The sequence below is a fragment of the Janthinobacterium sp. Bl 1 genome (assembly GCF_058215535.1).
In genome coordinates, this window is the sequence record NZ_CM177086.1 from 4,897,595 (window position 1) to 5,012,937 (window position 115,343).

100 protein-coding genes and 1 tRNA gene (2 of these 101 running past the window's edge) are annotated in these 115,343 nt (G+C 62.9%); 33 read left to right on the plus strand and 68 right to left on the minus strand.

From position 1 onward, the window contains the following. The 3 genes in view from AC4BCN_RS22095 to AC4BCN_RS22105 are tightly spaced (each overlapping or abutting the next) and all read right to left on the minus strand, a layout consistent with a single transcriptional unit that may run on beyond the window. Positions 1-818: the 5' portion of an efflux transporter outer membrane subunit gene (locus tag AC4BCN_RS22095; RefSeq protein WP_338679380.1), read on the minus strand. 676 nt of this gene lie to the left of the window's left edge; the window shows 818 of its 1,494 coding nt (coding positions 1-818); the start codon lies at positions 816-818; the stop codon falls past the left edge of the window. Beyond that, positions 815-4,015: an efflux RND transporter permease subunit gene (locus AC4BCN_RS22100; protein WP_338679381.1), complete on the minus strand. Its 3,201-nt coding sequence runs from the start codon at positions 4,013-4,015 to the stop codon at positions 815-817. The genes AC4BCN_RS22095 and AC4BCN_RS22100 overlap by 4 nt, the downstream gene beginning before the upstream one ends. Then, the gene (locus AC4BCN_RS22105) at positions 4,015-5,181 is read right to left on the minus strand and encodes an efflux RND transporter periplasmic adaptor subunit (protein WP_338679382.1); all 1,167 of its coding nucleotides are present in this window, start codon (positions 5,179-5,181) and stop codon (positions 4,015-4,017) included. The genes AC4BCN_RS22100 and AC4BCN_RS22105 overlap by 1 nt, the downstream gene beginning before the upstream one ends. Positions 5,182-5,345: 164 nt before the next feature. On the opposite strand from AC4BCN_RS22105, the gene AC4BCN_RS22110 reads away from it, so the two are divergent. The 7 genes from AC4BCN_RS22110 to AC4BCN_RS22140 all read left to right on the plus strand — a co-directional run bounded on the left by AC4BCN_RS22110 (position 5,346) and on the right by AC4BCN_RS22140 (position 9,172). Further along, complete coding sequence (locus tag AC4BCN_RS22110) at positions 5,346-5,711, plus strand: phage tail protein (RefSeq protein ID WP_338682343.1); 366 nt, start codon at positions 5,346-5,348, stop codon at positions 5,709-5,711. After that, complete coding sequence (locus tag AC4BCN_RS22115; protein ID WP_425324006.1) at positions 5,708-6,118, plus strand: phage virion morphogenesis protein; 411 nt, start codon at positions 5,708-5,710, stop codon at positions 6,116-6,118. The genes AC4BCN_RS22110 and AC4BCN_RS22115 overlap by 4 nt, the downstream gene beginning before the upstream one ends. Before the next feature lie 174 nt (positions 6,119-6,292). Further along, the gene (locus AC4BCN_RS22120) at positions 6,293-6,706 is read left to right on the plus strand and encodes a hypothetical protein (protein ID WP_152546466.1); all 414 of its coding nucleotides are present in this window, start codon (positions 6,293-6,295) and stop codon (positions 6,704-6,706) included. Positions 6,707-6,889: 183 nt separating this feature from the next. After that, positions 6,890-7,156 (plus strand): phage virion morphogenesis protein, encoded by a 267-nt coding sequence (locus AC4BCN_RS22125; protein WP_331778085.1) that lies wholly within the window; start codon positions 6,890-6,892, stop codon positions 7,154-7,156. Continuing rightward, the gene (locus AC4BCN_RS22130) at positions 7,153-7,356 is read left to right on the plus strand and encodes a phage virion morphogenesis family protein (RefSeq protein ID WP_331778100.1); all 204 of its coding nucleotides are present in this window, start codon (positions 7,153-7,155) and stop codon (positions 7,354-7,356) included. The genes AC4BCN_RS22125 and AC4BCN_RS22130 overlap by 4 nt, the downstream gene beginning before the upstream one ends. A 213-nt stretch (positions 7,357-7,569) precedes the next feature. Beyond that, positions 7,570-8,484 carry a hypothetical protein gene (locus AC4BCN_RS22135; RefSeq protein WP_331778086.1) on the plus strand — a complete coding sequence of 305 codons (915 nt, stop codon included), beginning with the start codon at positions 7,570-7,572 and terminating at the stop codon, positions 8,482-8,484. Positions 8,485-8,665: 181 nt separating this feature from the next. Then, positions 8,666-9,172, plus strand: a complete 507-nt coding sequence (locus tag AC4BCN_RS22140) for a phage baseplate assembly protein V (protein ID WP_331778087.1) — start codon at positions 8,666-8,668, stop codon at positions 9,170-9,172. Between the two features lie 133 nt (positions 9,173-9,305). Here AC4BCN_RS22140 and AC4BCN_RS22145 read toward each other — a convergent pair whose 3' ends face one another. The 6 genes from AC4BCN_RS22145 to AC4BCN_RS22170 all read right to left on the minus strand — a co-directional run bounded on the left by AC4BCN_RS22145 (position 9,306) and on the right by AC4BCN_RS22170 (position 16,567). Beyond that, on the minus strand, positions 9,306-9,809 hold the full coding sequence (locus tag AC4BCN_RS22145; RefSeq protein WP_490491768.1) for a hypothetical protein: 504 nt from the start codon (positions 9,807-9,809) through the stop codon (positions 9,306-9,308). 51 nt (positions 9,810-9,860) lie between these two features. Beyond that, positions 9,861-9,937 (minus strand) — tRNA-Pro (locus AC4BCN_RS22150). Positions 9,938-10,039: 102 nt separating this feature from the next. After that, complete coding sequence (locus AC4BCN_RS22155; RefSeq protein ID WP_230517293.1) at positions 10,040-10,654, minus strand: TetR/AcrR family transcriptional regulator; 615 nt, start codon at positions 10,652-10,654, stop codon at positions 10,040-10,042. 68 nt (positions 10,655-10,722) lie between these two features. Further along, the gene (gene adeC / locus AC4BCN_RS22160) at positions 10,723-12,171 is read right to left on the minus strand and encodes an AdeC/AdeK/OprM family multidrug efflux complex outer membrane factor (protein ID WP_490491769.1); all 1,449 of its coding nucleotides are present in this window, start codon (positions 12,169-12,171) and stop codon (positions 10,723-10,725) included. A 1-nt stretch (position 12,172) separates the two neighbouring features. Beyond that, the gene (locus AC4BCN_RS22165) at positions 12,173-15,337 is read right to left on the minus strand and encodes an efflux RND transporter permease subunit (protein WP_490491770.1); all 3,165 of its coding nucleotides are present in this window, start codon (positions 15,335-15,337) and stop codon (positions 12,173-12,175) included. Positions 15,338-15,352: 15 nt separating this feature from the next. Then, positions 15,353-16,567 (minus strand): efflux RND transporter periplasmic adaptor subunit, encoded by a 1,215-nt coding sequence (locus tag AC4BCN_RS22170; RefSeq protein ID WP_051991274.1) that lies wholly within the window; start codon positions 16,565-16,567, stop codon positions 15,353-15,355. 422 nt (positions 16,568-16,989) lie between these two features. Between AC4BCN_RS22170 and AC4BCN_RS22175 the strand changes: the two genes are divergently transcribed. Further along, entirely contained in the window at positions 16,990-18,495 is a 1,506-nt protein-coding gene (locus tag AC4BCN_RS22175) for an ATPase domain-containing protein (RefSeq protein WP_490493625.1), read from the plus strand. A gap of 7 nt (positions 18,496-18,502) precedes the next feature. Then, positions 18,503-20,041, plus strand: a complete 1,539-nt coding sequence (locus tag AC4BCN_RS22180; RefSeq protein ID WP_490491771.1) for a hybrid sensor histidine kinase/response regulator — start codon at positions 18,503-18,505, stop codon at positions 20,039-20,041. A gap of 3 nt (positions 20,042-20,044) precedes the next feature. Here AC4BCN_RS22180 and AC4BCN_RS22185 read toward each other — a convergent pair whose 3' ends face one another. Then, positions 20,045-21,931, minus strand: coding sequence for an MFS transporter (locus AC4BCN_RS22185; RefSeq protein ID WP_490491772.1), 1,887 nt, complete (start codon positions 21,929-21,931; stop codon positions 20,045-20,047). Positions 21,932-22,162: 231 nt separating this feature from the next. On the opposite strand from AC4BCN_RS22185, the gene AC4BCN_RS22190 reads away from it, so the two are divergent. Together AC4BCN_RS22190 and AC4BCN_RS22195 are read left to right on the plus strand one after the other, a co-directional pair. Further along, on the plus strand, positions 22,163-25,363 hold the full coding sequence (locus AC4BCN_RS22190; RefSeq protein WP_490491773.1) for a DUF2339 domain-containing protein: 3,201 nt from the start codon (positions 22,163-22,165) through the stop codon (positions 25,361-25,363). Next, entirely contained in the window at positions 25,360-26,823 is a 1,464-nt protein-coding gene (locus tag AC4BCN_RS22195; protein WP_338679388.1) for a DUF3999 family protein, read from the plus strand. The genes AC4BCN_RS22190 and AC4BCN_RS22195 overlap by 4 nt, the downstream gene beginning before the upstream one ends. Before the next feature lie 37 nt (positions 26,824-26,860). Here the strand turns inward: AC4BCN_RS22195 and AC4BCN_RS22200 are convergent, their stop codons facing one another. Beyond that, the gene (locus tag AC4BCN_RS22200) at positions 26,861-27,604 is read right to left on the minus strand and encodes a helix-turn-helix domain-containing protein (RefSeq protein ID WP_034750344.1); all 744 of its coding nucleotides are present in this window, start codon (positions 27,602-27,604) and stop codon (positions 26,861-26,863) included. Between the two features lie 160 nt (positions 27,605-27,764). On the opposite strand from AC4BCN_RS22200, the gene AC4BCN_RS22205 reads away from it, so the two are divergent. From AC4BCN_RS22205 to AC4BCN_RS22215, 3 genes are read left to right on the plus strand one after another with little or no spacing between them, the layout of a single operon-like run. Further along, positions 27,765-28,187, plus strand: a complete 423-nt coding sequence (locus tag AC4BCN_RS22205; protein WP_128142355.1) for a hypothetical protein — start codon at positions 27,765-27,767, stop codon at positions 28,185-28,187. 24 nt (positions 28,188-28,211) lie between these two features. Continuing rightward, positions 28,212-28,628 carry a hypothetical protein gene (locus AC4BCN_RS22210; protein ID WP_034750348.1) on the plus strand — a complete coding sequence of 139 codons (417 nt, stop codon included), beginning with the start codon at positions 28,212-28,214 and terminating at the stop codon, positions 28,626-28,628. A 5-nt stretch (positions 28,629-28,633) separates the two neighbouring features. After that, entirely contained in the window at positions 28,634-29,419 is a 786-nt protein-coding gene (locus AC4BCN_RS22215) for a DUF2145 domain-containing protein (RefSeq protein WP_070305218.1), read from the plus strand. On the opposite strand, the gene AC4BCN_RS22220 is transcribed toward AC4BCN_RS22215, so the two are convergent. From AC4BCN_RS22220 to AC4BCN_RS22345, 26 genes are all read right to left on the minus strand, one after another. After that, positions 29,416-30,039 carry a 4'-phosphopantetheinyl transferase family protein gene (locus AC4BCN_RS22220; protein ID WP_338679389.1) on the minus strand — a complete coding sequence of 208 codons (624 nt, stop codon included), beginning with the start codon at positions 30,037-30,039 and terminating at the stop codon, positions 29,416-29,418. The two genes, AC4BCN_RS22215 and AC4BCN_RS22220, sit on opposite strands and share 4 nt — an antisense overlap. 132 nt (positions 30,040-30,171) lie before the next feature. Beyond that, entirely contained in the window at positions 30,172-30,768 is a 597-nt protein-coding gene (locus tag AC4BCN_RS22225; protein WP_034750355.1) for a hypothetical protein, read from the minus strand. Between the two features lie 106 nt (positions 30,769-30,874). Further along, positions 30,875-31,324 (minus strand): excinuclease ATPase subunit, encoded by a 450-nt coding sequence (locus AC4BCN_RS22230; RefSeq protein ID WP_034750358.1) that lies wholly within the window; start codon positions 31,322-31,324, stop codon positions 30,875-30,877. Between the two features lie 73 nt (positions 31,325-31,397). After that, entirely contained in the window at positions 31,398-32,630 is a 1,233-nt protein-coding gene (locus AC4BCN_RS22235) for a beta-ketoacyl-ACP synthase (RefSeq protein ID WP_139091603.1), read from the minus strand. Beyond that, complete coding sequence (fabG, locus tag AC4BCN_RS22240; RefSeq protein WP_374106824.1) at positions 32,627-33,352, minus strand: 3-oxoacyl-ACP reductase FabG; 726 nt, start codon at positions 33,350-33,352, stop codon at positions 32,627-32,629. The genes AC4BCN_RS22235 and fabG overlap by 4 nt, the downstream gene beginning before the upstream one ends. Further along, a complete protein-coding gene (locus AC4BCN_RS22245) occupies positions 33,345-33,818 on the minus strand; it encodes a hotdog family protein (RefSeq protein ID WP_139091602.1) in 474 nt (157 codons plus the stop codon). Before AC4BCN_RS22245 ends, fabG begins: the two co-directional genes overlap by 8 nt. After that, positions 33,815-35,005: a beta-ketoacyl-ACP synthase gene (locus tag AC4BCN_RS22250; protein WP_490491774.1), complete on the minus strand. Its 1,191-nt coding sequence runs from the start codon at positions 35,003-35,005 to the stop codon at positions 33,815-33,817. The genes AC4BCN_RS22245 and AC4BCN_RS22250 overlap by 4 nt, the downstream gene beginning before the upstream one ends. Further along, entirely contained in the window at positions 35,006-35,560 is a 555-nt protein-coding gene (locus tag AC4BCN_RS22255; RefSeq protein ID WP_490491775.1) for a DUF3261 domain-containing protein, read from the minus strand. It lies immediately after the preceding gene. Further along, the gene (locus AC4BCN_RS22260; RefSeq protein ID WP_490493626.1) at positions 35,560-37,944 is read right to left on the minus strand and encodes an MMPL family transporter; all 2,385 of its coding nucleotides are present in this window, start codon (positions 37,942-37,944) and stop codon (positions 35,560-35,562) included. The genes AC4BCN_RS22255 and AC4BCN_RS22260 overlap by 1 nt, the downstream gene beginning before the upstream one ends. A gap of 5 nt (positions 37,945-37,949) precedes the next feature. Continuing rightward, positions 37,950-38,561 carry a LolA family protein gene (locus AC4BCN_RS22265; protein WP_490491776.1) on the minus strand — a complete coding sequence of 204 codons (612 nt, stop codon included), beginning with the start codon at positions 38,559-38,561 and terminating at the stop codon, positions 37,950-37,952. Further along, positions 38,558-39,013: an acyl-CoA thioesterase gene (locus AC4BCN_RS22270; protein WP_230517310.1), complete on the minus strand. Its 456-nt coding sequence runs from the start codon at positions 39,011-39,013 to the stop codon at positions 38,558-38,560. Before AC4BCN_RS22270 ends, AC4BCN_RS22265 begins: the two co-directional genes overlap by 4 nt. Next, a complete protein-coding gene (locus AC4BCN_RS22275) occupies positions 39,006-40,574 on the minus strand; it encodes an HAL/PAL/TAL family ammonia-lyase (RefSeq protein WP_490491777.1) in 1,569 nt (522 codons plus the stop codon). The genes AC4BCN_RS22270 and AC4BCN_RS22275 overlap by 8 nt, the downstream gene beginning before the upstream one ends. Then, on the minus strand, positions 40,561-41,532 hold the full coding sequence (locus AC4BCN_RS22280) for a lysophospholipid acyltransferase family protein (protein ID WP_490491778.1): 972 nt from the start codon (positions 41,530-41,532) through the stop codon (positions 40,561-40,563). The genes AC4BCN_RS22275 and AC4BCN_RS22280 overlap by 14 nt, the downstream gene beginning before the upstream one ends. Continuing rightward, positions 41,529-42,284, minus strand: coding sequence for a glycosyltransferase family 2 protein (locus tag AC4BCN_RS22285; protein ID WP_490491779.1), 756 nt, complete (start codon positions 42,282-42,284; stop codon positions 41,529-41,531). Before AC4BCN_RS22285 ends, AC4BCN_RS22280 begins: the two co-directional genes overlap by 4 nt. Then, complete coding sequence (locus AC4BCN_RS22290) at positions 42,277-43,365, minus strand: class I SAM-dependent methyltransferase (protein ID WP_490491780.1); 1,089 nt, start codon at positions 43,363-43,365, stop codon at positions 42,277-42,279. The genes AC4BCN_RS22285 and AC4BCN_RS22290 overlap by 8 nt, the downstream gene beginning before the upstream one ends. Then, the gene (locus AC4BCN_RS22295) at positions 43,359-45,191 is read right to left on the minus strand and encodes an ApeI family dehydratase (protein WP_490491781.1); all 1,833 of its coding nucleotides are present in this window, start codon (positions 45,189-45,191) and stop codon (positions 43,359-43,361) included. Before AC4BCN_RS22295 ends, AC4BCN_RS22290 begins: the two co-directional genes overlap by 7 nt. Then, the gene (locus tag AC4BCN_RS22300; protein ID WP_490491782.1) at positions 45,184-45,729 is read right to left on the minus strand and encodes a COG4648 family protein; all 546 of its coding nucleotides are present in this window, start codon (positions 45,727-45,729) and stop codon (positions 45,184-45,186) included. Before AC4BCN_RS22300 ends, AC4BCN_RS22295 begins: the two co-directional genes overlap by 8 nt. Positions 45,730-45,732: 3 nt before the next feature. Next, entirely contained in the window at positions 45,733-45,999 is a 267-nt protein-coding gene (locus AC4BCN_RS22305; protein ID WP_374106831.1) for an acyl carrier protein, read from the minus strand. A 19-nt stretch (positions 46,000-46,018) separates the two neighbouring features. After that, positions 46,019-46,273: a phosphopantetheine-binding protein gene (locus AC4BCN_RS22310; RefSeq protein ID WP_034750401.1), complete on the minus strand. Its 255-nt coding sequence runs from the start codon at positions 46,271-46,273 to the stop codon at positions 46,019-46,021. Then, positions 46,266-47,057 carry a lysophospholipid acyltransferase family protein gene (locus AC4BCN_RS22315; RefSeq protein WP_485878505.1) on the minus strand — a complete coding sequence of 264 codons (792 nt, stop codon included), beginning with the start codon at positions 47,055-47,057 and terminating at the stop codon, positions 46,266-46,268. Before AC4BCN_RS22315 ends, AC4BCN_RS22310 begins: the two co-directional genes overlap by 8 nt. Next, positions 47,050-47,811 (minus strand): beta-ketoacyl synthase chain length factor, encoded by a 762-nt coding sequence (locus AC4BCN_RS22320; protein WP_485878506.1) that lies wholly within the window; start codon positions 47,809-47,811, stop codon positions 47,050-47,052. The genes AC4BCN_RS22315 and AC4BCN_RS22320 overlap by 8 nt, the downstream gene beginning before the upstream one ends. 685 nt (positions 47,812-48,496) lie before the next feature. Further along, the gene (locus tag AC4BCN_RS22325; RefSeq protein ID WP_128142353.1) at positions 48,497-49,570 is read right to left on the minus strand and encodes an ABC transporter ATP-binding protein; all 1,074 of its coding nucleotides are present in this window, start codon (positions 49,568-49,570) and stop codon (positions 48,497-48,499) included. Positions 49,571-49,603: 33 nt separating this feature from the next. After that, entirely contained in the window at positions 49,604-51,394 is a 1,791-nt protein-coding gene (locus AC4BCN_RS22330) for an ABC transporter permease (RefSeq protein ID WP_128142352.1), read from the minus strand. Positions 51,395-51,463: 69 nt separating this feature from the next. Then, positions 51,464-52,561: an ABC transporter substrate-binding protein gene (locus tag AC4BCN_RS22335; protein WP_485878508.1), complete on the minus strand. Its 1,098-nt coding sequence runs from the start codon at positions 52,559-52,561 to the stop codon at positions 51,464-51,466. Between the two features lie 43 nt (positions 52,562-52,604). Next, on the minus strand, positions 52,605-53,600 hold the full coding sequence (locus tag AC4BCN_RS22340) for a Bug family tripartite tricarboxylate transporter substrate binding protein (RefSeq protein WP_490491783.1): 996 nt from the start codon (positions 53,598-53,600) through the stop codon (positions 52,605-52,607). A gap of 3 nt (positions 53,601-53,603) precedes the next feature. Continuing rightward, positions 53,604-54,665: a porin gene (locus AC4BCN_RS22345; protein ID WP_128142349.1), complete on the minus strand. Its 1,062-nt coding sequence runs from the start codon at positions 54,663-54,665 to the stop codon at positions 53,604-53,606. A gap of 214 nt (positions 54,666-54,879) precedes the next feature. Between AC4BCN_RS22345 and AC4BCN_RS22350 the strand changes: the two genes are divergently transcribed. The 3 genes from AC4BCN_RS22350 to AC4BCN_RS22360 are packed head-to-tail and all read left to right on the plus strand — an operon-like array spanning position 54,880 to position 57,487. Further along, positions 54,880-55,602, plus strand: a complete 723-nt coding sequence (locus AC4BCN_RS22350; RefSeq protein ID WP_490491784.1) for a response regulator — start codon at positions 54,880-54,882, stop codon at positions 55,600-55,602. A 2-nt stretch (positions 55,603-55,604) separates the two neighbouring features. Then, on the plus strand, positions 55,605-57,113 hold the full coding sequence (locus tag AC4BCN_RS22355; protein ID WP_490491785.1) for a sensor histidine kinase N-terminal domain-containing protein: 1,509 nt from the start codon (positions 55,605-55,607) through the stop codon (positions 57,111-57,113). 23 nt (positions 57,114-57,136) lie between these two features. Continuing rightward, a complete protein-coding gene (locus AC4BCN_RS22360) occupies positions 57,137-57,487 on the plus strand; it encodes a ribonuclease E inhibitor RraB (protein WP_051991073.1) in 351 nt (116 codons plus the stop codon). Between the two features lie 108 nt (positions 57,488-57,595). On the opposite strand, the gene AC4BCN_RS22365 is transcribed toward AC4BCN_RS22360, so the two are convergent. Together AC4BCN_RS22365 and AC4BCN_RS22370 are read right to left on the minus strand one after the other, a co-directional pair. Next, complete coding sequence (locus AC4BCN_RS22365; RefSeq protein ID WP_034750424.1) at positions 57,596-58,918, minus strand: homoserine dehydrogenase; 1,323 nt, start codon at positions 58,916-58,918, stop codon at positions 57,596-57,598. An 86-nt stretch (positions 58,919-59,004) separates the two neighbouring features. Continuing rightward, positions 59,005-60,234, minus strand: a complete 1,230-nt coding sequence (locus AC4BCN_RS22370; protein ID WP_034750427.1) for a pyridoxal phosphate-dependent aminotransferase — start codon at positions 60,232-60,234, stop codon at positions 59,005-59,007. Positions 60,235-60,657: 423 nt separating this feature from the next. Between AC4BCN_RS22370 and AC4BCN_RS22375 the strand changes: the two genes are divergently transcribed. From AC4BCN_RS22375 to AC4BCN_RS22440, 14 genes are all read left to right on the plus strand, one after another. Further along, a complete protein-coding gene (locus AC4BCN_RS22375) occupies positions 60,658-61,050 on the plus strand; it encodes an Mth938-like domain-containing protein (protein WP_070311121.1) in 393 nt (130 codons plus the stop codon). Beyond that, the gene (locus tag AC4BCN_RS22380) at positions 61,047-62,720 is read left to right on the plus strand and encodes a glycosyltransferase family 39 protein (protein WP_485878519.1); all 1,674 of its coding nucleotides are present in this window, start codon (positions 61,047-61,049) and stop codon (positions 62,718-62,720) included. The genes AC4BCN_RS22375 and AC4BCN_RS22380 overlap by 4 nt, the downstream gene beginning before the upstream one ends. Before the next feature lie 206 nt (positions 62,721-62,926). Beyond that, the gene (locus tag AC4BCN_RS22385) at positions 62,927-64,063 is read left to right on the plus strand and encodes a DegT/DnrJ/EryC1/StrS family aminotransferase (RefSeq protein ID WP_485878521.1); all 1,137 of its coding nucleotides are present in this window, start codon (positions 62,927-62,929) and stop codon (positions 64,061-64,063) included. Between the two features lie 11 nt (positions 64,064-64,074). Further along, positions 64,075-65,070 carry a glycosyltransferase gene (locus tag AC4BCN_RS22390; RefSeq protein ID WP_128142342.1) on the plus strand — a complete coding sequence of 332 codons (996 nt, stop codon included), beginning with the start codon at positions 64,075-64,077 and terminating at the stop codon, positions 65,068-65,070. Further along, entirely contained in the window at positions 65,070-65,987 is a 918-nt protein-coding gene (locus tag AC4BCN_RS22395; RefSeq protein ID WP_490491786.1) for a formyltransferase, read from the plus strand. Before AC4BCN_RS22390 ends, AC4BCN_RS22395 begins: the two co-directional genes overlap by 1 nt. 21 nt (positions 65,988-66,008) lie before the next feature. Beyond that, entirely contained in the window at positions 66,009-67,061 is a 1,053-nt protein-coding gene (locus AC4BCN_RS22400; RefSeq protein ID WP_046685777.1) for a bifunctional UDP-4-keto-pentose/UDP-xylose synthase, read from the plus strand. Next, positions 67,061-68,020 carry a polysaccharide deacetylase family protein gene (locus tag AC4BCN_RS22405; RefSeq protein WP_490491787.1) on the plus strand — a complete coding sequence of 320 codons (960 nt, stop codon included), beginning with the start codon at positions 67,061-67,063 and terminating at the stop codon, positions 68,018-68,020. Before AC4BCN_RS22400 ends, AC4BCN_RS22405 begins: the two co-directional genes overlap by 1 nt. 75 nt (positions 68,021-68,095) lie before the next feature. Then, on the plus strand, positions 68,096-68,566 hold the full coding sequence (locus AC4BCN_RS22410; RefSeq protein WP_034750445.1) for a peroxiredoxin: 471 nt from the start codon (positions 68,096-68,098) through the stop codon (positions 68,564-68,566). Positions 68,567-68,855: 289 nt separating this feature from the next. Then, on the plus strand, positions 68,856-70,670 hold the full coding sequence (locus AC4BCN_RS22415) for a PhoH family protein (RefSeq protein ID WP_490491788.1): 1,815 nt from the start codon (positions 68,856-68,858) through the stop codon (positions 70,668-70,670). Positions 70,671-70,812: 142 nt separating this feature from the next. Beyond that, positions 70,813-71,487, plus strand: a complete 675-nt coding sequence (locus tag AC4BCN_RS22420) for a site-2 protease family protein (protein ID WP_490491789.1) — start codon at positions 70,813-70,815, stop codon at positions 71,485-71,487. Positions 71,488-71,598: 111 nt separating this feature from the next. Next, the gene (locus tag AC4BCN_RS22425; RefSeq protein WP_490491790.1) at positions 71,599-72,567 is read left to right on the plus strand and encodes an IS1595 family transposase; all 969 of its coding nucleotides are present in this window, start codon (positions 71,599-71,601) and stop codon (positions 72,565-72,567) included. Between the two features lies 1 nt (position 72,568). Continuing rightward, positions 72,569-73,018: a membrane protein insertion efficiency factor YidD gene (gene yidD, locus AC4BCN_RS22430; RefSeq protein WP_490491791.1), complete on the plus strand. Its 450-nt coding sequence runs from the start codon at positions 72,569-72,571 to the stop codon at positions 73,016-73,018. 265 nt (positions 73,019-73,283) lie between these two features. Then, positions 73,284-74,225, plus strand: coding sequence for a bestrophin family protein (locus AC4BCN_RS22435; protein ID WP_139091583.1), 942 nt, complete (start codon positions 73,284-73,286; stop codon positions 74,223-74,225). Between the two features lie 83 nt (positions 74,226-74,308). Further along, positions 74,309-74,509 (plus strand): heavy-metal-associated domain-containing protein, encoded by a 201-nt coding sequence (locus AC4BCN_RS22440; RefSeq protein ID WP_034750458.1) that lies wholly within the window; start codon positions 74,309-74,311, stop codon positions 74,507-74,509. Between the two features lie 47 nt (positions 74,510-74,556). On the opposite strand, the gene AC4BCN_RS22445 is transcribed toward AC4BCN_RS22440, so the two are convergent. The 8 genes from AC4BCN_RS22445 to AC4BCN_RS22480 form a co-directional block, all read right to left on the minus strand. Continuing rightward, positions 74,557-75,279: a glutathione S-transferase gene (locus AC4BCN_RS22445; RefSeq protein WP_490491792.1), complete on the minus strand. Its 723-nt coding sequence runs from the start codon at positions 75,277-75,279 to the stop codon at positions 74,557-74,559. Between the two features lie 21 nt (positions 75,280-75,300). Further along, complete coding sequence (gene cueR, locus AC4BCN_RS22450) at positions 75,301-75,720, minus strand: Cu(I)-responsive transcriptional regulator (RefSeq protein ID WP_485878538.1); 420 nt, start codon at positions 75,718-75,720, stop codon at positions 75,301-75,303. A gap of 1 nt (position 75,721) precedes the next feature. Next, complete coding sequence (locus tag AC4BCN_RS22455) at positions 75,722-78,145, minus strand: heavy metal translocating P-type ATPase (RefSeq protein WP_490491793.1); 2,424 nt, start codon at positions 78,143-78,145, stop codon at positions 75,722-75,724. A 105-nt stretch (positions 78,146-78,250) separates the two neighbouring features. Then, complete coding sequence (locus AC4BCN_RS22460; protein WP_490491794.1) at positions 78,251-78,958, minus strand: FecR family protein; 708 nt, start codon at positions 78,956-78,958, stop codon at positions 78,251-78,253. Between the two features lie 4 nt (positions 78,959-78,962). Beyond that, a complete protein-coding gene (locus AC4BCN_RS22465; protein WP_490491795.1) occupies positions 78,963-86,810 on the minus strand; it encodes a YDG domain-containing protein in 7,848 nt (2,615 codons plus the stop codon). Positions 86,811-86,826: 16 nt separating this feature from the next. Next, positions 86,827-88,437: a ShlB/FhaC/HecB family hemolysin secretion/activation protein gene (locus AC4BCN_RS22470; RefSeq protein ID WP_338679409.1), complete on the minus strand. Its 1,611-nt coding sequence runs from the start codon at positions 88,435-88,437 to the stop codon at positions 86,827-86,829. Between the two features lie 189 nt (positions 88,438-88,626). After that, complete coding sequence (locus AC4BCN_RS22475) at positions 88,627-90,828, minus strand: CHASE2 domain-containing protein (RefSeq protein ID WP_338679410.1); 2,202 nt, start codon at positions 90,826-90,828, stop codon at positions 88,627-88,629. A 50-nt stretch (positions 90,829-90,878) separates the two neighbouring features. Continuing rightward, positions 90,879-92,501: a GAF and HD-GYP domain-containing protein gene (locus AC4BCN_RS22480; RefSeq protein WP_338679411.1), complete on the minus strand. Its 1,623-nt coding sequence runs from the start codon at positions 92,499-92,501 to the stop codon at positions 90,879-90,881. 198 nt (positions 92,502-92,699) lie between these two features. Between AC4BCN_RS22480 and AC4BCN_RS22485 the strand changes: the two genes are divergently transcribed. Then, positions 92,700-93,596 carry an MBL fold metallo-hydrolase gene (locus AC4BCN_RS22485; RefSeq protein ID WP_338679412.1) on the plus strand — a complete coding sequence of 299 codons (897 nt, stop codon included), beginning with the start codon at positions 92,700-92,702 and terminating at the stop codon, positions 93,594-93,596. A gap of 171 nt (positions 93,597-93,767) precedes the next feature. Here AC4BCN_RS22485 and AC4BCN_RS22490 read toward each other — a convergent pair whose 3' ends face one another. The 7 genes from AC4BCN_RS22490 to rpsF all read right to left on the minus strand — a co-directional run bounded on the left by AC4BCN_RS22490 (position 93,768) and on the right by rpsF (position 98,571). Next, positions 93,768-94,781: an inorganic phosphate transporter gene (locus AC4BCN_RS22490; protein WP_034750483.1), complete on the minus strand. Its 1,014-nt coding sequence runs from the start codon at positions 94,779-94,781 to the stop codon at positions 93,768-93,770. A gap of 39 nt (positions 94,782-94,820) precedes the next feature. Beyond that, positions 94,821-95,447: a DUF47 domain-containing protein gene (locus AC4BCN_RS22495; protein WP_010400015.1), complete on the minus strand. Its 627-nt coding sequence runs from the start codon at positions 95,445-95,447 to the stop codon at positions 94,821-94,823. A 92-nt stretch (positions 95,448-95,539) separates the two neighbouring features. Then, positions 95,540-96,925, minus strand: coding sequence for a replicative DNA helicase (locus AC4BCN_RS22500; RefSeq protein WP_034750488.1), 1,386 nt, complete (start codon positions 96,923-96,925; stop codon positions 95,540-95,542). Between the two features lie 135 nt (positions 96,926-97,060). Then, positions 97,061-97,516, minus strand: a complete 456-nt coding sequence (gene rplI / locus AC4BCN_RS22505) for a 50S ribosomal protein L9 (RefSeq protein ID WP_034783456.1) — start codon at positions 97,514-97,516, stop codon at positions 97,061-97,063. A 27-nt stretch (positions 97,517-97,543) separates the two neighbouring features. Further along, the gene (gene rpsR / locus AC4BCN_RS22510; RefSeq protein ID WP_010400024.1) at positions 97,544-97,834 is read right to left on the minus strand and encodes a 30S ribosomal protein S18; all 291 of its coding nucleotides are present in this window, start codon (positions 97,832-97,834) and stop codon (positions 97,544-97,546) included. A gap of 15 nt (positions 97,835-97,849) precedes the next feature. Next, complete coding sequence (gene priB, locus AC4BCN_RS22515) at positions 97,850-98,158, minus strand: primosomal replication protein N (protein WP_071322552.1); 309 nt, start codon at positions 98,156-98,158, stop codon at positions 97,850-97,852. 20 nt (positions 98,159-98,178) lie between these two features. After that, positions 98,179-98,571, minus strand: a complete 393-nt coding sequence (rpsF, locus tag AC4BCN_RS22520) for a 30S ribosomal protein S6 (protein WP_058049076.1) — start codon at positions 98,569-98,571, stop codon at positions 98,179-98,181. Between the two features lie 275 nt (positions 98,572-98,846). On the opposite strand from rpsF, the gene lexA reads away from it, so the two are divergent. Next, complete coding sequence (lexA, locus tag AC4BCN_RS22525) at positions 98,847-99,482, plus strand: transcriptional repressor LexA (RefSeq protein ID WP_034750502.1); 636 nt, start codon at positions 98,847-98,849, stop codon at positions 99,480-99,482. Positions 99,483-99,571: 89 nt separating this feature from the next. On the opposite strand, the gene AC4BCN_RS22530 is transcribed toward lexA, so the two are convergent. The 14 genes from AC4BCN_RS22530 to leuD all read right to left on the minus strand — a co-directional run. After that, positions 99,572-100,813, minus strand: coding sequence for a cystathionine gamma-synthase family protein (locus AC4BCN_RS22530; protein ID WP_338679413.1), 1,242 nt, complete (start codon positions 100,811-100,813; stop codon positions 99,572-99,574). Positions 100,814-100,959: 146 nt separating this feature from the next. Next, entirely contained in the window at positions 100,960-102,483 is a 1,524-nt protein-coding gene (gene purF, locus AC4BCN_RS22535; protein WP_034750508.1) for an amidophosphoribosyltransferase, read from the minus strand. A gap of 38 nt (positions 102,484-102,521) precedes the next feature. Continuing rightward, positions 102,522-103,010 carry a CvpA family protein gene (locus AC4BCN_RS22540; protein ID WP_034750511.1) on the minus strand — a complete coding sequence of 163 codons (489 nt, stop codon included), beginning with the start codon at positions 103,008-103,010 and terminating at the stop codon, positions 102,522-102,524. Positions 103,011-103,030: 20 nt separating this feature from the next. Beyond that, positions 103,031-104,020 carry an SPOR domain-containing protein gene (locus AC4BCN_RS22545; protein WP_338679414.1) on the minus strand — a complete coding sequence of 330 codons (990 nt, stop codon included), beginning with the start codon at positions 104,018-104,020 and terminating at the stop codon, positions 103,031-103,033. A 24-nt stretch (positions 104,021-104,044) separates the two neighbouring features. Then, positions 104,045-105,343 (minus strand): bifunctional tetrahydrofolate synthase/dihydrofolate synthase, encoded by a 1,299-nt coding sequence (folC, locus tag AC4BCN_RS22550; RefSeq protein ID WP_034750518.1) that lies wholly within the window; start codon positions 105,341-105,343, stop codon positions 104,045-104,047. A 101-nt stretch (positions 105,344-105,444) separates the two neighbouring features. Further along, positions 105,445-106,317 carry an acetyl-CoA carboxylase, carboxyltransferase subunit beta gene (gene accD / locus AC4BCN_RS22555; protein ID WP_010400390.1) on the minus strand — a complete coding sequence of 291 codons (873 nt, stop codon included), beginning with the start codon at positions 106,315-106,317 and terminating at the stop codon, positions 105,445-105,447. A 198-nt stretch (positions 106,318-106,515) separates the two neighbouring features. Beyond that, on the minus strand, positions 106,516-107,313 hold the full coding sequence (gene trpA / locus AC4BCN_RS22560; protein ID WP_070303557.1) for a tryptophan synthase subunit alpha: 798 nt from the start codon (positions 107,311-107,313) through the stop codon (positions 106,516-106,518). Positions 107,314-107,398: 85 nt separating this feature from the next. Beyond that, positions 107,399-108,649: a tryptophan synthase subunit beta gene (gene trpB / locus AC4BCN_RS22565; protein ID WP_034750528.1), complete on the minus strand. Its 1,251-nt coding sequence runs from the start codon at positions 108,647-108,649 to the stop codon at positions 107,399-107,401. Continuing rightward, positions 108,642-109,325 carry a phosphoribosylanthranilate isomerase gene (locus AC4BCN_RS22570; protein ID WP_070303556.1) on the minus strand — a complete coding sequence of 228 codons (684 nt, stop codon included), beginning with the start codon at positions 109,323-109,325 and terminating at the stop codon, positions 108,642-108,644. The genes trpB and AC4BCN_RS22570 overlap by 8 nt, the downstream gene beginning before the upstream one ends. A gap of 35 nt (positions 109,326-109,360) precedes the next feature. Further along, positions 109,361-110,164, minus strand: coding sequence for a tRNA pseudouridine(38-40) synthase TruA (truA, locus tag AC4BCN_RS22575; RefSeq protein ID WP_034750899.1), 804 nt, complete (start codon positions 110,162-110,164; stop codon positions 109,361-109,363). A 73-nt stretch (positions 110,165-110,237) separates the two neighbouring features. Next, positions 110,238-112,697, minus strand: coding sequence for a motility hub landmark protein FimV (locus tag AC4BCN_RS22580; protein ID WP_338679415.1), 2,460 nt, complete (start codon positions 112,695-112,697; stop codon positions 110,238-110,240). Positions 112,698-112,941: 244 nt separating this feature from the next. Continuing rightward, on the minus strand, positions 112,942-114,069 hold the full coding sequence (gene asd / locus AC4BCN_RS22585; RefSeq protein WP_072452459.1) for an aspartate-semialdehyde dehydrogenase: 1,128 nt from the start codon (positions 114,067-114,069) through the stop codon (positions 112,942-112,944). Positions 114,070-114,114: 45 nt separating this feature from the next. Continuing rightward, positions 114,115-115,185: a 3-isopropylmalate dehydrogenase gene (leuB, locus tag AC4BCN_RS22590; RefSeq protein ID WP_034750539.1), complete on the minus strand. Its 1,071-nt coding sequence runs from the start codon at positions 115,183-115,185 to the stop codon at positions 114,115-114,117. 11 nt (positions 115,186-115,196) lie between these two features. Then, on the minus strand, positions 115,197-115,343 hold the end of the coding sequence (gene leuD / locus AC4BCN_RS22595) for a 3-isopropylmalate dehydratase small subunit (protein WP_058049067.1). It continues 501 nt past the right edge of the window; only the last 147 of its 648 coding nucleotides appear in the window; the start codon falls outside the window, past its right edge — the gene reads right to left on this strand; its stop codon occupies positions 115,197-115,199.

A 115,343-nucleotide genomic window follows, 5' to 3' on the forward strand; every position in this document is an offset into this window, starting at 1 on the left:
CTTGCCGGCGTGGCGGCGGGAAGGCTGAACGTCTGCGGCACTTCGCCAAGCAGGATGGCCAGCGCGTTGACGGAGGCCGCGCGGCGGCGCTCCAGTTCGGGCGCGGCCACCTCCACCGAGCGCAGCAAGGCCTCGGCGCGAAGGCGGTCGAGTTCGCTGGCAGAGCCTGCGCTCACCATGCGTTCGACCAGCGCCAGGCTGTCGCGCTGGCTTTGGGTGATGCTGGCAACGACAGCGAGTTCAGCTTCGATGCCGCCCAGTTCGAACCAGGTCGCCGCCACCGTGGCGGCAACACCCGCCTGCACGCCGCGCAGCAAGGCCTCGCGCGAGCCCGCCTGCGCCTGGCCCGCCTCCACGGACCGCCGCACGCGGCCGAACAGGTCGATCTCCCAGGACGCATCGACGGTGCCGCGATAGCTTTCGCTCCGGCGCGGCTGGCCGGGCAGCGTTTCGGCCTTGCTCAGGCGGCGCTTCTCATACCCGAGCGCGGCGCCACCTTGCGGCAGGAAGCCCTGCCGGTCTTCGCGCAGCAAGGCTTTTGCCTCCGCGAGCCGGGCGGCAGCGATGCCGACGTCGTGGTTGGCCGCCAGCGCCCGCTGGATCAGGGTGACCAGCGCCGGGTCGTCGAAGCTGCGCCACCACTCCACCTCGACCGCTCCCGGCGCGAGACCGGCGTAGGCCTGGCCTGCGCTGCCGGAAAACTGCGATGCGGACAGCGGCGGCGGCAAAGGCGTCGCATAATCGGGGCCGACCGCGCAGCCGGCCAGCAACGTGAGCCCATTCAATGAGACTAAAATTGTTTGATACGGGCGATTCATGTCGTGCTCCTGTCCATGCTTGTCTTGGTAATTGGCGTGTGGCGCTCGAAGCGGGCCGCCAGAGCGCGCATCACCACATAAAACACGGGCGTGAGGAACAGTCCGAACAGTGTCACGCCCAGCATGCCGGCGAACACCGCGATCCCCATGGCCTGGCGCATCTCGGAGCCGGCGCCACTGGCAAAAACCAGCGGCACGACGCCAGCGATGAAGGCAAGCGAGGTCATCAGGATGGGCCGTAGCCGCAACCGGCAAGCCTCGATGACGGCATCGAGCGCGCTCGCCCCTTCCATTTCCAGGCTACGTGCGAACTCGACAATGAGGATGGCGTTCTTGGCCGCCAGTCCGACGAGCACGATCAGTCCGATCTGCACAAAGATATTGTTGTCGCCACCCGCCAGCCACACGCCGATGATCGCGCTCAGCAAGCACATCGGTACGATCAGCAGGACGGCCAGCGGCAGCAGCCAGCTGTTGTACTGTGCGGCCAGGATCAGATAGGCGAGCAGCACACACAGCGGGAAGATGAACAGCGCCGAATCGCCGGCCAGCTTTTGCTGGTAGGTAAGGTCGGTCCATTCAAAGCTCATGCCTTCAGGCAGCACCTCCTTCGCCAGCCGTTCCATGACCGCCACGGCCTGCCCCGAACTGACGCCTGGCATCGCGCCGCCCGAGATGTCGGCCGAAGGATAGCCATTGTAGTGAACCACGCGGTCCGGACCGGAACTGGGCGTGACGGTGACAAACGACGACAAGGGCAGCATGTCGCCGGCCGCATTGCGTACCTGCAAGCGGCCGATGGCCTCGGCCTGCATGCGATGCTCGGCATCGGCCTGGGCCGTCACCTTGTAGGTCCGGCCGAAGCGGTTGAAGTCGTTGACGTAGAGGGAACCGAGGTAGATCTGCAACGATTCGAACACGTCGGCCAGGCGCACTCCCTGGCTCTTGACCTGGGTACGGTCGATGGCGACCTCGAGCTGCGGGGCATTGACGTCCAGGCTGGTCATGAGGCCGGCCACCTGTCCCGACTCGCTTGCCTTGGTCATCAGGATATGCGTCTGCCGCACCAGGGCATCGAGCCCGGCGCTGCCACGGTCCTCGACCAGCATCTTGAAACCACCGGTCGCGCCAAGGCCGGGCACTGGCGGCGGCGGGAACACGCCGAGGAAACCGTCGGGAATGCCAGCGAACTTCGCCTGCAGGCGCCCGGCAATCGCATTCGCCGTGAGGTCGGGCGTCGTGCGCGCCTTGAACGGGTCGAGCATGACGAACATGACGGCCGCGTTCGGCACGTTGACGAAGCCGTTGATCGACAAGCCGGGGAAGGCGACGACGCTTTCGACGCCAGGCTCGGCCAGCGCAATCTTCGACATCTGCTTGGCGACCGCGTCGGTACGGTCCAGCGATGACGAGTTGGGCAACTGCGCGATCGCCACCAGATAGTATTTGTCCTGCATCGGCACGAAGCCCGGCGGCACGGCCTTGAAGCCGAAGAAGGTCAGCGCAAGCAGGCCGCCGTACACGAGCAAGGCCATGCCGCTGACCCTGACGACTTTGCGCACCGTGTTGCCATACGCATCCGGCGCGCGCTGGAACGGCCGGCCCAGCATCTGCAACAGGCGCTCGGCGCGGCCACGCAGGCTGCGTGGATCATGCACGGCCTCGGCCTCGGCCCCGGCCCCGGCCTTGACCTTGCCTGGCTTGAGCAGGAGGCCGGCAAGCGCCGGGCTGAGCGTGAGCGAATTGACGGCCGACAGGATGGTCGAGATGGCGATCGTCAGCGCGAACTGGCGGTAGAACTCGCCCTGCAGGCCGCTCAGGAAGGCGGTCGGAATGAACACGGCGGCAAGCACCGAAGTGATCGCGATGATGGGGCCCGTGACCTCATCCATGGCGCGCCTTGCCGCTTGCCTGGGCTCCTCGCCATTTTCGATGTGGCGTTCGACGTTCTCGACCACCACGATGGCGTCATCGACGACGATGCCGATCGACAGCACCAGGCCGAACAGGGATAGCGTGTTGAGCGAAAAGCCCATCAGATGCATGACGGCGAAGGTGCCGATCAGCGACACCGGTACCGCCATGAGGGGGATCAGCGAGGCGCGCCAGTTGCGCAGGAACAGCACCACCACGATGACGACGAGAATGATCGCCTCCAGCAAGGTCGTTGCCACCGATTCCAGCGAGGCACGCACAAAGACCGTCGGGTCATAGGCGATGCGCGAGCTCAGTCCCGCCGGGAAATTTTCCTCCAGCCGCTGCATGGTATCGCGTACCGCCTGCGCAACGTCGAGCGCATTGGCGCCTGGGCTTTGAATGATTTGCAAGGCGACGGCCGGCTCGCCGTCCAGCAAGCTGCGCAGCGCATACGCGTCGGCGCCCATTTCGATGCGGGCCACGTCGCGCAAGCGCGTCACCTGGCCTTCGGCGCCCGTGCGGATGATGATGTCGCCGAACTGTTCCTCGTCGGTCAAGCGTCCGAGCGTGTTGACCGTCACCTGGAAGGCGGCGCTGGAATCGGGAGACTGGCCGACGGAACCGGCGGCCACCTGCACGTTCTGTTCGCGCACGGCGGCAATCACCTCGCCGGCCGTCAGGCCGCGTGCGGCGATCAGGTTCGGATCGAGCCACAGCCGCATGCTGTATTCGCCCGCGCCCCAGACGAGGACGTCGCTGATGCCGGGGATGCGGGACAGCTCGTCGCGCACCTGCAGGTAGGCGTAATTCGATATGTACAGGGGATCGTAGCGCTTGTCGGGCGACAGCAGGTGCACCACCATCAGGATGTCCGGCGAGGTTTTCTGCGTGACGACGCCCTGGCGCTGCACTTCTTCAGGCAAACGCGGCAGCGCGCGCGCGACCCGGTTCTGCACCTGGACCTGCGCCATGTCGGCATTCGTCCCCTGCGCGAAAGTGACGGTCAAGGTCATGCGGCCGTCGGTTGCCGATTGGGACGACATGTACTGCATGCCCTCGACCCCGGTGATGGCCTGCTCGAGCGGCGCCGCCACCGTTTCGGCGATCACCTTGGGATTGGCGCCAGGATAGGCGGCGCTCACCTGCACGGTCGGCGGCGTCACGGCAGGATACTCGCTGAGCGGCATCTGGAAGAAAGCAACGATGCCGGCGAGCACCATCAGGACCGAAAGGACGATGGCAAAGATCGGGCGGTCGATGAAGAAACGTGGGAAAGACATTACGCGGCTCCCGAGGTTTTCGGCACGGTGATGGGCGTGCCGTCAATGCCGGCCGGCTGCGGCGTCACCTGCATGCCAGGGCGCACGAGTCCCTTGACGACGATGCGCTCGCCGGGCTGCAGCCCCTGCTCGATCACGCGCAAACCGTCGACCATCGGGCCAAGCTCGACGGGACGGAACTCCGTCTTGTCGCCTTTGCCGACCACGAGCACATAGCGGCGCCCCTGGTCGGTGCCTATCGATTGATCGGAAACGAGCACCCTGGCTTGCTGCGCCCCCGTCTCCAGCCTGACCTTGGCAAACAGGCCGGGCGTCAGTTTGCCATCGGGGTTGTCGACCACGGCGCGGACACGCACCGTTCCCGTCCCGCGGTCAGCGGCGTTGGCCAGGAAATCGACACGGCCGGGACGTACATATGTCTTGTCCGTGGCCAGCGCCACCATGACCTTGGCCGCCTGCGTTCCACGCACAGCGGCGCTGGCCCGGCCGGCGGCGAGCGAGCGCAAATAGGTACGCTCATCGACATCGAAATAGACGTGCAGGGGATCGATGGAAACGATCGTCGTCAGGGGTGTCACGCCGCTGGCGACATAGTTGCCCTCGGTGACCAGGACTTGGCCGACTCGTCCGCTGATCGGCGCCGTGACGCGCGTGAAACCGAGCTCCAGTTGCGCGGCGTCGAGCGCGGCCTTGGCGGCGTCGACCTGTGCCTTGCCCGCATGCAGCGCCGCCGTCGCCACGTCGAGACGGTCGCGCGCGACGATCTTCGTGGCGAACATCTGTTCGGCCCGCTCATGCTCGGCCTGGGCCAGCATCGACGCCGCCTCAGCCTCGCGCAAGCGCGCTGTGGCGGCATGCACCGCAGCCTGGAACACGCGCGGATCGATCACAAAGAGCTTGCTGCCCTTCTCGACAAAGCGGCCTTCCGGCACGCTCACGTCCTGCAGGTAGCCGGCCACCTGCGGGCGCAACTCAACCCGCTTGACGGCGGTCAGCGAGCCGTTGAACTCGACGTAGGGTGTTGCCTGGCGAACGACCACTTCGGCAACGGGAACGCTGGGCGGCTTGGCCGCAGCGGCAGGCGATGCCGTCTGCTTGCATCCGCTGACGGCAAGCGCGGTGACCAGCACTGCGGGGATCAGAATTATTGGTGTGACTTTCATCATTGTGCCTTTCGCGACTGGAGTCGACATGGTTTTGTTGAGCTGAAACAACTCCCATCGCCTTTATCCGACCTGACACACTTGGAAGGTCAAGCTTTTTTATCGATGTGAGGACTGGGGCGGCTCGGCGCGGTGATGCGCACCGTGTCGAAACTTCCTTGGCGCGTATGGCCGCCGCCATCTCCGCCCTGCAGCGCAACCATGACCGCCTGCTGGTCTTCGCCGACGAGGGCAATGTGGTGGCCCTGATCGCCTGGCTGAAAGTCCACCAGCTCGACCTGATGGCCAACGAAGAAAGGCGCAAGCACGGCATCGCCTTCGAGGTCGATTTTAATAACCACGAAACGGTCGATATTTCCATCAAGCTGGACCTGACCGAACGCGTGGCCGTCAAGACCGGCGAGGTGGGCCGCCTCGACATCAAACACCTGGCCGAGATACAGCACATGCCGGCCTACGCGGACGAGTTCTGGAAACTGTATGACGGCGAGACACTTCTGCCCGAATGGCGCACGCCCGAGGCAACGCCATGAGCGGCAACCTGCACACTTTGGCAACCTTGGCCAGCGCCCTGCTGGCCAAGCTGCAACCGGCCCAGCGTCGCGCCATCAATCACAAGGTCGCCATCGACCTGCGCCGCAGCCAGACGCAGCGCATCAAGGCACAGCAGGGGCCTGATGGCGCCGCGTATCCGACACGCAAGCGGCGCAAGGAATTCAAGAGGAAGAATGGGCGGATCAAGCGGCAGAAAGCGGCCATGTTCGCCAAAATTCGCACAGCCAAATACCTGAAAGTGAAGGCGACAGGCGACCAGATCGACGTCGGCTTCTTTGGCTGGGTGGCGCGCGTGGCGCATGTGCATCAATTTGGCCAGCCCGACCGCGTTACCAAAAAAAGGGGCCCGTCTACAAGTACCCGGAGCGGCCGTTTCTGGGCTTGAGTGAACCGGATAGGACGTTGATACGCGAATCGCTGCTGCGTCACATGGAAAAAAACTAAGATGCTTCAATGCAAACTTCAACTGACATCAGTTATCAAATGAGTTAGAGTCGCGTGATATTGGCCGGTACCGGCCAAACGCAGCCACATTTACAGTTATCCTTAGTACCCAACTATGAAAAAAAATATCGTTATTTTACTCGCCACGTTGTGTTGCGGATGTGCGAGCAATAAGCCACCTATCAGCATGCATGCAACCACACCGCCAGGAACAGAAAAACTCTTGGCGAACGCCTACCGGTTAATTGATGCCTATCAGCAAGATGACGCCAAGACTTGGAACAACCTTGTTTGCATGGCGTTATCACACGAGAATGTGATTGGTCTGGCAGCAGTCAAATCTTGGGGGAAAATTCAATCCCCTCGCCTTGTGTCTGTTTCCGCCGTCTCCGATGCGGCAAACGCATTGCCCGGACATGAACGGCCGATGGTCGCTATTGAAGTCCAGGCAGAGAACTACCCTTCCAGAGAATATGAGATCAGGTTTTATGAAAGCAGTGACAGAGAATGTGTCCTTGTAACTTTTTAGATTTGGCACTTTAACTGCAACTACTCATCGGAAATTTCAACTGGCGAATGTTGCCCTAACCTTCCGACTGGACATCCAGCACCTGGCCGAGATACAGCACATGCCCGCCTATGCGGACGAGTTCTGGAAGCTGTATGACGGCGAGACCCTGCTGGCCGAATGGCGCACGCCCGAGGCGACAGCATGAGTGACGACCTGCATGCACTGGAAGCCTGGGCCGGCGCCTTGCTGGCCAAGCTGCAGCCAGCCCAGCGCCGCGCCATCAATCACAAGGTGGCCATCGACCTGCGCCGCAGCCAGGCGCAGCGCATCAAGGCGCAGCAGGCGCCGGACGGTACCGCCTACCCGGCACGCAAGCGGCGCAAGGAATTCAAGGGCAAGAATGGGCGGATCAAGCGGCAGAAGGCGGCGATGTTTGCCAAGATTCGTACCGCCAAGCACTTGAAATAAAGGCGACCAGCGACCAGATCGAAGTTGGTTTCTTTGGCTGGGTGGCGCGGGTGGCGCGCGTGCATCAGTTCGGCCAGCACGAGCGAGTAGACAAGAAGGAAGTCATCTACCAATACCCGAGGCGACCGCTACTAGGACTGAATATGTTGGAATGGAAGTTGGTACGCCATTCTTTGCTGCATCACCTGCAAAGTTCTTAGGGAAAATTGAAAATGGCAGATTTTCATCTACCTGATCAGATCATATACATAGCGAGCATCGCACTACCTGAACAACACACACACAATTTTATTAAGAAATTCACAATAAAACAACAGAAGGCGAGATGAAAAATAGTTATACGAACTATAAAATAATTGCCATAAAACAACCAAGTTGATACACTGAAATATCATCAACTCGGAATTTTCACTATGACTGCCAAAAAACACGCACAAATTAGCACTCCTCAAGATATTGAGGAAACTTCCTTACCAGAAGAATGTTTTGTAATTATGCCAATATCAGATCAATTGGGATATGATTCCGGACATTTCGCCAAAGTTTATGAAGATATTTTCAAACCAGCATGCCAAATCGCTGGTTATAAGGCAACTAGAGCTGACGATGTTAAAGAAAGCAATTTAATACATCTTGATATTTTGAAGAGGGTTGTTCACTCGCCTATGGCTATATGTGATCTTAGCAGTCGAAATCCGAACGTATTGTTTGAACTTGGTTTGCGCCAAGCATTTGATAAACCAACAATTCTGGTTAAAGATGCAGATACACAAGATATTTTCGACATCGCTCCGATTCGCTATACAACCTATCATAAGACACTACGATACAGAGAAGTTTTAGAAGATCAGAAATCGATCTCTGATGCCATACGCTCTACTCGAGATGCAGCCGGGAAACCGTACAATGTGAATTCCTTAATAAAATTACTTGAACTCTCAAGCCCAGCAAAAATAATAGAAAACGGCCAGCCCGATCCACAAGGGTATTTTCAAGTATTGATGGCAGAGATCACACAATTAAGACGTGATTTCAGAAGCGAAAAGTTAGAAACGGGAGAAATGAAAAATTCAACAATGAATTACAACGATGAAATTAGAGGAAAAGCAGAAATATTAAGAAAAAAAGTTCAAAGGATTCAAAACTCTATAGCAACAGGATCGAAAGTTGAAAGCCTAGAAGAAAATATTGTCGAATGCATAGAATTGGGAAAAGAAGCTATTATTTATTACAATAGTAATTCCAAATTCAGGGCGGGACCTCGCCAAAAATCAGTAGAAAACGATTTAATAATATTGGAAAACTTACACATTCAGTGCCTCTTATAAATTACACCAATAAAATCCGATTCATTCTGAAAAAATCCGAAGGACTATTACGTACCTTCATCGGCATTAACTCGCTTATCAACCCGCCCCCGTCGTGCATCCGCACGCGGACTTCGGCAACATGCACTGCATGAACGCCGACCTTTCCGACCTCACCCGGTCGCTGTAAAACTTGATCCGCTTGGGCACCATTGCCGAGGTCAAAGGGGTCAAGGCGCGCGTGCGGCTCGGGCCGACACTCACCACGGAATGGCTGAGATGGGCCACGGGCAGCACGCGCACTTGGTCGGCGCCCACCGTGGGCGAACAGGTCATCGTCTTTGCCACAGGCTGTGGCCTGTCGCGCGGCCTCATCTTGCCGGTGCTGTACTCGCAGGAATTTGACGTAGCCGAATCGAGCGACAGCATCCACACCACGCACTATCCTGACGGCGCCGTGGTGCAGTACGGCCATGCGGCACACGCGCTGACGGCCACGCTGCCAGGCAGCACCGCCACCAGCTTGGGCCTTGGTTCGATGTGGGAGCGCGCAAAGGAGTGCGTTGGTATGAAGGATGACGTGGTATTCCGTGATATCCGGGCCTTGGCGGCCAAGGATGCGGCACGGCACGGCGAGAACCGCAGCGACATTCAAAAGCGCCGGGTGCACACGTCAGGCAAGACCACGGAATCTACATCAAGGAAGTGATTGCGGATGTTTCCGAGATCCCGATAACATTACCCTGGCTTGAATAAAACCCGACCTTCGCAAGTAGTCGCGGCTGCTTCCGCTCCGCAGCAGACATAGTTCTGACGCATTCGGCATATGTCGCCGCTGCCGATCAAGCGTCGTGATAAACAACGCCGTATGTGTCGAACATCGCTCCAGCCAGCTCGATCATGCTGAGGCCGCTGCGCTCCCAAAACGTCAGAAAGTATGTCAACTTGTCGCAAGGAGCTTCAGCATCCATGCCATGCAGCGCACAAATCGTGGCTCTGATACGCAACACATCAGGGTCATCCGACATATCGCGCCCACGGATGGCCTCCCAAAGCATCGCCCGGGCAGCTAAGGCCTCGCTATCCGTTGCCGCGCCCTCAAAATATCGCTTAGCAACCAAAACAGAAGATTGCGCGATAAGGGGCAGACATTCGATCACACGCGCCAGGGCGCTGACCATAAAGCATTGAGCATCACCGTGCTCTGCCGAATCATCCAGATCAACGGTGGATGAAATAACATCAAAAGGATTACGGTGAGACATGCTGACTTTCCAAGCAAAGCTTGCTTGGTCATACGTCATGTAAACGGAAAAACCCGGCACCGATACCAGACCAATGTCCAATATACGATACCGGGTTTCTATACAGCTTGCGCCGTAAGTCCTTGAATCTAATGGTCGGGGCGAGAAGATTCGAACTTCCGACCCCATGCACCCCATGCATGTACGCTACCAGGCTGCGCTACGCCCCGACGAGGTGGGAATTATAGCAGACGCTTTTAGGTTTTTGCCATGCTTTGCGCATGATTCATATCGAACTGCGCAAACTTTTTTGCATGGCCCGGCCAGGCGCCCTATTCGCTCAGCAGCAGCGCCGTCAGGACGATGCGGAAACCGGCGATCAGCGGTTCGGCCTTGACGTCGGGATTGTGCACCAGGCGTACGGGCAAGCCCTGGTACATGGCGATCATGGCGTTCAGGCGCCCTTCCAGCATCTCCTCACCGGCGGGCAAGCCGCGCTTGATGCGCGCGTCGCGGATGATGGCGAGCAGCTGCTGGCGCGAACGCACGTCCGCGCAGCGCAGCATCTCGGCGATCACCGGATTGCGCGAGGCCTCGGCAAAAATCTCGAGCGGCATCACCCACGTTTTCGGGTCCAGGCTTTCCAGCACGTGCTCGCCCGCATTGTCGATCACGGACTGCAGCGGGTCTTCGCGCTGCGCCAGATCCTGCATCAGGTTCGACACCCGCTCGGTGTTCTTCATGACGAAGGCGGCGATGATCGCATCCTTGCTGTCAAAATAATTATAGATGTGGCCCGCGCTCATGCCGGCCGCTTTCGATATCTCGGCCATGCTGGCGCCGTGAAAGCCGCGGCGGCTGAAACAGCTTTCGGCCGCATCGAGCACCTGCTTGCGCCGCGTGTTGGCGCGCTCCGGGTCCGGATGCTTCTTTTCAACTTGGTTCATGATTTTCCAGTAGCGCGCCGGCCCTGCCCCTGCGGACAAGGGCAAGGCCGGCGTCGGCGTCCCCGTGGTTATTGGGCGCCGCCAGCCGCCGCGACGGCTGTCTGCTCAGGCTGCCAACCGCCGCCCAGTACCTTGTACAGGGTGACCAGGTTGGTCGATTTGGCCAGGCGCGCCGTGATCAGGCTTTGCTGCGCCGTGTACAGCGCGCGCTGGGCCACGAGGGCGTTCAGGTAGGACTCGGCGCCCTGCTTGTAACGCGCGTCGTGGATGGTGTAGCTCTTCGTCGACGCCTCGACCAGCGAGACCTGCGACTGCAGGCGCTCGTCGATGGTGCCGCGCTGGGCCAGCGCATCGGACACTTCACGGAAGGCGACCTGGATCGCCTTTTCGTATTGCGCCACGGAGATTTCACGCTGCACCTTGGCGATATCGAGGTTGGCGCGGTTCACGCCGCCATCGAAGATCGGCAAGCTGATCTGCGGCAGGAAACTCCACGTGCCGCTGCCGCCCTTGAACAGGCCGGACAGGTTGTCGCTGACCGAGCCCGCCGTCGCCGTCAGCGAAATGCGCGGGAAGAAAGCCGCGCGCGCCGCGCCGATGTTGGCGTTGGCAGCGCGCAAGGTGCGCTCGGCCGCCAGCACGTCGGGACGGCGTTGCAGCACGTCCGACGGCACGCCGGACGGAATGTCCGCCAGCGCCGTCACGGCGCCGAACTCGCCTTGCGGCAGCAGGTCGGCCGGCACAGGGCCGCCCACCAGCAGCACCAGCGCGTTCTGGTCGAGCGCTACCTGGCTCGTGTAGACGGCCACGTCGGACCGGGCCGATTCCACGCTGGTCTGGGCATCGTACTTGTCCAGGCCCGAGGTGGCGCCCGCACTGAAGCGGCGCACGGCCAGGTCATACGACGACTGCTGGCTCTTCAAGGTGTCTTGCGCCACACGCAGGCGCTGCTGGTCGGCCACCAGGTTCAGATAGGTGCTGGCCACTTCGGCCACCAGGCTGATCTGCTGCGCACGGCGTGCTTCTTCCGTGCCCAGATATTGCTCCAGCGCGCTGTCGGACAGGCTGCGCACGCGGCCGAAGAAGTCCAGCTCGTACGCCGACACGCCCAGGTTCGCCGTGTACTGGCGATTGATGGATGCTTCGCCCGTCGGGCTGGCGTTTTTCGAAATGCGCGTGGCCGATTGGCCGCCCGAGGCCGACAGGGTCGGGATCAGGGCGGCGCGTTCGATGCCGTAGGTGGCGCGCGCCTTCTCGATGTTCAGGATCGAGACGCGCAGGTCGCGGTTGTTGGCCAGCGCCAGTTCCAGTACCTGGCGCAAACGCGCATCGGCAAAGAACTCGCGCCAGGCGACGTCCGCCACCGGCTTGGCGTCGGCGGCGGACGTGTCGGCCTTGTAGGAAGGACCGGTCGGCCACGCCGTGGGCGCCGGCGCTGCCGGACGCTCGTACGTGGGAGCCAGGCTGCAACCGGCCAGCAAGGCCAGTGCCGCCATGGAGAGTAGCGTTTTTTTCATATTAATGCGCATCCTTAGAAAGCGTGACGGCTGGCGAGCCAGGCGTCGCCGGCGTGGTGGGCGCGTCCGACTTCGAGAAGAAGCCGCGCACCAGCACGAAGAACACCGGCACGAAGAAGATACCGAGGAACGTGGCCGTCAACATGCCGCCCAGCACGCCGATACCGATGGCGTTCTGGCTGCCGGAACCGGCGCCGCTGGAAATCGCCAGTGGCAGCACGCCCAGACCGAAAGCGATCGAGGTCATCAGAATCGGACGCAGACGCAGACGCACCGCATGCAAGGTCGCGTCCAGCAGCGACATGCCCGATTCCTGCATTTCCTTGGCGAATTCGACGATCAGAATCGCATTCTTCGCCGACAGGCCCACCACCGTGAGCAAGCCCACCTGGAAGTACACGTCATTCGACAGGCCGAAGAACCACGTACCCAGCACGGCGCCGATCACGCCCAGCGGTACCACCAGCAGCACCGAGAAAGGAATCGACCAGCTTTCATACAGCGCGGCCAGGCACAGGAACACGATCAGCAGCGACAGCGCGTACAGCTGCGGCGTCTGCGAACCGGATTCGCGCTCTTCCAGCGATACGCCGGTCCAGCTCATGCCGATGCCAGGCGGCAGCTTGGCCACCATTTCTTCCATCGCGTTCATGGCGGCGCCCGTGCTCTGGCCCGGCGCTGGGGTACCGAGGATTTCTACCGACGGCAAGCCGTTGTAGCGTTCCAGGCGTGGCGAAGCGTAGATCCACTTGCCCGTGGCGAAAGCCGAGAACGGCACCATCTGGCCAGCGCTATTGCGCACGAACCATTTGTTCAAGTCTTCCGGCAGCATGCGCGATTCGGCATTACCTTGCATGAACACTTTCTTCACGCGGCCGCGGTCGAGGAAGTCGTTCACATACGAACTACCCCAGCCCACGCTCAGCACGCGGTTGATTTCCGCGATCTGCAGGCCCAGCGCGGTAGCTTTCTGCTGGTCGATGTCGATCTTGTACTGCGGCGTATCTTCCTGGCCGTTCGGACGCACGCCGACCATGGCAGGATTTTGCGACGCCATGCCCAGCAACTGGTTACGCGCCGCCATCAGAGCATCATGGCCGACACCGCCGATATCCTGCAGCTGCATGTCGAAACCGGTGGCGTTACCCAGTTCCAGCACGGCAGGCGGAGCGAACGTGAACACCATCGCATCCTTGATCTGCAACAACTTGCCCATGGCGCGGCCGGCCACGGCCGGCGCTTTTTGCGCCACGTCCTTGCGCAGCGACCAGTCTTTCAGGCGCACGAAGGCGATACCCGTATTCTGGCCGTTACCGCCGAAGCTGAAACCTGCCACGGCAAACACGGAAGCGACGTTGTCTTTCTCGCTGTTCATGAAGTGGTCTTCGACCTGCTCGATCACTTTCAGGGTGCGCTCTTGCGTGGCGCCCGTCGGCAATTGAATCTGCGTAAACAGGATGCCCTGGTCTTCTTCCGGCAGGAAGGAGGTCGGCAGGCGCATGAAGACGAATACCAGGCCGGCCAGCAGGATGACGTACAACAGCATCGAGCGGGCGCGGTGGCGGATCATGCTGCCAACCCAGCCCTGGTATTTGTTGCTGCTGCTATCGAAGCTGCGGTTGAACCAGCCGAAGAAACCCTTGTTCGTTGCGTGATGGCCCTTTTCGACCGGTTTCAGCAACGTCGCGCACAAGGCTGGCGTAAACACCAGCGCGACGACGACGGACAGCACCATCGACGAGACGATCGTGATCGAGAACTGGCGGTAAATCACGCCCGTCGAACCGCCGAAGAAGGCCATGGGCACGAACACGGCCGACAGCACCATGGCGATACCGACCAGCGCGCCCGTGATCTGCGTCATGGACTTGCGCGTCGCTTCCAGCGGCGACAAGCCCTCTTCGCTCATCACGCGCTCGACGTTTTCCACCACCACGATCGCATCATCGACCAGCAGGCCGATGGCCAGCACCATGGCGAACATGGTCAAGGTATTGATCGAATAGCCGAACGCATTCAGGATGCCGAAGGTACCGAGCAGCACGACCGGCACGGCCATGGTCGGGATCAGGGTGGCGCGGAAGTTTTGCAGGAACAAGTACATCACCAGGAATACCAGAATGACGGCTTCGACCAGGGTTTTCACCACTTCTTCGATCGACAGTTTCACGAACGGGGTCGTGTCGAACGCCACCTGGTAGCTCATGCCTTCAGGGAATTGCTTGCTCAGGTTGCCCAGCATGGCTTTCGCCGCGTTGGCCGTATCGAGCGCGTTGGCACCCGTCGCCAGCTTGATCGCCACGCCGGTCGCCGCATGGCCGTTGTAGCGGGCCACGGTGTTGTAGTTCTCGCGGCCCAGTTCCATGCTGGCCACGTCCTTCAGGTGCACCATGGCGCCCTCGGTGGTGGTTTTCAGCAAGATGGCGCCGAACTGCTCCACCGTTTGCAAGCGGCTCTGCGCCGAGACGGTGGCGTTCAGCTGCTGGCCCTTGACGGACGGCGTGCCGCCCAGTTCACCGGCCGACACTTCCGCATTCTGCGCCTGCACGGCCGTGATCACGTCCGCCGGGGTCAGGTTGAAGCTTTGCAGCTTGGCCGGGTCGAGCCAGATACGCATGGCGTACTGCGAACCGAACAGGGTCACGTCGCCCACGCCGGCAACACGGCTGAGCGGATCGACGACGTTGGCGGCCACATAGTCGCTCAAGTCGGTCTGGTCCATCTTGCCGTTTTCGGAAATGAAGCCGAACACCATCAGGAAGTTCTTCGTGGCTTTCGACACGACAAGACCCTGTTGCGTGACAGCCGTCGGCAGCAGTGGCGTGGCCAGCTGCAGCTTGTTCTGTACCTGCACCTGGGCGATGTCGGGATTGGTGCCGCTGGTAAACGTCAGCGTGATGCTGATGCCGCCAGTCGCATCGCTCGACGAAGACATGTAGCGCAAGCCGTCGATACCCTTCATCTTTTGTTCGATGACCTGGGTGACCGCATCTTCCACGGTCTTGGCGGAGGCGCCAGGGTAGGAGCCGCTGATCGAAATCGACGGCGGAGCGATGCTCGGGTACTGCGCGATCGGCAGGCTGAGGATCGAAATCACGCCGGCAAGCATGATGACGATCGCGACCACCCAGGCAAAAATCGGGCGGTCAATGAAAAAACGGGCCATTAATATTCTCCTGAATTAGTGGGCGCTGGCAGCCGATGCTGCGGCAGAGGCGGCAGCGGCGGGCGCAGGAGCGGCTTCGGCCTTGGCTGGTACGGCAACGGCTGGGGCGCCTGGCTTGACTTTTTGCAAGCCTTCCACGATCACGCGGTCGCCTGCGGCCAGGCCGGACGTCACCAGCCAGTTGGTGCCGACGGTGCCGCTGGTGGTCAGCACGCGCTGCTCGACCTTGTTTTCCTTGTTCAGGATCATGGCCGTGGCCTGGCCCTTCTGGTTGCGCGTCACGCCCACTTGCGGCACGGTAATGGCTTTCTCATCGACGCCCGTTTCCAGCTGCGCACGCACGTACATACCTGGCAGCAATTCACCTTTCGGGTTCGGGAACAGCGCGCGCAGGATCACATTGCCCGTGGTCGGATCGACCGTCACGCCGGAAAACTGCAGCTTGCCCGATTCGCCGTACTTGCTGCCATCCGGCAAGATCAAATCAACCTTGGCCTGGCCTTCGCCCACTTTCTTCAGCGAGCCGTCGGCCATCTGGCGCTTCAGGCGCAGCAGGTCGGTGCTCGACTGGGTCACGTCGACATAGATCGGGTCGAGTTGCTGCACGGTGGTCAGCGCTTCGGCTTGGCCCGCCGTCACCAGCGCGCCGGCAGTCACGGTCGAGCGGCTGGTGCGGCCGCTGATCGGCGCCGTCACGGTGCTGTAGCGCAGGTTGATGTTGGCCGATTCCAGCGCAGCGGTGGCGGACTCGACGTCTGCCTTCGCTTGCTCGAACGCAGCGACGGCATCATCGTATTCCTGGCGGCTCACGCCTTCGATGGCGACCAGTTCCTTGTAGCGCGACGCTTTCGGACCGGCCGTCAGCAGATTGGCCTTGGCTTTCGACAACGCGGCCTTGGCCGAATTGGCGGCTGCCTGGTACGTGGCGGAATCGATCTGGTACAGGGCCGTGCCCGCTTTCACGTCGCTACCCTCGACGAACAGGCGCTTCTGGATCAAGCCGCCGACTTGCGGGCGCACATCGGCGACCTGGTAGGCATTGGTACGGCCGGGCAATTCGGCGCTCATCGGCAACGCGGCCGGATTAACAGTAAACACGACCACCTGTGGCGCTTGCTGCGCGTGAGGTGCTTCCTGTTTTTTACTGCAGCCGGCCATGATTACAGTGGCGCACAGAACGGCAATAGCGCCGCTCGTACGCGGCGACGTCAGGGAAAAGGTTGGTTGCATCTTGGACTTTCTGAAAAAGAAGCTGGCTAGTGTCGTTAGAAATGACTAAATTTATTAACGCAGATCAAAGAATGAACGATCATTCTAAAATCGTCAAGCATCGTTACAATTGAAACATAGCAACCATCAAGCGAATTAAATTATCAATGAAACAACAAAATGAGGACAACTACAGCGGCGGCACGCCAGCAAAACCGGCTACGAAGCTGACAGATGGTGGCAAAAATGGCAATGCGGAAAAGGTGGATTGAGTGAATACTGTAGCAGGGTCATGATTTCTTTGCTGAACTGGCCGACACGGACGCAACACCGCCCTTCCTGGCAAGCATGGCGAAATAATTATTTACCAATGGTATCGAAAAGACAATCCGCGGCAGACGCGCTACTATATTGTCCACGGCGTGGCGAAGCGGGGTGCGATGATGACGGCGCAAGCGCAAGGAACGGCCCAACACGATGGCGCGGGCGGCCTGGACGCACTGCTGTCGACGGGCGTGCCCGGCCTCGACGCCATACTCACGGGCGGCCTGCTGGCCGAGCGGCTGTACCTGGTCGAAGGCGTGCCCGGCACAGGCAAGACCACCTTGGCGCTGCAGTTTCTGGCCGAAGGGGCGCGCAGCGGCGTGCCCGTACTGTATATCGCCCTGGCCGAATCCGAGATCGAACTGCGCGCCGCCGCCCTGTCGCACGGCTGGGACCTGGCCGGCATCGCCATCGAAGAAGTGGCGCCCAGCGACGACATGCTCGACCCCGAGCGCCAGTACACCATCTTCCACCCGTCGGAAATCGAACTGGCCTCGACCAACCAGCGCATCCTGGCCGCCATCGAAAAGCATCGCCCGGCCCGCCTCGTGCTCGATTCGCTGTCCGAGTTGCAGCTGCTGGCGGAAAACCCCCTGCGCTACCGGCGCCAGGTGGTTGCGTTGAAACAATACCTGGCCAGCCGGCACTGCACCACGCTGCTGATCGATGATCGTTCCGCGATGGACGACGGCTTGCAAGTGCGTAGCGTGGCCCACTGCGTGATCTCGCTGGAGCTGCAAAACCAGGACTACGGCACAGACCGGCGCCGCGTGCGCGTGGTGAAATACCGGGGCGTGCCGTTTCGCAGCGGCACGCACGACTACAAGATCGCCCGGGGCGGCCTGGTCGTCTTTCCGCGACTGGTGGCGGCCGACACGCGCCGCGATAGCGGCCATCGGCGCCTGTCGAGCGGCGTACCCGAGCTCGACGCCATGATAGGCGGCGGCCTGGAAGAAGGTATGAGCACGCTCATTTCCGGCCCCGCCGGCAGCGGCAAGTCCACCCTGGCGGCGCAATTCGTGCACGCGGCCACGGAGCGCGGCGAACCGTGCGCCATGTTCCTGTTCGAGGAAGCGCGCAGCAAGCTCCTGATCCGGGCCGACAGCGTGGGCATGCGCCTGCAGGCGGCGCTCGATACGGGTTTGCTGAGCGCACAGCAGATCGATCCGGCCGAGCTGACACCGGGCGAATTCGCCCAGGCCGTGGTCGACGCGGCGCAGCGGGGCGCCAAGGTGATCGTCATCGATAGCCTGAACGGCTACATGCATGCCGTACCCGATGAGCGCTTCCAGAGCACCTACCTGCACGAACTGCTCAATTACCTGAGCCAGCACGGCGTAGCCACCCTGCTCGTCGGCGTGCAGCAAAACATGCTGGGCACCGCGATGACGACGGCAGCCGACGCCAGCTACCTGGCCGACAGCGTCATCATGCTGCGCTACTACGAAACGGAAGGCGAGGTGCGGCAAGCCATTTCCGTCTTCAAGAAGCGCGGCAGCGCGCACGAGCGCAGCATCCGCCGCTTCGACATCAGCCCGCAAGGCGTGCGCATCGGCCCGGCCCTGGCCGGTTTTCACGGCATCCTGTCGGGCTTGCCCACCATCGGCGGCACGCCATTTCCCTAGGAACGCCATGGAGCTGCGCATCCTGATCTATGCGCCTGCCGGCCAGGATGCCGCCCTGGCCGGCACGGTATTGGCAGGCAGCGCCATCGCCAGCCACGCCTGCCGCTCGCCCGGCGAACTGGCCGAAGAGCTGGCGCTGGGCGCCGGCGGGGTGCTGACGGTGGACGAGGCCTTGCACGCCGGCGTCTACGCCGTGCTCGACGCCTATACACGCCAGCAGCCGGATTGGTCCGACTTGCCGATTACCGTGCTGACGCACGCGCGGCTCGATTCCCTGCCCTTGCGGCAAGCCATTGCCACCCTGGGCAACCTGACCCTGCTGGAACGCCCCGTGCATATATTGACCCTGATCACCTCGGCCCACGCCATGCTGCGCGCGCGCCAGCGCCAATACCAGGTGCGCGAGACGCAGCGGCGCAAGGATGAATTCATTGCCAGCCTCGGGCATGAACTGCGCAATCCGCTGGCGCCCATCAAGTCGTCGGTGGCCTTGCTCAAGCACCTGTTTCCCGCATCGGAGCAGGTCGGCAAGCTGAGCGATGTGATCGAGCGCCAGGTGACGCACCTGACGCGGCTGGTGGATGACTTGCTCGACGTGGCACGCATCACCAGCGGCAAGGTAGTGCTGCAACGCAAGGAATTTGAGCTGCAGCAAGTGCTCGAGCATGTCATCGAACTGTGCCAGCCTGTGGCCAGCAGCCGGCACATCGGCATCACGCTGGAATTGCCGCCGCATGCCGTGACCTTGTACGCGGACTATGCCAGGGTGGTGCAGATCTTTTCCAATATCGTCTCGAATGCCGTGAAGTTCACACAGGACGGCGGACACATCAACATGACGGCGCGCCTGGCGCAGGGCCAGCTGCACGTGATGGTCGAAGACAATGGCATCGGCATCGATCCGGATGCCATCGCGCGCATCTTTTCCATGTTCGAACAGGGGCGCACGGTGGCGGGCCAGATAAAAAGCGGCCTGGGCATCGGCCTCAGTCTGGCGCGTCAATTTGCCGAAATGCATGGCGGCAGCATCGAAGCCTACAGCGACGGCGCCGGGCGTGGCAGCCGTTTCATCGTCACCTTGCCGGCCAGCGCCGGCCTCGCCCCGGCCCCCACGCCGGCCGCCGGGAGCGACACGCCGGCCCGCGCGGGCCAGCCCGTGCAAGTGCTGGTGGTGGACGACAACCGCGATGCGGCCGATTCCTTGCAAACCCTGTTCCAGCTCGAAGGCCATGCAGCTACCGTCGCGTATGGCGGCGCGCAGGCGCTGGCGGCCGTCGAGATGGTATGGCCGCAACTGGTCGTGATGGACTTGGGCATGCCGGACATGGATGGCTACGAAGCGGCGCGCCAGATTCGCCAGCGCGCGCAGGGGCGCGACGTGCTGATGATCGCCCTGACGGGCTGGGGCCAGGGGGAAGCGCGCGCACGGACCGAGCAAGCGGGCTTCGACCATCACCTGACGAAACCGGTGGATTTCGACGCCATCGCCGCCCTGCTGGAACAGCACCTGGCACAGCGGACGGCTGCCGCTACGCAGTCGCAGTAGCGCTTACTTCCACTTGCCGCGCAACTCCTGCACTTTTTGCTGCAGCAACTCCGGCGTGGCAGCCTCGGGCGCCACGGGCACGCCCACGGCCAGCGACAAACGCGAGCGCAAGCCCGCCTTGAAGGCGCGCTCGAACAAATGGCCATTGCGGTGGCTCAACAGATGCCCCCACAAGCCGCGCAGCGCCAGCGGAATCACGGGCACCTTGCTGCGCTCGACGATCTTGGCGATGCCGCCCTTGAATTCGCTGATCTGGCCCGTACGCGTCAGCTTGCCTTCGGGGAAGATGCATACGAGTTCGCCCTCATGCAGCGCTTGCGCGATATCGATGAAAGCCTTTTCCATCAGGAAAGGATCTTCCTTGGCTGGCGCGATGGGGATCGCCTTGGCCGTACGGAAAATCCAGCCCATCAGTGGCATTTTGAAGATGCGGTGATCCATGACGAAGCGGATGGGACGGGGGCTGGCCGCCATGATGACGATGGCATCCACATAGCTCACATGGTTGCACACCAGCACGGCCGCCCCTTCCGTCGGGATGCGTTCGCCATCGACCACCTTGACCCTGTGCACGGTCTGGATGAGTATCCACGCGAGGAAACGCATGAGGAATTCCGGCACTAGCGAGAAGATGTAGGCGGCCACCAGCGCATTCAAGATGGCCGTGACGAGGAACAGTTCGGGGATGGTAAAGCCCTTGCCCAGCAGCACGATGGCCACGCCGGCGGCCGCCACCATGAACAGCGCGTTGAGGATGTTCATGCCGGCGATCGTGCGCGAAATGTGTTTCGGGTCGCAGCGCGTCTGGATCAGGGCGAACAGGGGCACGATGAAGAAACCGCCGAAGACGCCGATCATGACGATGTCGATCAGAATATGCGGCACGCCCGCCTGGCTGACAAACGCCAGCGCATCGACCACTTGCGTGTTCGCATACGCATTGCTGGCGAAATACAGATCGATGCCGAACAGCGACAGGCCAATGGAGCCGAACGGCACCAGGCCGATTTCGATCTTGTGGCCGGACAGGCGCTCACACAGCAGGGAACCCGTGCCGATGCCGACGGAAAACACGGTCAGCAGCAGCACGAATACGCTATGGTCGCCATGCAGGAAGTCCTTCGAGTAGACGGGGAACTGGGCCAGGATCAGGGCGCCGTAAAACCAGAACCAGGAATTGCCCAGCATGGCCAGGAAGACGGGACGGTTCTTGCGCGAGAAATTCAGGTTGCGGAACGATTCGGCGACAAAATTCAGGCTCACCTTCAAGTCCGGCTCTGGCGCGGGCGTGCGCGGGACGCGGTAGCTGGCGATCAGACCGAACAGGGCCACGGCGATCGTCGCGCCGGCCACCAGCTCCACGCCCAGCGGCTTGTGCACGATCAGCACGGCGCCGAGGATTTCACCCAGCAAGATGCCGACAAACGTGCCCATCTCGATCAGGCCATTGCCGCCCACCAATTCCTCGGGTTTCAGTTGCTGCGGCAGGTACGCATACTTGACGGGACCGAACAGGGTCGAATGCACACCCATGCCGACGACGGCGGCCACCAGCAGCCACAGGGTATGCGTCATCCAGCCCGCGGCGGCGACCGCCATGATGGCCAGTTCCATCCATTTCACGAAGCGGGCCAGGCCCGCCTTTTCAAACTTGTCGGCCAGCTGGCCGGCCGTGGCCGAGAACACGACATACGGCAGGATGAACAGGCCGGGAATCAGGTTGGTGATGGTCGATGGGTCGAGCGTGGTCCAGCTCAGCGCATCGTAGGCGAGGATCACCATCAGGGCCGTCTTGAACAGATTGTCGTTGAAGGCGCCAAAGAACTGGGTCCAGAAGAAGGGCCCGAAACGGCGCTGCGACAATAAGGAAAACTGGCTGCTTTGACTCATGGCATGGGGAACGGGCAATTAAGGAATTGCTAAAATACAGCACTATCTTGCGCACGACAATCTGAATGTCTTCATCTTGCTTGGCGTCAATACGGAAAGTGCCGCACCGCGCCATGCTGGCCCCGCACCTTGCTACTTTCCCGTGCACAACAAAAACGCCTGTTTCTTGATAATAAGGTAATGTGCGCATACTCGGGCGCCTTCGCCCTGACCATCCAGGAAAGCTGCCCCATGTTTGGATTGATAACGCTGTTTATCCTTGGCGTGCTGATCACCGGCTTCGTGCTGGTGCTGCAGTACCGCAGAAAAGTGGCCGATCTGGAATTGCTGACGGCGCGCCTGCGCAAGGAAGTCGACGGCATCCAGCAGCGCCTGCTGGCGCTGGAAGGCCGGGACGTAGCGCCAGCTGCCGCGCCTGCCGTGCCCGCTGCCGTTGCGCCAGTAGCAGTGCCGACGTCCGGTTCCGTGCCTGCACCGGCGCCGGTGCAGGTGTCGAAGGCAGCCGTGATCGAACCGGTCGAGCTGGCAAAGGCCGCGCCGGCCGCGCCCGTGCCGCCGAAGCCATCGCCACCCACACCACAGGCTCCCGCCAAACCCGCCCCCGCTGCCCCTGCTGCCCCCAACACTCCGTCCTGGATCGCGCACCCGGACGGCCTCGTTGCCAAGGCGAAGAACTGGCTGTTCACGGGTAACCTGGTTGCCAAGCTGGGCTTGATGATTCTGTTCCTCGGCGTCAGCTTCCTGCTCAAATACGTGTCGGCGCAGGTGACCGTGCCCATCGAGCTGCGCCTGGCAGGCATCGCGCTGGCCGACATCGCCCTGCTGGCCTGGGCCTGGCGCATCCGCATCAAACGCCCCGGCATCAGCTTGCCGCTGCAGGGCACGGCGCTGGCGATCTTGATGCTGGTGACGTTTGGCGCCTTCCGCCTGTATGATCTGATCCCGGCGGGCCTGGCGTTTGCCGTGCTGTTCGTGCTGACGGCGTTCACGTGCTTGCTGGCCGTGCTGCAAAACGCCGTCTGGCTGGCCGTCTTCGGCATCGTCGGCGGCTTTGCCGTGCCCCTGCTCGTCTCGACGGGCAGCGGCAACCATATCGGCCTGTTCAGCTATTACGCGCTGCTCAATGCGGGCGTCTTCGCCATCGCCCTGAAACGCGCCTGGCGCGTCCTGAATATACTGAGCTTTGGCTTTACCTTTGTCGTTGCCACCACCTGGGGCTTGCTGCGCTACACGCCCGAGCACTACCTGTCGACGCAGCTGTTCCTGATCCTGTTCGTGCTGTTCTATATCGGTATCGCGATTGCCTACTGCGCGCGCCAGGCGCCGCGCTTGAAACACTATGTGGACGGCACCCTCGTGTTTGGCACGCCGCTGGCGGCCATGGGCCTGCAATACGGCCTGGTGCGGCACTTCGAGTTTGGCCTGGCGTTTTCCGCGCTGCTCGGCGGCTTGACCTACACGGGACTGGCCGTGGCCCTGTGGCGCCGCGCAGGTTTCAAACTGCTGGCCGAAGCCTTCCTCGCGCTGGGCATCGTCTTCGGCACCCTGGCCATCCCGTTCGCCCTCGATGGCCGCTGGACGTCCGCCGCCTGGGCGCTGGAAGGCGCGGGCATCGTCTGGGTCGGCTTGCGCCAGCGCCAGACCCTGGCCTGGGTCTTCGGCCTGCTGGTGCAGGGGGCCGCCTGGCTGGCCTTCCTCGGCGCCATGCAGGGACTCAATACGGCAGCGGCCCTGCAAGCCAACATCTGGCTCGGCTGCGCGCTGCTGGCGGCCGCCGCGCTGGTGATGGCCTACAATTTCCGCCGCCACGCCAGCCATTTGCATCCTGAATTCATGAGCAGCCTGTCCGTGCTGTTCCTGACGGCCGCCACGGCCTGGCTGCTGGGCGGCATCTGGAGCGAAATCCTGCTACGCACGGATGCCGCCACGCAACTGAACCTGCTCACCGTCAGCGCGCTGGCGGTAGCAGCCCTGCTGGCGGCGCTGGCGCGGCGCGAACAATGGCATGCGCCGCGCGCCCTGCTGCTGGCCGTACAGGTACTGGCCGGCATGGTCATGCTCAGCCGCGCCAGCTGGGCCTGGGACCAGCATCCGGCCAACCTGTTCGACGGCTCCTTCCTCAGCGCCCTGCTGCTGGGCGCCGCCGCCTTTGCCAGCGCCCGCTTCCTTGCGCTGCGCGCACGCGGCGGCGACGCGCTGCTGGCGCTGGCAGCGCGTCCCCTGCTGGTCTGGAGCGGCTTGCTGTGGTTTGCCGCCATCCTCGTGCCGTTCACCAGCTGGCTGCTGCGCCTGATCGACGGCGACCTGAGCATGCAGCCGTACGCGGGCGAGCACTGGCTGGCGCTGTACCTGATCGCCGTGTCCGTCACGACACCCGTGTTCGCCATTGTGGCGCGGCGCCTCGATTGGCCGCAGCTGCGCTGGTTCACCGTGGCCGCCTGGCTCGGCCTGGGCCTGTGGAGCGCCAACCTGCTGCTGGCACTGTACCTGCGCGACTATCTGCTGACGGGCTTGAGCTGGCTGGCCCTGGCCGGCGCGCTGGCGGCCGGCGAATACCTGCTGCAGGCCTGGCCGAAAGCCGGCTGGCAACTCGACGTGCGTGCGCTGCGGCTCTTGCATACCCTGCGCACGGCCGCGCCATGGCTGATGCTGTGGCCCGTGGGCGCCATGCATGTCAACGCCTGGCTGGCACAGCATGAAGACAGCGTGAGCCCCGCCTGGGCCCGCTACTTGCCGGCCTGGGTCATGATGCTGGTACTGGCCTGGCTGATCCGCCGCTGCCGTGCCGGCGTCTGGCCGGTGGCACCGATTGCCGAGTGGTACCAGCGCACCCTGATACCGCTGGGTGCGCTCTGGTCGCTGCTGCTGATCGCCGCGTGGAACATCTTCGACGATGGCGCCATGGCGCCGCTGCCCTACTTGCCGCTGCTCAATCCGCTGGACTTGAGCACGGGCTTTGCCGTGCTGCTGGCCATTGCCAGCTACCGTTTGCTGCCGGCGAAGCAGTTGCCGCTGCCCGCCCTGTGGCAGGCGCGCTTGCCCGTCGTGGCCGCGTGCTTGCTGTATGTGTGGTTCAACCTGATGCTGCTGCGCACGGTGTCGCACTATGTCGGCGTGCCCTATACCTTTGACGCCATGCTGGCCTCGCAGTTCGTGCAAGCGATGCTGTCGCTCGTGTGGAGCGTCACGGCCCTGCTGCTGATGCGCCACGCGGCGCGCCAGCAGCGGCGCCAGCAATGGAGCATGGGTGCCGTGCTGCTGGGGCTGGTAGTTGTGAAACTGTTCCTGATCGACCTGTCCAACGTGGGCGGCATCGAACGCATCGTATCCTTCGTGGGTGTCGGCTTGCTGATGGTCTTGATCGGCTACCTGGCGCCCTTCCCCAAGGCTGCCGCAGCAGCGCCAGCCGAACCGCAACAGGGAGCAGCATGAAAACAAGCACACTCATGTTCGGCATCGTGTTGATGGCAGGCGCCGCGCTGGCCGCGCCTGGCCAGGACAGGCCACAGGACTACGGCTGGAGCATCGCGTTGACGCCGCAGCCCGGTGCCGGCCTGAGCCGCATAAGCGTCCCCACCGACGTGTACCTGCATGCGCGCTCGGCCAGCCTGGCCGACGTGCGCCTGTTCGACAGTACCGGCAAGCCACTGGCCTTCGCTCTGACGGCCCCGCCCGCGCAATCGCGCACGCAGCGCGACACGCTTGCCATGCGCATCTTTCCCGTCACCGGCAAGAACATCGGTTACTACGAACTGGACAACGTGGATATCCGGACCGGCAATGACGGCCGCCTGCTGTCCGTCACGGCGCGTGGCGGCAGTACGCTCGATGCGGCGCCGGGCTTGCAAGGGTTGATCCTCGATGCGGGCCCGCCCGCCAAGGATAGCCGCATCGGCGCCCTGCAATTTACCTTGTCGCCAGGAACCGATAACTACAATGCGCAAGTACTGCTGGAAGTCAGCGACGACCTGAAACAATGGGATGCCATCGCCACCACCACCCTGAATTGGCTGCGCAACAGCGACACGCAAACCCTGGCCAACGACCGCATCGAATTCGCTCCGCGTGCCTTCCGCTATGCGCGGCTGAGCTGGCAGTACGGCGATCCCATCACTTTCGCCGGCATCGCCGCGCAGCAGGTCAGTGTCACGGCCCTTGCCCTGCCGCGCGCCACCATCATGCTGAAGGGGACGACAGGCAAGAGCGTCGACGAGCGCCTGTATGCCACGCCGATCGCCATTCCCGCCGACAGCATCGGCTTGCAGCTGGCTGAGGGCAACACGTCCATGCCCGTTACTCTGGGCGTGTATCACCCGGCAAGCGAAGCGCCGCGCCAGCGCCAGCGCCTGCATCTGGGCCCGCGAGCGCGCGCCACGCAGGCCGCCGAATTCGAACCACTGCTCCACACGACGTTCTACCGTATCAGCATGGATGGCAAGGAACGGGTCTCCGGCGACTTGGCCATGCCCGTCGTGCAAACGGAGCAATGGGTGCTCCGGCCGCAATATCACAGCGGCACGAACCCGAACATCAACTCCGTCTTGCGCCTGGGATGGACACCGGCAAGCCTGGTGTTCCTGGCCAGCGGCAAGGGGCCGTATCAACTGGTCTTCGGCAGAAATGGTGCAACGCCGGCAGCGTTGCCGCTGTCGCAGGTCGCGCCCGGCTTCACGCAGGAGGAATTGCTGGCGCTGCCTGTCGCCACGGCAGCCAGGGTGGTGGCGCTGACCAGCGACGCTCCCATCGAGAAGACGCCGGACGGCGCAGGCTTGCGCCTGGCCGCCCTGTGGGCCGCACTTCTGCTGGGCGTGGCCGTGCTGGGCTTTTTCGCCTGGCGTTTGCTGTCGCAGATGAAAGAGGAACAAGGCAGCACCGACAAGCAGCAACCTTAGCCACAATATCCGCCGCTTGAGCGCTGCACTCGTCAGCTTACTGCCGCAGCAGCGCCTTGAACGTCTGCGGCATCCAGGGACGTGCCGCCAGCATGAAGCTGATGGCCAGGCGCTCATTGCCAGGCAGGCGCGCGTCTTCCTGATGTTGCTGCGAGAATTCCACTGCCACTTGCTTCAGGCGTTCCAGCAAGGCGGCCGTGGATTTCTTCGACAGCATCACGTTCACCAGGCGCAGCAATTCCGTCTCGCCATCGAACTGCGAATTCAAGTAGTCGCCATAGGCTTCCTTTTTGAAATACGTGTGGATGGGACCGTTCGGTATCCACGCAAACGTGCGGGCCACCAGCAGTTTGACCCGGTTATTCGGCAGCAGTTCCAGAAAACCGATCTTGTCGAGACGCAGCAGGTATTTCACGGCTTGCGCTTCGCTGATGTCATAGATGGCGACGATCTGTTCCAGCGGCAGCAAGTTCAGGGCGGAGACGGCCACCACGAACAGCCGGGTGTCCTCGATGATTTCCTTTTCCTGCGCATAGGTCAGCCCCGTGATCAGGGTCGGCGCGGCCTGGGCTGATTGCACGGCCAGCGCCAGTTGCTGGAAATCGCTGCCGATGGCGACCAGGATCTGGTCCAGCCGTTGCAGGGTAAATTGCTTCTGCGAAAACATCCGCTTGACGCTGGCTTCGGACACGCCGATGCGCTGGGCCAGCTCGGCATACGTGACGGAGCGCGCTTTCAACAGGCGTTTCAAGGCTTCGATCAAGGCGTGGGTTTGCGGCATGCACTTCCTTTATAAAAATAGCATCGATTCTGGCGGCAGAAAAGTAGCGCAATATGCTACCTGCGGTATGCCTGCCCGCTACGAGTAGCGTATTCATTGACCAATTGCCCACAGTCTACAATGATGGCGTTGCCACTTGGCACACTTGAAGGAGAAACACATGAAACGCCTGCTGCCCCTCTGCTTGTCCCTGTCGCTGTTGACGCTCTCCGCGGCCGCTCCCGGCCTGGTCCACGCCGCCGCCTCCGAGAATCTGTCGAAAGGCTCGCAAAACCTCAGCGAAGGTTCCGCCGTGGTCGTCGCCGGTTCCATGTCGATGCTGGTCGCCTCCGGCCAGGTGGTCGTCGCCAGCGTGGAAACGGTGGGCGAAGGCATCGTCATCGTGCTCAAGGGAGCCTCCGAAGCGGGTGGCGCGTCCATCCAGATGAGCGGGCAAGCGGCCAGGGGCCTGTCGCTGGCGGCCGGCACCGTAGTCAATGTGGTGGCGATGTCTACCGGTCATATGCTGGTTCTTTCCGGCAAGGCCATCGCCTTCATCCCGAACGAACTGGGCAAGGCGCTGCTGCACCACTCCAAAGTGTAATCACCAATAAAGAACGGACATTCCATGAAACATCTGCTCGCCACCGCCCTGCTGTGCGCCGCCACCATGGCGCCGCTGGCCCAGGCCGCCAACTCCGATACCACCAACGCCTCCGACAACGCCAGCATGGCCTCAGCCATCGTATTGGTCGGCTCCATGTCGGTGCTGGCCGCCGCCGGTGAAATCGTCATCGACAAGGTGGAAGACGCGGCCGACGGCAGCGTCCTCGTGCTCAAAAGCGCGGCCAGGGGCGCGTCCTCCGCCGCCACAGCCTCCGTCAAGCTGAGCCAGAAGGCTGCGCAAGGCCTGTCGCTGGCGGCCGGCACGGTGATCAAGGTGGTGGCCGTCTCGACGGGACACATGCTGGTGCTGTCGGGCAAGGCCATCGCCTATGTGCCGAATGCGGCCGGCAATGCGATTCTCCACCATTCGAAAGCGTGAACCCCATGAAACGCCTGACCGTGATTCTCATCAGCCTGGCCCTGGCCGGTACCGCCCATGCGGGACGCTCGTGCGAGGAAAAGCAAACGGATGCGACCACTCTCGTCAAATCGATGGATCTGGCGCAAAAGACCCTGCAGGCGCTCGACGCCTCGGGCGCGCAAGTGGCGCTGGTGGCGCGCGCCGGGCAAGACCTGTCGAAATACAACTTGCGCTATTCGCACATGGCGCTGGCCTGGCGCGACCACCCGAAAGGCCGCTGGCTGGTGGTGCATGAACTCAATGAATGCGGCACGGCGCAATCGTCGCTGTACAACGAAGGCTTGGGCAATTTCTTCATGGATGATGTGTTCATGTATGAAACCCTGATCCTGGTTCCCGGCCAGGATACGCAGCAGCAACTGGTGCGCCTGCTGACGTCGAACACGCCCAAGCGCCTGCATGAGCCGCACTACAATATGCTGGCCTACCCGTTTTCCACCAAGTACCAGAACTCGAACCAGTGGGTGCTGGAAACCCTGGCCGCTGCCAGCAACGAGCCTGGCAAGATCGAAACGCGCGCCGAAGCGCAAGGCTGGCTGCGCAGCGCCAGCTACGCCCCGCAAACGCTGAGCATACCCGCCGCCACGCGCCTGGGCGCGCGCATGTTCCGCGCGAATATCGCGTTCGACGATCACCCGTTCGAGCGCCGCATGACGCGCCAGATCGACGTCGTCACCGTCGACTCCATCGTGCGCTTCATGCGCCAGCGCGAGCCCAAGGCGCAGGAGATCGTCGTGCGGGGGAATTAGCCTGGCGCCAGACCCTGCACGATCAAGGCGGGCGCCTGCGCCAGCGGCGCCGCGCTGCACAGCACGATGGACAGCTCGGCATGCGCCAAGGTCGCGCAAGCGCCCGCGTCCATGCCCAGCTTGTAGCGCGCCTCGGCCTCGCTCCAGCACTGGTAAAACGCCGCCAGCCGCGCTTCAAGCGGCATGCTTTCCAGCTCGGCGGCCACATCTGCGCCAAACGCCTGGCGGGCCAGCGCCAGCACGTCGCGCCGCGGGTCGCGCAGCTCAATATCGAGTCCCAGCCGCGTAGTACCGCTCAACGCGCACGCGACCCAGTGGCCGCTGTGCGAAATGCTGAAGTGCGGCCCCTCCGCAGGCGACAGCAGCAGTGGCGCCTGGCCCGGCCTCTCTTCCAGCGCGATGGATTCCGGCGCCACTTCCAGCAGTTTCCCCATCGCTACGCGCAGCAGCGCGCGCCCCAGCAGGAACTGGCGCTGGCGCAACGGCCGCACAAAGCGTGCGTAGCGGGCCGCTTCCGCGGCACCAAGCCACGTTTGATACTGGCTGATCTGCGCAAGATCAATGCTGCGGGAATCGAGCAGCCAGATGCTGGCGCCGTTACTGGGCAAGGCTGGTGGCATGACAAGCTCGGGATAGGCAAAGGCGCAGTCTGCCACAAATTTCCAGCATGCATGCGGCAAAAAAATGGCAGCGCGGTTACCCGTCGCTGCCATTCTCAGCAGGTCTGCAGGCGCTTGCGCGCCGCGCCCGTCCTAGTTCGTCATTGCTGCTTCGACCGCTTTATTGTCGGCGCCCGTCGGGCCGCCTTCGGCACGTACATAGTTGGCCTTGATGTAAGCGCTGGTCAGGTTGGCGATGCGGGTCAGCATCAGGTTATCGTGCACGCCAAACGTGAATCCGGCCGCCATCGCGTCCGCGCGCTGGAAGAACTCTGGCGTTGCGACCACGGCACCCTTGTTGTCGCGGATCATGACGCGCATGCGCACGCCCGAGCTGCCGGCCAATGGTCCCAGCAGTACGCGCTTGGCGCCGCTCTTGAACTGGATTTCTTCGACGATAGGCTCGATGGTCAGCACGCGGCCATTGGCCGGAGCGGCATTCCAGCTGGTCAGCGATTCGGCCAGGTCCTTGCGGATATTCTCGTCGATTTTCGCCATGCCGGCCTGGTTGCCCTTGTAGCCTTCGGCAAAGACTGTCGGCTTGACTTCAATGCGGCCAAACGACGAGAAAGCCTCGCTCGGCGGCGGATTGGTCGTCGACGATGCCTTGATGCGCGTGGCGCAGCCTTGCAACATGGTCAATGCCAGCAGTGCGCCGGCCAGGATGACAGTTTTCGATACTTTTTGCATATTCTCTTTCTACTTTTTATTGGAATGGCTTCCAGACGCGATCGCTGCTCTGATTGCGCCGGTTACCGATGGGGTGGACTTCCCTGCTGCTTCCTGCTACTGCTACTTACTTGCCTGCCTTTAACTTCACGAACTCGCCCTTCAAGGCCACGCCCGTCATCATCGTGCCTTCATGGCACTCGAATTCCGTGGCGCTGGAATTTTCGATGTTTTTGTAATTGCTGACGATATTGACGACGGCATCGGCGCCCACCGACTGGGCGCGCTTTTGCAGCGCCAGCATGGCCGACAGGAAGGCCCAGTTGCACGAGGTTTCCGCCGACTTGCCAACGCCATTGGTTTTCTGGCTGGTCTTGTCGCTGCTGATGCGCGTGGCAACCGGGGGCGTTGCCTGGTCGCCAAAATAGAATTTCACGGTGTCGCCAAGGCGGGCCTGGGCGTCGTTGGCGGACATCGCATTGGCGATCGACATCATGTGTTTGGTATCGCCTGCCTGTGCCGGCAAGGCAACCGTCAGCGCCGCACTCAGCGCCGCCAGGATCATCATTTTTTTCATGCTGTTTTCCTCGATAAGTTAAAGATAGTACAAAGGGAACCACACTTGCCACTTGCGCCAGCGCAAGCTAACTTCACGGCCGGTAACGCTTGAAAATCAGCGACGTGTTGATGCCGCCAAAGGCAAAGTTATTCGACATCACGTACTCGCATTCGATGGCCCGGCCTTCGCCGGCGATGTAGTCGAGCGGTGCGCATTGCGGGTCGACCTGCTGCAGATTGATGGTGGGCGCAAACCAGCCTTCGCGCATCATCTCGATGCTGATCCACGCTTCCAGCGCGCCACAGGCACCCAGGGTGTGGCCCATGTAGCTTTTCAGTGAACTGATGGGCGTGCGGTCGCCAAACACTTCGAACGTCGCTTGCGACTCGGCGATGTCGCCCTGCTGCGTGCCCGTGCCATGCGCATTGATGTAGCCGATATCGGACGGCTGCAGTCCCGCGTCGGCCAGCGCCAGCAGCATCGCCTGGCGCATGGTGGCGGCGTTCGGCTGGGTCACGTGGCAGCCGTCGCTGTTCGTGCCGAAGCCCACCAGCTCCGCATGGATGGTGGCGCCGCGCGCCTGCGCATGGTCGAATTCTTCGAGGATCAGGCAACCGGCGCCTTCGCCGATGACGAGGCCATCGCGGCTGGCGTCGAAAGGGCGCGGCGTCGTATGGCCTGCGTCGTTGCGCGTGCTGGTGGCGAACAGGGTGTCGAAGACGGCCGCTTCGGTGGCGCACAGTTCCTCGGCGCCGCCGGCGATCATCGCCAGCTGCTTGCCGCCGGCGATCGCCTCGTAGGCATAGCCGATGCCCTGGCTGCCCGAGGTGCAGGCGCTCGAGGTGGTAATCACCCTTCCCGTGACGCCGAAAAACACGCCGATGTTGACGGGCGCCGTGTGCGCCATCATCTTGATGTAGGTGGTGGCGTTGATGCCCTTGGTGGTGCGCTCTTCCATCATGCGGCCAAAGTCGCCGATGGCGCTGGGCGTGCCGGCCGACGAACCGAAGGAAATGCCCATCTGCCCGCTCTTGACCACGGGGTGCCCGGCCAGGCCCGCGTGTTCGAGCGCCAGTTCACTCGCGCGCGTGGCCATCAGCGCGATGCGTCCCATGCTGCGCACGGCCTTGCGGTTATAGCGGTCCGTCAGCGCGAACGGCGCGGCCGGCGCGCCCAGTTGCGTATTCAAGCCCTCGTAATCGGCCCATTCGTTCATGCGCACGACGGCGTTGCGGTACTCGCCCAGGCGCTGGCGGATGGCCGGCCAGTCATTGCCGATCGGGCTGATGCCGGCCATGCCGGTCACGACTACCCGGCGGCTCATGCCATGCCTCCATTCACGGAAATGACCTGGCGCGTGATGTAGCCCGCCTCCTCGCCGACGAGGAAACTGACGGCAGCGGCCACTTCTTCCGGCGTGCCGACTCTGCGCGCGGGGATCATCTTCAGCGCTTCGTCGAGCGGCACCTCGCTGATCATGTCCGTCTCGATCAGGCCCGGCGCCACACAGTTGACCGTGATGGCGCGCTTGGCCAGTTCCAGCGCCAGCGCCTTGGTCGCGCCGATGATGCCGGCCTTGGCGGCGCTGTAATTGACTTGTCCCCGGTTGCCGATCAGACCCGAAACGGACGCCATGGTGACGATGCGTCCCGGTTTGCGGCGCTGTACCATCGGCATTACCAGCGGATTGAGCACATTGTAGAAACCATCGAGGTTGGTCTGCAGGACGATGTCCCAGTCCTCGCCCGACATGGCGGGAAACGCATTGTCGCGCGCCACGCCGGCGTTGCACACGACGCCGTAATAGCAGCCATGTTCGGCGATGTCCGCTTCCAGCGCGGCAGCTGCTGCGGCACGGTCGCCGATATCGAATTGCAGCACGCGCGCCGCGCGTCCCATGGCCTGCACCTGCTGCGCCACCGCGTCGGCTTCGCCGCGCGCGCTGCGGCAATGCAGCACCACGTCAAAACCGTCGCGCGCCAGCCGCAAGGCGATGGCCTTGCCGATGCCGCGCGACGACCCCGTCACCAATACACTTTTACTCATGCTGCGCTCCATTCATACTCTCCTGCAGAAATTGCTTTGCATCCTCGGGCTGGAATACCGTAATCGTCGCTTGCGCCAGCACGGCGCCCGCCATCTCGATACGGCACTCGAACGCGCCCAGTCCATTCTCGCCCTGCAAGGCCTGCTGCACATGCACCTGCAGCACGCTGCCATCGACAAACAGGGGCAGCTGCGCTTCGTAGCGCCGCGCCCCCAGCAAAAACCCGATCTTCACGGGCGCGCCGGCCAGCCGCGCCAGGTAGCCCGCGTGCGCGGCGATCGCCTGCGCCATGTATTCGATGCCGACCCAGCTGCCCACCCCTGCCGACGGCGCGTCATAAAACACGCTGCCGGCATGGATGGCCACTTCGGCGCACAGGTTTTCCGCATCGGCCGACAACACCCGGTCGAGCAGCACCATGGCGCCGGAATGGGGCACCAGTTCGCGGATATCGGGAAAACTCATGCTCCCCTCCCGAACAGCAGGGCGGCGTTCGAGCCGCCGAAGGCAAACGAATTGCTCAGCGCCCAGTCGAGCGGACGCCCCAGGCGCGCACCGGGCAAGGCCAGGCGCAGCGGCGGCAGGGATTCATCAGGCACGCCGTCCCACAGGTGCGGTGGCAGCAAGCCCTCGGCGTTATCGTCCTGCATCGCCAGCCAGCACAGCGCCGCCTCGATGGCGGCCGCCGCGCCCAGCGCATGGCCTGTCAGCGGCTTGGTGGAGCTGACCATCGCCGTGGCGCCGAACAGGTCGGACACCACGCGCGCTTCCATGGCATCGTTCTGCGACGTGGCCGTGCCGTGCAGGTTCACATAGTCGACTTGCGACGCCGCGATGCCCGCGCGCGCCAGTGCCTGGGCGATGGCCAGCCGCGCGCCGCCGCCTGCGGGATCGGGCGCCGACATGTGGTGGCCATCGGACGATTCGCCCCAGCCGCGCAAGGCCACGCTGGCCGGTTGCGCCGTCATCAGGAACAGGGCCGCGCCCTCGCCGATATTGATGCCGTCGCGGTTCGCGCCCAGAGGATTGCAGCGCCGCGCACTGACGGACGCCAGCGCGGAAAAACCCGCCACGGTAAAGCCGCACAGGGTATCGACGCCGCCCGCCAGCACGGCGTCGCACAGGCCCATGCGGATCAGGCGCGCCGCGCTGGCCATGGCCTTGGCGCTCGACGAACAGGCGCTCGAATGCACGAGGGCCGGGCCGTCGATGCCCAGTTCCTCCGCCAGCATCAGGGCCGGCGACGCCATCTCCTGCTGCCCATAATGAAAAGCTTCCGGCAAACCGTCGCCCGCCACATGCTGGCCGATCGCGCCTTCCGTCTCGGCGATGCCCGACGTGCTGGTGCCGATCACCACGGCCACCCGGTCCGCGCCGTAGCGGGCGATGGCCTGTTCCACGGCGGGACGGATCTGCGCCAGAGCGGCCAGCGCCATCCGGTTGTTGCGGCTGCGCGCGGCGATGCCGTGCTGCGCCACCGATGGCAAGGCCGCATCGACCACGCCCAGCGGCAGCATGCGCCCCGGCGTGTAGGTATCGACGGGCATCACGCCGCTGTGCGCGGCAAACAGGCGCGCACGCACTGCTTCGCGGCTGGCGCCCAGCGCGCAGACGATGCCGCAGTCGTTCAGGTACACAGTCAAGCCAGTCATTCAGCTTCCTTCCGGGGCGTTCTGTATCGTCAGACGATAGCGGTAGCGCAGGTTGTCGAGTACCACCGTGCCGCTCCAGCGCGGCATGCCGCTGTAGTCGATCACCGTCAGCGCCTCGTCATGCAGGAACAGGGTGCGGCGCAAGCCGCTGTCCTCGATGCGCCAGCCGGCCGGCAGCGCTTGCGCGATCGCTTCGCGCGGCCACAGGGTCAGCTGCATGTCTTCCAGCACGTCCTCGGCGCGTACCTGCGCCGGCAGCATTACGTGGCGCCATGACGTCATTTCCTTGCCGTCGTAATGGAGCGACAGCACGCGCTGGCCGAACGCCAATCCCACCAGGTCGAGGTGCGACGGTTCCACTTCCAGCGCCGCATCGAGTTCGTCGATGCGGCCCGCCCGTTCGACGACCAGGTGCTGCTGCACGCTGACCGTGGCGCCCAGCGCCTGCGGCGCCAGTTTCAGGCCCAGGCGCGCGGGTGCCGAAGGCGGCGTGCTGGCGCAGCCGGCCAGTGCCAGCAGCAATGCCGGCGCCCATCGTTGACAGTGCAAAAACATCAGATTTCTCCTGCGGCATCGGCCGCGCTACGGTGGTCGGCTTCGGCAAAGCACGGCGACAGCAGCCACACCAGCGCCGTGCCGATCAGCATGGTCAGGCCAAACGCCTGCAATGCGGCCGTCTTGCTCAGCGCCAGCAGGCCGAAAGACAAAATGGTATTGGCCGCCGACAGGCCCACCGCCAGCCATGGCGTATCGTTGCGGCGGTCGGGATGCTCCTGCATGAAGATGCCGTAGTCGACGCCCACGCCCAGCAGCAGCATCAGCGCCAGCACGTGGAACAGCTGCAGCGGCAAATTCAAATAGCCGAGCAAAGCCAGGGCCGCCACGCTGGCCAGCGCCGTGGGCGCCAGCACGCGCCAGGTGCGGCGTCCGTAACGGGGCAGCAGCAAGCCGAAGACCACCAGGTAGGCGCCCAGCACCACGGCGCCCATGTAGACGCGGTAGCGGCCCAGCACCGAGGAAATTTCACTCACCTTGTCGACCCACTGCACGCCGGGCACGCCCTCGCCCGCCTTCGCCAGCAGCGGAATGGCCGCATACTGCATGCCGCGCAAGGCGACGATGGAGGCATAACCGCCTTCGACCTTGCCCAGCCACAGGTGGCGCCATGGCTCGCTGGCCGGCACCTTCAGGAAGGCGTCGATCGACAGCGGCGCACCGGCTTGTGCCAGTTGCGCGCGCACCTTGCCGGCCCATTCTGGGCCTTCGTCAACGGACTGCGCCAGCAAGTCGAGCGCGGCGCCCGGCTGCAGGATAGCCGTGTCGAGCAAGGCACGGCGCGTCGCCTGCGTCTGCAGCGACGGCACCCAGTTCGACATGGCCTGGACTCCGCTGATGTGCTTTTGCGCGATCAGCGGCAGCAGCCGCTGTTTCAACGCTTCCTCGCGCTGCAGCACGGCTTCCGCGCTATCGCCGCGCACCAGGTAGAACTGCACCGGCGTGGGCCCATCGAGCAATTTGCTCAATTTGATCTGGTCGCGTATCAGGTGCGCGGGCGGCGTTTGCAGCAAGCGGATATCGTCGTTGACGCCCAGGCGGCTGATGCCGATGAGCGCAAACAGGGCAAACAGCACGCCGCCAGCCAGGGTGGCGCGGTTGGCGCGCAGCAGCGGCCAGCGCGCGCGCGCCGCGCCGTACTGTTTGACCAGTGCGCCGCTCTTCAAGGTGCCGCCGCCTATCAACGCGGGAAACCAGAACACCACCGTCAGCCAGGCAAACACCAGGCCCAGGGCGGAAAACACGGCCATGTGGCGCAGGCCAGGGAATGGCGTCAGCGCCAGGCCCATGTAGCCGATGACGGCCGCCAGCAGGGTCAGGCACAGGCCCGGCAGCAAACGGCGCAGCAAGGCGCGCGAATCGAGCGCCGGATCGGCGCCCAGGCGGTTACACAAAAAATAAATGCCGTAGTCCTGCGCCACGCCGATCAGGCTGGCGCCAAAGACCAATGTCATCAAGTGTATTTTGCCAAACAGCAGCCAGCACACGGACAGGGAACCGAGGCAGCCGATGCCGATCGACAGCAGGATCAGCGAGATCGGCTTGAACGAGCGGAAGGTAAACCACGTCAGCAGGATGATGCCAGCCAGGGAGCCCAGGCCGATGGTCGACATTTCGCCCGCCGCCTGGCTGCTGGCAGCCGCCGCATGCAGGATCACGCCGGCGCTGATGATGTCCACGCCGGGTACGGCCTGCCGCGCCGCCGCCTCGGCTTGCGCCAGCACGGGCAGCGCACTTTCCTGCGCGCCCAGCGAAAAGGCGGGCAGGCTCAAGGTCAGCGGCAGCAGCACATACTGGCGCTCGGCGTCGGCGACGAACAGATGGCCATCGCGCGGACGCACGGGCGTTTCCTGCGCACGTTCCTGCACCCAGCCGCCAAACAGGCCGAAGGGATCGTCCTGCCAGGCGCCCAGTTTCGGCCCACCGAAAGGACTGTAGAGCTGACTCAACGCAGAATCGCACCAGAACGCGGGCGTTTCCTGGCGCAGCTGCATTTCCTGCGGCGCCGTCAGCAAGGTCAAGCGATGCTGCTGGAACAGCGCCAGCCAGTCGTTCTGCGTCTGCTCGTCGAGCGGCGTGGACTGGAACAGGCCAGCATGGCGCGCCAGCACGGCGCCGTAGGCGTCAGCCGCGCGCTTCGCATCGCTCCATTCGGCCGCACCGACCAGCACCGCCACGCGCTGCTGCGCCGCGTCGACCATGTGCGTAAATGACGCCTGCAGCACCGGGTCGCGCTCCTGCACCGGCAGCAAGGCGAGAATGTCGGTTTCGGGCGCGATGCGCTTGCCCAGCCACAGGTAGGCGTTATGCGCGAGCAGCAGCGCCACCACCAGCGCCCAGGCGATGGCCAGCAGGCGCCCGGCGTTGCGGCCGCGCTTCGTCAATGCGTTCAAAACAGGGCCGCCTCTTGCGCCGTGATGGCGGACGGTCCCGTTTCAATCGCCGAGAACACGATGCTCGTGCGGTCGCCGCTCGCTTCGCTGATGCTGATGTTTTTCACGAAGGCGCCGCCATCGAGGTGGATGCTGCCGATGGCCTTGGCCAGCGCCGGCTGGCGCGCCTTCAGCGCCACCTGCCAGGTGCCGCCATCGATGCTGCCGTCCACTTCAAACAGCGTATCGAGTTGCGCCAGGTCGCCGGCCAGCAGCGAAAACAGCACGCTGTTGATCATCTTGACCACCGGCTCCGTCTTCGCGTCGAGGCGCATGGCCACGCGCTCGCCCTGGAAATGCACGATCTCGTCGCGCGTCAGGCGCAGGGTGTTCGGAAACGGCTGCAAGGTGCGCCACAGGACGCCTTTGCCGGCCACCACGCAAAAGCGGCCATTCGACGCCAGCGCCTTCTTCATGCCGGCCAGCTGCTTGCTCTGGTCGAAGCGGCCGCACAGCTGCTGCGGCTTGGCCAGCATGGCCTCGATCTTCGCTACCGGCGCGGCCGCGTGCAGCGGCGCCATCGCCAGCAGGCACAGGCCCGCCAGCAGGATTTTGAATTGTTTTTTCATACGGCCTTCAATCCCAATTTTTCAAACAGTACCGGCGGCGAGGCAAAGCACATCTCGCCGCTGGCGATATCGACGGCCACCTGCGTCGTGCTGGCGCGGTTCAGGCGCTTGCCCGTCGCGCTGTCGCTGACCAGGTACTCGATCTTCAAGCGGTCTTCCCACTCCACCAGGTCGGCGCGCAAGGTCAGGCGCTGACCAAAGGTGGCTGGCGCCACATAGCGCAAATGCATGTCGATCACGGGCCAGGCATAGCCGGAAGCCTTCATGTCGACGTAGTTGTAGCCGATGCTGTCGAGCAGCGCGCAACGCACCACTTCGAGGTATTTCACGTAGCGGCCATGCCAGACGATCTCCATCGGGTCGAGGTCGAAGAACTGCACCTGCATCTCCACTTCGGCGTGCCAGCGGCTGGGCGTGGCCTTCTTGCCGCGCACTTTATGCGTCTCAGTCATTCCCGGCTCCATACAGTGGCCACGCCTGGGCGCGCATGCGTTCGAGCAGCACGCGCAGTTCCGGGTCGAGCCGGCGGTCTTCCTCGACGGGTGCGATATCGGCGGCCAGCGCCTCCAGCATCGCCGCCAGCGCCGCTTGCGGCGGCACGTCGGGATTGACCTTGCAGCGCAGCCAGACGCCCTGGCGCACGGTAATCAGCAAGGCCGCAGCCACCTGCTCGCACAGTTCCAGCACGCGCAGGCAGTCGCGCGCGGCGATGGTGCCCATGCTGACCTTGTCCTGGTTGTGGCATTCGGTCGAGCGCGAAAACACCGAGGCCGGCATGGTCAGCTTCAGCGCTTCGGCCGTCCAGGCGGAGGCGCTGATCTGCAATGCCTTCAGGCCGTGGTTGATGGCCGCGCGCGGGCCGGTGGCGCCCGACAGATTGGCCGGCAAGCCCTGGTTGTAGCGGCTGTCGACCAGCAAGGCCATCTGGCGGTCCAGCAGGTCGGCCAGGTTCGCCACCGTATTCTTCATGCTGTCCATGGCGAAGGCGATATGGCCGCCGTAGAAATGGCCGCCATGCAGCACGCGCTCGCCTTCGGCGTCGATGATCGGGTTGTCGTTGGCGCTATTGAGTTCATTCTCGATCGACGAACGCAGCCAAGGCAAGGCATCGGCCAGCACGCCGATCACGTGCGGCGCGCAGCGGATCGAATAGCGGTCCTGCAGCCGCTTGCCATTGCGCTCCCAGGAATCTGTGGGCAGATCGGCGCGCAGCCAGGCCGCCACTTGCTGCATGCCGGGATGGGGCTTGACGGAGAACAGGGTCTCATCGAAGTGGTGCGCGTTGCCGTCAAGCGCAAACGAGGCCATGGCCGTGATGCGCGTCGTCAGGCGCGTCAGGTATTCGGCGCGCTCATACGCCAGGCAGGCCAGCGCCGTCATGACGGCCGTGCCGTTCATGATCGCCAGGCCTTCCTTCGGACGCAGGCGCAGCGGCGTGATGCCCGCTTCGCGCAGCGCCTGCTGCGCCGGCACCTGCACGCCGTCGCGCCACACTTCGCGCTCACCGCACAAGACGGCCGCCAGGTAGGACAGCGGCGTCAGGTCGCCGCTGGCGCCGACCGAGCCTTCGGACGGGATCAGCGGTAGCAGGCCCGCATCGAGCAGGCGCGCGATCTGCGCCAGCAGTTCCACGCTGACGCCGGAAAACCCCTTGGAGAGCGACGCCAGGCGCGTGGCCATGATGGCGCGCGTCTGCGCCGGCGTGAAGAATTCGCCCAGGCCGCAGCCGTGATAGGTGTACAGGTGGTGCGGCAGTTCGGCCACCAGTTCAGGCGGCACGGTCACCGTGCACGAGTCGCCGTAGCCCGTGGTCACGCCATAGATGGTGCCATCCTCGCGCAGCAGGCGGTCGAGGAAATCGGCGCCGCGCGCGATCGCCGCCAGAAAGATGGGGTCGCTGGACAGTTCGGCGCTGGCCCGGCCATGCGCGATGTCGGTAATGTCTTCGATGCGCAGGCGCTCGCGGTCGAAGCGGACGGCGCGCCGGGTGTTTTTCAGGTCAGCGAGTTGCATCGGGAGTATCCAGTCTTGAAGTATCGGGGAGTTGCCAAAAATCGTAGAAGTTGAACCATTCGAGCGGCGCGCGCAGGCAGTGATGCTGCAGGCGCGCCGCATAGGCGGCCGCCAGTTCGGCCAGCATCGTCTCGCGTGCCTTGCGCGGCAGGTGCAGCGACTCGCGGAACAGTTCGAAATGTATTTCGGAGCGCTGGCCGATGCGCATGGAAAACAGCAGATACACGGGGCATTGCAGCACGCTGGCCAGCACATACGGGCCGATCGGGAAAGCGGCCGGCTGGCCCAGGAACGGCGCCATCGCCACGCGCGGCTGCGGCGAGACGGGAACGCGGTCGCCGGCGATCACCACGAACTCGCCTTGCGCCACCTTTTCCGCCAGCAGCATGGCCGTGGCGGGCGTGATTTCCGTCACCTGCATCAGATTGAGCTGGCTGTCCGGATTGAGCGTCTCCAGCATGCGGTTGAACGCTTGCGCATGGCGCGTGTGCACGAGCACCGTCAGCTTCAAGCGCGTATTGCGCTGCGAGAGCACGCGGCACAAATCCAGGTTGCCCAGGTGGGCGCAGATCAGCAAGGCGCCGCGCCCCTCGTCCAGGCAGCGGTTGATGCCATCGTCGCCATCAACGCCGTGCAGGCTCACGCCACGCGTGTCGTACAGGCCGCCCCATAGCAGCATCTTGTCGAGGATGGTTTCGGCAAACGTGGCAAAGTGCCGCAGCACGCTCAGGTTTGCCGGACCGCCGCACGCCGCGACGCGGCGCAAGTAGCTGCGCGATACGCGGCGCGCACGCGGCTTGGTCAGCACGTACCAGGCCAGCACCGGGTACAGCACGATGCGGAAAGGCCAGCGGCCGAAGACGCGGCAGATCCAGAACAGCAGGCGCATGCCGGCCACGAAGCTGACTTCATTGAAGCCGGACCAGTGTCCGCGCGGCTGCTGTGGTGCTGCCGTCATCGCGCGCGCCAGTGGCGGGCCAGCAGGCGCGGTGCGCGCCACAGCATGCCGAAAAACAGCCGCGCGTGCATGCGCGAAATGAGCACGTTGTCGCGCCAAAGATCAAAATGCGAGACGCCGTCGCTGGGGTAACCGACGCGCGTGGGCAGATTCGCCATCGACAAACCATCCCAGTACAGGCGCACCAGCACATCGGTGTCGAAATTCATGCGCTGTCCCAGCATGGCACTCTCCGCCAACGCCATGAAAGACGCCAGCGGATAGACGCGAAAGCCGCACATGGAGTCGCGAATCTGCAGCGACAGGGTATTGATCCATACCCATACGTGCGTCGCATAGCGGCCGTAGTAGCGCGCCCTGGGTACCGAAGCGTCGTACACGGGGTAGCCAGCCACCACGGCCGCCGGCATGGCTTGCGCCTGCGCCAAGAAGCGCGGCACATCGTCTGTTTCATGCTGGCCGTCGGCATCGATCTGCAGCGCATGGCTGTAGCCTTGCGCATGCGCGTGGCGGCAACCCGTCAGCACCGCCCCACCCTTGCCCAGGTTGTGCGCATGGCGCAGCAGGGTCACGCGCGACGGATGCGCGGCGGCCAGCGCATCCAGGATGCGCGCGCCGGCGTCAAAGCTGCCGTCGTCGACGAGGATCAGCGGCACGCCATGCGGCAGCAGGCGCTGCACCACGGCGCCGATCGCGTGTTCATGATTGAACACGGGGATCACGATGCAGGGTTGAAAACGCACTTCAGTCACTATGTGCTCCGGCGCGGCCAAAGCGCAGCAGCGAATGGCAATAGCCGATACCGTCGCGCGTGGTCAGCAACTCCAAACCGGCCGCTTGCGCCAGGCGGATGTAGTCGGTGCTCTGGTAAATCTTGCTGTTACCGCTGGCCATGGCCGTGAAGTACGGCGAGGTGTTGATCAGGCAGTAGGCGGCGATATCGTACTGCTGGCGGTCCCAGAAGGTATCCATGATCAGCACTTGCCCGTTCGGCCCCAGCGCCTGCGCCACGCGGCGCAGGATGCTGGCGATGGCCGGCTCGCTGAAACAGCTGAGAAATTGGCTCATCCAGATCAGGTCCATGCCGGCCGGCAGCGGCGCCGCGTCGTCGAGCAGGTCGCAGGCGTGCAAATGGGCCCGCTCGCGCACGCCTGCATCGGTGAGGGTCCGGTCGGCTACCGCCAGTTGGCGCTCGAGGTCGACCAGGTGCAGTTCCACGCCCGCATGGTAGGCCAGCGCCGCACTGGCGAACTTGCCCGTATTGGCGCCGATGTCCATGATGCGGCGCGGCGCCGTGGCGAAGACGTCCGGGAAGATCTCGGGGAACGATGTATCCGAATAATGGTGATCAAAGGCGAACCAGCTGCCCTTGGCTGGCTCCGACAGGGCCGACAGGCCCTGGTACAGGGTGGGCCAGTCGCCCAGTGCGACCAGTCCCAGTGGCTGCTCGGCGTCGAGCGAGCGGTCCAGGTCGAACAAGCCCTGGTAGCAGACGTCGTGCATGAAGTCCAGGTTGACCTGGGTGATGCTGTCCGTCAGCATGCAAAAACCGACTTTATCGAGCACATACGCGCCATCGCGCAGCGAGACGACGCCGGCCGACAGGCACGATTCGAGCGCCACCTTCAGCGCATATTCCGTCCAGCGGCCGCTGGCGGCCATGTCGGCGATCGTCAGGCCGCTGTGGCCCGTGTCGGCCAGCGCCTGCAGCATGCCGCGCTTCCAGGCATAGCGCACGCATTGAAAGACGACGGGACCGAAAGCGATTTTTTGCGCCTCGAAACGGGCGGCAAAGGCGGTCTGGCGTTCGGGTGAGAATTTTTTATCTAACATGCGCTCGCTGCTGGAGTGGGTGTATCGGTGCCGCCATCGGGAACGGCAGCGGCATTCGGGTGAAACAGGATGCGGCCGCTGGCATGCTGGCCGGCGTCCGACTGATAACGAAATTGCAGGCTGGCCTTGGGCGCGTCGTATTCGAACGCCAGCCGCACGGGCCGGTCCGGCAGCACCGGCTGCTGGAATTTCAACGCATGCATGGCGCGGAACCGCGCGGGCAGGTCCAGGTGCTGGCGCGCGAAGTGCAGCGCCCACTCCACTTGCACCACGCCGGGCAGCAAGGGCGCGCCCGTGAAATGGCCCTCGAAATAGAACAGATTCGCCGGGACGTGCAGCTCGAACAGCAACCGTGGCGTTTCACCTTCGGCCGAACGCTCGATCAACTGCGCATGCGGCAAGCGGGGTTTCTCGAGCAATGCCAGCAACAGCGCCTGCGTCGTCTTGCCCTGCGCATTGATGGGCAATTGTTCCAGGTAGCGCCAGCGGCGCGGCAAGGCAATGGCGTCGACCTGGCCACCCAGCGCCGTTTGCAGCTGGCGGTTCAGTGCCAGCTTGCCTTCGGCGTTGAGCAGCGCCCGGCCAGCGGCGCTGCAGACAATAAAGGCGGCCACCTTCTGACGCTCGCCGGCCGGCGCATCGCACAGCAGCACGCGCGCGTCCAGCACCAACGGCGTGGCCAGCAATGCCGCTTCGATGGCATTGAGGGAAATGCGTTTTTCTTCGATCTTCACGATGCGGTCGCTGCGTCCCAACAACTGGAAGCGTCCTGGCGCCGTGTCGCGCGCGCGGTCGGCCAAACATAGCCAGCCATCGTCGGCCAGGTGCGCCGAACGCACTTCCAGCGCGCCGTCATCCAGCAGGCGCCAGTCCACGCCAGGAAAACCCTGCCAGCTCTCGTCGTCAGGGCGCTCTGGCACGCGCTGGCGCCAGGCGACGCCACCGGTCTCCGAACTGCCGTAGATTTCGCGCGGCACGCGGCCCAGCAAATGCCCAGCCGCCAGCGCGCTGTCCAGGGCCAGCGGCCCGCCCGAGGAAAACACGGCGCGCAGTTGCGCCCGCGCGCCGGACCAGTCGATGTGTTCCGGCAGGCGTTTCAGGTGCGCGGGGCTGGCGGCCAGCACGCAGGGACCGCGCGCCAGCAAGGCCGCCAGCTGTTCCGGATAATCCACACTGTGCGCATGCACTGCACGCCCGGCAGCCAGCGGCCACAAGACCTTGAACAGCAAGCCGTAGATATGCTGGTGCGAGACGGTGGCGACGACGGCCGCGCCATTGGCATGTTCGCCAAACAGCTGCTCCAGCGTGACCACCTCGCTGGCCAGCTGCGAGAGTTTTTTCGGGATCGCTTGCGCCGCGCCCGTGCTGCCGGAGGTGTACACCACCAGCGCCGGGAAATCGTCGGCAAGCTGCGTCCACGCTCGCTCGGCCAGGCTGTCCGCTGGCAGCGGCAGCGGCGCATGCGCAGCCGGGAACTGCCCCAGGAAACCATCGACGGACGCAGCCAGCGAAGCGCAGCTGGCCGGCAGCGTATCGGCCGTCAGCCAGACGGTCTTGCCCGCCTGCCAGGCACCCAGCAAGGCTGCGCCAAACTCGATGCTGTCGTCCAGGTACAAAGCGAAATGGCGGCCGGCCTGGCCTTCCAGCAAGCCGGCCCAGGCGGACATGCGCGCCGCAAAGTGCGCGTAATCGAGCACCGCGCCATCGCGCCAGCCGACGGGCATGGCCGGCGGGCGGCCATGCATGGACAGCGCAAGGCGCGCCAGCGGGGAAATCGGCGGATGTGCGTCAGGCGCGGGGGCTTGCGGCAACGAGGATTCAGGCATGGTGCAAACGCTTAAAACGCAGGCGGACGAGATACTCGCCGCCAAATAACAGAGCCATCAGGATATAGGCGATGACGCCCGTGTACAGCGACCAGACGGCTTCGCTGGCCCACAGTGCCGTACCCAGCGCGATGCCGCCATTGACGATGAAAAATCCGCACCAGACTTGTGTCACGCGGCGCGTATAGCGCACGGCGGCGGGCGAAAAATCCTTCTCGCGCAAGCGCGCCAGGCGTTCCACCACCGACGGCGGCGCCCACAGGCTGTAGCCGAAAGTGGCCAGCAAGACGACATTGACCAGTACCGGATACAGTTTCAGCGGCAGCAGCAGGTTGCTCCACAGGGCGATGGCGGCCAGCAGCAGCGCGGCGGCCACCGACCAGCGTGCGGCGCGCTGCAGCTTCAGCGCGGGCAGGCGACAGACGGCGGCCAGCAACAGCAGCAGCGCCAGCCAGCGCGGCTCGACTTGGCCGTGACCGAACCAGATCGCCAGCGGATACAGTACGGTCAGCAGCAACGCGACGGCATTGAGCAGCACGCGTTATGCCGCCTGTTCCGACACCGACATCGCGCGCAGTGCTTCGACCACATCGTCGATCGTGCGGATGGTCTTGAATACTTCCGGCTGCAGGCGCTTGCCCGTCAGCTGCTTCAGCTTGACCGCCAGGTCGACCGCATCGATGCTGTCGATATCGAGTTCGGCGTACAGATTCGATTGCGGCGTCAGCGCCGCCGGATCGAGCTCGAACATTTCGGCCAGCAGCTGCACCACCCATGCGTACAATTCATCGCGGCTCATTGCGCTCATATCTACCATTTGCTGCTCCTTACTTCTTTCTGTGAGTGTCAACCATCGCCGCCAGCGCCCGTACCGAGGCAAAGTGGCGGCGCGTATCGGCCGAATCGGCCGACAGGGAAATGCCGTATTTTTTTTGCAGGGCGACGCCCAGTTCCAGCGCATCGATCGAATCGAGCCCCAGGCCTTCGACAAACAGGGGCGCATCCGTATCGATATCGGCAGCGCTCACGTCTTCCAGTTGCAGCGCCTCGATGATCAGTTCTTTCACTTCTTGTTCAAGCATGTTGTTCCTGTTTCCCGCTAAAGTAATGTTGCAGATGAGTGGTCAAGGTACGCGCCGCCATCACGTCGCTGGCGCCACCGCCGGTAAACTCGCCGATCGCCAAGTCGTCCTGCACGGCGATCTCGAAATGCGCACGGCGGGCCGGCACGCGCCACCATGGTTCGCCCTTGCCCAGAGTCCTGGGCAGGCAACGTATCAGCACGGGCGTCACGTCGCGGCGGCCGCGCACGGCGATATTCGCCGCGCCGCGCTTCAGCACGACCTCGCCACTGCGTGGCGTGCGCGTGCCTTCCGGGAAAATGATCAGGTTGTTGCCGCGCTCCAGCGATGCCAGGCAGGCGTCCACCAGTTCGGCGCCGCCCGTGTTATTGATATAACCTGCCGCGCGCACGGGGCCTCCCGTAAACGGGTTATTCCACAAATCGGACTTGACGATGCAATCGGCCTGCTTGACATACGCCATCAGGAAAATCGTGTCGATCAGGGTCGGATGATTGGCCAGGATCAGCAAGCCGCCGCGTTCCAGCTTGTCGAGACCGCGCAAGTCGTAGCGCAGCACGCCGAGAAAACGCATCAGGCCGATATACAGGCGAAAACTCCAGCGGATGATGGCGCGCGCGCAAGCGATGCGCGTTTCGCGCCGCCACACCAGCACCTGCAGCACGGGGAACACCAGCACGCGCAGCAGCAAGCCGCCGAGGCCGAAGGCGGCGAAACTGAGCGCGGTCGCGATGGTACGCCAGCCTATCGATATGCCGGCGCGAACAGCCTCCAGCTTACGCATGGCGGCTCCAGCACCATGCCTGACGGTTGGCCGCGTGCTCGAACGTGCGGGCCTCGCCGAGCATGAACCGCAACACGGCAAGGCTGCCCGGCAGGGCGCCGGCGGCAGCCGCCAACGCATCATCACTGCCGCGGGCGCGCCAGGTCAGGCTGAAAGCGGTGCCCGGGGTAGCCTCGGCCTGCAGCAGCCAGGCAAACGCATGCGACTGCTCATGACAGTCTTCAAAAGCTTCGAACGGCACTGGCAAGGGACACTCCGCCAGCACCAGCAATACCTGCGCTGCGCCATCGGCCAGCAAGCCGCATGCCTCGATCACCGCGGCTTCAAGGCTGGCCGCACCGGCGGCGATGGCCAGCTGATTCGCCGTATCGGCGCGGGCGATGGAAAACAGGCCTGCGCTGGCATTGTGCACGGCCATGCCGAACGCCGTCGGCGACAGGGGTTCGCCCTGGGCCAGCGCCGACAGCAGTTCGACGGCGCGCGCCACCTCGCCGTGGCGGGAGCAAAAGACGAGCGGAATATCGCGTTGTTCGCCGAGACAGGCGTACGCCACTTCGAGCGCCATCTTGCCCAGCTGACCGGCGCGGCGGCGCAGCATCGGCGCCATCGCACGCACGCCCGGCTCGCCGGCAGCGGCAATCGGCGCGACGGGCAAGGCGCTTTGCGCCCACGCGCGCCATTGCTGCGGCGTTTCCAGACCCGGCGCCCATGCGGCGTGTCTGACAATTGAAAAACGGACACCATCGGTGCGCATATGCATTTTCCTGAGCTCAAAAAAAGGGCGAACTCACGTCAAAACCGCGCAAAAAGCCTCGCCGGCGTTCTTTTCAAATTATAAACGATGGAAGTAAAAATAACTAAAATAAATGGCCGTGAGGCAACTTTTTAAATGCAAATACAAAACCCGTTTTTTAAAGAATACCCCGCCTTAGTTACTATTTGTAACACTCCCATCCATTGTCTTCCGATGGAAAAATCGGCATTCTCCGGCAAACTGTCGGCATTCTCGGAACTGGCGTTTTTTTATCCATGACCAAGACAAGCCGCGCATGCGACATATAAGAGCGTTGTTTTTAGATAACACATACGGCATGGCGCAACGGCGCCCCCATATTACCCGCGCATGGCGGCAGCGAGGATTAAAGGGTGCGCGGCAAGGACAATACAGAGCGTTTGCTTTATGCCAGTTCCAGCCGGTCCATTCAACTCTGGCGGCTTTGTCTTGTCAGCAGGGAAAAGAATGGAGAGGTCAGCAGTGCCATCCACGGCCATGGCAAAGAGGGCGGTGGCATGGCGCCAGCGTGAACGGCACGGCGCCGGCGATCACGGCATATGGAGAATAAGGAAGGCCGGCACGGGCGCCGTGAAATACGGGGGCGATGCAAAACCGGTGGCCAGCGCGGCACAGACTGCGCGCCAAGGTGGCCACCGCGGTACCGTTAAAACACCCAGAGCTTATCGGCCGGCATGTGCAGCCAGTACTTGCCCGCTTCGAGCTTGTGGCGCGAGTACGCGCGCAGGCTGATGTTCTCGGCGCCGCCACGCTCGAACAGGCATTCCCAGCGGTCGCCCAGGTACATGCAGGTCAGCAGCGGCAGCTCGATGGCGTTGTCCACCTGCGTGGCGCTGATCTTCACTTCCTCGACGCGTATCATGGTCGTCACTTCCGTGCCCACGTTGGCGCCGCGCGCCACGCCCTGCATGGAGGCGCCATCGACCAGCAGGCGCACCTGGTTGCCTTCGCGCTGCACCACCTTGCCGGGCAAGCGGTTGTTACTGCCCATGAATTCGGCCGTGAACAGGGTATCCGGCGTTTCATACATGCTTTGCGGCGTGCCCTGCTGCTCGATCTTGCCGTTATTGAGCAGCAAAATGCGGTCGGAAATGGCCATCGCCTCGCCCTGGTCATGCGTCACCATCAGCGCGGACAGGCCCAGGCGCACGATCAGTTCGCGCAGGAAGGCGCGCGCTTCCTCGCGCAGCTTGGCGTCCAGGTTCGACAGCGGTTCGTCGAGCAGGATCACGGGCGGGTTGTACACCAGCGCACGGGCGATCGCCACGCGCTGCTGCTGGCCGCCGGACAGCTGGTGCGGATAGCGCTCGCCCAGGTGCCCCAGGCCCAGCTGCGTCAGCACTTCCTTGATGCGCGCGGCGATTTCCGTGCTGCCCATCTTGCGCAATTTGAGGCCATAGGCGACGTTGTCGAACACGGTCTTGTGCGGCCACAGCGCGTACGACTGGAACACCAGTCCCAGGTTGCGGTGCTCGGCCGGCATTTCGAAATGCTTCGCGCCATCGAAGACATTGCGCTCGCCGATCTCGATCGTGCCTGCCTTCGGGCTTTCCAGCCCGGCGACGGCGCGCAGCAAGGTGGTCTTGCCGCTGCCCGAAGGCCCCAGCAGGGCGACCACTTCGCCTTTTTTCAGGTGCATCGAGACACCCTTCAGTATCTGGTTGGCGGAGGCGCCGGTGCCGTAGTCCAGGTGCAATTCATTGACGGTCAATTCATTCATGATGTGGTCTCAGTCTATTCTTAGTTATGCAACTCAGTTGTGTAACTTCACGCCGAAGCGCAGCGCGATGCCCAGGCCGATGGCCACCAGGGTGATATTGATGAAGGACAGCGCCGCCACCAGGTCGGTCGAACCACCCGCCCAAAGCGATACCAGCATGGCGCCGATCACTTCCGTGCCCGGCGAGAGCAGGTACACGCCCGTCGAATATTCGCGCTCGAAGATCAGGAACACCATCAGCCAGGCGCCCAGCAAACCGTATTTGATCAGCGGCAGCGTTACGTCGCGCGTCACCTGGCCACGGTTGGCGCCGACGGCGCGCGCCGCCTCTTCCAGTTCCGGGCCCACTTGCAGCAGCGCGGTGGAAATCAAACGCATGCCGTAGGCCATCCACACCACCGAATACGCAAGCCACAGGGCGAAGATCGTCGAGCGCACTTCGCGCAGCACCGGAATCACATGGCCGCTCAGCCACAGGGCCACGCCGTTGTCCATGCCTTTCAATATGCCGTCGAGCCAGGCCGGCACGAACAGGAACACCCACAGGAACGACAGGCCTGCCAGCAAACCCGGCACGGCGCGCGGCACCAGCACGCTGTAATCGAGCAGGCGCGTGACGCCGTCCTGCTTGCGGTGCATGGCCAGCGCGATGAAGCTGTAGCAGCCGACGGCCAGCGCGCCGCCGACGACGCCGATCAGGATCGTGTTGACGATGCCGCGCACCAGCGAAGGCTGGTCGAAAATATCGCGGAAATGCTGCAGGGTCAGCACGTCGGCCAGGTGCACGCCCTCGCCCCAGTACTGCACGAAGGAGCGCAGCACGATGCCCGTCAGCGGCAGGATGATGGTGAAGATCAGCCAGCCCGCCAGCAAGGCAAAGGCCAGCCACTTCCAGCGGCCCAGCGGCATGGCCTTGCTGCGCGCGCCCTTGCCCTTGATCGACACATATTTGTTGGCGGACTTGAGCAGCCAGCGCTGTATCATCACCAGCGGCATGGTCACCATCACCAGGCAGACGGCAACGGCGGCCATCAGGTGGTACGACGGCGTGCCCAGTTTGTTCGTCAGCTTGTACAGATAGGTCGGCAGCACCAGGTGGCCTTCCGGATCACCGAGCACCAGCACCAGGCCGAATACTTCGAAGCCGAGGAAGAACACCAGCACGCCCGCATACGCCAGCGCCGGCATGATCATCGGCAGCGACACGTTCAGCATGACCTGCACCGGTGAAGCGCCGGCCACGCGGGCCGCTTCTTCCACGTCCGAACCCAGGCTTTTCAGGGCCGACGAGGCATACAGGTAGACGTGCGGCACGTGCGTCAGGCCGGCGATGATGACGATGCTGGTGAAGGAATAAATATTCCAGGGCACGAAGCCGAACAGCTCCTTGGCCCAGACCGAGTAGAAGCCCACGGGCCCCATCGACACGACGTAGCCAAAGCCCATCACCATCGGCGAGACAAAGATCGGCACCAGCAGCATGGGCGCCACCCAGCCGCGGCCAGGCAAGTCGGTGCGCACCATCAGGAAGGCCAGCATGCCGCCCAGCGGCACGGCAATGACGGTCAGGCCGCAGGCGAGCATCAGGCCATTCTTGAAGGCCATCGAGAAATCGGGATCATCGAAGATGAAACGGTAAGAGTCAAAGCCGAATTCGCGCACCGGCATGAAAAACGGCGCGTTCAAAAAGCTCTGGTAAAAAATCAGGAACAGCGGCAGGAAAATGGCGACCATGGTGATCGCCACGACCACGCCGCGCGGCCAGTTCAGGCGCGACAAGGGAGAGCGCGACCGTGCAGGCAGCGGCAAGATAGCAGTTTGCATGATGAATCCAATGAATGAAGGGTGCGGCATCCGTCCGCGGGCACGCGCCTGCGGACGGCCAGGACGGCGTTACTTCTTGCCGGCTGTTTCTTTCCATTGCTTCAAGAAGGCCATGCGCTTGGCTGGCCCCAGGAATTGCAGGATGATCGGGTGCACCGGCACCGGCTTGATGTTGGCTGCGCCGATTTCCTTGATCAGGTCCGCCGAGGTGGTCTCGCCCGTAACGTCGGCGCGAATCGCGTACAGCTTGGCGCCGTTCGAGATGATGGTCTGGCCGCGGTGCGACAGGATGTAGTCGAGCCACAGCTTGCTGGCGTTGACGTTCTTCGCGTTCTTGTTGATGAACTGCACGCGCGACAGGATCAGGGTGTAATCCTTGGGCAGCACCACGCCGATCGACGGGTCGGTCTTGGCACGCACCAGGGCGTAAGAGCCCAGCACGTTATAGCCGATCAGGTTTTCGCCCGACGAAATACGCTCCATCATGGTGCCCGTCGACGACTGCACGCGCACCTTGGCCGTACCGAACGCGTTTTGCAGCGCCAGGAACTGTGGATATTCCTTCGCATCCTGCGACATGAACATGAAGCCCACGCCCGACTTTTCAATGTCGTAGGTGGTGACCTTGTCCTTGAATTTCGGCGTGGCGATCAGCTTGACGAAGTCGTCGTGGTTCTTCGGCACTTCCTTCGGGTCGAGCAAACGCTTGTTGTAGACGATGGCGGCCGGCTCGAACGTGGTGCCGTAAGCCTGATCGTCCCACATGGCCCAGCCGGGGATCTTGGACGCTTCGACCGACTTGTATTTCAGGGCGTAGCCGTCCGAGGCCAGGCGCATCTGCAAGTCCATCGCCGACGACCACATCACGTCGGCCGTGTTGCCGCCGGCGGCCACTTCGGAAATGAAGCGGTTATACACTTCCGTCGAATTCATGTCGTTGTATTCGACCGAGATGCCCGGATACAGGGCGCTGAAATCCTTGATCAGCGGCGCGGCAGCCTTGCTGTCGGTGGCGCTGTAGATCACCACCTTGCCTTCCTTCTTGGCCGCGTCGATGATCTTCTGGTAGTCGGCCGGATAACCTGCCGGCACCTGCGCGAAAGCGGCGCCGGTGCTACCCGCGAAAGCGGCTGCCAGGGCGATGGCGAGAATGGTCTTGGTTTGCATGGTTTGTCTCCGTCTGTGATTGTTGTATGGTTTGCTATTGGATTCAGCGCATCAGGCCCAATTCGGCCGCCTGCCTGGAGTAGCGTTCGACTGCCTGGTTCACGTACTGCGTCAATTTGTCACCCGTCAGCGCGAACGGATACATGCCCGATTGCGTGCGCCACTGGGCAAACTGCGGCGTGGCCATCGCACGGTCGAACGTGGCCACCCAGCGCTGGTAATCCGCTTCCGGCACCTGTGGCCCCATCCACAGGCCGCGGATGATGGGCCAGACCACGTCGATGCCCTGTTCGCGCGCCGTCGGCACGCTGGCCAGCACGCCGGGCAGGCGCTTTTCCGACAGCACCGCCAGCACGCGCGCATGGCTGTCGCCCGCGTTCAGGGTCGCTTCGGAGGTATCGCCCGACATCACCTGCACGTAATCGGCCTGCATCGCCGTGAAGATCTCGCCGCCGCCCTCCAGCGCCACGAAGCGCAGCACTTTCGGGTCGATGCCGGCCTTGCGCGCCACCAGCGCCATCTTCAGCCAGTCCTGGCTGCCGATGGTGCCGGACACGCCGATCAGCACCTTGTCGGGGTGGCGCTTGAGCGCGGCGATCAGGTCGGCCAGGCTCTTGTAGGGCGAGTCGTTGCGCACGGCGATCATGCCGTAGTCGGCGCCCAGCGCCGCCACCCAGCGCACGTCGCCCGTCTTGGCGTTGCCGAACTTGCCTTGCGCCAGGTTCAGCAACGAGCCGCCCGAAAACACCACCAGGGTGTTGGCTTCGGCACGCCGGCGCTGCGAACCCATCGAACGCCACGCCACCGCGCCGATGCCGCCCGGCAGATAGCTGATGCGCACCGAGGACGCGAACGGCGCTGCCGCCGCCGGATCGGACTGCAGCAAGCCTTTCTGCGCCAGCTTGCAGGTCAGGTCCATGGCGCCGCCCGGCTTGGACGGCACCACGCAGTCGACGTCAAGCGCGGCGGCCGTTGCCAGCGCGGGCAGCAACGCGGACAACAACAGCAGCGACAGGAACACGGTGCGCAGCATGGTCATGCCTTAGAAGCGGTGCTGGATGCCGGCGATCAGGCCACGCTGCGTGTCGCCGAAACCGGCGTCGTCACGCGACAGGCTGACCAGCTGGTTGTGCTTGGCCTTGGCATAGGCGCCGGCCACATACAGGTCGGTGCGCTTGGACAGGGCATAGCGCACGCGCGCCACGTACATGATCGGATCGGCATCGAGGTTGGCCGCCACGTTTTTCACGTCCTGGTAGTAGATCACGCCCGTCAGGGTGATGACCGGTGTGGTCTTGTAGCTGACGCCGCCCCAGTACATGGTGCCGCGCACGTCGGCCTTGCCGGAGGCAGCCGGATCGAGCTTGTAGTCACGCGCCGCAGCCTGCACTTTCCACGGGCCGTCGTCGTACATGGCGCCCAGGTGATACACGGTGGTCTTGTCGCGCGCGCCGCCGGCGATGGTGTTGCCGTTCACCTGTTCATACGTGGCCAGCAGGCTGACAGGACCGGTCTTGTAGGTGACGGCGGTCGACAGCTTGGCGCTGTCCGAGCTGCCCGTCGACTGTTCGCCGAAGCCGTACGATGCGCCGTAGCTGAAGCCGCCCGTCTTGCCCGAGTACTTGACCATATTGTCGAAGGCCGTCGTCATGCCGTATTTGCTCGGGCCCGTCGCGTTGGCCGAAGTGGCCCACGAGTAGAACGGCGCATAGGCCATCGGATCGAACGGCAGCACGAAGTCGTACACGGTGGTGAACGAGCGTCCCAGCACGACGCGGCCAAACGCGCCTTCCAGGCCCACGTTGGCCTGGCGCTTGAACAGCGCGCCGTCGGCCGCGCCCGTGTCGACGAGGATGCCGCCTTCCAGATTGAAGACTGCTTTCAGGCCGCCGCCCAGGTCTTCGCTGCCCAGGATGCCCCAGCGCGAAGTGTTCATGCCGCCGGAGCTCACCTGCGTCATCGAGCTTTTGTTCGGGCCAGCGTTGCTGGTGTTGCTGATGCCGGCGTCAAGACGGCCGTACAGGGTAACGTTCGACTGGGCGTGGGCGCTGCCGGCTGCGGCGAGTACCGCCATGGCGGCCAGCGAGAATGCAGTTTTCTTCATGTAGAGTGTCTCCCTTAGATATAGTTATTAGTGATATGCCTGATCAATTTCATGAATCAGGATCACACTATATGATCGCGATCCTTTCAATTCGCTTTCAGACTGACAGGTGTCGCCGGCCAGCCACAGGCAATACCAACAAATTCATTGCGGCCCCTGTCGGCGGCGTGCCGACAGGCTTACACTGCACCCATTCAAACGAATGGCGGAGACCATGCGCATATTATTAGTGGAAGACCATCTGGAGCTGTCGCACTGGCTGGCAAAGGCCCTGCGCGACGCGCACCTGACGGTGGAGACAGCCCACAACGGCGCCGATGCCGACGCCCTGCTGCATACGCAGGAATATTCATTGGTGCTGCTCGACCTGACCCTGCCGAAGATGGATGGCCTGGACGTGCTGCGCCGCCTGCGCGCGCGCGGCGGCACGCGAGGCAAGACTCCCGTCATGATACTTACGGCGCGCGGCGGCCTCGATGAAAAAGTGCAGGGCCTGAACCTGGGCGCCGACGACTACATGGCCAAGCCGTTCGAACTGGCCGAACTGGAAGCGCGCGTAAAAGCCCTGCTGCGCCGCAGCCAGGGCAACGAAGCGCTCGTGCATACGTGCGGCGCCCTCAGTTTCGACACCGTCACGCGCATGTTCAGCTATGGCGGCGCGGCGCTGGCCCTGACGCCGCGCGAACACGCCGTGCTCGAAGCACTGATCACGCGCTCCGGGCGCGCCGTCTCGAAGGAAAAGCTGTTCGACGAAGTCTTCGCGCTGGCCGACGACGCCAACCTGGATGCCATCGAACTGTATATCCACCGCGTGCGCAAGAAACTCGAGAGCGGCGTCGAAACCGGTTCGCCCGACGGCGCCGTCATCACCACCCTGCGCGGCATCGGCTACCTGCTGCAGCCGCGCAGCGCGATGGCGCCGGCCGCGTCAAAATGACCGTGCGCGCGCCAAGCCTGTCCCTGTTCGAGCGCCTGCGCCGGCGCTGGGCGCAGGGCCGGCCGCTGGGCAGCCTGCGCAGCCAGCTGCTGCGCTGGCTGCTCATCCCGCTGGTGATGCTGGTGCTGCTCGATGCCGTTTTTGTCTATCGCAACGCGCTCGACGCGGCCGACATGGCCTATGACCGCTCCTTGCTGGCGTCGACGCGGGCGCTGGCCGAAAGAGTCTCCATCGTCAATGGCAAGGTGGTGGCCGAAGTGCCTTACGTGGCGCTCGACAGCTTCGAGACCGACACCCTGGGCCGCATCTACTACAAGGTCACGGGCATCAACGGCGAGCTGGTATCGGGCTATGGCGACTTGCCGCCCGTGCCGAAAAACGTGCCCCGCTCGCAGAATTATCCGGCCCTGGTGCGCTTCTACCACGCCGACTACCACGGCAAGCCGATCCGCATCGCCGCCCTGCTGCAGCCCGTGTATGACGACTCGATGCGCGGCATCACCCTGATCCAGGTGGCCGAAACGCTGGACGCGCGGCGCGGCCTGTCGAACCAGATCCTGTTCGATACCCTGATCTGGCAGGCGGCGATGATACTGGTAATGGGCGCCCTCGTGTGGTTTGCCGTGCGCCTGGTGCTGCGCCCGCTGATGCGCCTGAAAACGGAAGTCGAGACGCGCACCCTGTCCGACCTGTCCGACGTCGATCCCACGCTGGTGCACAAGGAAATGCGCCCGCTGGTGAGCGCCATGAACGGCGCCATGTCGCGCCTGCAGCAGCTGATCGCCAGCCAGCGCCGCTTCATCGCCGATGCCTCGCACCAGCTGCGCACCCCGTTGACGGTGCTGAAAACCCAGGCCGAACTGGCCATGCGCGAATGCGACCGCCAGGCGGGCGCGCCGCCGGACATCGCCGCCCTGCGCGACATCGTGCGCTCGATCGCCGTCACCACCGATTCGACCGTGCTGCTGGCCAACCGCCTGCTGACCCTGGCCCGCATCGAGCATGGCGGCGAGAATCTGGCCATGGACACCGTCGCGCTGCGCGACATGGCGCAGCAGGTGGGACTGGAAATGGCCATGGCTGCCGTCGCCAAAAATATCGACCTGTCGCTGGAAGCGCCCGACGAAGCGCCCGTGCATGGCCAGGCCCTGCTGCTGCATGAGCTGGTGGCCAACCTGGTCGACAACGCCCTGCGCTACACGCCACCGGGCGGCAGCGTGATCCTGCGCGTGCGCGCAGCCGGCGCTGGAAACGAAACGGTGCTGGAAGTGGAAGACAGCGGCAAGGGCATCCCGCCCGCGGAACGCGAACGCGTGTTGACGCCGTTCTACCGGGTCGGCGCGGCGCTGGAAAGCAACCCTGGCGGCGCCGGCCTGGGCCTGGCCATCGTGCGCGACATCGCGGCCCTGCACGGCGCGCGCCTGGAGCTCGCGACGGCCGCGAATGGACATGGGCTGAAGGTTAGCGTGCAGTTCGCCCCAGCGGCAGCCGATGTTAAGATCGCGCCCTGAGATTTTAATGAAAGCCCGCAGCCATGATGACCAAAGACGACGTAACCGAACTGTTTGCCAATATCGCCGAGAACGCGCCCTGGGATTTGTCCCAGCCGCTGCTGTGGGGCTATTACTTCACCAACCCGACCTCCGAACCGTTGGAACAGGCCGCCACCCTGCTGGCGCTGCAGGGCTACCGCCCGGTGGAACTGTACCAGCCCGAGCTCGACGATCCGGCGGCACCGCCCGTGTGGGTGCTGCACGTGGAAAAGGCCGAAGTGCATGGTGTCGACAGCCTGCACGCGCGCAATGGCGAACTGATGGCGTTTGCGCAGGACAACCAGCTGGCCAGCTATGACGGCATGGACGTGGGCCCCGTCGCCGCGCCTTGAGCGGCGTAGGCGTAGGTCGGATTAGGTCCGAAGGGCCGTAATCCGACAACATCACGCATAAAAAAACGGCGCCCGCGGGCGCCGTTTTGCATGGCTCGCTGAAAAAGATCAGCTGAGGTTTTCCAGGCGGATCTTGGTGACGGTGCCCACCACGCTGTTCAACGCTTCCATCTTCTCGATGGCGGCCGTGACGTTCTTTTCCTGCGTCTGGTGCGTCAGCATGATGATGTCCGTGTGCGTCTCGCCCTCGGCCGGTTCCTTTTGCAGCATGGCGTCGATCGAGATGCCGCGTTCGGCCAGGATGCGCGTGAGGTCGGCCAGCACGCCCGGCTGGTCGGCCACGTGCATGCGCAGGTAGTAGCTGGTGGTGATTTCCGACATCGGCAAGATGGCGATATCGGTCATCGCGTTCGGCTGGAACGCCAGGTGCGGCACGCGGTGTTCCGGGTCGGCCGTGGCCAGGCGCGTGATGTCGACCAGGTCGGCGATCACCGACGAAGCGGTCGGCTCGGCGCCCGCGCCGCGGCCCGAGTACAGGCTGGCGCCGACGGCGTCGCCATGCACGAGCACCGCGTTCATGGCGCCTTCCACGTTGGCGATCAGGCGCTTGGCGGGGATCAGGGTCGGATGCACGCGCAGCTCGATGCCTTCCACGCCGTTGACGGTGGCGCGCTTGGTGATGCCCAGCAGCTTGATGCGGTAGCCCAGCTGCTCGGCGTAGCGGATGTCGACGGCATTGAGGTTGCTGATGCCTTCCACGTAGGCCTTGTCGAACTGCACCGGGATGCCGAAGGCGATGGCCGACATGATGGTGGCCTTGTGCGCGGCATCGACGCCTTCGATGTCGAAGGTGGGGTCGGCTTCCGCGTAGCCGAGTTCCTGCGCCTGTTTCAGCACGGTGGCGAAATCGAGACCCTTGTCGCGCATTTCGGACAGGATGAAATTGGTGGTGCCGTTGATGATGCCGGCGATCCATTCGATGCGGTTGGCCGTCAAGCCTTCGCGCAGCGCCTTGATGATGGGGATGCCGCCGGCGACGGCCGCTTCGAAGGCCACCATCACGCCCTTGTCCTGGGCGGCGGCGAAGATTTCGTTGCCGTGCACGGCCAGCAGGGCCTTGTTGGCCGTGACCACGTGCTTGCCGTTGGCGATGGCCTGCATCACCAGGGTTTTCGACAGGTCGTAGCCGCCGATCAGTTCAACGACGATGTCGATCTCGGGATCATTGACGATCAGGTGCGGGTCGTTGACGACCTTGCAGCCGCCGGCGACGAGCGCTTCGGCGCGCGCCACGTCGCGCACGGCGACGGCGACGACTTCAATGCCGCGGCCAGCGCGGCGCTTGATTTCTTCCTGGTTGCGTTTCAGGACGCTGAACGTGCCGTAACCGACATTGCCCAGGCCCAGCAGGCCGATCTTGATGGATTTCATAGTTGTGCTTGACTGCTCATAAGTGGCGCCCCCTAAGGCGGCGCCAGGTTGATCGGTATGATTGATCGAGATTGCTGCTGGCTGATTCAGCCCCGGCCGTGACGCTTGCGGTAACCTTCGAGGAAGCGCGCAATGCGCCCCATGGCCTCGGTCAGGTCATCGGAATTGGGCAGGAAGACGACGCGGAAATGGTCGGGCGCGATCCAGTTGAAGCCCGTGCCCTGCACGATCAGGACCTTCGCTTCGGCCAGTAATTCATAGGCAAACTGCTGGTCGTCGGCGATCGGGTAGATCTCCGGGTCCAGGCGCGGGAACATGTACAGCGCGGCCTTCGGCTTGACACAGGTGACGCCCGGAATATCGGTCAGCAGCTTGTGCGCCAGATCGCGCTGTTTCAACAGGCGCCCGCCGGGCCCCACCAGATCTTGTATGCTCTGGTAGCCGCCAAGCGCCGTCTGAATGGCAAACTGCCCCGGCGCGTTGGCGCATAGCCGCATCGAGGCCAGCATGTTGAGGCCCTCGATGTAATCTTTTGCGTGGCGCTTTTCGCCCGAGACCACCATCCAGCCGGAGCGGTAGCCGCAGGAACGGTAATTCTTCGACAGGCCGTTCATGGTGATGAACAGCACGTCGTCGGCCAGCGAGGCGATCGACACGTGCTCGGCTTCGTCGTACAGCACCTTGTCGTAGATCTCGTCGGCGAAAATGATCAATTGGTGCTGGCGCGCCAGTTCGACGATCTGCAGCAGCACGGACACCGGATACAGCGCGCCCGTGGGATTGTTCGGGTTGATGACGACGATGGCTTTCGTTTGCGGCGTGATCTTGCGGCGCATGTCCTCGATGTCGGGATACCACTCGTTCTGCTCGTCGCACACATAGTGCACGGGATTGCCGCCCGACAGGCTGACGGCGGCCGTCCACAGCGGGTAATCGGGCGCCGGCACCAGCACTTCGTCGCCACTGTTGAGCAACGCGTTCATCGACATGACGATCAGTTCGGAAGCGCCATTGCCCAGGTAAATGTCATCGATGGTCACGCCGGCGATATTCTTGCCCTGCGTGTAGTGCATGACGGCCTTGCGCGGTGCGAACATGCCTTTCGAATCCGTATAGCCGGCCGCATTCTGCAGATTGAGCATCATGTCGCGCACGATCTCGTCGGGCGGATCGAAGCCGAATACGGCCAGATTGCCGATATTGAGCTTGGTGATCTTGTGGCCTTCTTCTTCCATTTGCCTGGATTTTTCCAGGACCGGGCCGCGGATGTCGTAGCAGACGTCCGCCAATTTATTCGATTTCTGAATCGGTCGCAAAATAAATCCCTGTCGTGATGCGGCGCGGTGACCAGAACTTGCAGCGTGGCCGCCGCGCCAGAACTATGAACCCGTGAAACTGCGATGCGAAAGACTGCAAGGCGAAAACAACCATTCTCGCCGAAAACAGGGCATTTTATCAAATTAAACATGGCGAACCGCAGCATTTGACGCCGATTCTGCCACGCCGGCGCATCCGGACGGCAATCTGGCGGGCGCCATCTTCATCTTCCCTTAATCTTGCAGCATTACCATGGCGTCAGCATGCACCGCCACTGTGGCACCGAACATTGCAATTTGGAAAGGATGTTGCTTTTCAGTCGCTCTTTTTTGTCATTTATGGCATGCTTACGCCCTTGGCCGCGGCACGCAGTTTGGCCGCGCGCGCACCGATCAACCGACACGACCAGCCCCGATATCGCCATGAAACTCCACGCCAGCAGCACCCAACAATACCAGACTGTCACCGGCTATGACGAAAACGGCGTCGAGATCAATGCCCAGCCGTACAACTACAGCCTGATCGTCATGCCGGAAACACCGCCACGGGCGTGGGAAGTGGACAGTTTCGAGCAATTGAACGAGGCGCATTTCGCGCAAATCCTGGCCGACGCACCCGACGTGGTCATCCTCGGCACGGGCGAGCGCCAGCGCTTTGTGCATCCGAAACTGACAGCAGCGCTGACCATGCGCCGCATCGGCGTCGAATGCATGGATAGCCAGGCCGCCTGCCGCACCTACAATATCCTCATGGGCGAAGGCCGCAAAGTCACCCTGGCACTGATCCTGGCCCCGGCCGCAGGCAAGGCCGCATGAAAATCAATGTCAATGAACTGCACTCGTCACGGGTGCTGATGTGGTCCCTGCTGGGCATCTTCATCGTCGTCACGCTGTATGCGCTGGGTATCCGTACCCTGGTGCCGCCCGACGAAGGCCGCTACGCCGAGATGGCGCGCGAAATGTTCGTCACGGGCGACTGGATCACCACGCGCCTGAACGGCATCAAGTACTTTGAAAAGCCGCCGCTGCAAACGTGGATGAATGCGCTGACCTTCGCCGCCTTCGGCCTGGGCGAGTGGCAGGCACGCCTGTGGACTGGCCTGTGCGGCATCATCGGCGTGTGCATGACGGCCTACGCGGGCAAGAAAGTGTTCGGCCCGCGCGTGGGCCTGTATGCGGGTCTGGTGCTGGCGTCGAGCCTGTTCTGGCTCGCTTCGGGCCAGATCAATTCGCTGGACATGGGCCTGTCGGGCATGATGACCCTCACCCTGGGCAGCCTGCTGATCGCCCAGCGCGACGACGCCACGGCGATCGAGCGGCGCAACTGGATGCTGGCCTGCTGGGCCGCCATGGCGCTGGCCGTGCTGGCCAAGGGCCTAATCGGCATCGTGCTGCCGGGCGCCGTGCTGGTACTGTATTCGCTGTGTGCGCGCGACTGGCGCATCTGGACCCGTTTGCACCTGGTCAAGGGCTTGCTGGTGTTCTTTGCCATCGCCGCGCCGTGGTTCGTGCTGGTCGCGCTGCGCAATCCGGAACAGCCACATTTCTTCTTCATCCACGAGCACTTCCAGCGCTTCCTGATGAAGGGCCACAAGCGCGAAGGCGCCTGGTACTACTTCCTCGTGCTGCTCATTCCCGGCATCCTGCCATGGATAGGCGTGCTGCCGCAAAGCCTGGCCGCCGCCTTCAAGCGCCAGGAAGGCACCTTCCAGCCCCGCTTGATGCTGCTGATCTGGGCCGTCTTCATTTTCTTCTTCTTCAGCTATTCGACCTCGAAGCTGCCTGGCTATATCGTGCCCGTCTTCCCCGCGCTGGCCTTGCTGGTGGCGCTGTACCTGGAATCGGCATCGCGCCGCCAGCGCCTGTTCGCCGCCGGTCTGCTGTGTGTGCTGGGCGCGGCCATCCTGATCGGCGGGCCGATCGCCTTCAGCAGGGCCAGCGCACGCGACGCGGATGCCCTGGTCGCGCTCAAGGGCTACCAGCCATGGCTGATGGCGGCCGGCTTCTTCGCCCTGGCCGGCGGCGCCCTGGCCCTGCTGCATGCGCGCCAGCTGCGCCGCGACATGACCGTGCTGACGATTGCCGGCGCCGGCTTCCTGGCCACGCACTGCATCCTGGCCGGCTCCGAACTGTATGGCCAGAACCGCGCGGGCACCGACATGCTGCCGCAGATCCAGGCCGAACTGACGGCCGATACCAAGCTCTATTCGGTCGGCATCTACGAACAGTCGCTGACGTATTACCTGCAGCGGCCCGTGATCCTCGTCGATTACTGGGATGAGTTTACGTTTGGCCTGAAACAGCAGCCCGAGCTGTCCATTCCGAGCATCGAGACTTTCATCACGCAATGGACGAACGATGCCAACGCCGGCGTGCGCGACATGGCCATTATCAGCCTGGACCGTTACAAGGAATTGCAAGAGCGTGGCGTGCCCATGCGTGTTGTCGCCGAGGATGCGCGCCGCATGGTCATTGCCAACAAATAGTGTTTAACTGGGGCGCGAGGCAACATGGATCGCGCCCCCGGCCAGCTTGCCCCGCCCCCGCAGCAGCAGGATTTTTTCACTGCTGAACCGGCTGCGCCGCCATACTGACGATATAAAATAGCCATGCCTGCCGGCCGCGTTTGAGCGCACGGCAGCCTTGGCGACACCGATACCCTGACACCATACCGACCCAAGAGCCGCACCCCATGACTTCTACCCTGCCCTTTTTGCCATTTTCCAAACCCACCATCGACGAAGCGACCATCGCCGCCGTCGGCGAAGTGCTGCGCTCGGGCTGGATCACCAGCGGCCCGAAAGTTCAGGCCTTCGAAGCCCAGCTGTCCGAGTATTTCGGCGGGCGTCCCGTGCGCACCTTCAATTCGGGCACGTGCACCATGGAAATCGCGCTGCGCATCGCCGGCATCGGCCCCGGCGACGAAGTCATCACCACGCCCGTGTCGTGGGTAGCGACGGCCAACGTCATCATCGAAGTGGGCGCCACGCCCGTGTTTGCCGACATCGACCCCGTCACGCGCAATATCGACCTCGACAAACTGGAAGCGGCCATCACCGCGCGCACGAAAGCCATCATCCCCGTCTACCTGTCCGGCCTGCCCGTCGACATGGACCGCCTGTACGCGATCGCTGAAAAATACAATTTGCGGGTCGTGGAAGACGCGGCGCAAGCGTTCGGCTCCACGTGGAAGGGCAAACGCATCGGCGCGTTTGGCGACTTCGTCTCGTTCAGCTTCCAGGCCAACAAGAACATCACCACGGGCGAAGGCGGCTGCCTCGTCCTGAACAACCTGGAAGAAGCGAAACTGGCCGAGAAATACCGGCTGCAGGGCGTGACGCGCAGCGGCGTTGACGGCATCGACGTCGACGTGCTGGGCGGCAAATACAACATGAGCGACATCATGGCCGCCATCGGCCTGGGCCAATTTGCCAATATCGACGCCATCACGGCCCACCGCCGCGCACTGGCACGCCACTACTTTGAGCAATTCGGCAGCGACTTCGAAGCGCAGAGCGGCGCCCAGCTGCCCGTGCAGGATTTTGAAAACAGCAACTGGCATCTGTTCCAGATCATCCTGCCCGACAACGGCCCCGGCACGCGCGCCACCTTCATGCAGCAAATGGCGCAGCAAAACGTGGGAACGGGCTATCATTACGCACCGATCCACCTGTTTACCATGTACCGCGAACGCGGCTTTACCGAGGGCATGTTCCCCGTCTCGGAAAAGATCGGCCGCCTGACCGTGACCTTGCCGATGTTCTACGCCATGACGACACAGGACGTGGAACGCGCCGTCGCCACCGTCAAATCCATCCTCATCAAATGAGCAGCGCGCCGATGAAACCTGAACTGTCCGTTATCATTCCGATCTACAACGAGCAGGATGGCCTGGCCGCCCTGTTCGCCCGCCTGTATCCAGCCCTCGACGCCCTGCAGACAAGCTACGAGATCATCTTCGTCAACGATGGCAGCCGCGACAATTCGGTGGCCATCCTGGCGGAACAGTTCCGCCAGCGCCCCGACGTCACGCGCGTCGTCTTGTTCAACGGTAACTATGGCCAGCACATGGCCATCCTCGCCGGTTTTGAAGCGTCGCGCGGGCAGATCATGGTCACGCTCGACGCCGACCTGCAGAACCCGCCCGAAGAAATCGGCAACCTGGTGGCGAAGATGCGTGAAGGCTACGATTACGTGGGTTCGATCCGGCGCAAGCGGCAAGATTCCGCCTGGCGCACGCTGGCGTCGAAGATGATGAACCGGCTGCGCGAGCGCATCACCAACATCAAGATCACGGACCAGGGCAATATGCTGCGCGCCTACGGCCGCAACGTGATCGACCTGGTCAACCAGTGCGCCGAAGTCAACACCTTCGTCCCCGCCCTGGCCTACACGTTTGCCCGCAAGCCCACGGAAATCACCGTCGAGCACGAGGAACGGGCCGCAGGTGAATCGAAATATTCGCTGTACAGCCTGATCCGCCTCAATTTCGACCTGGTCACGGGCTTTTCGCTGATCCCCCTGCAAATTTTCTCGATGCTGGGCATGCTGCTGTCGCTCAGTTCGGCCGGGCTGGTGATCTATCTGCTGGCGCGCCGCTTCCTGTTCGGCGCCGAGGCGCAGGGCGTGTTCACCCTGTTCGCCATCGCCTTCTTCCTGATGGGCGTGATCCTGTTCGGCATCGGCCTCGTGGGCGAATACGTGGGACGCATCTTCCAGCAAGTACGTGCCCGTCCCCGCTACGTGGTGCAAACCATCTTGCAGGACGGCATGGTCCAGGCGGAAGCCGAGGCGCCATCATATGTGCGCCTGGAAAAACGCCAGGTGGGCCGCTGATGGGCGCCCCGCGCGCCGTCGTCTTCGGCTACCACAATGTGGGCGTGCGCTGCATCAAGGTGCTGCTGGCCGGCGGCGTCGATATCGCCCTCGTCGTCACGCACGAAGACAGCCCCACGGAAAACCTGTGGTTCGAATCCGTCGCCAGCCTGTGCCAGGCCGAAGGCATTCCGTACATCACGCCATCGGACGCGCGCACGCCCGAGCTGCTGGCGCAGGTGCAGGCGGCAACACCTGACATGCTGTTCAGCTTTTACTACCGCCACATGCTGCCGGCCAGCATTCTGGAAGTCGCGCCTGCCTACAATATGCACGGTTCGCTGCTGCCGCAGTTCCGCGGCCGCGCACCGGTCAACTGGGCCGTGCTGCATGGCGCCCCGCAAACGGGCGCCACCCTGCATGAAATGACGGTCAAGCCGGACGCCGGCGCCATCGTCGCGCAAACGGCCGTGCCCATCCTGCCCGACGACACGGCTTTCGAAGTCTTCGGCAAGGTCACCGTGGCGGCGGAGCAAACCTTGTGGAACGTGCTGCCGGCCTTGCTGGACGGCACGGCGCCGCGCCAGCTCAACGATTTGCGCCAGGGCGGCTACTTTGGCGGACGCACGCCGGAAGACGGCCGCATCGACTGGAAGTTACCGGCGCAGCAGGTGTACAACCTGCACCGGGCCGTCGCGCCGCCCTATCCCGGCGCGTTCACCGAAGTCAACAATGTTATTTACACCATCGAAACAGCCCGTTTAAGCAAGCATTCAGCAGGAAGTTTGCCACCGGGCTTGGCCGTAGTGGATAATTGCATCTTTGGCGTCTGCGGAGACGGCCACATGCTGGCCATTTCCGCGCTGAGGGCTGCCGGGGAGCCGGTTTCGGCTCAGCAATTGCAAGCAAGTCTGACCACCCGCGTCAGCATACACTGATATCACACAAGAGAATCTCACATGAAAAAAGTCCTCATCTTAGGCGTCAACGGCTTCATCGGCCACCACCTGTCCAAGCGCATCCTGGAAACCACCGACTGGCATGTCTACGGCATGGACATGAACACGGACCGCATCACGGAATTGCTGGAAGATGACAACTACAAGTCGCGCATGCACTTCTTTGAAGGCGACATCACGATCAACAAGGAATGGGTCGAGTACCACGTCAAGAAGTGCGACGTGATCCTGCCGCTGGTGGCCATCGCCACGCCATCGACCTACGTCAAGCAGCCGCTGCGCGTCTTCGAACTGGACTTCGAAGCCAACCTGCCTATCGTCCGCTCGGCCGCCAAGTACGGCAAGCACCTGGTCTTCCCGTCGACCTCGGAAGTGTATGGCATGTGCCATGACGAGGAATTCGATCCGGAAAACTCGGAACTGATCTGCGGCCCGATCAACAAGCCGCGCTGGATCTATTCGAACGCCAAGCAGCTGATGGACCGCGTGATCTGGGGCTACGGCATGGAAGGCTTGAACTTCACGCTGTTCCGTCCATTCAACTGGATCGGCGCGGGCCTGGACTCGATCCACACGCCAAAAGAAGGTTCCTCGCGCGTGGTGACGCAATTCTTCGGCCATATCGTGCGCGGCGAAAACATCTCGCTGGTCGACGGCGGCGCGCAAAAACGCGCGTTCACCTACATCGACGACGGCATCGATGCGCTGATGCGCATCATCGCCAACAAGAACGGCATCGCCAGCGGCAAGATCTACAACATTGGCAATCCGACCAATAACTATTCGATCCGCGACCTGGCCGGCATGATGCTGACCCTGGCCACCGAATACCCGGAATACGCCGAAGGCGCGAAACATGTGAAAATCGTGGAAACGACCTCGGGCGCCTACTACGGTGCCGGCTACCAGGACGTGCAAAACCGCGTGCCGAAAATCACGAATACCTGCGAAGAGCTGGGCTGGGCGCCGACCACCACCATGGCCGATTCCCTGCGCAATATTTTCGACGCCTACCGCAGCCAGGTAGCCCAAGCCAAAGCCCTGATGGATTAATGTTGAGCAAGCCGTTCCTGACCCTGAAAATCGACGTCGATACCTATCGCGGCACCCGTGAAGGCATGGGCAATCTGGTGCGCATGCTGACCGCGCACCAGGCCAAGGCCACCTTTCTGTTCTCGCTGGGCCCCGACCACACGGGCTGGGCCCTGCGGCGCGCCTTGCGGCCCGGCTTTTTCAGCAAGGTGTCGCGCACGTCGGTAGTCGAGCACTACGGCTTGAAAACATTGATGTACGGCACCCTGCTGCCGGGACCCGATATCGGCAAGCAATGCGCGGCGCAATTGCGCGCCGTGCGCGATGCCGGTTTCGAGTGCGGCATCCACACCTGGGATCACACCCTGTGGCAAGACAACGTGGCCAAGCGCAACGCTGCCTGGACCATCAACATGATGCGCAAGGCCGCCAACCGCTACGAACAGGTGTTTGGCACCAAGCCGCACACGCATGGCGCGGCCGGCTGGCAAATGAATGTCAGCGCCTTTGTCGAACACGACACGGCCGGCTACCGCTTTGCCTCCGATGGCCGCGCCATGCTCGATGCGCGCGGCGCCATGGCGCAGCCGTCGCAAGGCCCGCACCGCGTGCGCAACGGCAACACCATCCTGCAATGCGTGCAACTGCCCACCACCCTGCCCACCCTGGATGAATTGTTGGGCTGTGAAATCGACGGCAAACTGATCACGGCCGGCAATGTTGCAGAGCACATATTGTCGCTGACGGCGGACAATCCCCGCGATCACGTGTATACCTTGCATGCGGAACTTGAAGGACAGAAACTCGCCCCCATTTTCGAACAACTGCTGGCTGGCTGGAAAGCCCAGGGCTACCAGTTTGCAGCGATGGGCGATTATTATGAAAAGATAAAAGAGTCGGACTTGCCCGTTTGCCCCATCACCTGGGATGAGTTGCCAGGGCGTTCGGGACGCCTGATTGTGCAGGGCAAAGCGGCCTGAATGCTGTATTGTTGCACCTGGATGCGTTGCCAGATTAAAAACCAGCGCTGATGATCACCGTTCAGGAGAGAACCTGTGGCTGATAGCCAATCCCTCGTTAGCATACCCGACTTTAGCGCCGCCATGACCAGCGGCAAAACCTTTCAGTTGCTGGGCCGCCCGGCCAAGGCCACCGTGCTGTTTTTCTATCCGAAGGACAACACCCCTGGCTGCACCACGGAAAACATCGCTTTCCGTGATGCGTATCCGCAATTCGTCGCCGCCGGCGTGGAAATCTACGGCATCAGCCGCGATTCCCTGCGCTCGCACGAAAGCTTCAAGGCCAAGCTCGAGCTGCCATTCGAGCTCATTTCCGACCCGGACGAAGCCGTTTGCCTGCTGTTTAACGTCATGAAGATGAAACAGATGTACGGCAAGACGGTCCGTGGCGTCGAGCGCAGTACGTTTGTGATTGACGCCCAGGGCCGATTGGTGAAAGAATGGAGAGGCGTGAAGGTCGCAACTCACGTGGAAGAAGTGCTGGAATTCGTAGCGCATCTGAATTGATCGTCCATTTTGATCCAATGCGTGTTGTCGGCTTCCAGCGAGCCTGGTTCAACCGCAGTTCAGTTCACGGTACCTATCGCCATTTTGAGTCAACGAAGCGCCTCCATCCACTCCGCCAGGCGGGCCAGCAGCCCGCCGATGGCGTCCATGACCGGCCATGCTGCCGGCCTTCCGGCAGTTTCTCGTCCTGTAGCATTGTTGTTCCCCTCGCATCCCCCCATGAGAAGTGCCGCCAGAAGCTGGCTGCCCATGGGAGATTCATTCCAGAAATTTTTTGATTGAGATCCTGATGCCACTGCCAAAATTACCGAGCAAGCCAGCCACCATCCTGGCCACCCAAGATTACCCAACCGCAGGCGCAGCGCGCCCGGCCACCAAAACCCCGGCAGCCAAGAAAGTGGCTGCACCGATCATTGAAGCGGCGATCGCCGAAGTTGCCAAACCGGTCCGCAATGCGGCCACGAAGATCAAGCAAGTGGCGGCCCTGATGGTCGCCAAGCCCGCTGCGCCAGCCGTTGCGCACCTTGCGGCCGCGCCTGCCGCGGTTGCTGCGCCTGCAGCGAAAGCCAAGCCGGCCGCAAAAGGCAAGGTCACGCCGATCAAGCCCACCAAGCAAGCCGAGCAGCCGCATCCGGCCAAGCACAAGCCTGTGGAAGTGCAGCTCAAATCGTCCGCCAGCCGCGCCGCCGACCAGCGCGGCATCAGCAAGCTGTTCGTGCTCGACACGAACGTGCTGATGCACGATCCATCGTCGCTGTTCCGCTTCGAGGAACACGACGTGTATCTGCCGATGATGACCCTGGAAGAGCTGGACAACCATAAAAAGGGCATGACGGAAGTGGCGCGCAATGCACGCCAGGTCTCGCGCACGCTCGACGCCCTGATCAGCAACACGGACGACGACGCCATCGAACACGGCATCCTGCTGTCCAAGCTGGGCAACAAGGACGCCAAGGGCCGTCTGTTCTTCCAGACGCGCTTGCAAAGCGCCGACTTGCCGGCTGGCTTGCCAGTGGGCAAGGCCGACAACCAGATCCTCGCCGTCGTGCGCTCGCTAGAATCGGAACAGGAAGGCCGCCCTGTCGTCTTGGTGTCGAAAGACATCAACATGCGCATCAAGGCGCGCGCCCTGGGCTTGCCGGCCGAAGACTACTTCAACGACCATGTGTTGGAAGACACGGACTTGCTGTACTCGGGCATCGTGCAATTGCCGGACGACTTCTGGAACAAGCATGGCAAGGACATGGAATCGTGGCAGGAAAGCAAGAACGGCTACAGCTCCACGTTCTACCGCGTGACGGGCCCGTTCATTCCATCGTTGCTGGTCAACCAATTCATCTATCTGGAACCGAAAAACGGCGAAACGCCGTTCTACGGCCAGGTGAAACAGATCAACGGCAAGACGGCCGTGCTGCAAACCCTGCGCGACTTCAGCCACACGAAGAACAATGTGTGGGGCGTGACGGCGCGCAACCGCGAGCAGAACTTCGCGCTGAACTTGCTGATGAATCCCGAATGCGACTTCGTCACCCTGCTGGGCCAGGCCGGTACCGGCAAGACCCTGCTGGCCCTGGCCGCCGGCCTGGCGCAAGTGCTGGAAACCAAGCTCTACAATGAAATCATCGTCACCCGCGTCACGGTGCCGGTGGGCGAAGACATCGGTTTCCTGCCAGGCACGGAAGAAGAAAAGATGTCGCCATGGATGGGCGCCTTCGACGACAACCTGGAAGTGCTGAACAAGTCCGACTCCGATGGCGGCGAATGGGGCCGCGCGGCAACGCAAGACCTGATCCGCTCGCGCATCAAAATCAAGTCGCTCAACTTCATGCGCGGCCGCACGTTCGTGAACAAGTTCCTCATCATCGACGAAGCGCAGAACTTGACGCCGAAACAGGTCAAGACCCTCGTCACGCGCGCCGGCCCCGGCACGAAGATCCTGTGCCTGGGCAACATCGCACAGATCGACACGCCGTACCTGACGGAAGGCTCGAGCGGCCTGACCTACGTGGTCGACCGCTTCAAGGGCTGGACCCACAGCGGCCACGTCACCCTGGCCCGCGGCGAGCGCTCGCGCCTGGCCGACCACGCCAGCGAAGTGTTGTAAGTTATTATCAGCGCGGCTTCAACGCCGCGTTCATGATCGAAAGCCCCGGCTGCAGCGATGCGACCGGGGCTTTTTTCATGTGCGCGACTTTTCGTGGCGGCATGTTCTAATACTGCTCCTCCCCTTCTGGACACCATTGCCGATGCATCCCGCCTTTCAGTTGTTGCTCTGCTTCATACTCTTCATGCTCATCCACATTTCTGTCATGGCCGTGTGCGCCCGCGCATTGGGCATCACCGTGCGCGGCATCAGCTACGGCGTGGGGCCGACCCTGCTGACCGTGGGGAAAGTCCACCTCAAGCTGCTGCCCTTGGCCGGCAACGTGGTGCTGAAAGATACGCGCGAGAAAACCTTGTATGACGACGATCCCTGCCTGGACGCCTATAACTTCCAGCCGCTGTGGAAGCAGGTGCTGCTGCCATTGAGCGGAGTGGCGGTGCTGCTGGCCTTGTCGCTGGGCATCATGGGAGCCTCGGGCTGGGAGCGCTTTGTCGCTGCCTTCGGACAGATCATCCACGGTGCGCTGGCGCCGTTGTCGACGGCGCAGGCATTGCTGGGTGATGGAGAAAGCTTTGCCCGCACGCACGGCTTTGCGCTCGTGTTCGCCCTGTTCTCATTGAAACTGTGCGCGTTCAACCTGCTGCCGTTTGCCGGTTTGAACGGGGGGCAGGCGCTGCTGGCCATCGCGCGCGGCGGCAAGCCGTACGTGGCATGGGAAGAGTCCGTGGCGAAGTGGCTATTGCTGCCGGGGCTGGCTATCTTGCTGGCGTGGGTGGCGGCGTTCGGCTGGTATGGCTGGCAAGCCATGTCCGCGTAGGCCGCTGGCGCTATTTTTCGAGGCTCTGTCATCGGCAAATAGGGGAAATGCCGGAATCTTCCCTTGGTGGTGCTGTCTGACTCTGCATACTCACCACACAGGGAGCAGATCATGCAGTCAGCCGAATGGATCAGTTTCATCGCGCAATTTGCGCAGTTGAGCCGGCGCCAACGACAGGCAGGAATGGCCCTGCTGCGTGGCAACGCGCCACATGACGCGACCGTCGCGCTGCTGGAAGGTGTGCTACAGCCGCGATTGGCATGCCCCGCCTGCCAATCGCATCACCTGCATCGACATGGTCATGCGCACGGACTGCAGCGCTACCGCTGCGTGCCGTGCGGCCGCACCTTCAATGCCTCTACTGGCACCCCATTGGCCCGCTTGCGCCATAAATCGCTGTGGCTCGACTACGCCGATTGTCTGCTGGCATCGGATTCCGTGCGCAAGGCAGCCACTGAACTGGGCGTACACCGCAATACCACGTTTCGCTGGCGCCACCGGTTTCTATCGCTGGCAAAGACGGACCGGCCGCATGGCCTGCACGGCATCGCCGAGGCCGACGAGTTATATCTGCTGGAATCGGAAAAGGGATCCAGACAGATGACGCGTCCGCCCCGCCGCCGGGGCGGCCATGCCCATAAACGCGGCATATCGAACGAACAGGTCTGCATCCTGGTGGCGCGCGACCGCACGGGCCAGACCCTCGATTTCGTCACGGGCAGAGGGGCGTTGACCAAGGTGCAGCTGCATCATTGCCTGTTACCCGTTATCGACAAGGACGTGTTGCTGGTCACCGATGGTCATGCGGCCTATCGGGCCTTTGCCAGGGAAGCGGGCATCAGCCACCAGGCCGTCAACTTGCGCGCAGGTGTCCGCGTGCAGGGCGCCGCCCATGTGCAGAACGTCAACGCCTATCACAGCCGTTTGCGGCAATGGCTCGGTCCGTTTCATGGCGTGGCGACGCGTTACCTGCCGAACTACCTCGGATGGCGCTGGATACTTGACGCCAGGCGCATCCGCTCACCGGAAACATTATTGAAAGCAACTTTGGGCGCATTCCCACATCTGACGGTGACATAGTATGCATTCCGGGATACCTGTCGTATGCTCGAAGCACCGTCTTTACGACCATCGCAAAGGAGCATGCATTCTCACGCTCAATACCTATGGCAAGCTCCTGGCCCTGTGGGCCATACGCGCCTATCAGCGCTACCTGTCGCCATGGAAGGGTTTTTCCTGCGCTTACCGTGTGCTGACGGGGCGCGACAGCTGTTCCGCCTATGGCTACCGGGTGATTGAACGTCATGGCTTGCGCACGGGCCTGCCCTTGTTGCAACGCCGCTTGCGCGCCTGCGGCGAACGGCATCGCCAGCACCTCGCGCTGCATCCTCAGGCACGGCGTAGCGGCAGACATCTGGCCCAGGCGGGCTTTTGCGATTGCGACATCCCCTCGCCAGACTGTCACCATTGCTCCTGCAACCCATGCGACTTGCTCGATTGCGACTGGCCCAGACGGAAAAAGAAACAGTAATTTCAGTAATTATATGAATTTAAATTACAAATGAAATATTCATTCATGAAATGAATAATGCCCATTATCACTGTGAATTGGCTTGAAGCGGAGCGGCGGCCTATACTCAAGCCGTCTCCCCTACTCTGCTTCCCATGCACACCCTGCTCAGCCCGCATATATCGCGGGCTTTTTGTTCCCGGCCATTGCCGTTCTGTCTTACTCCATTTAACCATCACCGGGCGCGCCGTTCCCCGCCAGCCCGCTCCCCGACAGGGAGCACAGCATGATCGTGCGCGAGCGTCCTTCGGCGCTGCGACTGTTCCTCGTGGTGCGCGGTTCCGTCCTGCCGCGCATCCGCACCACGCTGATCGTCAACACCCTGATCGCCACGCTCGTCACCTGGTGCCACGGCACCCTGTTCGACCACAAGGTGATCCTCACCACCATCCCGTTTACCCTGATCGGCTTGCCGCTGGCCATCTTCCTGGGCTTTCGCAACACGGCCGCCTATGACCGCTACTGGGAAGCGCGCAAGCTGTGGGGCGAACTGGTCTTGCGCAGCCGTAATTTCTCGCGCCAGTGCCAGACGATGATACGCAGCGACACGCCAGCCCACGCCAAGCTGGGCCTGGAAGACGTGCGGGTGCGCATGATTTACCGCGCCATTGCCTTTTGCCACGCCTTGCGCCACCAGCTGCGCGACACGCGCGGACCGGCCGACTTGCAACCGCTGCTGCACCCGGCCGAATGGGAAGCGGCCTGCAAGGCGGCGAACCCGTCCGACTACCTGATGCTGCAGATGGGCCACGACCTGGCCGACTGCGTCCGGCAGGGCCGCATCGACAGCATCCTGGCCACACAGATCGATAACACGGTCTCGGCCATGGTAGCGGCGGGCGCTTCGTGCGAACGCATCCGCAGCACGCCGATCCCGTTCTCGTATTCGCTGCTGCTGCACCGCACGGCCTACCTGTACTGTTTCCTGCTGCCCTTCGGCCTCGTCGATTCGCTCGGATTCATGACGCCGTTCGTCGTCGCTATCGTCGCCTACACCTTCTTTGGCCTCGACGCGCTGGGCGACGAGATCGAGGAACCGTTCGGCGAGGATGCCAACGATTTGCCGCTGTCGGCCATGTGCCGCGCCATCGACATCAGCTTGCGCGAATCCGTGCAGGACGACAAGGTGCCGCCACCCATGCAAGCTGTTGATTTCCTGCTGAATTGATCCGTAGGGCAGCTTTCCCCTTGACCTTACCATCGGGGGAAGGCTTACAGTGGACACACTTAACCATTGAAGGAGTGCTTGCCATGTATCAGTTACAAGTTGAAAACATGAGCTGCGGCCATTGCGTCGGCTCGGTCACGAAAGCGGTGCAAGCCATCGATCCGCAAGCCCAGGTGCAGATCGACCTGGCCAGCAAGCGCGTCACGGTGGAATCGCCCGCCGAACTCGGCGCCATCAGCGCGGCCATCGTGGAGGCGGGCTTTCCCGTCACCAGCGCGCAATAACAGCCACAGCAGCGTCACGACAGCCGGCCATTGCGCCGGCTGTTTTTTTATCCATCCAGTTCGGGATAATGGCGGAAGATGCCGTCCTCATTGAAAGCGATTCTGCGCTTCGATTTCAGGTAGCGGGCGATGTTCGGCCGCGCCGCCACCGTGTCGTGCAGGTCGGACAAGGCGGGATACAGCGGCGCCAAACGCGCCATGGCTTGCGGAAAGGCATAATGCAAACCGGCCAGCATCTGGAACAGCGACAGGTCCCCATACGTGAGTTTTGCGCCCACCAGATACTGGCCGCGGCCGTTCAGCAACACTTGCGTGAAATAATCGAGAAACTTGGGTAAACGTGTTTGGCGGAAATCGGCGCTGCGCAGCATGGCCGCCTGCTTTTGCTCTTCGTAATATTGATTCACCGACAGCGGATGGTGCGTGTCGTGCACTTCCGTCAGCCAGTCGGCCATCGTCAGCTGCAGCTGGTTCAGCCACAAACGGCCGCTTTCCGCGCGCGGCGCCAGGCCCAGGCGCCGGCCCAGGTAGAACAGGATATTCGTCGTCTGGCCGATCAGCAGCTCGCCATCGCGCAGCACGGGCGGCGCGTAGGCGGCCTGTGGGGTGCTATCGCCATCGAGGCAGGCCAGCATGGCGGGGACGCCTTGCCCCTTGCGCTCAGGCAAACGGGCGACGTCGCGGTAGTCGGCGCCCGCCTCTTCCAGGGCCAGACGGATGAATTCGCCACGCCCCTGTATCGTAGGCCAGTAGTACAGTTCATACGCCATATGCACCTCCGTTGACTTACATCAAGGGCAACATGCTTTCGCTTCCTTGTCGCCGGCCAGCCCCAGGCTTTGCAGGATAGGGCAATCGGGCTTGTCGTCGCCGTGGCACGATTGCGCCAGGTGCGCCAGGGTATCGCGCATTTCCGTCAGTTCGGCGATGCGCTTGTTGAGCTCGTCGACGTGGGCCAGCGCGATGCCTTTCACGTCCGCGCTGGCGCGCTGGTCGTTTTGCCACAGCGACAGCAGCTCGCGGATCTGCTCGAGCGAAAAGCCCAGGCCCCGCCCACGCTTGATGAAACGCAGCGCGTGCAAATCATTCGGCGTGTAGATGCGGTAACCGGCGTCGCTGCGCGCGCTGGGTTTTAACAAAGTAATGCTTTCATAGTAGCGTATCATTTTTGCCGATACGCCCGTCTCGCTTGCCGCCTGGCCGATATTCATCCTATGACTCCTTGGTATGCGCACTGCGGGCTTTCCAGCGGCGCAGCAACAGGGCATTGCTGATCACGCTGACCGAACTGAAGGCCATCGCCGCGCCCGCCACCATGGGGTTGAGCAGGCCGAAGGCGGCCAGCGGAATGCCGATCAGGTTATAAATGAAGGCCCAGAACAGATTCTGCCGTATCTTGCTGTAGGTGCGGCGCGAGATATCGATGGCATCCGCCACCAGGGCCGGATCGCCGCGCATCAGGGTAATGCCGGCCGCATGCATGGCCACGTCCGTACCCGTCGACATGGCGATGCCCACGTCGGCGGCCGCCAGTGCAGGCGCATCGTTGATGCCGTCGCCCACCATGGCCACCTTCGCACCCTCGCCTTTCAGCGCGACGATTTTAGCGGTTTTATCGGCCGGCAGCATTTTCGCCGCCACCGTGTCGATGCCCAGCAGCTTGCCGACGGCGTCGGCGCTGCCCTGGTTGTCCCCGGTCAGCATCACGGTCTGGATGCCGAGGCTGTGCAGATGGGCAATGGCCGCCTGCGCATTCGGCTTGACCTGGTCGGAAAAGGCGAACAGGCCCAGCAGTTCCGTGCCCGAAGCCAGCCATGAAATCGTGTTGCCCGTATTTTCCAGCGACATGGCCTGTGCCGCCAAAGGCGTCATGTCCACGTTCAACTCCTGCATCAGCCGCGTGCTGCCCAGTTTCAATTCCAGGCCATCGACATGGGCCGCCAGGCCGCGGCCCGGCAAGGCCGACAAGCCCGCGGCCGGCAAGGGCTCGATGTGGCGGGCGGCAGCCGCGTCCAGCACGGCCGTCGCCAGGCTGTGCTCGCTTCCACGCTGGATGCTGGCCGCCAGCTGCAACAGCCGTCCATCGTCGATGCCGTGCGCATGCAGGGCCGCCAGCGCAGGTTTGCCCACCGTCAGGGTGCCCGTCTTGTCGAACACGACGGTATTGACGGCATGCGCCACTTCCAGCGCTTCCGCATCCTTGATCAGGATGCCGTAGCGGGCAGCGACGCCCGTGCCAGCCATAATGGCCGTCGGCGTGGCCAGGCCCAGCGCGCATGGACAGGCGATGACCAGCACGGCCACGGCATTGATGATGGCATTCTCCAGCTCGCCGGTAGCGAACCACCAGCCCAGCATGGTCAGCAGCGCCAGCACCAGCACCACGGGAACAAAGATCGCGCTGACCTTGTCGACCAGGTGCTGGATCGGCGCCTTGGCCGCCTGCGCATCTTCCACCAGGCGGATGATGCGCGACAAGGTCGTCTCGCCGCCCACGGCTTGCGTGCGCACCAGCAATAAACCATCGGCATTGATGGCGCCGCCCGTGACCTTATCACCCGGATGCTTATCGACCGGCAAGCTTTCGCCCGTGATCAGCGACTCGTTGATCTGGCTCGCGCCTTCCACCACCACGCCATCGACGGCCACCCGTTCGCCGGGGCGTATCACCACCAGGTCGCCCACTTTCACCTGCTCCACGGGCAAGTCGATTTCCACGCCGTCGCGGCGCACGCGGGCCGATTCGGGACGCAAGACTTGCAGCGCGCGGATGGCCGAAGCCGTCTGGCGCTTGGCGCGGCTTTCCAGCCATTTACCCAGCAGCACCAGAGTGATGACGACGGCCGATGCTTCAAAGTACAGGTGCGGCAGCATTTCGCCCGCCGTCAGCCATTGGTAGACGGACAAGCCATACGCGGCACTCGTGCCCAGCGCCACCAGCAGATCCATATTGCCGCTGCCGGCGCGGGCCGCCTTCCAGCCCGCCTTGTAGAAGCGCGCGCCAAAGTAAAACTGCACGGGCGTGGCCAGAGCGAATTGCAGCCAGCCGGGCAGCATCAAGTGGATGCCGGCCCACTCGAGCAGCATCGGCAGCATCAAGGGGAAGGCCAGCACGGCCGCGAACGCCACTTTCATGCCATCGCGGTTGGGTGTGGCAGCGGGCGCGCTGGCCTGGCTGGCGGCGGGCACGGTGGCCGCATAGCCGGCCTTGTCGATGGCGGCGATCAGGGCGCCCGCTTCCAGGCCGCCCGTCACCTTGATGCGCGCGCTTTCCGTCGCCAGGTTGACGCTGGCGGCCAGCACGCCCGGCACCTTCAGCAGGGCTTTTTCCACCCGGCCCACGCAAGAGGCGCACGTCATGCCAGCGACATTCAGGTCGATCTCGCGCTGCGCCACGCTATAGCCGGCCTTTTCCACGGCTGCCTGCAGGGTGGCCAGGGGAATCGGCGTGTCGGAACTGATTTTGGCCACTTCCGTGGCCAGGTTGACGCTGGCCTGGGTGACGCCGGGCACGGCGGCCAGGGCCTTTTCCACGCGGCCCACGCACGAGGCGCAGCTCATGCCTTCGATGGCCAGCGCCTGCGCATGCGCGGCGGCGGGTGGGGAGGCGGCGGGAGCGAGTGCACTCTGGTTCATGGCAGATCCTGTACGAAAGATTAACGAATAGGGTCAGGATCTGCTATCCAACGATGGGAAGGTCAAGCCCTATTTTCAGGGATTTCCCGGGCTTGCGTGAAAAACTTAGCGCACCACGCAATCGATGGCGGCAGGCTTGCTGCCGCCGGCAGAACCGCCGCCGCTCGACGACGAAGGCACGAAGGCTGCTGGCGGCGTGAACTGGATGCCCGGATTGACGGGCAACAGCGTGGGCGGCTGCTGGAAGTTGGGCGTAAAGCCGAACTGGCCCGGGGCAAAGTTGAGCGTGCCCGCAGGATTGGTCACATGAATCATGCCATCGAGCACCTGCACATACAGGCCGGGCGGGCCAGCCTTGGGTGCCGCTGGCCCGCCAGGTGCCGCCGGCGGCACGTAGCTGGCGATGAAGGTGGTGCCACGAATGCCGATGGTGGCCGCCGGCGTCTTCATCTCGAAGCGCTCCTTGTTGCGCTTGCCCAGCAGGCCGGTGACGGAGCGCAAGCCGCCCTTGAGCAAGCTGAAGATGGCGTGGTCGCCATCGGGCTGCTCGGCCGTGTAGCTGAATTGCTCGATCACGAAACTGGTATTCGGTTTCAGGATGATTTCGCTATTGTCGATCAGCTTGATCAAGGCATAGGTTTCCTTTTCCGTCAGCAAGGTGTCGCCCTGCTCGACCTCGGACTTGATGGCCAGGATTTTCACCTTGCCATCCATCTTCTTGGCCATCAGCGGACCACTCAATTGCATGACGGTACCAGCCACCTGCCCGGCCCAGGCGTGCGCGCCCACGCACATCAGGGCCAGCCACAGCAAGGCCTTAATTGCAGTACATTTTTTTAGCGGCATCATCGAATTTGTATCCTGTAGGTTTATCTGTGGCATCGGCAACATCCTTGCTGTCTTTCTTCTTGTCGTCCGGCTTGGCTGGCGGCGTGGACACGAGCACATCGTTGGCACGGTCGGCCTGCTTGATGATGCGCAAGGCTTCGTCGATGGCGGCGCTCGTTGCGGCATCGATCGCGGGCTTGTCGATGGTGGTCGCCGGCAGGAAGATGGTATCCGCCATGCTCACAGTGCCATTCGGCGCCAGCAGGATGACGCCGCTGCGCTGGCGGTTGATGCGCACGCCCGCGTCACCCGTGATGCTGCCCGTTTTCGCCAACACGCTCACGCTGCCCGCTGCCGGCGAAGTAACGCTGGCCGTGTCCGCAAAGCGTACAGTAGCTTCCGCGCTGGCACTGAAATTGCCGCCGCTGGCGATATGCGCATTGCCGCCGACACGGATGTCGCCGCCCGCCGTCACGCTGATATCGCGCGCGGCAGCCAACTGCGCACCATCGCCCAGCAGCACGTCCGTGCTGGCATTGAGCGCAATGTCATTGCCCTCGATCTTGCCGTTGACGGTGACGGGGCTGTGCGCCGTCACGCTGACGTTGCCGCCATTCGCATTGATATTGCCAGCCGTGACGCCGCCCGTGTTGTCGATGGCGATATTGCCTGCGCCCGTGGTCAGCGTTCCCAGGGCCAAGGTGCCCGGTGCCGAGCTATTGTTCAGCGCAATGCCGCCCCCTGCGCTGTTGCTGGCGGTAAAACTGCTTACCTGGTTGCCCGCATTGCCCAGCACGATGCCGTTGCGCGCTTGCGCGGTCAGGCTGCCGGCGAGCAGCGCGCCATCCTGGGCGATGGCGCCGTTCAAGGCGCTCAGCTGTACATCGTTCGCCGCCAGGCTGGCGAAGCGCAAGTCGCCAGCCGCTTGCGTGATGGCCAACTGGCCTGCCAGCCGGATGGCGCCGGCAGTCTGATTAAAACTGTTGGCGATGAGCAAGTTGCCATTGCCGCTCAGCACGCCGCCGCCTTGCGCGTAACGGTCCGCCGACAGGCTGCCGTTCAGCAGCAAGCTGCCGCCGTTGATTTCCAGGCCGGCCAGGCCGCCCAGCACGGAGCGGTCCAGCGTGCTCTCGCCCAGGGTCAGGCTGCCGCCCGTCAACAGCAAGCCCGTCGACGAGTTCAGGTTTTTCAGGATGGTGTTGCCGGCCGCCGCGCTGTAGGTAACGATGCCCTTGCTGTTGGTAAAATCGACAGCCAGCACGTTCGCGCCTTCCGGCACCACGCCGCCGTCCCAGTTGGCCGCATCGCTCCACAAGCCGTTGCCGCTGCCTACCCAGGTGGACAATTGTTTTTGCGCAATCGTTGCCTGCGTGGTGCCGCCCGTCGTTTCCAGGATGTAGTTACCCGCATCGGCGCCCTCCAGGCGGAAACCGCTGGCCGTCACCAATTTCCCGGCGCCCGCATTCTTGTCGGCAAAGCTGCCGCTGCCGCCCACTACGCTGACCACATCCTGGTCCAGCACGCCGTTCGCCGACGCGCTGACGGTGGCGGAAGTCGTGCCGTCATATACCTTGCCGGCGGCGTTCAAGCCTGCCAGGGTCAGGCTGGCGGGCGTGATGCTGGCCAGCAAACCCGTCGGCAAGACGATAAAGTAATTGCCCGCATCGGCGCCCGTCAATGCCACGCCGCTGAGCTGCACCGCCTTGGCCGTGCCCACGTTCTTGTCCGCAAAGGTGGCTATGGCCGAGGCTATTAAACTGTCGCCGGCGACACGGTCATCGCCCAGACTCAGCTGCGCACCCGTCGTGCCATCGTAGACCTTGTTGCCCGCCACGCCGGACAGGTTCAGCGCCCGCGCGCCGATATCGGCCGTGGTACTGCCAGCATTGCTGCCCAGCACGTAGTTGCCGGCATCGCCGCCGCTCAACGCGACATTCGTCACCGTGACGGCTTTGCCGGTACCTGCATTCTTGTTGCCAAACGCGGCATTGCCCGCCAGCGTCAGGACATCGCCCTGCACGCGGTCGTCGCCAAAGTTCACTTGTGCGCCCGTCGTGCCATCGTAGGTCTTGTTGATGCCGTTAAAGCTCACGTTCAGGGTGCGTGCCGCGATGTCGGCCGTCGTACTACCGCTGTTGGCACCCAAAACATAGTTACCAGCATCGGCGCCGCTCACGCCCACATTGCTTACATTGACGGCCTTGCCGGCACCAGCGTTCTTGTTGTCAAACGCCGCATTGCCCGCCAGCGTCAGCACGTCACCTTGGACGCGGTCATCGCCAAAGCCAACCTGTGCGTCCGTCGTGCCGTCATAGGTCTTGTTGCTGCCAGTAAAACTCACGTTCAGGGTACGCGCCGTGATGTCGGCCGTGGTGCTGCCAGCATTGGTGTTCAACACATAGTTGCCCGCATCGCCACCGCTCAACGCGACATTCGTCACCGTGACGGCTTTGCCGGTACCCGCGTTCTTGTTGCCAAACGCGGCATTGCCGGCCACCGTCAGGACATCGCCCTGCACGCGGTCGTCGCCAAAGCCGACCTGTGCGCCTGTCGTGCCGTCATACGTCTTGTTGACGCCATTAAAACTCACGTTCAAGGTGCGCGCCGCGATGTCGGCCGTGGTGCTGCCAGCATTGGTGTTCAACACATAGTTGCCCGCGTCAGTGCCGCTCACGCCCACGTTCGTCACCGTGACGGTTTTGCCGGTACCTGCATTCTTGTTGCCAAACACCGCATTGCCCACCACCGCCAGAGTATCGCCCTGCACACGGTCGTCGCCGAAGCTCACTTGCGCACCGGTCGTGCCGTCATAGGTCTTGTTGCTGCCAGTAAAACTCACGTTCAGGGTACGCGCCGCGATGTCGGCCGTCGTGCTGCCCGCATTGGCGTTCAACACATAATTGCCCGCGTCAGTCCCGCTCACGCCCACGTTCGCCACCATGACAGTTTTGCCGGTGCCCGCATTCTTGTTGCCAAACGCGGCATTGCCCGCCACCGTCAGGACATCGCCTTGAACGCGGTCATCGCCAAAGCCAACCTGTGCCGCTGTCGTGCCGTCGTAGGTCTTGTTGACGCCATTAAAGCTCACGTTCAGGGTGCGCGCCGTGATGTCGGCCGTGGTGCTGCCCGCATTGGTGTTCAACACATAGTTGCCCGCGTCAGTACCGCTCACGCCCACGTTCGTCACCGTGACGGCTTTGCCGGTACCCGCGTTCTTGTTGCCAAACGCGGCATTGCCCGCCAGCGTCAGGACATCGCCCTGCACGCGGTCGTCGCCAAAGCTCACTTGCGCAGCCGTCGTGCCGTCATACGTCTTGTTGATGCCGTTAAAGCTCACGTTCAGGGTGCGCGCCGTGATGTCGGCCGTGGTGCTGCCCGCATTTCCATTAAGCACATAGTTGCCCGCATCGGCGCCCGTCAGGTGGCCCGTTGCCACCTGGTAATCGACCACTTTGCCAGTACCCGCATTCTTGTCGCGGAAACTGCCCTGCAAGCCGGCCATGCCGACCTGGTCGCCCGTCACGAGGCCTTCGAAATAGCCATTCAGGGCTGCCTGCAAGCCGCCGTCGTAGACGCGGTTTTGCGCGCCCGAGACGCCATAGTTCAGGACGCGCGCCGTGATGGCAGCCGTGCCGTCCGCCGTCATCGCGGCCAGGCTGTAGTTGCCCAGTTCATTGCCGCCCAGGGTCAGGCCGCTGGCGTGCACGGCCTTGCTGCCGCCCACATTCTTGTCGAGGAAAGCAGCACTACCATTGATGCTGATGTTGTCGCCCGTCACCAGATTGCCCAGCACGTAGCTGGCGCCGTCGTAGTCCAGGGTGCCGTCATAGACCTTGCCATTGCCGCCGATGCTCACCGTCAGCGCGCGCGGCGTGATGGCAAAGGTCGTCGTGCCGCCCAAGGTGATGTCGTATTTGGTCGACCACAGGCCCGTCGCTGCGTAGCTGCCCACGTTGCGCGCGTTGCCGTAGCCGAGGTTGCCATTCACGCCCGTGTCGCCGTCGAGCAATCCCACATAGCCGATCGAACCGAGGAAGGCGGCCAGCTGGCCATCGTAGACCTTGCCCGTGGCATTGCCCGAGAGATTCACTTGCAGCGGCTTCAGGAAAGCCTTCAGCATCGGCGTCGTATAGCCTTCGTAGATGCGCCACACGCTGCTGAAATTGTAGTCGTTGAAGCTGCCCTGCTGCTGCATCTGCGCCGTGCTGCGGCCGCTGGAGCCGCCGCCATCGATCTGCACCAGCGACGTTTCATAATTGAAAAAACCATAGCTGAACGGGGAACCGGCGGAGACGCGGCCGGCCACCGCGCCCACGGCCGCATAGCCGTCACCGGTCACGGCACCGCTGCTGAAGACATGGCTGACGCTGCCCGTGCTTTCACCAACGAGCCCGCCCATGTTTTCCCTGACCAGGATGGGGTCGGCACTGCCGGCCCGGCCCACGGCGCCGCTGGCGTACGCATCGTCGATAGTGCCGCCGTTCAGGCCCACCAGGCCGCCGATGCTGCGCGCGCCAGTGACATTGCCAGTGGCATAAGACTGGCTCAGCGCCCCCTGGTTGTTGCCGACCAGGCCGCCAATCATCTCGCGCGCGCCCGTCACCACGCCGGTGGCGTACGAAGTCGCGATGGTAGCGACGGACGCATTCAATCCCGCCAGGCCGCCGATGGCGCCGCCATTGTCGGCATTGACGCCGGTGACGGCGCCGCTGCTGCTGGACATGGTGATGGCGCCGCCGTTGCTGCCCACCAGACCGCCGACATTGCGCTGGCCGCTGACGGCCATGCTGCTGTTCACGCCATCGACGGTGCCGCTGACGACATTGCCCGCCAGCGCGCCCACGTTGGCCGTGCCGGTGACGCTGCCGCCGCTCAGGGTCAGGTTGCGCAAGGTGCCGCCCTGCACGGTGCCAAACAGGCCTGCCGCCGAACCGGACGCCAGGGTGCGGTCGATTTTCAAATTGCTGAGAGCAAATCCGCCGCCATCGAAGACGCCGGAAAAACCGCTGCCGCCGCCAGCGATCGGCACAAAGCCCTGGCCATCGTTCCAGTTGACCGTGCCGCTGGCGTCGATATTGCCGGCCAGCCGATAGCTGTTGCCCAGACCCAGGCTGGCGATGCCTTGCAAGCCGTAGATATCGGCGATCAGGTAGGGCGAGGACGCACCGCCGTCGCCGTCGGACGCGCGCAGGAAGCTGCCCTGCGCAATGCCGAAGCCGCGCGCGGAAAACATGGGCAGGCTGGCGCTGTTCTGCACCCAGCGTCCGCCATCGAGCAGGAAGTCGCCGCCTACGCTGACGGCGCCGCTCGCACTGATGTTGCCGCCGGAAGCAAGGGTCAAGCCCCTGGCCACGCTGAGGGGGGCGTTCAGATTGATATTGCCGCCCGTGCGCAGCACAAGCTGGTTCAATTCGCCTTGCGACGCCAGGTCCAGCCCGCCGATGAGATTCACGACTCCGGCAAAACTGTCGCTGCCCACTTGCAACGTGCCGGCGCTGATGGTTTTCAATTCCGCCTCGCTCAGGCCCAGGCTGCTGGCATTGTCCGCCGCCCCCGTGCCCAGAGTGATGGTGCCCACGCTGGACCGGCGGCTCAGGCTGACGGTGCCGCCCGCCGTGGCCGCTACCGATTGCGCGCCGCCGCCCAGGCTCATATTGTCGGCAACCAGATTGACCGCGCCGGCGGACAGGCCGCCGCCGCTGGCGACCGACAGCAGGCCACCGGCCGTGGCGGCAATGCCGCTGCCATCCTGGCGCAGCGCCAGCGTGTTCGATACGAGTACATTGCCGCCGCTTTCGAGCACCAGGTTTTTTACGCCGCCGCCCGGCGCGACCGTCGCCAGATCGACTGCCTGCTCCACCGTCAGGTCACCGCCAGTGGCGCTGCCGATATGCACGCTGCCGGCGGCGATGCGGTTCAGTTCGGCATTTGTCAGGCGCAGGCCGTTACCGGGCTTGTCGCCCAGCACGATCTCCCGTCCCGCCGTGAACGCCTGCATGGTCACCCCGGCATTGCCCGTGGCGCCGCCAACATTGATGGCGCCGTTGATGCTGATGTTGTCCGCCTCCAACAGCACCGTCTGGCCGGTGACGCCACTGCCCAGCAGCTGATCGCCGCTGCCCGTCAAATCGATGGCACCACCGGCGACATTCGCGCGCAAGACCAGGTTGCCATTGCCGACATTGACCGAGCCGACGCCGAAAGTGACGCCGGCGCCAGACAGCCGTACGTTGCCATTGCCGCTGTCAAGCGCCGCATTCAGGTTGACGTTCGACCCGACGCCATAAGCCATGCCTGCGGCCGCATCGTTGGCCGACAGCGTGATATGCCCGCCACTGGTGGTGATCGGCGCATTGACATTGATGATTTCGCCCGCCTGCGCCGTCAAGCCCACGCCTTGCTGCGTGATGTGGATGGCGCTGTTGAAATTGATGCGGTGCAGGGCCTGCAAGGTGACGTTGCTGCTGGCGTCGGAAATGAGGTCGGCGCCAATGCTGGTGTTGCCGGTGGACGGAGAGTCGGCGAACTGGTCGACGTCAGTCAGCTGGCCGCCCGCGCCGGAGACCACGGTGATGTCGTACGGGTCAAGCAGCCAGTTGCCGCGCTTGCCGCGCGCCGCGTCCGTATTGACGCGGACGCCGTCGACGGCCAGGTAATGGCCGGACGTTTCCACGAAGCCGCCGTCGCCGCCCTGTGCGCCGCCGCGTGCGGAAACGCTGCCGTGCACCTGCGCCGATTCATTGCCCCAGGCGATGACCTTGCCGCCGTTGCCGCTGTCAATCGCATCGGCGTTGATGTTGGCGTCCTTGCCGACGAGTACTTGCCGCGCATTTTGCACGGCCGCGTTCTTGCCCTGGTAGTCGCCACCCAGCAAGACCGTGCCGCCGCCCGCAGTGCCGCTGGCATCGACCTTCGCATTGCCCAGCAAACCCACCTGCTCGCCCAGCACCTGGATGTCGCCACCTTTACCCGCCGCGCCCCTGGCGCTGGTGACGCTGCCCGCCTCGAGCAGCGCCTTGCCGCTGGCCTTGAGCACGATCCTGCCGTTCTCGCCGACGACGGCGCTGTTGGCGTTGAGCACGCCGCGCTGGCTGACCAGCGCGCCGGCCATGCCGATGCCGCCGCCCTGGGCGATGATCTGGCCCAGGTTCAGCGCCTGGTCGCCTGGTGCCGAGACGAGCACACGCAATTGCGGATTGCCGGGGTCGGCCAGTTGCACGCTGCGGCCCGCCGCCAGGATCACTTCCCCATTTGGCGCCGTGATGATGCCCGTGTTTTCCACGTTCGGTGCGATCAGGAGCACTTGCCCGCCCTTGCCCGCATTGATGGTACCCGCATTGCCGACGCCGCCGGCCACGCCGCCGGCCGTGAACTGGCGCTTGCCTGCCAGGAAATCCTCGTTCGTCATGCCCAGGCTGGACGCGACCAGCCCGTTCACGTCCACTTTCGCGCCCTGGCCGAAGACGATGCCGTTCGGGTTGATCAGGAAGACCTTGCCGTTCGATTCCAGGCTGCCCAGGATCTTGCTGGGGTCTTGTCCCGTGATGCGGTTGAGTACGGCGCTATTGCCGTTTTGCTGGATGAAGCGCGTGATTTCGCCCGCATGGATGGAAAAGCTCTGCCAGTTGATGATGGTGTTGGGCGTGTTCGTGATCGAGAAGATATTGCCCTGCTGGTTGAACGTGGCCTGTCCGTTGACCACCTGCGGCAAGGCGGGGTTGGCCTGCGCGGCGCCGAAGCAGCCGGCCAGCAGCAGCGCCAGCGCCGTGCGGCGCAAAGGCGGCGCAAAGGGCGGCGTCAGGATGAAAGCGGAGGCGTGCGGGACGTGGTTGTGCATGGTGTTCATCCTGATACTAGTAGGCCAAGGCGAGGCGGAAATGCAGGCGGTTGGCGCCCCGCTGTCCCGTGTCGCCGCCATTGACGACATGGGCGTAATCGAGTTGCAGATTGGCGTAGCGGCTCAGCAGCAAACGCAGGCCGAGGCCGCCGCTGCTGATGCCTTGCGACGCGCTTTCGCCGGGCAAGCCATGGTTGCGGCGCAGCCAGGCCGTGTCATAGAACGCCAGCGCGCGGCATTGGTAGCCGAGCGCCTGGCCGCACCAGTTCGGCGTGTACCACTCCAGGTTCAGGTTGACGCCCGAATCATTCGATACCTCGCGCTCGGCAAAGCCGCGCACGGACGCGGCGCCGCCGGCGCCGAACTGCTCGCCCGGCACCAGCGCGTCCGGCGTGACTTGCGCATTGACGAGCGCGCGCCACTGCCAGTCGCCGGCCAGCACGCGCCCCGTGCTGGCACTCAGGCGCAAGGTGTTGTAGGCGGCCTTCGCATGCGCGCGCACCCGGTCGAAATCGGCTTGCGCACCATGCTTGCCGCCAGGGATATTGTGCGCGAAGGTGACCGCCACGCTCGTCTCGCCCGTGGGCAAGGTCCAGTTGCCGATGTAGCTGATGCTGAGCGGATGCACGGTGACGTCGGCGCCCAGTTCCATGCCGAACAGCTGCACGCTGTTGCGGTAAGCCTTGTAATCGATGCCGTACACGAGCTTGGGTTCGAAGTCGCCGCTGCGGGCAAAGTTCTGGTTGTAGCGGATGCCGGCCATGCTGCCTTGGCCGCTGACGGCCAGGTCGAAGATGCCGGCCGAGACGCTGCCCGAATCGACGTTCGAATAGCTGGCGAAAAAGTCCATCGAGTCGCCCAGCGCATACAGCGGCAAATGGTAGCCGGCGCCATACACGCCCACCTTGTCGGGCTTTTCCAGGCTACTCGTGTACTGCAGGCTGGCCACATGGTCGAGCCCGAACAGGTTGGCATGCTGGAGCACGACGCCCACGTGTGTCTTGCCCGTTTGCGCATTGCCCGTATTGTCCACGTTGAGCATGGCTTTCCACGGCTTTTCATCGGCCACCGTGACGATGGCGTCGATGGCGCCCGCCGGCTCGTCGGCCTGCAGCCGCACTTCGATCTTGCGCGCCGGGTTTTCATTGGCCAGCTTCAGGCTTTGCGACAGGGCCGGCAGGTTCGGCGTCTCGCCTTCGCGCAGAGACGGCAAGGCGCGCCGCACGTTGGCCTCATCGGCGTAGATGTTGCCGCTGATGGCGACCTTGCCCAGCGGCGTTTGCAGCACGCTCAGGCGCACCACGCCCCGTTCCAGTTCCTGCTCGGGCAATTGCACCTGCACGGCGCTGTAACCACGCTCACGGTAGGCCGCTTCCAGCGCCTCGACGGCGCGGGCGATGTCGGAAAAATCGCGCTGCACGCCCGTAAAGGGCGCCAGCAAGGCTTGCACCTGCGCGGACGTGAGCAGGGTATTGCCCTGGACGTCGAAGCGGCGGATTTCGAAGCGCGGCACGCCGTCTTCCTGCGCGGCAGGGGTAGCGTCATCCATGGAAACAGCAGCGCCGGCGGCGCCGACGGCGAACAGCAGCGCGGAACCCGCAAGCAGGTGCACCAAACGATATGTCATGTGAAGGATTTCTTGTGTAACCGGACAAGCGCGCGGCCCGCAGGCGCCTGCATGTCCGACAATGGATTGAAGACAAATTTTAGACGGCTTTTAGTTTCCAGTCAGAAATTTCTAACATTTCTCCCTGATTTTTATCGCAACGCAACAAACCGTGCGCCGAGAATGATGAAAAATGCCGCAATGGCCGGCCTATTTGCTATGCAATTCCGTCACGCCATCCCAGCCGGCGGGCGGCGGCGCGCTCTGGTACTGCTCCAGGCGCGCCGCATACAGCCGGTACAAGCCATCGCCGGGAAAGTCCGCCTGCAAGCGGGCCAGCTGCGCGCCGGCCGCCGCCCAGTCGCTCGCGCGCAGACTGGCCAGCACAGCATGCCAGCGCTCGAGCTGCGCCAGCTCGGCGGCAGGGGCGCCGGCCAGCGGGCAGCGCGGCTCGAAGATGGCCACCGCTTCCTGCTTGCCGACCACTCTGACGCGGTCGAGCTCGCGGTATAGAAAGTCCGGGGCGGCGGCGCGCGTAGCCTCGCCCACGACGATGCCCACGCCATACAGCTTGCTGGCCCCTTCCAGGCGGGCGGCCAGGTTGACGCTGTCGCCCATCACGGTATAGGCGCGGCGGATGCGCGAACCCATGTCGCCCACATGCATGGGTCCCGTATTGATGCCGATGCCGATGCGCAGCGCCGGCCAGCCGCGCGCGCAAAACCGCTGGTTCAGCCGCGCCGCGCTGCCCTGCATCAGCAGGGCGCTGGCCACGGCCCGGCTGGCGTGATCGCTAAAGGCGACGGGCGCGCCCCAGAATGCCATCACGGCGTCGCCGATGTATTTGTCCAGGGTGCCGCCATGGCTGTCGCGGATATCTTCAGACATGGCCGTCAGGTATTCGTTGATATATTCGCGCAGGGCGGCCGGCGCCAGCTGCTCGGAAATGGCAGTGAAACCGCGCACGTCGGCAAACAGCACCGTCAGTTCGCGGTTCTCGCCCTCCATCGTGTAGCGGCGCGGATCGTCGGCCATCTCGGCCACCAGCTCGGGCGCCACGTATTCGCCGAAACGGGCCACCAGCGCGCGTCCCTTGCGCACCTCGAAAAAATAACCCCATGCCAGGTTGGCGATGAACAGCGCAAGGATCAGCAACAGCAGCACGGCGCCGCCCAGCACCAGGTCGTACGCGGCGTACAGATACAAGTTGATGCCGATGACGGCCGCCAGCGCGCCCAGCGTCGCCAGCATCACGCCGGCCGGCGGCAGCACGGCCAGGGCGCCGGCCAGCAGCAGGCCAAACAGCAGGATCTGCACCAGTTCCAATGCCAGCGCATAATCGGGCCGCGCCTTGAAACGCCCGTCGAGCATGGACTTGATCAGGTTGGCGTGCACTTCCACCCCCGGATACTCGGCATTCACGGGCGTGGCGCGGATATCGTTCAAGCCGGGCGCCGTCGTGCCCACCAGCGCGATGGCACCCTTGAGCAGCGCGGGGGGCACCGTGCCGGCCAGCACGTCGGACGCCGACACATAACGGAAGGCGCCGCCATCGGGGCCGCCCGCGCCGCGGTACTCCACCGTCGTCGTCAAGGCTTCGCCCACGGGGATCGCCAGCGCGCCGCGCGGCGTGAACAGCATGATGTGTTCAAGGCCGCCGTTGGCCAGTTCGTGCGCCGACAGGGTATCGGCCGTGCCCGTGAAACGGGGGGCGATGGCGCGCGCCTGCAGGTAGACGGCGACGGTGGCCAGCGACAGCGACGGGTAATAGCTGTCGCCGATGCGCTGCAGCAGGGTCGAGGAACGCACGACGCCATCGGCATCGGTCAGCGCCGTGAAGATGCCGGCGCCTTGCGCGGCCGCCTGCAGGGGCGCGATATTGGCTTCGTAGCCGCGCGCCACGTAGGCCGTCACCGTGCGGCCATTCAGGTCGGCGACGGTAAAGGCGGGCTTGGGCAACACGCCCTTTCTTTGCTGCTCCGAGACGCTGTAGCCGAGTACCACGGGCTGGCCCCGCATGGCCTCGGCGAACAGGCCGTCGTAGTCCATGGCCGGGCGCAGTTTTTCCAGCTGCGCCGGCAAGCCGGCCACGCCCGCCAGTTCGCCCTGCGCCAGTCCTTGCAGCACAGCGTAGCCGGAACTGGTGTCCGCTTCGGGAAACGAAATATCGAAGCCCAGCGCGGCCACGCCGTAATGCCCGGCGAGCTGGCGCACCAGGCGCGCCTGCACATCGCGGCTCCAGGGAAAACGGCCCACCCGGGCCAGGCTTTGCTCATCGATGTCGACGATGACGATGCGGCGGTCGAGCTGCGGCGTTTCCGCGCGCATGCGCCAGTCGCCCAGCATGGCGTCCAGCCGCGCGATATTCTCGTTGCCGGCCAGGCACAGCACGGCCGCCGCCAAGGTCAGCATTATGCCCAGCAGCGTTCGCACCCCATGCCTGCGCCAGGCCAGCGACAGCGTCACGGGGTATAACCCGGAATGGCCGCCTCGTCGACGGCATCGATCTGGCTCGGATGCATGTGCTTTTCAGCGAAGGTCAGATAGACCTTGCTGCGGATGAAAACGTCGAACAGCTCCGGGTCGATATGCCCGTTCAGGCTGAAATTGCCGAGGATGCGCAGCGATTCGGACAGCGACTTGCCCTTCTTGTAGGGCCGGTCGCGCGCCGTCAGCGCCTCGAAAATGTCGGCGATGGCCATCAGGCGCGCCGGCACCGACATCTGCTCTTTCGTCAGTCCCCGTGGATAGCCCTTGCCATCCATGCGCTCATGGTGGCCGCCCGCGTATTCGGGCACCTTTTGCAGGTGCTTGGGCCACGGCAGCGCTTCGAGCATGCGGATCGACACGCTGATATGGTTGTTGACGATGGCCCGCTCGGCCGCCGTCAGCGTGCCGGCGCGGATGGTCAGGTTTTCCGTCTCGTCGGCGTCGAGAAAATCGCGCAGTTCGCCGTCGGCCGCGCGCCAGCGGCGCCTGGCGATCTGCCGCACGCGCTCCTGGTCGGCCTGCGCCATGCTTTCGCCGCCGATATTGACCGTGCGGATGAAGTCCCGCTCTTCGCGCAGCGCCGCCTGCTCCTGCTCCAGTGCGCGGGCGATGGCCTCCTTTTGCAGCGGCTGCGCCGCCTGCTGGCGCAGGGCCGCGATCTCGGCGTCGCGCAGCAGCACTTCGTAGCGCGTGTCAATCAGGGCGATGCGGTCGAAAATGGTTTCCAGCTTGGTGGCCTTGTCGACCACGTGCACGGGCGTGGTGATCTTGCCGCAATCGTGCAGCAGGCCGGCCAGCCACAACTGCTTGCGCTCGTTGTCGCTGAGCCGGAAATCGGCCAGCGGCCCCGTTTGCGTGGCGTGCGCGGCGTCGGCCAGCAGCATCGTCAGCTCGGGCACGAACTGGCAGTGGCGGCCCGTGTACGGCGACTTTTCATCGATGCCGATATTGATCAGGGTCACGAGCGATTCGAGCAGCTCTTCCAGCTGCGAGATCAGCAATTGATTCGTCAGCGCCACGCCCGCCTGCGCGGCCAAGGCCTCGATGAAGCGCTGGTCGGTGGAGGAAAAGGCGCGCACCTGCCCCGTCTCGCCATCCTTGGCATTGACCAGCTGCAGCACGCCGATCAGGTCGCCCTCATGGTCGCTCATGGGCACCGTCAGGATCGATTGCGTGTGGTAGCCGTGGTGGCGGTCGAACTCGCGCATGCCGGAAAAATTGAAGGCCTCGTCGCGGTAGACGTCGGCGATATTCACGCTGCGGCGCATGTTCGCCGCATACGCGGCCACCGATGCCAGGTTCGGCTGGTCCGCGCCATCGAACAGGGGCACGCCAGGCAAGCCCATGTCCGCCCCCTGCGCGATGCCCAGGCTGTCGTTGACGCTGATGTCGAACGCCAGCTGGCGGCCTTCGAGCGCGGGCCGGTACAGGGTGGCGCCATCGGCGCCGCTCATGCTTTTTGCCAGCAGCACGATGCGCTGCAACAGCGCGCCAATGTCGTGTCCCTCGCCGCCCAGGCCGTGGCCGAGCGCGACACTGAGTTCGGTCAATTGCTCCAGTCTGTGGGCGATTTTCTCAGGGTGCAACTGAGGCATATTGGTGGCAATCAGGTAATGGGCAAGCAAAAAAGGGGAAGTCGGCAAGCGCCAGTGTAACGGCCGTCCCGCGCACTGTACATTACTTAGTCACAACAAAATGAAATTACTTTCCGTATCACAACACGCATAAATGTTGCCGCCAATCTCATTAATTAGAATAGAATCAACAATAATTACACTGTAACAAGGTACTGAATGAAATTCACGTTCAGGGGTGTGCGCGGCTCCATCCCCTCCCCCGGCCCGCGCACGGCGCGCTACGGCGGCAACACCACGTGCATCGAAGTGCGCACCGACAACGATAGCCTGATCATTCTCGATGCGGGCAGCGGCATCTTTTCGCTGGCGCAGCAACTGCCGCCGGGCCAGCCCGTCGACGCGCACGTCTTTATCACGCACAGCCATTGGGACCACATCCACGGCTTGCCCATGTTCTCGCCCCTGTTCGTGGCCGGCAACCGCATGCGCCTGCATGGCGCCTTTGACGGCATCAGCGGGCGCGGCATCGAGCACGTGATGGCGGTGCAGCTGCAAGGCAGTTATTTCCCCGTCAGCGAAGCGGCCATGGCGGCCAGCATCGAGTACCGCACCCTGGCGCCGGGCGAAGCCGTCGAGGTGGGCGGCGCGTGCGTGCGCGGCGCGGAAATGAACCATCCCGTCGTCAACCTCGGCTACCGCATCGACTGCGGCGGCGCTTCGCTGTTTTTCAGCGGCGACCATGAACCGTTCTACAACCTGCATCCGCCCGGCCACGCCGAGCATGCGGCGTGCTCAGAGCGCAATGCGCAGCGCCAGGCCCGCATCGATGCGCTCATCGCCGGCGTCGACGCGCTGATCATGGATTGCTCGTACACGCGCGAGGAATACCCGGGCAAACAGGGCTGGGGCCACGGCACCTTCGACGCCGCCTTCGACCTGGCCCTGCGCTGCGGCGCGCGGCGCCTGTACTGCACCCACCACGAACCGACCCGCAGCGACGAGCAGCTCGAAGCCGTGTTTGCCGACGTGATGGGCCGCTACAGCAGCCGTCTCGATGGCCTGCAAGTGTTCCTCGCCAGCGAGGGACTGACGGTGGAACTGGCCAGCGCATAAAAAAAGGGAACCTTTTGGTTCCCTTTTTTATACATGCGCCCAGTTGGCACAAGGCCCTCTGAAAACCGTAGCGAGCAAGCCCGATATCGGATTGAGTAGCGGAGCTGTACTTTAGTACAGTGAGCAACGGAGATTCGATAGTGGGCTGCGCAGTAGGTTTGCAGAGGCGCCTTACATGATGTGGTGGCCAATCCACCAAGCGACTGCTGCAACAAACGCGGAGGCAGGAATCGTGAAGATCCAGGCCCAGACGATATTGCCTGCCACGCCCCAGCGCACGGCCGACATCTTCTGCGACGAGCCGACGCCGACGATGGCGCCCGTGATGGTGTGCGTGGTCGACACGGGAATACCCAGCGCCGTCGAGACGAACAGGGTGATCGCGCCGCCCGTTTCGGCGCAGAAGCCGCCGACCGGTTTGAGCTTGGTGATCTTCTGGCCCATGGTCTTGACGATGCGCCAGCCACCGAACAGGGTGCCAAAGCTGATGGCCGTATAGCACGAGATGATGACCCACATCGGCGGCATGGCGTCGGCCGAACTGGAGTAGCCAGCGGCGATCAGCAGCATCCAGATGATGCCGATGGTTTTTTGCGCATCGTTGCCGCCGTGGCCCAGACTGTAGGCGGCCGCCGAGACCAGTTGCAGACGGCGGAACCACTTGTCGACCTTGCGCGGCGTCGAACGCACGAATATCCATGACACGATCAGCATCATGATGGAGCCGAACACGAAGCCCAGTACCGGTGCGATGACGATGAAGGCGACGGTTTTCCACAGGCCGGCCGCGACCAGCGCACCCGTGCCGGACTTGGCGACAGCTGCGCCCACCAGGCCGCCAATCAGGGCGTGCGAGGACGACGATGGAATGCCGTAGTACCAGGTAAACAAATTCCAGAAGATGGCGCCCATCAGCGCGCCGAAGATCACGTACTGGTCGATCACTGCCGGATCGATGGTGCCCTTGCCTACCGTGGCGGCCACGGTCAGCTGGTGGAACACGAAGATGGCGACAAAGTTGAACGTGGCAGCCATGGCAACCGCGGTCTGCGGTTTCAATACGCCCGTCGAGACCACCGTGGCAATCGCGTTGGCGGCATCGTGGAAGCCGTTCATGAAGTCAAACAGCAGCGCCAGGACGATCAACAGGCCTAGCACGTAGATGCTGATTTGTATGGTCATTATAGTTTCTTTTCTGATTCTGGTTCAGGACAGGCCCAACGCTTACGCGTTTTCGACGATGATGCCTTCGATAATATTGGACACATCTTCGCAACGGTCGGTCACGGTTTCCAGAATTTCGTAGATCGCTTTCAGCTTGATCAGGTTGCGCACGTCCGGTTCGTCGCGGAACAGCTTGGACATGGCGGCGCGCATCACGTGGTCGGCATCCGACTCCAGGCGGTCGATCTCTTCGCAGATGGCGACGATCTTGCGCGAGTTGTCCATGTTATGCAGCATGGCGACGGCATCGCGCACTTTTTCGGTACAGGCCAGCACCAGTTCGGCCAGGCGCTTGGCTTCCGGCGTGACGGCCTTCAGGTCGTACAGCGAGACGGTTTGCGCCGCATCTTCCAGAAGGTCGAGGATGTCGTCCTGGCGCGTGATCAGCTGATGGATGTCATCGCGGTCGATCGGCGTGATGAAGGTCTTGTGCAGCATTTCCACGGTGGCGTAGGTGACTTTGTCCGCCTGTTTCTCGATGCTCTCGATCGCATGCACGCGGTTTTCCAGGTCGTCGAAATTGGTCATCAGGCCGAGCATCTCTTTGGCGCCCTTGACGCACAGTTCCGCGTGCTGGTTAAACAATTCAAAAAACTTGCCCTCAGTGGGCATCAAGCGTCCAAACATGTCATTCTCCGTTAAGCATTGAGTCGTGTTATTTACTACAGAAAGCCGCCCCGCAAGAGGGGGCAGCGATGGGGTGCCAGTGCTGCTGAGTCTTAGTCGCCTTGGTAAAGCGCCAGGCCACCACTGTAATTGCCAAATTTGGTGTACTGCCCCATGAAGGTGAGGCGGATGCTGCCGATTGGACCGTTACGTTGTTTACCGATGATGATCTCGGCCGTTCCCTTGTCTGGCGAGTCGGGGTTATACACCTCGTCGCGGTAAATGAACAGGATCACGTCGGCATCCTGCTCAATAGCGCCCGATTCGCGCAAGTCGGACATGACAGGACGTTTGTTCGGGCGTTGTTCCAGCGAGCGGTTCAGCTGGGACAGCGCGATCACGGGGCAACCAAGTTCTTTCGCCAGGCCTTTCAAGCCCCGCGAAATCTCGGAAATCTCCGTGGCGCGGTTGTCGCCCGGCGTATTGGCCGACATCAGTTGCAAGTAATCGACGATGATCAGGCCCAGCTTGCCGCATTGACGCGACAAGCGGCGCGAGCGGGCGCGCAATTCGATGGAATTGAGCGCTGGCGTTTCATCGATGTACAACTGCGCGTCGTTCATCTTTTGAATGGCGTTCGTCAGGCGCGGCCAGTCTTCGTCGTTCAGGCGGCCAGTACGCAAACGGTGCTGGTCGAGCTGTCCGACGGAGCCGAGCATACGCATGGCCAGCTGGGCGCCGCCCATCTCCATCGAGAACACGGCCACGGGCAAGCCGCTGTCGATGGCCACGTTTTCGCCGATGTTGACGGAAAACGCCGTCTTGCCCATCGAAGGACGGCCCGCCACGATTACCAGGTCGCCCGGCTGCAGACCGGAGGTCATGCGGTCGAGGTCGATGAAACCGGTGGGCACGCCCGTGATTTCACTCTGGTTGTCGCGGCTGTACAGTTCGTCGATGCGTTCGACCACCTGCGTCAGCAGGGGCTGGATGGCGGTCCAGCCCTGGGCGCCGCGCGCGCCTTCTTCGGCGATGGCGAAAATCTTCGATTCGGCCTCGTCAAGCATCTGCTTGACTTCCTTGCCTTGCGGGCTGAAGGCCGTACCGGAGATATCGTCGGCGACGGTGATGAGCTTGCGCAGCACGCCGCGGTCGCGCACGATCTCGGCGTAACGCCGGATGTTCGCGGCCGATGGCGTGTTTTGCGCCATGGCGTTCAGGTAAGCGAGTCCGCCCACGTCATCGGCCTTGCCGAGCTGGGTCAGGGTTTCAAAAACAGTAATGACATCGGCTGGCTTGGAAGCGTTAACCATCTTGACGATTTGCTCGAAGATGATGCGATGGTCATAGCGATAGAAATCCTCCGCATGCATGAAGTCGGCGATGCGGTCATATGCGGCATTGTCGCGCAGCAGACCACCGATGACGGATTGTTCTGCTTCGATCGAATGCGGCGGAATACGGAGGGAATCCAGTTGCGGATCAGAGGGGGCGTTCATGGCGCGAATTATACCCGCTTCGGCGTGATGGCAAAAATAAAGGGCTGAAATTGAGCGAAAAAAAGGCCACAAAAAAGCCGGGCGAACCCGGCTTTTCATAGTGCGGCAATGCTTGCGGGCCAGGCCCGCAGACAATTACGCGTTCGCGTCTGGAACGACAGCGATAACAACTTCCACGACCACGTCGGTGTGCAGAGCAACCGAAACGTTGTGCTCGCCAACGATCTTCAGCGGGCCGGTAGGCATGCGGATTTGTGCTTTTTCAACAGCAAAACCTTGCTTGGTCAGCGCTTCAGCGATGTCGAAGTTGGTGACGGAACCGAACAGACGGCCATCAACACCAGCTTTTTGAGCAACTTGAACGGTCAGGCCGCTCAGTTTTTCGCCCTGGGCTTGCGATGCGGCCAGTTTGGCGGCAGCAGCTTTTTCCAGTTCGGCGCGCTTGACTTCGAATTCAGCCACAGCGGTTGCCGTAGCACGACGTGCCAGGCGTTGCGGGATCAGGAAGTTACGTGCGTAACCGTCTTTGACTTTGACGACTTCGCCGAGGTTACCGACGTTAACAACTTTTTCTAACAGAATGATTTGCATAGTTCTTCTCCAGGAATATCTGACCGATTAAGCGTGGTGCAGATCGGTGTATGGCAGCAGCGCGAGGAAGCGAGCGCGCTTGATTGCGGTGTCAACTTGGCGCTGGTAGTGCGCTTTGGTACCGGTCAGGCGTGCTGGCATGATCTTGCCGTTTTCTTGGACGAAGTCTTTCAGCGTGTCAACGTCTTTGTAGTCGACTTGCTCAACGTGAGCTGCGGTGAAGCGGCAGAACTTCTTGCGTTTGAACAACGGGTTTTGCTGTTTGCGTTTTTCTTTAAGCTTGAGCTTATTTTTGTCGAACTTTTTACCGAATGCCATGTCAGGCTCCTGTATCTAAAATGCGCTAGTCGGGGTGACTGCACTAAAATCAATGATGTGAAACACCAAACTCTTGCTGTTGCGGCTCTTCCTGGCCAGGAAACCCGTGAACTGATACACCCCGCCCAAGCTTGCCTGACTGAACCTGCCTGAGATTTCGCCAGCGGCTAGCGCTGCAACATCAAACTCGGTCAAACGGGCAATCCCTGCTTCCATCTGCTGCGAACTGTGTTGCAATACTGCATTCACAATCGGCAGCCCTGCCGGGGTATAGCGCAATATTTCGCGCTCGGCAATGATGGCGGTTACTTGTAGCTGGTTCAGCGCACGATCCTGGTCAAGAATTAAGCTGCTGCTGCTGCGGCTGGAGCGGCTGCTGGTGCTTCGGTGCGGTGGCTTTTGGCCGCGTCTTCGCGTTGTACCGATTTCATCATCGGCGAAGGAGCTGTTTCAGCTTTCTTCATTTTAACGGTCAGGTGACGCAACACGGCATCATTGAATTTGAATGCTGTTTCCAACTCGACCAGGGTCTCGTTGTCGCATTCGATGTTCAGGCAGATGTAGTGTGCTTTAGGCAGCTTTTGGATCGAGTAAGCCATTTGACGGCGGCCCCAATCTTCCACGCGGTGAACCGAACCGCCGCGGGTGGTTACGCTGGCTTTGTAGCGTTCGATCATCGCGGGCACTTGCTCGCTTTGGTCCGGATGGACGATAAAGACTATTTCATAATGACGCATGCAAACTCCTTCAGGTCGGATTGATAATCGCCCACCCCGGCGTCAAGACGGGTGTGGGAAGGTCAGCCGAAGATTATAACCGTCTTTTGCAAACGTTTCAATCATTCCTTCCACAAGCGCCTGAAAAGCCCGTGCGCCGCCGTGCTTTCCGGCCGCGGACAAGTATTTCTTGCGAAATTCGCCCAAAACACGGAAATCCCCTTGCATAGTGGGCGATACTGTACAAAAATACAGACTGTTCATATAGACAGCATTTTAGTATGCACCCACCGCTCATGATCAAGCTGACAGCACGACAAGAACAAATCCTGAACCTGATCAAGGACGCGATTGAAAACACGGGCTTTCCTCCCACCCGTGCCGAAATCGCCAATGAACTGGGTTTCAAATCGGCCAATGCGGCCGAAGAGCATTTGCAGGCCCTGGCCCGCAAGGGCGCGATCGAGATTTCGCCCGGCACCTCGCGCGGCATCCGCCTGATCGGTGCGGCCGCCGAAGCGCCGCCGTCGAAAGTGCCGGCAGCCCTGCTGATGTCGCTGCCCCTGATCGGCCGGGTGGCGGCAGGCTCGCCCATCCTGGCCCAGGAAAACCTGGAAGCGAGCTACAACGTCGACCCGGCCCTGTTCTCGGCCAAACCCGACTTCCTGCTGAAGGTGCGCGGCTGGTCCATGCGCGACGCCGGCATCATGGATGGCGACTTGCTGGCCGTGAAAAAGGTCGACAGCGCCAAGAATGGCCAGATCGTCGTCGCCCGCATCGGCGACGAAGTCACCGTCAAGCGCTACAAGAAGACGGGCTCCGTCATCGAACTGCTGCCGGAAAATCCGGACTTCAAGGTGATCACCGTGTCACCGGAAGATGAATTCGCCCTGGAAGGTTTGGCGGTAGGCTTGATGCGCAGCTGGCATTAAACTGCATGCTGGGGTCAGACCCGCCGGGTCTGACCCCAGTTTTTAGTTTGCCTCACAACTGGCACATGGCCTAATCACCAACACCGCTCTCAGCCCTCCAACGCTCCTCGGAAATCCTCAAGCAGATCCGCCTCGTCCTCAATACCGACGGACACGCGGATCAGCGATTCGGCGATGCCCATGCTGGCGCGGCGCTCGGCACCCATCTCGTAGAAAATCGTGTGGGCGACGGGAATGACCAGGGTGCGCGTGTCGCCGAGGTTGCTGGCGGGAATGGCAAGATTGAGACGATTGAGGAAATCGAAGCAGTCGATGCCATCTTTCAGCTCAAAGCTGAACAACGAGCCATAGCTGCGGAACAAGTCGGTGGCCAGCGCATGCTGCGGGTGCGACGCCAGGCCAGGATAATGCACGGCCGCCACTCTTGGATCCGCCTGCAGCATGGTGGCCAGCGCCAAAGCGTTCGAGCAGGTGCGATCCATGCGCAAGGCCATGGTTTCCGCGCCGACGGCGATATGATGCGCAGCTTCCGGCCCCAGCGAGGCGCCGAAGTCGCGCAAAGCCTTGGCACGGATTTGCGCGATGCCCCACTGCGCGGGCGCCGCCTTCTTGTAGTTCTCGAAAATGTTCGGATACTGCGTCCAGTCGAACACGCCCGTGTCCGTCAAGCTGCCGCCCAGGGCATTGCCGTGGCCGCCGATGGATTTCGTCAAGGCATTGACCACCAGGCCCGCGCCCACGGCTTTCGGGCGGAACAGATATGGCGTCGTCATCGTGTTGTCGACGATGTACAAGATGCCCTTCTCATGGCACAAGTCGCCGATTTTCTTCAGGTCAGCGATTTGCGTGCGCGGATTGGCGATGGTTTCCACAAACACGATGCGCGTGGCCGGCGTGATGGCCGCGGCCACATTGGCTACATCGGTGGCGTCGACGAACGACACGCCGATGCCCTGCCCCGTCACTGTTTGCCACAGGCTGTTGGTGTTGCCAAACAAAAAGGCCGACGACACGACATGGTCGCCCGCGCGCAGCAACGATTGCACCACGGCGCCGATGGCGCCCATGCCGGTGGCGAAGCACAAAGTCGCCACGGCGTCTTCCATCTTGTTGACCTTGTCTTCCAGCGCGGAGACGGTCGGGTTGCCTTGGCGGCCATAACGGAAGCCCGGCTCCTTGCCCTGGAACACGGACGCGAGCTGGCGCGCATCGGCGTAACCGAAGGCAACGGAAGTATGCACGGGCTTGTGCAGCGAGCCGTGTTCGATACCCTTGCGGCGGTCGTTGTGCAGGATGGTGGTGGTGAAGCCGTAGGTTTTTTTGTTGGTCATGGTGGAAGTTCCAAATACTCGTCTTGCCGCTTAACCCAAGGCAAGTGCTGGGGTCAGTCCCTCCGGGATCGGAATGCGCACCACTGGCGCGCATGCCCCCGACGGGTCTGACCCCAAAAAAAGCCCGGCAATAGCCGGGCCCAGTATCAAGCCTCGGTAGTAGCGAGGTTCAGGTTCAGCTGGGAACGCGGCGTATCTTCGGGCGCTGCCGCCTTCGGATGGTGGCGCGCATATTCCAGGCGGTCCAGGTATTCCTGCGACACGTCGCCCGTCACGTACACGCCATCGAAGCACGATGCCTCGAAGTTCGTCAAGGCCGGGTTGACGTCGGCGATCGCCTGCTTCAGCGCGCCGATATCCTGGTACACGAGGTAGTCGGCCGTGATTTCGCGGCACACTTCTTCCGTCGTGCGGCCGTAGGCGATCAGCTCGTCGCGCGTCGGCATGTCGATGCCGTACACGTTCGGGTAGATCACCGGTGGCGCGGCCGAGGCGAAGATGACCTTCGTCGCGCCCGCTTCACGCGCCATCTGCACGATTTCACGGCTGGTGGTGCCGCGCACGATGGAATCGTCGACCAGCAGCACCACTTTATCCTTGAATTCGGACGGGATCGCGTTGAGCTTCTGGCGCACGGATTTCTTGCGTGCCGCCTGGCCCGGCATGATGAAGGTACGGCCGATGTAGCGGTTCTTGATGAAGCCTTCGCGGTACTCGATGTTCAACGCCATGGCCAGCTGGATGGCGGCCGGACGCGAGGAATCGGGAATCGGCATGACCACGTCGATATGCACGCCTGGCAATTCGGCGCGGATCTTCTCGGCCAGGTATTCGCCCATTTTCAGGCGCGTGGCGTACACGGAAGCGCCGTCGATGACGGAGTCGGGACGGGCCAGATAGACGAATTCGAACACGCACGGGTTCAGGCTGGCATTATCGGCGCACTGGGCGCTGTGCAATTTCTTGTCGGCATCGATGAAGACGGCTTCGCCGGGACCGATGTCGCGCACGAAGCGGAAGCCCATGCCTTCCAGGGCTACGGATTCGGAAGCGATCAGGTATTCGGGCCCCTGCTCCGTTTCATTGATGCCCAGGCACAGCGGACGGATGCCGTGCGGGTCGCGGAAGGCCAGCAAGCCCACGCCGGCGATTTGCGCAACGGCGGCGTAACCGCCCTTGACGCGGCGGTTCAGCACGGTAACGGCCTTGAAGATGGCTTCCGGGTCCAGGTTCAGGCCCGTCGTCGCTTCCTGGATTTCATGCGCCAGCACGTTGAGCAGCACTTCCGAATCGGAATCGGTATTGATGTGGCGGCGGTCGTTCTTGAACATTTCCAGCTTCAACTGTTCCCAGTTGGTCAGGTTGCCATTGTGCGCCAGGGTGATGCCGAACGGCGCATTCACATAGAACGGTTGTGCTTCCTCTTCGCTCGACGAACCGGCCGTCGGGTAGCGGCAATGGCCGATGCCCGTTGTGCCTTGCAGCGAACGCATGTTGCGCGTACGGAAGACGTCACGCACGAGGCCGTTGGCTTTGTGCATGGAAAACATACTGCTGTGATTGGTCGCAATCCCTGCCGCGTCCTGACCGCGATGTTGCAGGAGCAACAATGCATCATAGAGCAATTGATTGACAGGTTGATGGGAAACGACGCCGACGATGCCACACATGGTGTGCTCCTAAACTGTGCTACTGATTTTAAAAAAATTCAAAATTTCACATGCTGCGCGTAAGCGGCAGGCAGATAAGGCTTGATGGCGCGCGCGCCCTGCTCCGCGAGCGGGCTGAACTGCGCGTTTTTCCAGAATGGCTGCTGCGGTATGGACGTCATGCCACACAAGATGACGGCGGTCAGCACGATCACAAGACCCCGCGCCACGCCGAACAGGGTGCCCAGGGTGCGGTCAGCCAGGCTCAGGCCCGTCACCTTGACGAGCGCGTCGACCGTCATGGACAGCAATCCCATCAAAATGCGCACGCCGATGAACAGCACGACGAAAGCCAGCAACAAACGGATGGCTTCGCCAGGCACGGCTTCCGGCAGGAATTTCGCCAGGGTGGCGCCATACGCATTGGCAATGACGAACGCCACGATCCAGCTGACCAATGACAGTATTTCCTTGACCAGGCCACGCATCATGCTGATCAGCACGGACGTCACCAGCACGAACAGCACCAGGTAATCGAAGATCGTCACGCGCGTTCAGCCTTGCAACATCACGCCGGTACCAGGCTGCCGCCCAGGCCCAGCTTTTGCAGCTTGGCGCGGGTCTTTTCAGCGTCTTCGCGGCTGCCGAATGGCCCCACGCGCACGCGGATGCGCTCGCCCGCCGGGCTCGAGACTTTCTGCGTGTACGACTTGATGCCCGCATCGCGCAGCTTGTCCTGCAATTCGTCGACCTTGTCCTGCGTCGCCAGGGCCGCTACCTGCACCACGAACTTGCCGCTGCCCGCGTCATGCGCCTTTTCCTGTGCTTTCTCTTGCGGCTTGCCTTCCAGAATCGCCAGCGCGCGCGCGGCATCGTCAGCCGATTGCGCCGGCTTGGCAGGCTTCGGCTCGGGCTTGGTTTCCGGCTTTACTTCATGCTTGGGCTCAGGCTTGGGTTCGGGCTTGGACTCGTGTTTCGGCTCGGGCTTGGTTTCGTGTTTCGGTTCAGGTTTCGGCTCCACCTTGACCGGCTTCGGTTCAGGCTTGGGCTCGGGTTTCGGTTCCACATAGGTCGGCTTGACCGGTGCAGGCTGGGCGGCCGCCAGCACGGGCGCCGGTGTCGGTGCAGGAGTCGGCTTGGCCGCAGGCGGCAACGGCGCGTCGACGATTTCCTCGGACTGGTCCAGGCCATTCGATGCGGCCTGGGCCGGGACAGCCGGCACGGGCGCCGGTGCAGGCGCGACGGCCTTTTCCTTCGACGGAATGTCGATGGCGATATCGTTGAACGGCGCCTTCGGCTCGGAGTCGAGCAGCATCGGCAAGCCGACAGCCACGCCCAGGGCCAGGGCAATGGCCCCGACCAGGCGGCGGCGTGCGCGCTTTTTTTCAGGCAAGACCGGGTCCGGCGCTTCCTTGCCGCCACGGCGCGATCCGCCGCCACCGGCGGTGTTGGCTGCGCGCTTGCGGGTCGGCGACTGTGCTTCGCCAGGGACATAAAAGCCGCTGTCTTCGCCAGAGGATTCTTGCTTGTTTTTAAACAGTTTCGAGAACAAGCCCATGCGTGATTTTCAGTCGAGTGCGTTTCAGTGAAGTGAGGATTTTCGGGCCTTCATCACGCCGGCAACGGTGAGGAAAGAACCAAAGACCACAATTCTATCATTCTCACCGGCCCGGCTCATTGCATTTGCAAAAGCTTGTGCCGGATCATCGAAAATAGACACAGTATGTTCGCTGCTGTCGGGCTTATCTTCGAGCATGATCTGCACCTTGGCGGCCAGCTCCGAAGCCGTGGCCGCGCGCGGCGAAGGCAATCCCGTCAGGCACCAGTGGTCGACGTGTTCGCTCATCGCGGCCAATACGCCATCGATATCCTTGTCCTGCATGGAGCCAAACACGGCATAGGTGTACGGGTGGAAACCCATATTGCCGAGGTTCTGGTTCAGCGCCGACGCCGCGTGGGGATTGTGCGCCACGTCGAGGATCACGCTGGGGCGGCCAGGCAAGACCTGGAAGCGGCCCGGCAGTTCCACCGTCACGAGGCCCGTGCGCACTTCCTGCGCGCCCACTGGCAGTTTCAGCTTCAGCACTTCCAGCGCGGCCAGCACGGCCGTCGCATTGAGGATCTGGTTGGCGCCGCGCAAGCTTGGATACGCGAGCGAATTGCGGCGCTGCTCGCGTCCGCCGTAGTTCCACTGCTGCTTGTCGCCCGAATAATTGAAATCGCGGCCCATCAGCCACAGGTCGGCGCCGATGGCTTCGGCATGGTCGATCAACGATTGCGGCGGCACGGGGTCGCTGCAGATGGCCGCCTTGCCAGGACGGAAGATGCCGGCCTTTTCAAAGCCGATCGCTTCGCGCGTGTCGCCCAGGTAATCCGTGTGGTCGATATCGACGCTGGTGACGATGGCGACATCCGCGTCGATCACGTTGACGGCGTCGAGGCGCCCGCCCAGGCCCACTTCCAGGATGGCCACGTCCAGCTTCGCCTGCGACAGCAGGTGCAAAATCGCCAGGGTGGTGAATTCGAAATACGTGAGCGGCGTGTCGCCGCGCACGGCTTCAACGGCATTGAAGCTGGCGACAATCTGCTCATCGCTGGCCATCTCGCCCAGCACGCGGGCGCGTTCGTTAAAATCGAGAAAATGCGGCTTGATGTACAGCCCCACTTTGTAGCCGGCACGCAACAGTACCGATTCCAGCATGGCACAGGTGGAACCCTTGCCATTCGTGCCCGCCACCATGATCACGGGGCAAGTAAAAGCCAGCTGCATGCGCGCCTTGACGGCTTGCACGCGGTCCAGGCCCATGTTGATCTGGGTTTCCGAATGGCGGGTTTCCAGCATGGCGAGCCAGTCCGGCAAGGTGGTGGGGAGGTTTTGCATGGGAGACTTCTTGATGAGGAGACAGTGCGCGAGGCGCGGAGACGGTGTTGCGTGGCAACCGGGCGGGTCCGCAGGACACCGCCCGGCCTGATACTTTGGCGTTACGCCAGGACTTCCACAGCCTGGTTTTGCAACAAGGCCAGCAGACGGGCGATTTCTTCGCGCATCTTGCGGCGGTCGACGATCATGTCGACGGCGCCCTTGGTGACGAGGAACTCGGCGCGCTGGAAGCCTTCCGGCAGTTTTTCTCGCACGGTGTTTTCAATCACGCGCGGGCCGGCAAAGCCGATCAGCGCTTTCGGTTCGGCGATCACGACGTCGCCCATGAAGGCGAACGAGGCGGACACGCCGCCCATGGTCGGGTCGGTCAGCACGCTGATGAATGGCAATTTCTTTTCGGACAGCTTGGTCAGCATGGCCGTGGTTTTTGCCATCTGCATCAGGGACAGCAAGCCTTCCTGCATGCGCGCGCCACCGGTGGCGGTGATGCAAATGAACGGCACTTTCTGTTCCAGCGCGATTTGCGCACCGCGCACGAAGCGCTCGCCCACGACGGAGCCCATGGAGCCGCCCATGAATTCGAATTCGAAGCACGCCACGACCACCGGCAGGCTCATGATGGCGCCGCCCATGACGACCATCGCATCCGTCTCGCCCGTCGCTTCCATGGCGGACTTCAGGCGGTCCGGGTATTTCTTGCTGTCCTTGAATTTCAAGGTATCGACGGGCAGGATTTCCTGGCCGATTTCATAGCGGCCGCCCGCGTCGAGCAGGCTGTCGAGGCGTTCACGCGCGCGGATGCGCATGTGATGGTCGCATTTCGGGCACACGTGCAGATTCGATTCCAGGTCCGTACGGTACAGCACGGCTTCGCACGACGGGCACTTGACCCACAGGCCTTCCGGCATGGTCTTGCGCGCGGCAGCATCAGAACGCTGGATGCGCGGTGGCAGCAGTTTTTCCAACCAACTCATATTTTCTCCTTGGGCCCTTGTAGGGGTAGCGTCGGTGGACGCCCCCGGCAGACGGTAAACGGCGACACCCCCATAGGGCGCCACCAGAAATTTTATCTATTGCACAATTACAGGCAAATCAGTGGCCGAAGTGTAGCCGTTTATCGCCGGGCTGTCGAACTTTGCCGCCAACGCATCTTGCGTAAACAGCAAGCTTGCTCAGGCGTCCAGTGCGGCGCGGATGCCTGCCGTGAAGCTGCGCACGGCGTCGACGGCGCCGCCCTCCGGGGCATTTTCAATTTCCTGGATGATGCGGCTGCCGATCACTACGGCATCGGCCACCTTGGCAACGGCCTTGGCCGTGGCGCCATCGCGGATGCCGAAGCCCACGCCGATAGGTAATTTTACATGCTGGCGGATGGCGGCGAGGCGCTCGGCCACCTGTTCCGTATCAATGTTGCCGGCGCCCGTGACGCCCTTGAGCGACACATAATAGCTGAAGCCGCCGCCGACCTTGGCCACTTGCGCGATGCGCTCTTCCGTCGAAGTCGGTGCCAGCAGGAAAATCAGGTCGAGGCCAGCTTCGCGCATGGCGCCGGCAAATTCCTCGCACTCTTCCGGCGGATAATCGACGACGATGGCGCCGTCGGCGCCGGCCGCTTGTGCCGCTGCAATGAACGCGGCGCTGCCGATGCGCTCGATGGGGTTCGCATAGCCCATCAGCACCACGGGCGTCGTCTGGTTCGTCTCGCGGAACTGGCGCACATAGCCGAACACGTCGTGGATGCCGACATTGAATTTCAGGGCCCGTTCGCAGGCGCGCTGGATGACGGGGCCTTCGGCCATGGGGTCGGAAAACGGCACGCCCAGTTCCAGCACATCGGCGCCGCCCTCGACGAGCGCGTGCATCAGCGGCACGGTGGCGTCGGGGCCGGGGTCGCCGGCGGTGATGAAGGTGACCAGGCCGGTCTTGTTGTTCGATTTTAAAGTGGCGAAGGTGGTGGCGATACGGGACATGGGATGCTTTCTTTATCGGTGGAGAGTGTCGGATTACGCGCTTGCGCGCTAATCCGACCTACGCAATACTGGGGTTGTCAGTTATTTAACTGAAATTCAATCCCATGCGTTCCGCCACGGTATGCATGTCCTTGTCGCCACGGCCCGACAGGTTGGCCAGCACGATCTGGTCTTTCGGCAAGGTGGCCGCCAGCTTGGCCGCGTAGGCCAGCGCGTGCGACGATTCCAGGGCCGGGATGATGCCTTCAATATGACAGCAGTCGTGGAAAGCCTGCAGCGCTTCGTCATCGGTGATCGACACGTATTGCGCGCGGCCCGAGTCTTTCAGCCACGCATGTTCCGGTCCCACGCCCGGATAGTCGAGGCCGGCCGAGACGGAATGCGTCTCGATGATCTGGCCGTTTTCATCCTGTAGCAGATAGGTGCGGTTGCCATGCAGAACACCCGGGAAGCCTGCCGTCAGCGAGGCCGAGTGCTTGCCCGTATCGAGGCCTTCGCCGGCCGCTTCCACGCCGATCAGTTTTACATCTTTCTGGTCGATGTACGGGTAAAAGATGCCCATGGCGTTCGAGCCGCCGCCGATGCAGGCCAGCACGTAGTCAGGCTGGCGGCCCGTCATTTCCGGCATCTGCACCAAGCATTCCTCGCCGATCACGGACTGGAAGTCGCGCACCATCATCGGATACGGATGGGGACCGGCCACGGTGCCGATGATGTAAAAGGTGTTTTCAATGTTGGTGACCCAGTCGCGCATGGCTTCGTTCAGCGCATCCTTGAGGGTCTTGGAGCCCGATTCGACGGGCACGACGGTCGCGCCCAGCAGTTTCATCCGGTACACGTTCTGCGCCTGGCGCTTGACGTCTTCGCTGCCCATGTAGACCACGCATTCGAGGCCGAAGCGGGCGCAGATGGTGGCCGTGGCCACGCCATGCTGTCCGGCGCCCGTCTCGGCGATGATGCGCGGCTTGCCCATGCGCTTGGCCAGCAGGGCCTGGCCGATCACGTTGTTGATCTTGTGCGCACCCGTGTGGTTCAAGTCTTCGCGCTTGAAATAGATCTGCGCGCCGCCGGCCAGCTCGGACCAGCGCTTGGCGTGGTAGATCGGCGACGGACGGCCGACGAAGTGCTTGAGCTCGTAGCGGAATTCTTCGAGGAATTCCGGGTCGGCGCTGTAGCGCGCGTAGGCGTCTTTCAGCTCGGCCAGCGCATGCGTGAGCGTTTCGGCAACAAAGGAGCCGCCGTAGGGGCCGAAGTGGCCGCGCAGGTCGGGAAACGGGTAATCGGTGGCGTGGAACAATGCGGCGGCTGCGCCGGGCGCTGTGGTGTGGTCATTCATGGTTGTTTCCTCTGGCAATGATGGCATCGGCATCCTGCACCGCGGCGATAAACGCGCGGACTCGGGATGCGTCCTTGATGCCCTTGGACGCTTCGACACCACTGCTGATGTCGACGGCGTAAGGGCGCACGCGCACCACTGCGTCAGTCGCGTTTTGTACGCTCAAGCCACCACTTAAAACGACCCGAGGCGCGAGTTCTTTTGGAATGAGGGACCAATCAAATACCTTTCCTGCACCGCCATAGGCATCCACATAGGTGTCCAGCAAGAGGCTGGCAAACAAGGGACTGGCGGCGCGATAGCGCTGTTCGTATTCTAGCAAATCTTCAAAGCTGGTGTCGGGTTTGACGCGGAACACTTGCGTAAACGGCGTATTCACGGCCGCGGCCAGCGCGGCGCTGTGTTCGGGCGTCTCGTCGCCATGGAATTGCAGCATCGATAAGGGCGCAACGGCCCTGGTCGCCCGCACCTCGTCCACGCTGGCATTGACGAACAGGCCCACCGCCGTCACGTAGGGCGGCATGGTCGCGATCAGGGCAGCTGCCTGTTCGGGCGTCACATAGCGGGGACTCTGCGGATAAAACACGAAGCCGATGGCGTCGGCGCCCGCCGCCACGACAGCGTGGATGTCTTCGACTCTGGTCAGGCCGCAGATCTTGATGCGTGTGCGTGGCATGGCTTTTCCTTGAAGTTATTGCTTGAAGTAAAACGTCAGAACCAGGGCAAGGCGCTGCTGCTGTCTTGCGGCAATGCCCATTTCGGATCGTAATCGATCTGCGCCAGGTACAGGCCGTCCGGCATGAAGGTGGGTGCGGCCGCGTGACGATCCTTGCTTTCCAGCAAATGCCCGAGCCATTCCGGCTTTTCGCGCCCCGTGCCGATGTAGACGAGCGAACCGACCAGATTGCGCACCATGTGGTGCAGGAAGGCATTGGCCGTAATCGTGAAAATGACGCAATCGCCGCGCCGCTCGATGCGGATGTCATGCATGAGCTTAACGGGCGACTTGGCCTGGCATTGCGCGGCGCGGAAGGCCGTGAAATCGTGCCAGCCCAAGAGCGGCTGCACGGCCTGGCGCATCAGTTCCACGTCCAGCGGACGGAAAAAGAAGCCGGCGCGCCCTTCCACCAGCGGCGAACGGGTGGCGTTGTTGTACAACACATAATGATAGGTGCGCGCACGGGCGCTGAAGCGGGCGTGGAAGAAATCGTTGACCGTCGGATCGCCTTCGAGTTCCCTGGCCCAGCGCACGGCGATGGATTTCGGCAGGAAGGCGTTGACGCCGCGCACCCACGAGTGCACGTCGCGGTTCAATTCCGTATCGAAGTGCACGACTTGCTCGAGCGCATGCACGCCCGTATCCGTGCGGCCGGCGCACGTGGTGGCCAGGCGCACGCGGGCAAACTGCTCCAGCGCGTTTTCCAGCTGGTCCTGCACCGTTTGCCCGTCTTCTTGCTTCTGGTATCCGTGCCAGGCCGTGCCGTCATACTGCAGGCCGAGGACGATACGCTTCAATGGCGTTGCTGTCGTAATATTTTGCATCGAAACATTATACCGGCGCGGCAGCCTGCCGCACCGACGGGCACTGCTAGCTCAACAGCGCACGCATGGTATTGGCTTTCGCAACCTGCTCTTCGCTACCACCCTTGATGACCTCATCGATCAGCTCGCGCGCGCCTTCCTTGTCGCCGATTTCCTGATAGGCGATCGCCAGGTCCAGCTTGGTATCCATTTCCATGTGGATGGCCGACAGCGGGTCGTCCACGCCCACGCTGGCCGTCTTGCCGTCGTTGAGGTCCAGGTCGATGCCGGACAGGTCGAACTCCTGTGCCGGCGGTATGGCTTCCGGCAAGGTCGCAGGCGTTTGCGCGTCGTCGAACAGGCTGTCGATGGAAGGCTCGGCCGCCGCGACCGGCGCGGCAGCCGGCGCCACGGGCTCGTCGAGGTCGAAATGGGCCAGGTCGACATCCTTCAACGGATCAGGCAACGGCGTCAAGCCGGCGCCCACGCCATTGACGGGACCGGCTGGCGGTTCCAGGTCCAGGCCGAAATCCATGCTGGCGTCATACTGCGCATCCTGCGCGGCGGAGACCGGCTTGCTGTCCGGTCCCGGCATGACGATCGGGTCGCTGGTGGAGACGGGTTCGAAATCGAGGCTGTCGAGGTCGAAATCGAGGGGATCGCGCGCATCGCGGGCCGCCACGGAAGACACCGGCTCGGCCGGCGCCAGATTGGCCTGCGGTGCTGGCGGCTCGTCGGGCAAATCCATGCTCTGGCCATGCACGTCGTCGCCGGCAGCCTTGCTCAGGCTGACGACGGCGTCATCTTCCGTATCGCCATACAGGGGATTGGTGGGATCGAGCGCCAGGCCCAGCGCGGCCGCCTGCGGCCACTCTTCGCCCTGCCCCCGGGTCAGGCTGTACAGCTCGCTGGCCTGGTCTTCAAACGCGCGCACGTCGTTGCGTGCCGAATAGATTTCCAGCAGCTTCAGGCGGGCGGCATGGCGTTCCGGGTGGATGCGCAAGGCTTCCTTGAGGATATCTTCCGCCTGGCCATCGCGGCCGTAAGCGATATACACGTCCGCTTCCGCGACCGGGTCCGTTTCATTCGCGTCGAGCATGCTGGCGCCCACCGCGGTAGCCACGCCGGCAGCGGCGGCGCCCGTACCGAACAGGTGGTTGCTCGCTTCGGACTGCTGGTCTTCCGGCGCCAGGCCGGACGGCGACGCCACGGGCGCTTCCGGTTCGACCACGGGCGCGATATCTTCGGGCGGCGGCGGCGCATCCTTGCGGCGACGCGCGACCACCAGCGCGGCCACGGCCGCCAGCAATGCAGCCAGGCCGATGCCGATGGCGCCCAGGTGGTCATTGATCTTGTCGGTGATGGTCGGTTCCAGCGGCGACGGTTTTTTCACCAGCGGCACCGGCTTCGCTTTGGGCACGGGAGGCTGGGCTTCGGCTGGCACGCTGGCAACAACCGGTGCGCTGACGGCGACCTCGGCCGGTTTGGCGGGCGCCGGGGCGCTCTTGTCGGCCATGGCTTTGCTCTTGACCGCCATCAACTTTTCCAGGTCGCTGACGTTCTTTTCCAGCTCTTTGACGCGGGCAGCCGCTTCATCGACCTGCTTGGCCTTGGCGATCTTGTCTTCCTCGCTGGCCACCGCGCTCTTGCCGGCCGACTTGGCCGCCGGTTCCGCCTTCGACAGTTTCAGCTTGTCTTGCGACTCGCTCACGGCCGTCGGCTTTTCCTGTACCTTGGTCGCGCCGATCTTGCCGGCCGTGCTTTGCGTCGCTTCCGCCGCCTTGGCCGGCTTGCTTTGCGACACCTGGCCTGCCAGCTTGTTGCGGTAGGCTTCGAAATCGATGGCGTGCGCCGTCACGATGCCCTTCGCTTCGGCAGCGCCGGTGGCGCGCACGGTGTCCGCGCCCGGCACTGCCAGGATGCGCCCGGCCTGCATGCGGTTCATGTTTTCGCCCTTGAAGGCGTCGGGATTGGCGCGGTACAGGGCCACGAGCATCATGTCGAGCGACACGCCCGATGGCTTCAGTTCGCTGGCGATGCGGCTCAGGGTGTCGCCCATCCTGACCTTGTATTCGCCGGCCGGTTTTTTCGCCGCGGCTGGGGCAGCTTCAGCGGCCGCCTTGCCTTTGCCCGGTTCGGCCGGTGCCGTCACTTGCGCGCCGCGCGTCTGGCGCGCTTCCGGCGTGTCAAGCACGAACGCATATTCGCGCACCTGGCGTCCGCTCTTGCTGCTCAGTTCCAGCAGCAAGTCCACCATGGGCTCGGCCACCGGCTGCGCCGAGCTGATGCGGATGAAAGGCTTGCCATTGCGGTTTTCCACGGCAAACGTCAGCGCGTTCAACGCGGGATTGAATTCCACGTTGGCCTGGCGGTAGGCGTCCGGCGGCGCCAGCTTGGCCAGCAAGCTCGACGCCTCGCCTGGCTTGATGGCCGATAATTCGACCTCGGCGCGCAGCGGCTGGCCGGCGGCGGACAGCACCGTAATCTTGCCCAGCTCGGCTGCGGATGCCGCCGGTGACAATAACACCGCACAGGCGACAGCGCTGCTGAGTGTTTTAATGGCAAGGGAGGCGACCCGGGGACGAGTGTGTACAGGCATAGTTGGCGGCATCTTAGTTGACATGGGAAAACTGTTACTTTTCCAGAGGTATCAACATATCATCATGCCCAGAGCTATGCAAGCTCCGCATGGTTGAGCCTTGACGGGCTCAGGACGAAAAAAAAGCCGGGAAAACAGCCCCGGCTTGATCTTGATCAACAATTTATGGTCGTTATGCGTCCAAGAGGATGCGCAGCATGCGGCGCAGCGGCTCGGCCGCGCCCCACAGCAACTGGTCGCCCACGGTGAACGCGGACAGGTATTCGCCGCCCATGCTCATCTTGCGCACGCGGCCGACGGGTATCGTCAGGCTGCCCGTGACGGCGGCCGGCGACAGGTCGCGCACGGACGCTTCGCGCGTGTTCGGCACGAATTTCACCCATTCGTTGTTGCTGGCGATGATGTCGTTGATTTCATCGAGCGGAACGTCTTTTTTCAGCTTGATGGTCAAGGCTTGCGAATGGCAGCGCATGGCGCCGATGCGCACGCACAGACCGTCGACTGGAATTTCCTTGGTGCCGAAATCGAGGCCGCGGCCGAGGATCTTGTTCGTTTCCGCGCCCGCCTTCCACTCTTCCTTCGACTGGCCGTTGCCCAGGTCCTTGTCGATCCATGGGATCAGGTTGCCGGCCAGCGGCGCGCCGAATTGCTTGATTTCATCCGGGGAATAGCCGTGCTGGGTGGCCAGCACCTGGCGGTCGATTTCCAGGATGGCGGATGCGGGGTTGTCCAGCAGCGCCTTGACGGAACCGTTGATGGTGCCGAACTGCGTCAGCAGTTCGCGCATGTGCTGCGCGCCGCCGCCCGATGCCGCCTGGTACGTCATCGACGTCATCCAGTCGATCAAATCGTGCTGGAACAGGCCGCCCAGGCCCATCATCATGCACGACACGGTGCAATTGCCGCCGATGTAGTTCTTGACGCCCTTGCCCAGCGCATCCTTGATGACGTGCAGGTTGACGGGGTCGAGCACGATGACGGCGTCTTTTTCCATGCGCAAGGTCGAGGCCGCATCGATCCAGTACCCATTCCAGCCGCTGGCGCGCAGCTGCGGGAAGACGGCGCTCGTGTAGTCGCCGCCCTGGCAGGAAATAATGATGTCGCACTTGGACAGTTCGGCGATGTTGTTGGCATCCTTGAGGATGGTTTCATTCTTCGCCATGGCCGGCGCCGAGCCGCCCGTGTTCGAAGTGGTGAAAAACACCGGTTCGATATGGGCGAAATCGCCCTCTTCCTGCATGCGTTGCATCAGGACCGAACCGACCATACCGCGCCAACCTACCAAGCCAACTAATTTCATTACCATTCCTCAAGATGAGACGGCGACTGCCGTCATTAGACTATTTTATCCCAGTGCTTTTACAACTGCATCACCCATGGCCTCGGTACCGACCAAAGTCGTGCCCGCTTCATGGATGTCGGCCGTGCGCAAGCCCTGCGCCAGCACCTGCTTGACGGCGCCCTCGATACGGTTTGCCTGCTCTTCGCGGTTCAGCGAATAGCGCAGCATCATGGCGGCCGACAAGATCGTCGCCAGCGGATTGGCGATGCCCTTGCCCGCGATATCGGGCGCCGAACCGTGCGATGGCTCGTACAAGCCCTTGTTGTTGGCATCCAGCGAGGCCGACGGCAGCATGCCGATCGAGCCCGTCAGCATGGCGGCCGCATCCGACAGGATGTCGCCGAACATATTGCCGGTCACCATGACGTCGAATTTCTTCGGCGCCCGCACCAGCTGCATGGCCGCGTTATCGACGTACATGTGGTCGAGCGCCACGTCCGGGTATTCCTTGTGCACGTCGGTGACGATGTCTTTCCAGAACTGGAAGGTTTCCAGCACGTTCGCCTTGTCCACGCTGGTCAGGCGCTTGTCGCGCTTTTGCGCAGCCTGGAAAGCCACGTGGGCGATGCGGCGGATTTCGCCTTCCGCATAGCGCATAGTGTCGAAGCCTTCGCGCTGGCCCTTGAACGGACCGTCCGGGCACTCGCGCACGCCGCGGGGCTGGCCGAAATAGATGTCGCCCGTCAATTCACGGATGATCAAAATATCCAGGCCGGACACCACTTCCGGCTTCAGGGTCGAGGCGCCCGCCAGTTCCGGATACAGAATGGCCGGACGCAGGTTGGCGAACAGGCCCAGGTTCTTGCGCAAGCCCAGGATCGCCTGCTCGGGGCGGAACTGGCGCTCCAGATTGTCATATTTGTAGTCGCCCACGGCGCCGAACAGCACGGCATCGGCCGCTTTCGCCAGCGCCAGGGTGGCTTCCGGCAAGGGATGGCCATGGGCCGCATAGCCGGCGCCGCCCACGGGCGCCGTTTCCAGTTCGAACGATTCGCCCAGCACATGCAAAACCTTGACGGCTTGCGCGACGATTTCAGGACCGATGCCGTCGCCGGGTAAGATTGCAATTTTCATATTTTTATCGATTAGATGACGTTGGCGAGCCACGGTTGGTTATGGAGATGCCGTTCTTCGAAGGCGCGGATATCGTCGGCGTGGCGCAGGGTCAGGCCGATATCGTCGAGGCCATTCATCAGGCAATATTTGCGGAAAGCGTCGATCTCGAACGGATA

What these genes read in the sequence shown, in the direction of transcription:
- AC4BCN_RS22530 (WP_338679413.1), bottom strand. Translation starts at nt 100,813, where the DNA reads ATGACCAACAAAAAAACCTACGGCTTCACCACCACCATCCTGCACAAC.
- trpB (WP_034750528.1), bottom strand. Translation starts at nt 108,649, where the DNA reads ATGAATGACCACACCACAGCGCCCGGCGCAGCCGCCGCATTGTTCCAC.
- lexA (WP_034750502.1), top strand. Translation starts at nt 98,847, where the DNA reads ATGATCAAGCTGACAGCACGACAAGAACAAATCCTGAACCTGATCAAG.
- rpsR (WP_010400024.1), bottom strand. Translation starts at nt 97,834, where the DNA reads ATGGCATTCGGTAAAAAGTTCGACAAAAATAAGCTCAAGCTTAAAGAA.
- AC4BCN_RS22255 (WP_490491775.1), bottom strand. Translation starts at nt 35,560, where the DNA reads ATGTTTTTGCACTGTCAACGATGGGCGCCGGCATTGCTGCTGGCACTG.
- AC4BCN_RS22125 (WP_331778085.1), top strand. Translation starts at nt 6,890, where the DNA reads ATGAGTGACGACCTGCATGCACTGGAAGCCTGGGCCGGCGCCTTGCTG.
- asd (WP_072452459.1), bottom strand. Translation starts at nt 114,069, where the DNA reads ATGAAATTAGTTGGCTTGGTAGGTTGGCGCGGTATGGTCGGTTCGGTC.
- AC4BCN_RS22215 (WP_070305218.1), top strand. Translation starts at nt 28,634, where the DNA reads ATGAAACGCCTGACCGTGATTCTCATCAGCCTGGCCCTGGCCGGTACC.
- purF (WP_034750508.1), bottom strand. Translation starts at nt 102,483, where the DNA reads ATGTGTGGCATCGTCGGCGTCGTTTCCCATCAACCTGTCAATCAATTG.
- AC4BCN_RS22500 (WP_034750488.1), bottom strand. Translation starts at nt 96,925, where the DNA reads ATGAACGCCCCCTCTGATCCGCAACTGGATTCCCTCCGTATTCCGCCG.
- AC4BCN_RS22220 (WP_338679389.1), bottom strand. Translation starts at nt 30,039, where the DNA reads ATGCCACCAGCCTTGCCCAGTAACGGCGCCAGCATCTGGCTGCTCGAT.
- AC4BCN_RS22390 (WP_128142342.1), top strand. Translation starts at nt 64,075, where the DNA reads ATGAAACCTGAACTGTCCGTTATCATTCCGATCTACAACGAGCAGGAT.
- AC4BCN_RS22415 (WP_490491788.1), top strand. Translation starts at nt 68,856, where the DNA reads ATGCCACTGCCAAAATTACCGAGCAAGCCAGCCACCATCCTGGCCACC.
- AC4BCN_RS22165 (WP_490491770.1), bottom strand. Translation starts at nt 15,337, where the DNA reads ATGGCCCGTTTTTTCATTGACCGCCCGATTTTTGCCTGGGTGGTCGCG.
- AC4BCN_RS22180 (WP_490491771.1), top strand. Translation starts at nt 18,503, where the DNA reads ATGGAGCTGCGCATCCTGATCTATGCGCCTGCCGGCCAGGATGCCGCC.
- AC4BCN_RS22345 (WP_128142349.1), bottom strand. Translation starts at nt 54,665, where the DNA reads ATGAAGAAAACTGCATTCTCGCTGGCCGCCATGGCGGTACTCGCCGCA.
- AC4BCN_RS22485 (WP_338679412.1), top strand. Translation starts at nt 92,700, where the DNA reads ATGAAATTCACGTTCAGGGGTGTGCGCGGCTCCATCCCCTCCCCCGGC.
- AC4BCN_RS22330 (WP_128142352.1), bottom strand. Translation starts at nt 51,394, where the DNA reads ATGCAAACTGCTATCTTGCCGCTGCCTGCACGGTCGCGCTCTCCCTTG.
- AC4BCN_RS22335 (WP_485878508.1), bottom strand. Translation starts at nt 52,561, where the DNA reads ATGCAAACCAAGACCATTCTCGCCATCGCCCTGGCAGCCGCTTTCGCG.
- AC4BCN_RS22475 (WP_338679410.1), bottom strand. Translation starts at nt 90,828, where the DNA reads ATGCTGACCTTGGCGGCGGCCGTGCTGTGCCTGGCCGGCAACGAGAAT.
- AC4BCN_RS22135 (WP_331778086.1), top strand. Translation starts at nt 7,570, where the DNA reads ATGACTGCCAAAAAACACGCACAAATTAGCACTCCTCAAGATATTGAG.
- folC (WP_034750518.1), bottom strand. Translation starts at nt 105,343, where the DNA reads ATGCAAAACCTCCCCACCACCTTGCCGGACTGGCTCGCCATGCTGGAA.
- AC4BCN_RS22235 (WP_139091603.1), bottom strand. Translation starts at nt 32,630, where the DNA reads ATGAGCCGCCGGGTAGTCGTGACCGGCATGGCCGGCATCAGCCCGATC.
- AC4BCN_RS22455 (WP_490491793.1), bottom strand. Translation starts at nt 78,145, where the DNA reads ATGAACCAGAGTGCACTCGCTCCCGCCGCCTCCCCACCCGCCGCCGCG.
- AC4BCN_RS22320 (WP_485878506.1), bottom strand. Translation starts at nt 47,811, where the DNA reads ATGCGCACCGATGGTGTCCGTTTTTCAATTGTCAGACACGCCGCATGG.
- AC4BCN_RS22570 (WP_070303556.1), bottom strand. Translation starts at nt 109,325, where the DNA reads ATGCCACGCACACGCATCAAGATCTGCGGCCTGACCAGAGTCGAAGAC.
- AC4BCN_RS22325 (WP_128142353.1), bottom strand. Translation starts at nt 49,570, where the DNA reads ATGAATGAATTGACCGTCAATGAATTGCACCTGGACTACGGCACCGGC.
- AC4BCN_RS22365 (WP_034750424.1), bottom strand. Translation starts at nt 58,918, where the DNA reads ATGAAATCCATCAAGATCGGCCTGCTGGGCCTGGGCAATGTCGGTTAC.
- AC4BCN_RS22200 (WP_034750344.1), bottom strand. Translation starts at nt 27,604, where the DNA reads ATGCCGCAAACCCACGCCTTGATCGAAGCCTTGAAACGCCTGTTGAAA.
- AC4BCN_RS22340 (WP_490491783.1), bottom strand. Translation starts at nt 53,600, where the DNA reads ATGACCATGCTGCGCACCGTGTTCCTGTCGCTGCTGTTGTTGTCCGCG.
- AC4BCN_RS22120 (WP_152546466.1), top strand. Translation starts at nt 6,293, where the DNA reads ATGAAAAAAAATATCGTTATTTTACTCGCCACGTTGTGTTGCGGATGT.
- AC4BCN_RS22435 (WP_139091583.1), top strand. Translation starts at nt 73,284, where the DNA reads ATGATCGTGCGCGAGCGTCCTTCGGCGCTGCGACTGTTCCTCGTGGTG.
- AC4BCN_RS22310 (WP_034750401.1), bottom strand. Translation starts at nt 46,273, where the DNA reads ATGCTTGAACAAGAAGTGAAAGAACTGATCATCGAGGCGCTGCAACTG.
- cueR (WP_485878538.1), bottom strand. Translation starts at nt 75,720, where the DNA reads ATGAATATCGGCCAGGCGGCAAGCGAGACGGGCGTATCGGCAAAAATG.
- AC4BCN_RS22205 (WP_128142355.1), top strand. Translation starts at nt 27,765, where the DNA reads ATGAAACGCCTGCTGCCCCTCTGCTTGTCCCTGTCGCTGTTGACGCTC.
- yidD (WP_490491791.1), top strand. Translation starts at nt 72,569, where the DNA reads ATGCATTCCGGGATACCTGTCGTATGCTCGAAGCACCGTCTTTACGAC.
- AC4BCN_RS22375 (WP_070311121.1), top strand. Translation starts at nt 60,658, where the DNA reads ATGAAACTCCACGCCAGCAGCACCCAACAATACCAGACTGTCACCGGC.
- AC4BCN_RS22115 (WP_425324006.1), top strand. Translation starts at nt 5,708, where the DNA reads ATGAGCGGCAACCTGCACACTTTGGCAACCTTGGCCAGCGCCCTGCTG.
- AC4BCN_RS22105 (WP_338679382.1), bottom strand. Translation starts at nt 5,181, where the DNA reads ATGATGAAAGTCACACCAATAATTCTGATCCCCGCAGTGCTGGTCACC.
- AC4BCN_RS22315 (WP_485878505.1), bottom strand. Translation starts at nt 47,057, where the DNA reads ATGCGTAAGCTGGAGGCTGTTCGCGCCGGCATATCGATAGGCTGGCGT.
- AC4BCN_RS22395 (WP_490491786.1), top strand. Translation starts at nt 65,070, where the DNA reads ATGGGCGCCCCGCGCGCCGTCGTCTTCGGCTACCACAATGTGGGCGTG.
- AC4BCN_RS22175 (WP_490493625.1), top strand. Translation starts at nt 16,990, where the DNA reads ATGACGGCGCAAGCGCAAGGAACGGCCCAACACGATGGCGCGGGCGGC.
- AC4BCN_RS22190 (WP_490491773.1), top strand. Translation starts at nt 22,163, where the DNA reads ATGTTTGGATTGATAACGCTGTTTATCCTTGGCGTGCTGATCACCGGC.
- AC4BCN_RS22230 (WP_034750358.1), bottom strand. Translation starts at nt 31,324, where the DNA reads ATGAAAAAAATGATGATCCTGGCGGCGCTGAGTGCGGCGCTGACGGTT.
- AC4BCN_RS22380 (WP_485878519.1), top strand. Translation starts at nt 61,047, where the DNA reads ATGAAAATCAATGTCAATGAACTGCACTCGTCACGGGTGCTGATGTGG.
- AC4BCN_RS22265 (WP_490491776.1), bottom strand. Translation starts at nt 38,561, where the DNA reads ATGAAAAAACAATTCAAAATCCTGCTGGCGGGCCTGTGCCTGCTGGCG.
- AC4BCN_RS22110 (WP_338682343.1), top strand. Translation starts at nt 5,346, where the DNA reads ATGGCCGCCGCCATCTCCGCCCTGCAGCGCAACCATGACCGCCTGCTG.
- trpA (WP_070303557.1), bottom strand. Translation starts at nt 107,313, where the DNA reads ATGTCCCGTATCGCCACCACCTTCGCCACTTTAAAATCGAACAACAAG.
- AC4BCN_RS22400 (WP_046685777.1), top strand. Translation starts at nt 66,009, where the DNA reads ATGAAAAAAGTCCTCATCTTAGGCGTCAACGGCTTCATCGGCCACCAC.
- AC4BCN_RS22360 (WP_051991073.1), top strand. Translation starts at nt 57,137, where the DNA reads ATGATGACCAAAGACGACGTAACCGAACTGTTTGCCAATATCGCCGAG.
- AC4BCN_RS22100 (WP_338679381.1), bottom strand. Translation starts at nt 4,015, where the DNA reads ATGTCTTTCCCACGTTTCTTCATCGACCGCCCGATCTTTGCCATCGTC.
- AC4BCN_RS22225 (WP_034750355.1), bottom strand. Translation starts at nt 30,768, where the DNA reads ATGCAAAAAGTATCGAAAACTGTCATCCTGGCCGGCGCACTGCTGGCA.
- adeC (WP_490491769.1), bottom strand. Translation starts at nt 12,171, where the DNA reads ATGAAAAAAACGCTACTCTCCATGGCGGCACTGGCCTTGCTGGCCGGT.
- AC4BCN_RS22305 (WP_374106831.1), bottom strand. Translation starts at nt 45,999, where the DNA reads ATGAGCGCAATGAGCCGCGATGAATTGTACGCATGGGTGGTGCAGCTG.
- AC4BCN_RS22280 (WP_490491778.1), bottom strand. Translation starts at nt 41,532, where the DNA reads ATGACGGCAGCACCACAGCAGCCGCGCGGACACTGGTCCGGCTTCAAT.
- accD (WP_010400390.1), bottom strand. Translation starts at nt 106,317, where the DNA reads ATGAGTTGGTTGGAAAAACTGCTGCCACCGCGCATCCAGCGTTCTGAT.
- AC4BCN_RS22275 (WP_490491777.1), bottom strand. Translation starts at nt 40,574, where the DNA reads ATGCAACTCGCTGACCTGAAAAACACCCGGCGCGCCGTCCGCTTCGAC.
- AC4BCN_RS22545 (WP_338679414.1), bottom strand. Translation starts at nt 104,020, where the DNA reads ATGGGCTTGTTCTCGAAACTGTTTAAAAACAAGCAAGAATCCTCTGGC.
- AC4BCN_RS22385 (WP_485878521.1), top strand. Translation starts at nt 62,927, where the DNA reads ATGACTTCTACCCTGCCCTTTTTGCCATTTTCCAAACCCACCATCGAC.
- AC4BCN_RS22295 (WP_490491781.1), bottom strand. Translation starts at nt 45,191, where the DNA reads ATGCCTGAATCCTCGTTGCCGCAAGCCCCCGCGCCTGACGCACATCCG.
- AC4BCN_RS22210 (WP_034750348.1), top strand. Translation starts at nt 28,212, where the DNA reads ATGAAACATCTGCTCGCCACCGCCCTGCTGTGCGCCGCCACCATGGCG.
- AC4BCN_RS22470 (WP_338679409.1), bottom strand. Translation starts at nt 88,437, where the DNA reads ATGACATATCGTTTGGTGCACCTGCTTGCGGGTTCCGCGCTGCTGTTC.
- AC4BCN_RS22425 (WP_490491790.1), top strand. Translation starts at nt 71,599, where the DNA reads ATGCAGTCAGCCGAATGGATCAGTTTCATCGCGCAATTTGCGCAGTTG.
- AC4BCN_RS22420 (WP_490491789.1), top strand. Translation starts at nt 70,813, where the DNA reads ATGCATCCCGCCTTTCAGTTGTTGCTCTGCTTCATACTCTTCATGCTC.
- AC4BCN_RS22495 (WP_010400015.1), bottom strand. Translation starts at nt 95,447, where the DNA reads ATGTTTGGACGCTTGATGCCCACTGAGGGCAAGTTTTTTGAATTGTTT.
- rpsF (WP_058049076.1), bottom strand. Translation starts at nt 98,571, where the DNA reads ATGCGTCATTATGAAATAGTCTTTATCGTCCATCCGGACCAAAGCGAG.
- fabG (WP_374106824.1), bottom strand. Translation starts at nt 33,352, where the DNA reads ATGAGTAAAAGTGTATTGGTGACGGGGTCGTCGCGCGGCATCGGCAAG.
- AC4BCN_RS22185 (WP_490491772.1), bottom strand. Translation starts at nt 21,931, where the DNA reads ATGAGTCAAAGCAGCCAGTTTTCCTTATTGTCGCAGCGCCGTTTCGGG.
- AC4BCN_RS22480 (WP_338679411.1), bottom strand. Translation starts at nt 92,501, where the DNA reads ATGCCTCAGTTGCACCCTGAGAAAATCGCCCACAGACTGGAGCAATTG.
- AC4BCN_RS22170 (WP_051991274.1), bottom strand. Translation starts at nt 16,567, where the DNA reads ATGCAACCAACCTTTTCCCTGACGTCGCCGCGTACGAGCGGCGCTATT.
- AC4BCN_RS22405 (WP_490491787.1), top strand. Translation starts at nt 67,061, where the DNA reads ATGTTGAGCAAGCCGTTCCTGACCCTGAAAATCGACGTCGATACCTAT.
- AC4BCN_RS22445 (WP_490491792.1), bottom strand. Translation starts at nt 75,279, where the DNA reads ATGGCGTATGAACTGTACTACTGGCCTACGATACAGGGGCGTGGCGAA.
- AC4BCN_RS22155 (WP_230517293.1), bottom strand. Translation starts at nt 10,654, where the DNA reads ATGAACCAAGTTGAAAAGAAGCATCCGGACCCGGAGCGCGCCAACACG.
- AC4BCN_RS22465 (WP_490491795.1), bottom strand. Translation starts at nt 86,810, where the DNA reads ATGCACAACCACGTCCCGCACGCCTCCGCTTTCATCCTGACGCCGCCC.
- AC4BCN_RS22440 (WP_034750458.1), top strand. Translation starts at nt 74,309, where the DNA reads ATGTATCAGTTACAAGTTGAAAACATGAGCTGCGGCCATTGCGTCGGC.
- AC4BCN_RS22250 (WP_490491774.1), bottom strand. Translation starts at nt 35,005, where the DNA reads ATGACTGGCTTGACTGTGTACCTGAACGACTGCGGCATCGTCTGCGCG.
- AC4BCN_RS22350 (WP_490491784.1), top strand. Translation starts at nt 54,880, where the DNA reads ATGCGCATATTATTAGTGGAAGACCATCTGGAGCTGTCGCACTGGCTG.
- AC4BCN_RS22290 (WP_490491780.1), bottom strand. Translation starts at nt 43,365, where the DNA reads ATGTTAGATAAAAAATTCTCACCCGAACGCCAGACCGCCTTTGCCGCC.
- leuB (WP_034750539.1), bottom strand. Translation starts at nt 115,185, where the DNA reads ATGAAAATTGCAATCTTACCCGGCGACGGCATCGGTCCTGAAATCGTC.
- rplI (WP_034783456.1), bottom strand. Translation starts at nt 97,516, where the DNA reads ATGCAAATCATTCTGTTAGAAAAAGTTGTTAACGTCGGTAACCTCGGC.
- AC4BCN_RS22195 (WP_338679388.1), top strand. Translation starts at nt 25,360, where the DNA reads ATGAAAACAAGCACACTCATGTTCGGCATCGTGTTGATGGCAGGCGCC.
- AC4BCN_RS22245 (WP_139091602.1), bottom strand. Translation starts at nt 33,818, where the DNA reads ATGAGTTTTCCCGATATCCGCGAACTGGTGCCCCATTCCGGCGCCATG.
- AC4BCN_RS22270 (WP_230517310.1), bottom strand. Translation starts at nt 39,013, where the DNA reads ATGACTGAGACGCATAAAGTGCGCGGCAAGAAGGCCACGCCCAGCCGC.